110 protein-coding genes, 1 tRNA gene and 4 other annotated features (1 of these 115 running past the window's edge) are annotated in these 115,343 nt (G+C 42.4%); of the genes, 11 read left to right on the top strand and 100 right to left on the bottom strand.

The window, feature by feature from the left end:
* Positions 1–1,452: the 5' portion of an L-aspartate oxidase gene (nadB, locus tag K1I44_RS06680; protein WP_219985684.1), read on the bottom strand. The gene continues 81 nt to the left of window position 1, outside the view; the window shows 1,452 of its 1,533 coding nt (coding positions 1–1,452); it begins with the start codon at positions 1,450–1,452; the stop codon falls past the left edge of the window.
* Positions 1,453–1,543: 91 nt separating this feature from the next.
* Here nadB and K1I44_RS06675 point away from each other — a divergent pair, with 91 nt between their 5' ends.
* The 3 genes from K1I44_RS06675 to K1I44_RS06665 all read left to right on the top strand — a co-directional run bounded on the left by K1I44_RS06675 (position 1,544) and on the right by K1I44_RS06665 (position 4,740).
* A complete protein-coding gene (locus tag K1I44_RS06675) occupies positions 1,544–2,713 on the top strand; it encodes an IscS subfamily cysteine desulfurase (protein WP_219985683.1) in 1,170 nt (389 codons plus the stop codon).
* A gap of 212 nt (positions 2,714–2,925) precedes the next feature.
* Positions 2,926–4,179 carry an RNA-guided endonuclease IscB gene (iscB, locus tag K1I44_RS06670; protein WP_370627967.1) on the top strand — a complete coding sequence of 418 codons (1,254 nt, stop codon included), beginning with the start codon at positions 2,926–2,928 and terminating at the stop codon, positions 4,177–4,179.
* 27 nt (positions 4,180–4,206) lie between these two features.
* The gene (locus K1I44_RS06665) at positions 4,207–4,740 is read left to right on the top strand and encodes a transcription repressor NadR (RefSeq protein WP_219985681.1); all 534 of its coding nucleotides are present in this window, start codon (positions 4,207–4,209) and stop codon (positions 4,738–4,740) included.
* 11 nt (positions 4,741–4,751) lie between these two features.
* Here the strand turns inward: K1I44_RS06665 and pheA are convergent, their stop codons facing one another.
* The 29 genes from pheA to K1I44_RS06520 form a co-directional block, all read right to left on the bottom strand.
* Complete coding sequence (gene pheA, locus K1I44_RS06660) at positions 4,752–5,615, bottom strand: prephenate dehydratase (RefSeq protein WP_219985680.1); 864 nt, start codon at positions 5,613–5,615, stop codon at positions 4,752–4,754.
* Positions 5,616–5,629: 14 nt separating this feature from the next.
* Positions 5,630–6,070 (bottom strand): ACT domain-containing protein, encoded by a 441-nt coding sequence (locus K1I44_RS06655; protein ID WP_064214457.1) that lies wholly within the window; start codon positions 6,068–6,070, stop codon positions 5,630–5,632.
* Between the two features lie 22 nt (positions 6,071–6,092).
* Positions 6,093–7,379 carry a GTPase ObgE gene (gene obgE / locus K1I44_RS06650; protein ID WP_091702194.1) on the bottom strand — a complete coding sequence of 429 codons (1,287 nt, stop codon included), beginning with the start codon at positions 7,377–7,379 and terminating at the stop codon, positions 6,093–6,095.
* 27 nt (positions 7,380–7,406) lie between these two features.
* Positions 7,407–7,955: a Spo0B C-terminal domain-containing protein gene (locus K1I44_RS06645; RefSeq protein WP_080629202.1), complete on the bottom strand. Its 549-nt coding sequence runs from the start codon at positions 7,953–7,955 to the stop codon at positions 7,407–7,409.
* Positions 7,956–8,044: 89 nt separating this feature from the next.
* A complete protein-coding gene (rpmA, locus tag K1I44_RS06640; protein WP_003396301.1) occupies positions 8,045–8,335 on the bottom strand; it encodes a 50S ribosomal protein L27 in 291 nt (96 codons plus the stop codon).
* Positions 8,336–8,348: 13 nt separating this feature from the next.
* Positions 8,349–8,684, bottom strand: a complete 336-nt coding sequence (locus K1I44_RS06635; protein ID WP_003396308.1) for a ribosomal-processing cysteine protease Prp — start codon at positions 8,682–8,684, stop codon at positions 8,349–8,351.
* A gap of 10 nt (positions 8,685–8,694) precedes the next feature.
* Positions 8,695–9,003: a 50S ribosomal protein L21 gene (rplU, locus tag K1I44_RS06630; protein ID WP_003396311.1), complete on the bottom strand. Its 309-nt coding sequence runs from the start codon at positions 9,001–9,003 to the stop codon at positions 8,695–8,697.
* A gap of 14 nt (positions 9,004–9,017) precedes the next feature.
* Positions 9,018–9,096: a sequence feature (ribosomal protein L21 leader region), on the bottom strand.
* Between the two features lie 44 nt (positions 9,097–9,140).
* Positions 9,141–10,004, bottom strand: a complete 864-nt coding sequence (locus K1I44_RS06625; protein ID WP_219985679.1) for a M50 family metallopeptidase — start codon at positions 10,002–10,004, stop codon at positions 9,141–9,143.
* Positions 9,997–10,725 carry a peptidoglycan DD-metalloendopeptidase family protein gene (locus K1I44_RS06620; protein WP_219985678.1) on the bottom strand — a complete coding sequence of 243 codons (729 nt, stop codon included), beginning with the start codon at positions 10,723–10,725 and terminating at the stop codon, positions 9,997–9,999. The genes K1I44_RS06625 and K1I44_RS06620 overlap by 8 nt, the downstream gene beginning before the upstream one ends.
* 89 nt (positions 10,726–10,814) lie before the next feature.
* Entirely contained in the window at positions 10,815–11,621 is an 807-nt protein-coding gene (gene minD / locus K1I44_RS06615; protein ID WP_003396321.1) for a septum site-determining protein MinD, read from the bottom strand.
* 2 nt (positions 11,622–11,623) lie between these two features.
* Positions 11,624–12,274 (bottom strand): septum site-determining protein MinC, encoded by a 651-nt coding sequence (gene minC / locus K1I44_RS06610; RefSeq protein WP_219985691.1) that lies wholly within the window; start codon positions 12,272–12,274, stop codon positions 11,624–11,626.
* 78 nt (positions 12,275–12,352) lie between these two features.
* Positions 12,353–12,877 carry a rod shape-determining protein MreD gene (mreD, locus tag K1I44_RS06605; RefSeq protein WP_003396328.1) on the bottom strand — a complete coding sequence of 175 codons (525 nt, stop codon included), beginning with the start codon at positions 12,875–12,877 and terminating at the stop codon, positions 12,353–12,355.
* Entirely contained in the window at positions 12,874–13,734 is an 861-nt protein-coding gene (gene mreC / locus K1I44_RS06600) for a rod shape-determining protein MreC (protein WP_219985677.1), read from the bottom strand. Before mreC ends, mreD begins: the two co-directional genes overlap by 4 nt.
* Positions 13,735–13,753: 19 nt before the next feature.
* The gene (locus K1I44_RS06595) at positions 13,754–14,776 is read right to left on the bottom strand and encodes a rod shape-determining protein (protein ID WP_003396333.1); all 1,023 of its coding nucleotides are present in this window, start codon (positions 14,774–14,776) and stop codon (positions 13,754–13,756) included.
* Between the two features lie 84 nt (positions 14,777–14,860).
* Complete coding sequence (radC, locus tag K1I44_RS06590) at positions 14,861–15,535, bottom strand: RadC family protein (RefSeq protein ID WP_003396335.1); 675 nt, start codon at positions 15,533–15,535, stop codon at positions 14,861–14,863.
* A 28-nt stretch (positions 15,536–15,563) separates the two neighbouring features.
* Entirely contained in the window at positions 15,564–16,133 is a 570-nt protein-coding gene (locus K1I44_RS06585; RefSeq protein ID WP_219985676.1) for a Maf family protein, read from the bottom strand.
* Between the two features lie 114 nt (positions 16,134–16,247).
* Positions 16,248–17,027 (bottom strand): SPOR domain-containing protein, encoded by a 780-nt coding sequence (locus tag K1I44_RS06580; protein WP_219985675.1) that lies wholly within the window; start codon positions 17,025–17,027, stop codon positions 16,248–16,250.
* A gap of 106 nt (positions 17,028–17,133) precedes the next feature.
* Positions 17,134–17,574: a type II secretion system protein gene (locus K1I44_RS06575; protein ID WP_219985674.1), complete on the bottom strand. Its 441-nt coding sequence runs from the start codon at positions 17,572–17,574 to the stop codon at positions 17,134–17,136.
* 13 nt (positions 17,575–17,587) lie between these two features.
* The gene (gene pilO / locus K1I44_RS06570) at positions 17,588–18,214 is read right to left on the bottom strand and encodes a type 4a pilus biogenesis protein PilO (RefSeq protein WP_219985673.1); all 627 of its coding nucleotides are present in this window, start codon (positions 18,212–18,214) and stop codon (positions 17,588–17,590) included.
* A complete protein-coding gene (locus K1I44_RS06565; RefSeq protein WP_219985672.1) occupies positions 18,211–18,792 on the bottom strand; it encodes a PilN domain-containing protein in 582 nt (193 codons plus the stop codon). The genes pilO and K1I44_RS06565 overlap by 4 nt, the downstream gene beginning before the upstream one ends.
* On the bottom strand, positions 18,776–19,744 hold the full coding sequence (gene pilM / locus K1I44_RS06560) for a type IV pilus biogenesis protein PilM (RefSeq protein ID WP_219985671.1): 969 nt from the start codon (positions 19,742–19,744) through the stop codon (positions 18,776–18,778). Before pilM ends, K1I44_RS06565 begins: the two co-directional genes overlap by 17 nt.
* A 12-nt stretch (positions 19,745–19,756) precedes the next feature.
* Positions 19,757–20,506: a prepilin peptidase gene (locus K1I44_RS06555; RefSeq protein WP_219985670.1), complete on the bottom strand. Its 750-nt coding sequence runs from the start codon at positions 20,504–20,506 to the stop codon at positions 19,757–19,759.
* A gap of 34 nt (positions 20,507–20,540) precedes the next feature.
* Positions 20,541–21,014: a prepilin-type N-terminal cleavage/methylation domain-containing protein gene (locus K1I44_RS06550; protein WP_219985669.1), complete on the bottom strand. Its 474-nt coding sequence runs from the start codon at positions 21,012–21,014 to the stop codon at positions 20,541–20,543.
* Positions 21,015–21,090: 76 nt separating this feature from the next.
* Positions 21,091–22,302 carry a type II secretion system F family protein gene (locus K1I44_RS06545; RefSeq protein WP_219985668.1) on the bottom strand — a complete coding sequence of 404 codons (1,212 nt, stop codon included), beginning with the start codon at positions 22,300–22,302 and terminating at the stop codon, positions 21,091–21,093.
* A gap of 5 nt (positions 22,303–22,307) precedes the next feature.
* A complete protein-coding gene (locus K1I44_RS06540) occupies positions 22,308–23,342 on the bottom strand; it encodes a type IV pilus twitching motility protein PilT (RefSeq protein WP_219985667.1) in 1,035 nt (344 codons plus the stop codon).
* Positions 23,343–23,352: 10 nt separating this feature from the next.
* Positions 23,353–25,014 (bottom strand): GspE/PulE family protein, encoded by a 1,662-nt coding sequence (locus K1I44_RS06535; RefSeq protein ID WP_219985666.1) that lies wholly within the window; start codon positions 25,012–25,014, stop codon positions 23,353–23,355.
* A complete protein-coding gene (locus K1I44_RS06530; protein WP_219985665.1) occupies positions 25,011–26,279 on the bottom strand; it encodes a VanW family protein in 1,269 nt (422 codons plus the stop codon). Before K1I44_RS06530 ends, K1I44_RS06535 begins: the two co-directional genes overlap by 4 nt.
* A 13-nt stretch (positions 26,280–26,292) precedes the next feature.
* Positions 26,293–27,039, bottom strand: a complete 747-nt coding sequence (locus K1I44_RS06525) for a PRC-barrel domain-containing protein (RefSeq protein WP_219985664.1) — start codon at positions 27,037–27,039, stop codon at positions 26,293–26,295.
* Positions 27,036–28,232: a hypothetical protein gene (locus tag K1I44_RS06520; protein WP_219985663.1), complete on the bottom strand. Its 1,197-nt coding sequence runs from the start codon at positions 28,230–28,232 to the stop codon at positions 27,036–27,038. Before K1I44_RS06520 ends, K1I44_RS06525 begins: the two co-directional genes overlap by 4 nt.
* A gap of 87 nt (positions 28,233–28,319) precedes the next feature.
* On the opposite strand from K1I44_RS06520, the gene K1I44_RS06515 reads away from it, so the two are divergent.
* The 3 genes from K1I44_RS06515 to K1I44_RS06505 are packed head-to-tail and all read left to right on the top strand — an operon-like array spanning position 28,320 to position 31,110.
* Positions 28,320–28,904 carry a type IV pilus modification PilV family protein gene (locus tag K1I44_RS06515; RefSeq protein ID WP_219985662.1) on the top strand — a complete coding sequence of 195 codons (585 nt, stop codon included), beginning with the start codon at positions 28,320–28,322 and terminating at the stop codon, positions 28,902–28,904.
* Entirely contained in the window at positions 28,888–29,457 is a 570-nt protein-coding gene (locus tag K1I44_RS06510) for a PulJ/GspJ family protein (RefSeq protein WP_219985661.1), read from the top strand. The genes K1I44_RS06515 and K1I44_RS06510 overlap by 17 nt, the downstream gene beginning before the upstream one ends.
* A 15-nt stretch (positions 29,458–29,472) precedes the next feature.
* Complete coding sequence (locus K1I44_RS06505; protein WP_219985660.1) at positions 29,473–31,110, top strand: hypothetical protein; 1,638 nt, start codon at positions 29,473–29,475, stop codon at positions 31,108–31,110.
* Between the two features lie 9 nt (positions 31,111–31,119).
* Here K1I44_RS06505 and K1I44_RS06500 read toward each other — a convergent pair whose 3' ends face one another.
* From K1I44_RS06500 to K1I44_RS06485, 4 genes are all read right to left on the bottom strand, one after another.
* Positions 31,120–31,968, bottom strand: coding sequence for an ankyrin repeat domain-containing protein (locus tag K1I44_RS06500; RefSeq protein ID WP_219985659.1), 849 nt, complete (start codon positions 31,966–31,968; stop codon positions 31,120–31,122).
* Between the two features lie 18 nt (positions 31,969–31,986).
* Positions 31,987–35,403: an Ig-like domain-containing protein gene (locus K1I44_RS06495; RefSeq protein WP_219985658.1), complete on the bottom strand. Its 3,417-nt coding sequence runs from the start codon at positions 35,401–35,403 to the stop codon at positions 31,987–31,989.
* Between the two features lie 58 nt (positions 35,404–35,461).
* A complete protein-coding gene (locus tag K1I44_RS06490; protein ID WP_219985657.1) occupies positions 35,462–36,766 on the bottom strand; it encodes a bifunctional folylpolyglutamate synthase/dihydrofolate synthase in 1,305 nt (434 codons plus the stop codon).
* A gap of 62 nt (positions 36,767–36,828) precedes the next feature.
* The gene (locus K1I44_RS06485) at positions 36,829–39,453 is read right to left on the bottom strand and encodes a valine--tRNA ligase (RefSeq protein ID WP_219985656.1); all 2,625 of its coding nucleotides are present in this window, start codon (positions 39,451–39,453) and stop codon (positions 36,829–36,831) included.
* Between the two features lie 41 nt (positions 39,454–39,494).
* Positions 39,495–39,717: a binding site (T-box leader), on the bottom strand.
* Between the two features lie 129 nt (positions 39,718–39,846).
* On the opposite strand from K1I44_RS06485, the gene K1I44_RS06480 reads away from it, so the two are divergent.
* On the top strand, positions 39,847–40,038 hold the full coding sequence (locus K1I44_RS06480; protein WP_003396391.1) for a hypothetical protein: 192 nt from the start codon (positions 39,847–39,849) through the stop codon (positions 40,036–40,038).
* Here K1I44_RS06480 and K1I44_RS06475 read toward each other — a convergent pair.
* From K1I44_RS06475 to hemA, 8 genes are all read right to left on the bottom strand, one after another.
* Positions 40,023–40,919 carry a protein kinase family protein gene (locus tag K1I44_RS06475; RefSeq protein ID WP_003396393.1) on the bottom strand — a complete coding sequence of 299 codons (897 nt, stop codon included), beginning with the start codon at positions 40,917–40,919 and terminating at the stop codon, positions 40,023–40,025. The two genes, K1I44_RS06480 and K1I44_RS06475, sit on opposite strands and share 16 nt — an antisense overlap.
* Before the next feature lie 15 nt (positions 40,920–40,934).
* A complete protein-coding gene (locus tag K1I44_RS06470) occupies positions 40,935–41,876 on the bottom strand; it encodes a LysM peptidoglycan-binding domain-containing protein (protein WP_219985655.1) in 942 nt (313 codons plus the stop codon).
* Positions 41,877–41,963: 87 nt separating this feature from the next.
* Positions 41,964–43,259, bottom strand: coding sequence for a glutamate-1-semialdehyde 2,1-aminomutase (gene hemL / locus K1I44_RS06465; protein ID WP_219985654.1), 1,296 nt, complete (start codon positions 43,257–43,259; stop codon positions 41,964–41,966).
* Positions 43,259–44,233, bottom strand: coding sequence for a porphobilinogen synthase (hemB, locus tag K1I44_RS06460; protein WP_219985653.1), 975 nt, complete (start codon positions 44,231–44,233; stop codon positions 43,259–43,261). The genes hemL and hemB overlap by 1 nt, the downstream gene beginning before the upstream one ends.
* A 2-nt stretch (positions 44,234–44,235) precedes the next feature.
* The gene (locus K1I44_RS06455; protein ID WP_219985652.1) at positions 44,236–44,988 is read right to left on the bottom strand and encodes a uroporphyrinogen-III synthase; all 753 of its coding nucleotides are present in this window, start codon (positions 44,986–44,988) and stop codon (positions 44,236–44,238) included.
* Entirely contained in the window at positions 44,989–45,915 is a 927-nt protein-coding gene (hemC, locus tag K1I44_RS06450) for a hydroxymethylbilane synthase (protein WP_219985690.1), read from the bottom strand.
* Between the two features lie 21 nt (positions 45,916–45,936).
* Positions 45,937–46,752, bottom strand: coding sequence for a cytochrome C assembly family protein (locus K1I44_RS06445; RefSeq protein ID WP_003396415.1), 816 nt, complete (start codon positions 46,750–46,752; stop codon positions 45,937–45,939).
* 12 nt (positions 46,753–46,764) lie between these two features.
* On the bottom strand, positions 46,765–48,099 hold the full coding sequence (gene hemA / locus K1I44_RS06440; RefSeq protein ID WP_003396416.1) for a glutamyl-tRNA reductase: 1,335 nt from the start codon (positions 48,097–48,099) through the stop codon (positions 46,765–46,767).
* A gap of 178 nt (positions 48,100–48,277) precedes the next feature.
* Between hemA and K1I44_RS06435 the strand changes: the two genes are divergently transcribed.
* Positions 48,278–48,751 carry a LiaI-LiaF-like domain-containing protein gene (locus K1I44_RS06435; protein ID WP_219985651.1) on the top strand — a complete coding sequence of 158 codons (474 nt, stop codon included), beginning with the start codon at positions 48,278–48,280 and terminating at the stop codon, positions 48,749–48,751.
* Positions 48,752–48,790: 39 nt separating this feature from the next.
* Here K1I44_RS06435 and yihA read toward each other — a convergent pair whose 3' ends face one another.
* The 25 genes from yihA to K1I44_RS06310 all read right to left on the bottom strand — a co-directional run bounded on the left by yihA (position 48,791) and on the right by K1I44_RS06310 (position 75,031).
* Positions 48,791–49,372, bottom strand: coding sequence for a ribosome biogenesis GTP-binding protein YihA/YsxC (gene yihA / locus K1I44_RS06430; protein WP_003396418.1), 582 nt, complete (start codon positions 49,370–49,372; stop codon positions 48,791–48,793).
* Complete coding sequence (gene lon, locus K1I44_RS06425; RefSeq protein WP_219985689.1) at positions 49,369–51,708, bottom strand: endopeptidase La; 2,340 nt, start codon at positions 51,706–51,708, stop codon at positions 49,369–49,371. Before lon ends, yihA begins: the two co-directional genes overlap by 4 nt.
* A gap of 97 nt (positions 51,709–51,805) precedes the next feature.
* Positions 51,806–53,464, bottom strand: coding sequence for an ATP-dependent protease LonB (lonB, locus tag K1I44_RS06420; RefSeq protein WP_219985650.1), 1,659 nt, complete (start codon positions 53,462–53,464; stop codon positions 51,806–51,808).
* A 99-nt stretch (positions 53,465–53,563) separates the two neighbouring features.
* Positions 53,564–54,826: an ATP-dependent protease ATP-binding subunit ClpX gene (gene clpX / locus K1I44_RS06415; RefSeq protein WP_003396421.1), complete on the bottom strand. Its 1,263-nt coding sequence runs from the start codon at positions 54,824–54,826 to the stop codon at positions 53,564–53,566.
* 194 nt (positions 54,827–55,020) lie between these two features.
* The gene (tig, locus tag K1I44_RS06410) at positions 55,021–56,307 is read right to left on the bottom strand and encodes a trigger factor (protein ID WP_003396422.1); all 1,287 of its coding nucleotides are present in this window, start codon (positions 56,305–56,307) and stop codon (positions 55,021–55,023) included.
* A 101-nt stretch (positions 56,308–56,408) separates the two neighbouring features.
* Entirely contained in the window at positions 56,409–57,329 is a 921-nt protein-coding gene (locus tag K1I44_RS06405) for a DUF3196 family protein (RefSeq protein WP_219985649.1), read from the bottom strand.
* Positions 57,330–57,412: 83 nt separating this feature from the next.
* A complete protein-coding gene (gene leuD / locus K1I44_RS06400) occupies positions 57,413–57,997 on the bottom strand; it encodes a 3-isopropylmalate dehydratase small subunit (protein ID WP_003396425.1) in 585 nt (194 codons plus the stop codon).
* An 11-nt stretch (positions 57,998–58,008) separates the two neighbouring features.
* On the bottom strand, positions 58,009–59,424 hold the full coding sequence (leuC, locus tag K1I44_RS06395) for a 3-isopropylmalate dehydratase large subunit (protein WP_091701445.1): 1,416 nt from the start codon (positions 59,422–59,424) through the stop codon (positions 58,009–58,011).
* 12 nt (positions 59,425–59,436) lie between these two features.
* Positions 59,437–60,546, bottom strand: a complete 1,110-nt coding sequence (gene leuB / locus K1I44_RS06390; protein WP_219985648.1) for a 3-isopropylmalate dehydrogenase — start codon at positions 60,544–60,546, stop codon at positions 59,437–59,439.
* Between the two features lie 16 nt (positions 60,547–60,562).
* The gene (locus K1I44_RS06385; protein ID WP_219985688.1) at positions 60,563–62,107 is read right to left on the bottom strand and encodes a 2-isopropylmalate synthase; all 1,545 of its coding nucleotides are present in this window, start codon (positions 62,105–62,107) and stop codon (positions 60,563–60,565) included.
* Positions 62,094–63,119, bottom strand: a complete 1,026-nt coding sequence (ilvC, locus tag K1I44_RS06380; RefSeq protein ID WP_219985647.1) for a ketol-acid reductoisomerase — start codon at positions 63,117–63,119, stop codon at positions 62,094–62,096. Before ilvC ends, K1I44_RS06385 begins: the two co-directional genes overlap by 14 nt.
* A 16-nt stretch (positions 63,120–63,135) precedes the next feature.
* Complete coding sequence (gene ilvN / locus K1I44_RS06375; protein ID WP_297987531.1) at positions 63,136–63,654, bottom strand: acetolactate synthase small subunit; 519 nt, start codon at positions 63,652–63,654, stop codon at positions 63,136–63,138.
* A complete protein-coding gene (gene ilvB, locus K1I44_RS06370; RefSeq protein ID WP_003396438.1) occupies positions 63,651–65,369 on the bottom strand; it encodes an acetolactate synthase large subunit in 1,719 nt (572 codons plus the stop codon). The genes ilvN and ilvB overlap by 4 nt, the downstream gene beginning before the upstream one ends.
* A gap of 66 nt (positions 65,370–65,435) precedes the next feature.
* Positions 65,436–65,694 (bottom strand) — a binding site (T-box leader).
* A 12-nt stretch (positions 65,695–65,706) separates the two neighbouring features.
* A complete protein-coding gene (ilvE, locus tag K1I44_RS06365) occupies positions 65,707–66,609 on the bottom strand; it encodes a branched-chain-amino-acid transaminase (protein ID WP_003396440.1) in 903 nt (300 codons plus the stop codon).
* Between the two features lie 264 nt (positions 66,610–66,873).
* Positions 66,874–66,947: transfer RNA gene (locus K1I44_RS06360), tRNA-Arg, on the bottom strand.
* 102 nt (positions 66,948–67,049) lie between these two features.
* Positions 67,050–67,562, bottom strand: coding sequence for a metallophosphoesterase family protein (locus tag K1I44_RS06355; RefSeq protein ID WP_003396442.1), 513 nt, complete (start codon positions 67,560–67,562; stop codon positions 67,050–67,052).
* 3 nt (positions 67,563–67,565) lie between these two features.
* Positions 67,566–68,171 carry an XTP/dITP diphosphatase gene (locus K1I44_RS06350; protein ID WP_003396444.1) on the bottom strand — a complete coding sequence of 202 codons (606 nt, stop codon included), beginning with the start codon at positions 68,169–68,171 and terminating at the stop codon, positions 67,566–67,568.
* Positions 68,168–68,935, bottom strand: a complete 768-nt coding sequence (gene rph, locus K1I44_RS06345) for a ribonuclease PH (RefSeq protein WP_219985645.1) — start codon at positions 68,933–68,935, stop codon at positions 68,168–68,170. The genes K1I44_RS06350 and rph overlap by 4 nt, the downstream gene beginning before the upstream one ends.
* A gap of 93 nt (positions 68,936–69,028) precedes the next feature.
* Complete coding sequence (locus tag K1I44_RS06340) at positions 69,029–70,075, bottom strand: GerMN domain-containing protein (RefSeq protein ID WP_003396450.1); 1,047 nt, start codon at positions 70,073–70,075, stop codon at positions 69,029–69,031.
* Positions 70,076–70,166: 91 nt separating this feature from the next.
* Positions 70,167–70,964, bottom strand: coding sequence for a glutamate racemase (racE, locus tag K1I44_RS06335; protein WP_003396452.1), 798 nt, complete (start codon positions 70,962–70,964; stop codon positions 70,167–70,169).
* Between the two features lie 109 nt (positions 70,965–71,073).
* Positions 71,074–71,289: a helix-turn-helix domain-containing protein gene (locus K1I44_RS06330; protein ID WP_035044920.1), complete on the bottom strand. Its 216-nt coding sequence runs from the start codon at positions 71,287–71,289 to the stop codon at positions 71,074–71,076.
* An 80-nt stretch (positions 71,290–71,369) separates the two neighbouring features.
* Positions 71,370–71,819: an acyl-CoA thioesterase gene (locus K1I44_RS06325; protein WP_003396472.1), complete on the bottom strand. Its 450-nt coding sequence runs from the start codon at positions 71,817–71,819 to the stop codon at positions 71,370–71,372.
* A gap of 57 nt (positions 71,820–71,876) precedes the next feature.
* Positions 71,877–72,638: a succinate dehydrogenase iron-sulfur subunit gene (sdhB, locus tag K1I44_RS06320; protein ID WP_003396476.1), complete on the bottom strand. Its 762-nt coding sequence runs from the start codon at positions 72,636–72,638 to the stop codon at positions 71,877–71,879.
* The gene (gene sdhA / locus K1I44_RS06315) at positions 72,635–74,395 is read right to left on the bottom strand and encodes a succinate dehydrogenase flavoprotein subunit (protein ID WP_003396478.1); all 1,761 of its coding nucleotides are present in this window, start codon (positions 74,393–74,395) and stop codon (positions 72,635–72,637) included. Before sdhA ends, sdhB begins: the two co-directional genes overlap by 4 nt.
* 27 nt (positions 74,396–74,422) lie before the next feature.
* Positions 74,423–75,031: a succinate dehydrogenase cytochrome b558 subunit gene (locus tag K1I44_RS06310; protein ID WP_003396480.1), complete on the bottom strand. Its 609-nt coding sequence runs from the start codon at positions 75,029–75,031 to the stop codon at positions 74,423–74,425.
* 284 nt (positions 75,032–75,315) lie between these two features.
* On the opposite strand from K1I44_RS06310, the gene K1I44_RS06305 reads away from it, so the two are divergent.
* Positions 75,316–75,747, top strand: coding sequence for a YslB family protein (locus K1I44_RS06305; protein ID WP_003396482.1), 432 nt, complete (start codon positions 75,316–75,318; stop codon positions 75,745–75,747).
* 10 nt (positions 75,748–75,757) lie between these two features.
* On the opposite strand, the gene uvrC is transcribed toward K1I44_RS06305, so the two are convergent.
* The 24 genes from uvrC to K1I44_RS06185 all read right to left on the bottom strand — a co-directional run bounded on the left by uvrC (position 75,758) and on the right by K1I44_RS06185 (position 101,636).
* Positions 75,758–77,539 (bottom strand): excinuclease ABC subunit UvrC, encoded by a 1,782-nt coding sequence (gene uvrC, locus K1I44_RS06300; protein ID WP_219985644.1) that lies wholly within the window; start codon positions 77,537–77,539, stop codon positions 75,758–75,760.
* Positions 77,532–78,932 (bottom strand): nucleoporin-interacting protein, encoded by a 1,401-nt coding sequence (locus K1I44_RS06295; protein WP_219985643.1) that lies wholly within the window; start codon positions 78,930–78,932, stop codon positions 77,532–77,534. Before K1I44_RS06295 ends, uvrC begins: the two co-directional genes overlap by 8 nt.
* Before the next feature lie 46 nt (positions 78,933–78,978).
* Positions 78,979–79,893, bottom strand: coding sequence for an FTR1 family iron permease (locus tag K1I44_RS06290; protein WP_003396494.1), 915 nt, complete (start codon positions 79,891–79,893; stop codon positions 78,979–78,981).
* An 18-nt stretch (positions 79,894–79,911) separates the two neighbouring features.
* Positions 79,912–80,658: a hypothetical protein gene (locus K1I44_RS06285; RefSeq protein WP_219985642.1), complete on the bottom strand. Its 747-nt coding sequence runs from the start codon at positions 80,656–80,658 to the stop codon at positions 79,912–79,914.
* Between the two features lie 75 nt (positions 80,659–80,733).
* The gene (locus K1I44_RS06280) at positions 80,734–81,456 is read right to left on the bottom strand and encodes a glycosyltransferase family 2 protein (protein ID WP_219985641.1); all 723 of its coding nucleotides are present in this window, start codon (positions 81,454–81,456) and stop codon (positions 80,734–80,736) included.
* Positions 81,453–82,895, bottom strand: a complete 1,443-nt coding sequence (locus K1I44_RS06275; RefSeq protein WP_219985640.1) for an alkaline phosphatase family protein — start codon at positions 82,893–82,895, stop codon at positions 81,453–81,455. The genes K1I44_RS06280 and K1I44_RS06275 overlap by 4 nt, the downstream gene beginning before the upstream one ends.
* On the bottom strand, positions 82,892–83,809 hold the full coding sequence (locus tag K1I44_RS06270) for a lysylphosphatidylglycerol synthase transmembrane domain-containing protein (protein ID WP_035044915.1): 918 nt from the start codon (positions 83,807–83,809) through the stop codon (positions 82,892–82,894). Before K1I44_RS06270 ends, K1I44_RS06275 begins: the two co-directional genes overlap by 4 nt.
* Positions 83,799–84,746, bottom strand: a complete 948-nt coding sequence (locus tag K1I44_RS06265) for an NAD-dependent epimerase/dehydratase family protein (protein WP_219985639.1) — start codon at positions 84,744–84,746, stop codon at positions 83,799–83,801. Before K1I44_RS06265 ends, K1I44_RS06270 begins: the two co-directional genes overlap by 11 nt.
* Positions 84,747–84,826: 80 nt before the next feature.
* Positions 84,827–86,035 (bottom strand): hypothetical protein, encoded by a 1,209-nt coding sequence (locus tag K1I44_RS06260; protein WP_219985638.1) that lies wholly within the window; start codon positions 86,033–86,035, stop codon positions 84,827–84,829.
* A 130-nt stretch (positions 86,036–86,165) separates the two neighbouring features.
* Complete coding sequence (trxA, locus tag K1I44_RS06255; protein WP_219985637.1) at positions 86,166–86,513, bottom strand: thioredoxin; 348 nt, start codon at positions 86,511–86,513, stop codon at positions 86,166–86,168.
* A 114-nt stretch (positions 86,514–86,627) separates the two neighbouring features.
* Positions 86,628–87,605: an electron transfer flavoprotein subunit alpha/FixB family protein gene (locus K1I44_RS06250; RefSeq protein WP_003396509.1), complete on the bottom strand. Its 978-nt coding sequence runs from the start codon at positions 87,603–87,605 to the stop codon at positions 86,628–86,630.
* Positions 87,606–87,621: 16 nt separating this feature from the next.
* Positions 87,622–88,395 carry an electron transfer flavoprotein subunit beta/FixA family protein gene (locus tag K1I44_RS06245; RefSeq protein ID WP_219985636.1) on the bottom strand — a complete coding sequence of 258 codons (774 nt, stop codon included), beginning with the start codon at positions 88,393–88,395 and terminating at the stop codon, positions 87,622–87,624.
* Positions 88,396–88,410: 15 nt separating this feature from the next.
* Positions 88,411–89,178, bottom strand: coding sequence for an enoyl-CoA hydratase (locus tag K1I44_RS06240; RefSeq protein ID WP_219985635.1), 768 nt, complete (start codon positions 89,176–89,178; stop codon positions 88,411–88,413).
* A gap of 40 nt (positions 89,179–89,218) precedes the next feature.
* On the bottom strand, positions 89,219–89,800 hold the full coding sequence (locus K1I44_RS06235) for a fatty acid metabolism transcriptional regulator FadR (protein ID WP_003396515.1): 582 nt from the start codon (positions 89,798–89,800) through the stop codon (positions 89,219–89,221).
* Between the two features lie 97 nt (positions 89,801–89,897).
* Positions 89,898–91,574: a long-chain-fatty-acid--CoA ligase gene (locus tag K1I44_RS06230; RefSeq protein ID WP_003396517.1), complete on the bottom strand. Its 1,677-nt coding sequence runs from the start codon at positions 91,572–91,574 to the stop codon at positions 89,898–89,900.
* 193 nt (positions 91,575–91,767) lie between these two features.
* The gene (locus tag K1I44_RS06225; RefSeq protein WP_003396520.1) at positions 91,768–92,175 is read right to left on the bottom strand and encodes a DUF350 domain-containing protein; all 408 of its coding nucleotides are present in this window, start codon (positions 92,173–92,175) and stop codon (positions 91,768–91,770) included.
* An 11-nt stretch (positions 92,176–92,186) separates the two neighbouring features.
* The gene (locus tag K1I44_RS06220; protein WP_219985634.1) at positions 92,187–94,532 is read right to left on the bottom strand and encodes an endonuclease MutS2; all 2,346 of its coding nucleotides are present in this window, start codon (positions 94,530–94,532) and stop codon (positions 92,187–92,189) included.
* An 18-nt stretch (positions 94,533–94,550) separates the two neighbouring features.
* The gene (gene polX, locus K1I44_RS06215; protein WP_219985633.1) at positions 94,551–96,260 is read right to left on the bottom strand and encodes a DNA polymerase/3'-5' exonuclease PolX; all 1,710 of its coding nucleotides are present in this window, start codon (positions 96,258–96,260) and stop codon (positions 94,551–94,553) included.
* A gap of 48 nt (positions 96,261–96,308) precedes the next feature.
* Positions 96,309–96,848: a CvpA family protein gene (locus K1I44_RS06210; RefSeq protein ID WP_091701377.1), complete on the bottom strand. Its 540-nt coding sequence runs from the start codon at positions 96,846–96,848 to the stop codon at positions 96,309–96,311.
* Positions 96,841–97,116, bottom strand: coding sequence for a cell division protein ZapA (gene zapA / locus K1I44_RS06205; RefSeq protein WP_003396526.1), 276 nt, complete (start codon positions 97,114–97,116; stop codon positions 96,841–96,843). The genes K1I44_RS06210 and zapA overlap by 8 nt, the downstream gene beginning before the upstream one ends.
* 119 nt (positions 97,117–97,235) lie before the next feature.
* Positions 97,236–97,790: a DUF6036 family nucleotidyltransferase gene (locus tag K1I44_RS06200; RefSeq protein ID WP_091701374.1), complete on the bottom strand. Its 555-nt coding sequence runs from the start codon at positions 97,788–97,790 to the stop codon at positions 97,236–97,238.
* The gene (locus tag K1I44_RS06195; RefSeq protein ID WP_244149191.1) at positions 97,777–97,998 is read right to left on the bottom strand and encodes a hypothetical protein; all 222 of its coding nucleotides are present in this window, start codon (positions 97,996–97,998) and stop codon (positions 97,777–97,779) included. The genes K1I44_RS06200 and K1I44_RS06195 overlap by 14 nt, the downstream gene beginning before the upstream one ends.
* Before the next feature lie 72 nt (positions 97,999–98,070).
* Positions 98,071–101,193, bottom strand: a complete 3,123-nt coding sequence (locus K1I44_RS06190) for an efflux RND transporter permease subunit (RefSeq protein WP_219985632.1) — start codon at positions 101,191–101,193, stop codon at positions 98,071–98,073.
* Entirely contained in the window at positions 101,190–101,636 is a 447-nt protein-coding gene (locus K1I44_RS06185) for a MarR family winged helix-turn-helix transcriptional regulator (RefSeq protein WP_219985631.1), read from the bottom strand. The genes K1I44_RS06190 and K1I44_RS06185 overlap by 4 nt, the downstream gene beginning before the upstream one ends.
* A gap of 378 nt (positions 101,637–102,014) precedes the next feature.
* On the opposite strand from K1I44_RS06185, the gene iscB (K1I44_RS06180) reads away from it, so the two are divergent.
* Both iscB (K1I44_RS06180) and K1I44_RS06175 read left to right on the top strand, forming a co-directional pair.
* Positions 102,015–103,268: an RNA-guided endonuclease IscB gene (iscB, locus tag K1I44_RS06180; protein ID WP_370627966.1), complete on the top strand. Its 1,254-nt coding sequence runs from the start codon at positions 102,015–102,017 to the stop codon at positions 103,266–103,268.
* Between the two features lie 27 nt (positions 103,269–103,295).
* On the top strand, positions 103,296–103,856 hold the full coding sequence (locus K1I44_RS06175; RefSeq protein ID WP_219985629.1) for a Uma2 family endonuclease: 561 nt from the start codon (positions 103,296–103,298) through the stop codon (positions 103,854–103,856).
* A gap of 392 nt (positions 103,857–104,248) precedes the next feature.
* Here K1I44_RS06175 and K1I44_RS06170 read toward each other — a convergent pair whose 3' ends face one another.
* From K1I44_RS06170 to msrA, 9 genes are all read right to left on the bottom strand, one after another.
* Positions 104,249–105,445 (bottom strand): ATP-grasp domain-containing protein, encoded by a 1,197-nt coding sequence (locus tag K1I44_RS06170; RefSeq protein WP_219985628.1) that lies wholly within the window; start codon positions 105,443–105,445, stop codon positions 104,249–104,251.
* A 36-nt stretch (positions 105,446–105,481) separates the two neighbouring features.
* Positions 105,482–106,717, bottom strand: coding sequence for an MFS transporter (locus tag K1I44_RS06165; protein WP_219985627.1), 1,236 nt, complete (start codon positions 106,715–106,717; stop codon positions 105,482–105,484).
* Positions 106,710–107,933, bottom strand: coding sequence for an ATP-grasp domain-containing protein (locus tag K1I44_RS06160; protein WP_219985626.1), 1,224 nt, complete (start codon positions 107,931–107,933; stop codon positions 106,710–106,712). Before K1I44_RS06160 ends, K1I44_RS06165 begins: the two co-directional genes overlap by 8 nt.
* Before the next feature lie 71 nt (positions 107,934–108,004).
* Positions 108,005–109,234, bottom strand: coding sequence for an alanine--tRNA ligase-related protein (locus tag K1I44_RS06155; RefSeq protein ID WP_219985625.1), 1,230 nt, complete (start codon positions 109,232–109,234; stop codon positions 108,005–108,007).
* 233 nt (positions 109,235–109,467) lie between these two features.
* Positions 109,468–109,911, bottom strand: a complete 444-nt coding sequence (locus K1I44_RS06150; protein WP_255573251.1) for a hypothetical protein — start codon at positions 109,909–109,911, stop codon at positions 109,468–109,470.
* A 204-nt stretch (positions 109,912–110,115) separates the two neighbouring features.
* A complete protein-coding gene (gene pheT / locus K1I44_RS06145) occupies positions 110,116–112,530 on the bottom strand; it encodes a phenylalanine--tRNA ligase subunit beta (RefSeq protein WP_219985623.1) in 2,415 nt (804 codons plus the stop codon).
* Positions 112,531–112,545: 15 nt separating this feature from the next.
* Positions 112,546–113,580, bottom strand: coding sequence for a phenylalanine--tRNA ligase subunit alpha (gene pheS / locus K1I44_RS06140; RefSeq protein ID WP_219985622.1), 1,035 nt, complete (start codon positions 113,578–113,580; stop codon positions 112,546–112,548).
* Between the two features lie 45 nt (positions 113,581–113,625).
* Positions 113,626–113,861 (bottom strand) — a binding site (T-box leader).
* A gap of 70 nt (positions 113,862–113,931) precedes the next feature.
* The gene (locus K1I44_RS06135) at positions 113,932–114,684 is read right to left on the bottom strand and encodes a TrmH family RNA methyltransferase (protein ID WP_219985621.1); all 753 of its coding nucleotides are present in this window, start codon (positions 114,682–114,684) and stop codon (positions 113,932–113,934) included.
* Complete coding sequence (msrA, locus tag K1I44_RS06130) at positions 114,681–115,205, bottom strand: peptide-methionine (S)-S-oxide reductase MsrA (RefSeq protein WP_219985620.1); 525 nt, start codon at positions 115,203–115,205, stop codon at positions 114,681–114,683. The genes K1I44_RS06135 and msrA overlap by 4 nt, the downstream gene beginning before the upstream one ends.
* Positions 115,206–115,343: the final 138 nt, after the last annotated feature.

Here is a 115,343-nt window from a genome sequence, read left to right as displayed (position 1 = left end):
TTCATCGCTTCGATAATGAGCCCCTCGACTTTCTCTCCTTTGTAGAGCGGAAGTTGTCATAAGCCAACCAACGATCAACATATTTACGATCGTTCGCTCCTCGTCATCGTACGGTGGCGCACAATGGATTAGATCAAAAAGCGAATATTGTTCAAACCATTTTTTTGCTTCTAACAGTTGATCATAATTGCGCACAATGCCAACGCATTCGGTCATCGTTTGCTGAATTTGCTCTTTCGTTGGTAACGGGATACATACGTTTTCCCTAGTTTCTTCATATTTGCTTATGCCGGGAAGCTGCTCCTTTTTTTTCAAGATACAATGTGCCGCTCTCCGACTGAAAACGAGCGCTTCAAGCAACGAATTGCTCGCTAAACGGTTTGCACCATGCACACCTGTACATGCCGCTTCCCCAACAGCATATAACCCCGGCAACGTCGTTTCACCGTCAACATTCACAACGATGCCGCCCATTAAAAAGTGAGCACCTGGCACAACAGGAATGAGACCGCTTCGCCAGTTTATTTGATAGCGCTCACAAAGGGAAGTGATCGTCGGAAAACGAGATGAAAAATGCGGAATCGCTGAAATATCTAAAAAAACGAGATGGCCATTTTTCATTTCACGATCGATCGCTCGCGATACGATGTCACGTGGCGCTAAATCTTTTTGTGGGTGCACCCCATCCATGACGTGTCGACCATCGTCTGTCACTAACGTCGCTCCTTCACCGCGTACCGCTTCGGAAATGAGACCGACTGCCTTTCCATCTACATAAAGCATTGTCGGATGAAATTGTACAAATTCCATATCAGCTACAGCAGCGCCGGCCCGATACGCCATGGCAATTCCATCGCCTGTCGCCGTTTCCACATTCGACGTAAACGTATATAACTGTCCAATGCCGCCCGTTGCAACGATTGTCGCTTCGGCTACATACAGGCCGTTTTTTGTTCGCACGCCAACACAACGTCCGTCGTTTACGAGCAAATCAATGACCGGATCGTTTTCAATAAATAAAACACGACTCGAAAGCTTCTCAAATAAAAATGCCACCATCTTTTTTCCAGTCGCATCACCCCCGGCATGTAAAATGCGTCTCATGCGATGCGCGCCTTCACGCCCAAAAAGCAGTTCCCCACGCTCATCAACATCAAATGAAAAGCCGAGATGCATAAACTGTTCAATCGCCCCTCGTCCTTCTTGAACTAAAATACGTACCGCTTCATCATCGTTATGTTCACATCCAGCTATAATCGTATCTTCATAATGAGATAACCAATGATCCGCAGGGTGAATGGCCGCAGCCACTCCTCCTTGAGCAAGCCAAGAGTTACTTACTTCTTTATTAGACTTCGTGAAAACAATCACATTTTTATGCTCACATAAATGGTAGGCAACCATTAACGCCGCGAGGCCGCTACCAACAATAATCACATCTGCTTTATGCATGATGCTCCTCCATTTCATACTGTCTTGACACCTATATTGACATATATTTAAACTGATGACAAGACTTTTGTTTTTGGAAGTGGTGACTGTGATGATTTATCTCGACTACGCTGCAACGACGCCAATGAGCGAAGAAGCTTTAGCAGTTTATGTAGAAAGTGCAAAAACATATTTCGGAAATGCAAGTAGTTTACATGACGTCGGAACAGCTGCCAATGAGTTGCTTACTATTTGCCGAAAACAAATAGCTCAGCTCATTGGCGGTGAGGAAAAAGGAATATACTTTACAAGCGGGGGAACAGAAGCGAACGTCCTCGCTATTCGTTCCCTTGCTTATGCCCAGCGCCATAAAGGAAAGCACATTGTTACATCAAGCGTCGAACATGCTTCCGTTCATGCTGTGTGCGCACAGCTTGAACGAGAAGGATTTTCTATTACGTACGTTCCTGTCGATCGCTACGGACAAGTTAACGTCGAAGCGCTAGAACAAGCATTGACGGACGACACCATTCTCGTCTCTATTCAACATGCCAATTCTGAAATTGGTGCGATTCAACCATTAAAACAAATTGGCGAATTATTAAAGAAAAAACAAATTGTCTTTCATAGCGATTGTGTACAAACTTTTGGTAAAATACCGATAGATGTGAAACAGCTACACGTTGACAGCATATCGATCGCTAGCCATAAAATTTATGGTCCAAAAGGGGTCGGCGCCGTTTACATCCATCCGCGCGTTCCTTGGCATATGTCATTACCGAACACGACGCATGAAGGAGGTTTTCGACCTGGGACGGTAAACGTACCTGGCATCGCTTCGTTTACAACAGCCGCAATGGAAGCCGAGAAAAAGAGGGAAGTCACTCAACAAAAAATGAGCGAATTGCGTCGTTATTTTGTCGAGCAAGTAAATGAAAAGCAGTTGCCAATTACCGTCTTTGAACATCCGACGGATCAACTGCCACAAATCATCGGCTGTCTCGTTCACGGCTTTGAGGGGCAATACGTTATGTTACACTGCAATCGCCACGGCATTGCTATTTCTACCGGAAGCGCATGCCAAGTCGGAAAGCAAGCGCCGTCTAAAACGATGATCGCAATCGGTAAGGAAGCGGATGAAGCGAAACAGTTTGTTCGCCTTTCGTTTGGTGTGCATACAACAAAAAGGGAGATTGAAACGGTTGTTTCTGTGCTTGAACAGCTTCAAAAAGAAAGGATGTTACGGTCAACTACCCACCACTTAAAGCCTAACAGCTTTTGAAGTGGGGGCTTGCCAAGCCCTAGTTGACTACCCTCAGCCGTTCAATGGCTACGTTGGAAGGGTCATGACACTTACGGATGCTCCTCCAGTCCGTAACCCTGTCGCAGATGGTTAAAAGCTCTGATGGGTAGGAGCGGTGCTGTCTGCCAAACAAGTCCTTCCAACATTGGGGAGGAGGAACTCACTCCTGAAAGGAGGTACACGTCTTGTTCGTGTACATTATCAATAAGCATGGAAAACCACTCATGCCATGCTCACCAAGGAAAGCAAGACTTCTGTTAAAACAGAAGAAAGCAAAAGTAGTAAGAAGGACACCTTTTACCATCCAGCTTCTGTATGGTAGTAGTGGTTACAAACAACCAGTGTCATTGGGTGTTGACATGGGAACACGACATGTAGGAATTTCCGCAACAACAGAGAAAGATGTGCTGTTTGAAGCGGAAGCGCAACTTCGAACAGATATTGTGGATTTACTTGCTATACGGAGACAGTTCCGCAGAAGTCGAAGAAATAGAAAGACTCGCTACCGAGAAGCCAGATTTCTTAACAGAAGAAAACCAGAGGGGTGGTTGCCACCATCTATTCAACACAAAATCAACTCGCATATAAAGTTGATTGATTTAGTACACAATATTCTCCCTGTTACATCTGTCACTATTGAGGTAGCAACATTCGATACACAGAAACTAAAGAACCCAAATATCCAAGGGGTGGAATATCAACAAGGAGAACAAATGGGGTTTTGGAATGTTAGAGAGTATGTTCTATACAGAGACAATCATACTTGTCAATATTGCAAAGGAAAAAAGAAAGACCCTGTTCTCCAAGTGCATCATATTGAAAGTCGAAAGACAGGAGGCGATTCACCAGATAATCTGATTACTCTATGCAAAACATGTCACCATGAAATTCACGAAAAAGGGCTTGAACATATATTACAACGCAAACGACCGCCTATGAGGGATGCTAGTCAGATGACTGCCATACGATGGGCAATGTTTAGTAGGATAAGAGAAAAATACTCGCATGCAAATATCACATATGGGTATATCACCAAGTGTATTCGCATTGCTAATGGACTGCCTAAGTCTCATATGGTGGATGCTCGTTGTATTAGTGGAAATCCACTAGCTAAGCCGAGTGGCACGGTTTATCTTCTAAAATTCGTTCGCAAAAACAACCGTCAATTGCATAAGGCAACCATCTTGAAAGGTGGAAAACGAAAATCAAACAAAGCTCCACGATTTGTCAAAGGGTTTCAACTGTTTGACAAGGTGGTGTACGAAGGGAAAGAATGTTTTATATTTGGCAGAAGAAACAGCGGTTATTTTGACCTTCGGCTGTTAGATGGCACAAAAGTGCATGCTTCAGCAAGCTGGAAAAAGCTAAAAAGAGTTGAGTATGCTAGTACATTACTAATTGAAAGGAGGAAGGGCGATTCCTCCCCAACTTTCGCTAACGCTTAGAAGTCGGGGTCTCTTCGCCTAAAACTGATGAAAAAAGAGAGAAAACTGCTAGGGGAAGAACGACGAGCACTTATTTTACAGTGGTTGAAAGAAACAAAACGACCGATGACAGGAACAGAATTGGCAAACAAAACAAATGTGAGCCGCCAAGTCATTGTTCAAGATATTTCGCTGTTAAAAGCAAAAAACGAACCTATTATCGCAACAAGCCAAGGATACTTATATTTGTCTCCCTCTTCTGCCCATACGTATACGCGCATCATCGCTTGTTGTCACACACCAGAACAAACGAAAGATGAACTATATACGATCGTCGACCATGGTGTCACCGTAAAAGACGTAAAAATTGAGCATCCTGTATACGGAGACTTAACAGCGTCCATTATGGTTAGCAATCGTTTAGAAGTCGACGAATTTATTCAAAAGATTAATGAGACGAAATCTGCCTACTTATCTCAACTGACAGGTGGAGTTCATTTGCATACGCTTGAAGCGAATTGTGCGCAAAAACTAGATGAAGCATGTGCAGCGCTCAAACAAGCAGGATTTTTAATCGAATAAAAAAACATCCCTTACACGAGGGATGTTTTTTTCACCATATAATACGGGTAACTTCCTAACACTTGTACCGTACACCCGAGCGCTTCGAGTTCTGCAATAGCCCCCGGAATTAAAACATCGTCCATTTTTTGATCAATGTCAATAATGAAGAAATAGTTCCCTAATCCTGTTTTTGCAGGACGAGATTCGATTTTCGTCAAATTTAGTTTCCGCCATGCAAACGCTGATAGCACTTGATGGAGCGCTCCAGCTTGATCTTTCGGCAACATGACCATTAATGTCGTTTTAAACCCGTCCTCTTTCTCTTCCACAGGCAATGTGCAGCACTCACGATGTAAAACGATAAAGCGTGTATGATTGTAGTCATAATCATGAATATTTTCTTTCGCAATCGTTAAACCGTACTGTTTTGCCGCGAGTCGATTGCCAATCGCTGCAATTTTTTCTTCTGGCCGCTCGCTAACGTATTTCGCTGCTGCACTTGTTGATGTAACGTATTCATACGAAGCATGTTTTAAATGGCGATGTAAAAACTTATGACATTGAGCAATGGCGTGGGAATGGGAATAAATGCGTTCAACTTGCACCCAATGTTCTAATTGGGCGGGGTGGACGAGCAAATGTTGCTCGATCGGTGCAATAATTTCCCCAACAATCGGCAAATTGCATTCATGAATTAAATAGTCAATCGTTAAATTGACAGAACCTTCAAGTGCGTTTTCAAGCGGCACGACAGCAAACGGTACGTCACCGTCACGCACCGCATCCATACATTGTGGAATCGTATGATATGGAACGCTCTCCATATGTGGAAACACAGCTTCAACAGCTGCATGCGTAAACGTCCCCATTGGCCCTAAATATCCGATTTTCACCGTTTCTCTCCTCTCTACGCCCCTGAACCGAGAATCTCGACTTTTTCAACAAAAGGCAACTGTTTTAGTTGGGAAAGTAGTTCATCAATCGTCATCGTCATCTCGCTCGTGCTAATCGATAACGTAACGTTCGCACGCCCTTGAAGCGGAATCGTCTGGTGAATCGTAAGAACGTTGCAATTTGCTCCAGCGACGACGCTTAATAGCTTCGAAAGGGTGCCTGAGCGGTCTTCCAAATGGAAAAAAAGCGTGATGATTTTTTCGCGCACCATCGTATGAAACGGGAATACCGCGTCACGATATTTGTAAAACACGCTTCGGCTGACGTCAACGAGCTGTACAGCATCAGCGACAGAATCTACTTTTTTACGTTCAATTAATTCTTTTGCGGCCAGCACTTTTTTCATTGCTTCCGGCAATACGTCCTCACGCACTAAATAAAACTTTTTGTCCACCGCACAAGCGCCCCCTTTCGCATTAATCGACAAACTCAAATTCGTAATTTAACAACTTTACAATATCGCCGTCTTTTGCTCCGCGAGCGCGCAACGCGTCATCCACTCCGAGCGAGCGCAATTGCCGCGCAAATCGACGTACTGATTCTTCCCTTGAAAAATCGGTCATCTTAAATAGCTTTTCAATTTTTTCACCTGATAAAATAAACGTTCCATCATCATCACGCGTAATATGAAACGGCGTTTCTTCTTTTTCAAGCTTATAAACGACACGATGAACCGCTTCTTCCTCTTGCGGATAGAGCGGAAATTCCGGCGTCGTTTCAAGCAAATCAGCAATCGCGAATAACAGTTCGCGCACCCCTTGGCGCGTGACTGCTGAAATAGGGAAAATCGGAACGTCTTCGTTTAGTTTTTCTTTAAACTGGCGCAAATGTTCTTCAGCATTCGGCATATCCATTTTGTTCGCAACAATCATTTGCGGCCGCTCCGTTAATCGTAAATTATACTGCTTTAGCTCTTCGTTAATAACTAAATAGTCTTCATACGGATCGCGCCCTTCCATCGCGGCCATATCAATGACGTGAACGATGACGCGCGTTCGTTCAATATGGCGTAAAAACTGGTGGCCAAGCCCAACACCTTGATGAGCTCCCTCAATAAGACCTGGCAAGTCAGCCATGACAAAACTGCGTCCATCTTCTGTTTGTACAACGCCTAAGTTCGGAACGATTGTCGTAAAATGATAATCGGCAATTTTCGGCTTTGCAGCTGAAACGACAGATAACAATGTCGATTTACCAACGCTCGGGAACCCGACAAGTCCTACATCAGCAAGCAATTTTAATTCAAGCGTCACGTAACGCTCTTGACCCGGCTCGCCATTTTCAGCAATTTCTGGCGCGGGATTTGATGCAGTCGCAAATCGGGTATTCCCTCGTCCACCGCGCCCACCTTTAGCCACGACGAATCGTTGCCCATGTTCCGTTAAATCAGCGATGACTTCTTTCGTTTCATCATCAATAACAACCGTTCCAGGCGGTACTTTAACAATTAAATCTTCTGCATTTTTCCCATGCTGATTTTTCGACATGCCATGTTCACCGCGTGGGGCTTTAAAATGGCGTTGATAGCGGAAATCCATTAACGTGCGCAATCCTTCGTCAACAACGAAGACGACGTCTCCACCCTTTCCGCCATCTCCTCCGGCCGGCCCGCCTTTTGGCACGTATTTTTCACGTCGAAACGCGACCATTCCGTTTCCGCCGTCGCCACCTTTCACATATATTTTCACTTGATCAACAAACATGTTTTTTCTCCTCCGATCTTTCCATCTTTATTCAAAAAGATGAATGATTGCACATACTGTTAATTCATGTTCGTGAACGACATGTTCACAAAGTGTTAGCGCATCGTATTCGCTATGCTGTTGAATCCATGTTTTAACTTTCACGAGCTCATGAAGCATGCCGCGATAATCAAAAAATAACCGCACATCTTTCTCCGTTAAGTCAATTGTAATCGTTATATAGTTTTCAACATGCGGGGCGGAACATTCCTCAAGCATATGTAAAAATTGTTGACACCATGTAACGAGCATATTGTCGTATGCGTGTAACGAGCGCGGTTCGCCAAACACTTCATATTCGAGGTGAATACGGCGAGCTTGCCAATGGTACGTCATAAGCAGCTCGGCGAATTGCTCCGTTTGCAAATTCGTTAACTTTGCTTCATTTTCCGCTTCCATGATAATTTGTTGAATGATTTCATTGACGCGATCTAGCCGTTGTAAAGATAAGTTTCCTTTAATTAATTGAATTTTATTAAGCCAATCGTGTCGGGAATGGCGCAATGCCTCCACAATCGTCCACCGCTTCTCCATGATTCATTCTCCCATAAACATTTTGACTATAATTATAACATACGCCAACAAAAAGAAAACCCTAACCAAGTCGGTTAGAGTTTTCCACTTCCTTATGCTTCTTTCACTACAGGATATACGCTCACTTTTTTACGATCGCGACCCATGCGCTCGAAACGAACGATGCCGTCAACTTTCGCATAAAGTGTGTCGTCGCCACCGCGTCCTACGTTTAAGCCAGGGTAAATTTTTGTTCCGCGTTGACGATAAAGAATAGAACCGCCTGTAACGAATTGACCGTCTGCACGCTTCGCGCCAAGACGTTTTGCGATTGAATCACGACCGTTCTTTGTTGAACCTACTCCTTTTTTCGATGCGAAAAACTGAAGATCTAAACGTAACATGTCGTGTCACCTCCTACACTGTTTTCGTCGTTATTTTGACGTATTTGCCGTAATCACGCTCAATCGTTTGGAGCGACACGATCATTCCTTCAAGAAGAAGCTGCACATGATCTGCTGCTTTCGCATCTTCGATTGCTGGAAGTTCACAATGAAGATAGCCGTCTTTTCCTTGTTGAATGATCGGTTTCACGTTCGTCAATGCGATGATCGCATTGACCGCACCAAACGAAATCGCTGATACACCTGCACATACAATATCTTGTCCACGCTTGGCAAAATGAGCGTGTCCGCTAATCGTAAAGGAACGAATCGTCCCTTCTACCGTTCGATGAACTGTGATGCGAATCATCGCTTACGCCTTATGCATTAATTTTTTCGATTACAACTTTTGTGTATGGTTGGCGATGACCTTGCTTACGACGATAGTTTTTCTTTGGCTTATATTTGAAAACGATGATCTTCTTTTGACGACCATGCTTTTCAACTTTCGCCGTTACTGTTGCGCCAGCGACTGTAGGGTTACCAACTTTTACGTTTTCGCCACCTACAAATAGCACTTTGTCGAATGTAACTGTTTCACCTTCTGCTGCATCGATTTTCTCGATGTAAATCGCTTGGCCTTCTTGCACTTTAATTTGTTTTCCACCAGTTTCAATAATCGCGTACATATTTGCACCTCCTAAATTAGACTCAGACTCGCCAGCTGTGAGGCGGTTCAAGCGAACGCTTAAAAAGCCTTAGCTGAGCGGTTGTAGCACGGGTGCTACACAACATAGAAGATGATAGCATAAAAAGAAAACAATTGTCAATACGTATGAATCAAATGTCCGATCGGTTCGTTTGTTCGTTTCTCATGAAAATAAGCGTATAACAACTCGTTTTCATCAAGCTCCATTTCTATATGATTTTTCTTCACAATAATCGCATGTTTTTTTCCGCGATGAAATAAAAGAAGGACGCGAAATAACGGATCATTTGCATCGACGACAAGACGTTTTAACGCCACATATTCCACTCGCTTGCCGTAATATCGTTCAAGTAAAAAACGAATCCATACGTATGTGCGTTGCTTCCATTCTTCCCAAAGCGCATACGCTAAAAACAAGCCAATGATCCACAAGTTAACATTCAGCGGTGCAACGATCAATAAAACGACGAAACAGATTATTAAAACAAAGGCAGAAGCATAAATGGTTTGCTCATGCGCACGTCGAAACGAAGTGCGCGCCGTGCGATAAAGAAAAAAGAGCTTCCCCCCATCAAGCGGCCAAATGGGCAATAAATTGATGAGCAAAATGGATAAGTTGTATTCGAGCAATTGGCGGTACAGCTCACTCGATATGACGTTCGCATGATGAGCAATATATGCTATAAAAAAGATGATTAAATGTTGGAGCGGACCTGCAATTGTGACGATCAACTCTTCGTAAAACGGACGATTTCCATGCTCATCCATTTCGGCAACACCACCGAAAGGCAAAAGTAAGACACGTTTGACGCGCCATGAAAACATGTGCGCCGCTACAACGTGTCCAAGTTCGTGCCAAAGCACAATCCAAAACAATAAAAGGAGCGTTTGAAATTGCGCTGTCATAATCGCAATGAGCGCAATGAACCAAAACAGCGGATGAATGTGAATATTCGTAATTGTAGAGAGCCATTTATTCAAAGGAAATCACCTGAACCGGATCGACGAAATGATCCCCTCGTTTGATCGCAAAATAAAATACCCCTTTTTTATCGCCCGTCTCCGCTGTCCCGACTTCTTTGCCAGCTTCAATAAAATCATACAACTTTACCGAAATAGCGGATAACTTTCCATACCACGTTTCACTTCCGTCCGCATGTTGAACAATGACCGTTTTTCCGTACGGCTCTTTTACCCCCGCGAAAATGACGATTCCTTCTTCCACCGCCACGACCTTCTGATCCGTTTCAATGACTACACCTTGTCCATTATGTTCAAACGTTTCAATGACACGTGCTGAAGCAGGAAACGCATATACAGCTGTTGCATCTTCTTGTTTTTTTACGTTAAAAAATGCAAGCGGCTTGCCAAACGTTTTTTCGTACCATTGCGCAACTGTCGCAAACTGAAAATCTTTTTCCATCGCTCGTTTCACGAATGTGCGTGCGCCTTCAATTTTCGGGGAGTCATATTGAAATAAGATGGCAACGCTAAAAAATAAAAGCATAGCAAGAAAGCTTTTTAACAAAAATACGTCTTTGCGAAAAAGCGGTGGCTCTTGCCCCCTATCATACGTCACAACCGTTGGATTTCCGTACTTTTCTTCTTCATTCCAATCGGTTAACATCGTTTGCACGTAACGTTCACGCGCTTTTTTTCGCTTGGCTATTCGCTTTCGAATATGTTCAATTCGATCGCTCACATTCCCACCCCTCTCGTCCTATTTGTACTATATGTATGGAAAAGAGGGAAAAGATATGAATAAGAAAAAAGCACTCCCAACCGGAAGTGCTAACGCGCGCTAAACAACTTTTTAATTTTCGAGAAAAACCCTTTTTGTTCTTCGTCATCGAGCGACATAAGCGGCACCGATTCACCGAGAAGGCGACGGGCGATATTGCGATACGCTAAAGACGCTTTACTGTTCGGATCGAGAACGATCGGTTCACCGTTATTTGACGCTTTAATGACATGTTCATCATCTACAATAATGCCAAGTAAATCAATAGATAAGTGCATTACAATTTCATCAATATCTAACATATCATGATTTTTCAACATATGGCTACGAATGCGGTTAATAATTAGACGTGGACGTTTCATATGTTCTTCTTTTTCAAGCAATCCAATAATTCGATCCGCATCGCGCACAGCTGAAATGTCTGGTGTCGTGACGACGATCGCTTCATCCGCTCCTGCTACAGCGTTTTTATATCCTTGTTCAATGCCTGCTGGACAATCGATTAAAATATAATCGTAATCGTGTCTTAAATTGTCGATAAGCTCCTTCATTTGTTCCGGTGTTACAGCTGACTTATCGCTCGTTTGGGCAGCTGGCAATAAATAAAGGCGATCCTCAAACCGCTTATCTTTGACGAGCGCTTTTTGAATCGTGCAACGTCCTTCAACAACGTCGACAAGATCATAGATGATGCGATTTTCTAACCCCATGATGACATCGAGATTGCGTAGCCCGATATCTGTATCAACGAGACAGACGCGCTTTCCTAGCAAGGCGAGCGCCGTGCCGAGATTGGCTGTCGTTGTTGTTTTACCGACGCCCCCTTTACCAGAAGTAACAACAATCGCTTCTCCCACTGTCAAAAACTCCCTTCTATACGAGTTAAATTCGGACGTAAATGCATCAATAGTTGAAGCCGATCGACAACAATTTGATCGTGCTCATCAATATAGGCGCACTCCATTTCATTTCCTTCCTCGCTGCGATAGTCTGGCGCTCGATTCATAGTATCGCTAATGCGCAATTGTGTCGGTTTCATGATTGACGCTGCGATGATCGCTTGGCGGTTTCCTTCATATCCTGCATGAGCGATGCCGCGCAACGCCCCTAATACAAAAATATTTCCTGTCGCAACGACGGTTCCCCCCGGATTCACATCACCAATTAAAAGTAAGTCCCCATCGACGTGAAGCACTTGTCCGGAACGAACAATTTTCGCAACTGATACGATTTCATTTTTCTTTTTCCATTCTAACGCTTCTTGTTTCGTCATGACATTGCTTATAATCGAGTGGACAATTAAATTTTTTTTCATTCGAATGACATCGCGCAAACGCTCCTCTTGTTCGCGCGTCAAATATCGGTTGCCGACATGAACATGCACAGCAACAAGCGGGCCTTCTTCGTCGCGAGTTGCTCCTGTCAACAATTCGTCTACTTGTTTTAACAATTCATCATAGGCGCACGTATCATCAAGTTGCAACGTCAGCCCTTCTTTCGTCCCTTTCATCGACACATATGGTCTCTTTTCTTTGCCAGCCACGACTTTCACCTCAATGAATAGTTCTCCGCATTTTTTTGTATTCCTTCACATAGGTGACGATTCGTCCTGCTTCTCTCCCCACTTCAACAACGTTTGCTTTAACGGATAAGCGATAAACAATATAACAATTGTATGAATAAATAACGTTGGCAAAAAGCGCACTTGGAAAAATGTTGGGGCAGACATCGTCGTTCCACTAATCACGAGTTGAATAGCATACGTATACCATTCTACAGACGCGATTGCAACAATGGAAAAAAAGGAGGCGGTCCATGCGTTTTTGTGCAAAATGTTCATCGCCTTCGCAACTAAATAAGCAATAAGCGGAAAAGCAAAAGTGTACGCCCCTAATATTTCCGTATACACAACATCATACAGCAACCCAAATATAAAACCATATGTCATTCCTTCTGCTTGTCCAACGAACATCGTCATAAACACGAGAACAATGAGCAAGGCGCGCGGGACGAGCAAATAAACATCAAATAACGGGTAGGAAAACAACTGGACAATGATGCTTTCAAATAAAAACACGACGGTCACAAGAGAAGAAAGAAAGAAGCGATTCATTGCTCTTCCTCCTCTTGCACCATATCAATTTTTCGTTTCACAATAATGACATCGTCAATATCATAAAAATTCGCTGCTGGCTTGACGTAGGCAATTTGTGTAAGCCCGTACTCATCCGCAACGACCTCTTCAACCTCTCCGATAAATAATCCCTTTGGAAAAATCCCGCCAAGTCCTGATGTAAATACACGTTGCCCTTTCTTTATTTTTGCATCATACGGAATGCGTTTAAGCAACAACGCTTCCCGCTCTTCATCATACCCCTCAATTAAGCCGAATACGTTTTCATCTCCTTGAATAAAAGCTGAAATGCGATTTTGACGATCTTTTGCGCTAAGCAGTTGCACCGTTGCGCTAAAAGGGGATACGCTGCGCACTTTTCCAATCAATCCTTGTGGAGTAATAACAGCCATATTTTTCTCGACGCCATGTTGAGATCCTTTATTAACGATCAACGTTTCTTCCCAACGATCCGGATTGCGTCCGACAACCGTTGCTTGAATGGCGACGAAATCACGTAAACTTTCTTTTTTATCGAGCAGTTCGCGTAAGCGTTCATTTTCTTTTTTTAGCGATTCCACTTCAGACTGTAAAAGAACGTATTGCTCTAGATGAGCCTTTAGCCGTTTGTTTTCTTCATATGTATGGCGTAAATCGTTCACATTTTCAAAGAAGCCCGCAACGAGCTGTGCGGGCTTATGCACGATAGATTGCATGAAAACAACGGTGTCTTTCACGAACTTTTCCATCCATGTCAACTCGCTTCGGTCTTTCAACGAAAATCCGATGAGAGCGACGAGAACCATGAGGCTCACAAGCAATATGATCAGCCGTTTATTTAAGAAAAATTTCGGCATGACGACACCTTCTTATGCATTAGCGATGATCTCGCGCTTTATTTTTAAATAAATGAATGTGATCGAGCGCTTTTCCTGTACCAATCGCAACGCAGTCAAGCGGGTTTTCAGCAATAATCACCGGCATGTTCGTTTCTTGGCTAATGACTTTATCTAAGTTGCGCAACAACGCCCCTCCACCGGTTAAAACGATTCCGCGGTCCATAATGTCAGCGGCGAGTTCTGGCGGCGTTTTTTCAAGCGTATTTTTTACGGAATCAACAATAGCATATACAGTATCACGCAGCGCCTCGGCAATTTCTTCTGCATGAATTTCAATCGTTTTTGGCAAGCCTGTTAATAAATCGCGACCGCGAATTTCCATGCTTCCGATTCCTTCTGGATTACCCGCGGAACCAATTTCGACTTTAATCGCTTCCGCTGTACGCTCCCCGATCATTAAATTGTACGTTTTACGAATATATTGAATGATCGCCTCATCCATTTCATCGCCAGCGACACGGATGGATTGACTCGTTACAATGCCACCTAAAGAAATGACAGCGACTTCCGTTGTGCCACCCCCGATATCGACGACCATGCTTCCTGTCGGCTCCCATACAGGCAAGTTCGCACCGATTGCCGCGGCAAACGGCTCTTCAATTGTGTAAGCGTCGCGAGCCCCAGCTTGTCTCGTCGCGTCGATTACCGCACGCTCTTCTACTGCGGTGATCCCCGATGGAACGCAAACCATAACATATGGCTTTCCAGCAAACAAGCCGCTATTTTTCGTCGCTTGCTTAATGTAATATTTCATCATAATCGCCGTCGTTTCATAATCAGCAATGACCCCATCTTTCATCGGACGAAGGGCAACAACGTTCCCCGGCGTACGGCCAATCATTTGTTTTGCTTCATTTCCGACTGCCACAATTTGCTTCGTATCTTTTTGTAGCGCAACGACTGAAGGCTCGCGCAACACAATTCCTTTTCCTTTCACATAAACAAGCGTATTCGCCGTACCTAAATCTATTCCGAGATCTTTTGATCCAATTCCAAACATGTTCGTATCTTCCTTTCTGAAACAAAATGCTTTCAAAAACTCATGACATTTATTATAACGCAATTGTGATAAAAAGAGAATGATTTACACATATCCTTTTTCTTTTAAGCTAACATACGTTTTATCACCAATGATTAAATGGTCGAGCAGCTCAATGCCGACGAGACGACCACATTCCACGAGCCTGCGCGTCACTTCAATATCTTCACGGCTCGGTGTTGGATCCCCTGAAGGATGATTATGAATGCAAATAATCGAGGCAGCTGAACGTTTAATCGCTTCCTTATACACTTCGCGCGGATGAACAATCGACGCATTTAAACTGCCGATAAATACCGTCTTTTTATGCATCACTTGATTTTTCGTATTTAAATATAACACAACGAAATGTTCTTGACTTAAAAAACGCATATCTTCCATGACATACCGCGCGCCGTCCTCAGGAGAGCGAATGACGTAGCGATCGTCATATTGCATTTGGTGTACGCGCCGACCAAGCTCAAGCGCAGCAATAATTTGAATGGCTTTTGTTTTTCCAATTCCTTTAATGCTTGTCATTTCTTCGATAGTCGCATCTTTTAGCTGACGAAGTCCTTCAAAATGGGTGAGTAAATGTTGTGCAAGCGTGAGAACGGAATATTGCTTCGTCCCCGTGCGAAGCAATATCGCTAACAGTTCTTGATTTGATAAGCTTTGCGGTCCTTCGGAAAGCAAGCGTTCACGCGGACGGTCATCGGGCGGAACATGACGAATAAGCATACGTTCCCCCCTCTATTTTAACCGTTTTTTAACGAAATGGGTAAAATCCGAATTTTTTTAATTCGCGGGCAAGCCTAGCGATCGGCAAACCAACAACGGAAAAATAGTCGCCGTCAATCTTTTTTACAAAAAGCGCTCCCCGTTCTTGAATGCCGTACGCGCCCGCTTTATCGAGCGGTTCCTTTGTCGCAATATACGCCCAAATGTCTTCATCTGTAAGCGGCCAAAACGTAACTTCCGTTTTTTCTGCAAAAGTGACGCACTCTTTTTCTGTACAAATGGCGACACCTGTCCACACTTCATGTGTCGTTCCAGATAAACGTTTTAACATAAGAAAAGCGTCTTGTTCGCTCGTCGGCTTCCCAAGCACCTCTCCTTCACACACAACGATCGTATCAGCACCGATGACGCACGCGTCTTTTTTTTGTTGCCATACCGCATTTGCTTTTTTATGTGCAAGCTGCTGTACAATTTCACTTGGGGATAACTTAGCATCGAATAATTCATCGACATCGCTGACGAGGATGTCAAACGGAAGTCCAAGCATACGAAGTAGTTGTTTTCGACGAGGAGAACTAGAAGCTAACACAAGTTGCATCGTCATCACCTTTCTGTCATGAGCGTTTGTTTCAAGGAAGATACACTTGTATCGTACCAAATTTATACACAATAAACAATGGTTCGACAAAGAAAAAAAGAAGCTGTGCGCTTCTTATTGTAAAACATTTAATATATGCTGTTGTGCGGCCCATAACTGTGCTTGATCGTTTGTTTGGCGGAAAGCGAAAAGCGCTTCATACGCTTTTTTCATCTGTTCATCATGAAACGAATACGACTGTAACTGATTCCATTGTTCATTGGAAAGTTTTTGTCCATCCAACAATAAACTAATCGCGGAAACGATCGTCATAAACGGCTCATTTTCTTTCTCGTCCACGGATACGTTCCATGCTTTTACGTATGTGTCAATTCCGAGCGGTTCGTATAAGCCCGCGATTTTCTTTGCCTCCTCTTTCGTTAATGCCATGCCTAAAAAGACGTAAATCGGTTGTTTTCCTACCATGACGCTTGGTCGATGTTGCCCTTTTATTTTTTGCGCATACGCTTTCGCTGCTTCTGTATCTTGAAACACCCCACCTTGAACGACAAAAACGGTTTCTGTCCGTTGCGCAACTGGCTCTTCTTCCTTTTGTTCTTGCTGCAATGTGGCGGTCGAAGAAGTGTCAGTTGTCGGAATGATCGTTAATACAAATAAACCAAAGCTTGTCCCAAGAACGACAGCTAAAGCAATCGCTAGCAAAAACGAACGCCAAGGTGATCGTTTTTTATATCGTTTACTATCCGTTTCAAATTGGAGAGAATCATTTTGTTTTTCATATCGTTCATCGCTGTCGTCACTTGACCATTCTAATAACGTGCTCGTTTCTGTCGTATACGGTTGTTCTTTTCCGTTCACCTTAATAATAATTGCTTTTTTCGCTGGCTTGTCCATTTTTTCTCCCTCCCGCTGTCATTCTTCGCCCATCGTAACATAAAAAAAGAAAAAAAAAACGAGACATTTGTCGTCTCGTCGCGGAAGGTTTTCGTCAAATTTCGCACTACCGATCTTGAATGTCATCGACCGACAACTGATCGACAGGTACGCCATTTTCTTTACAAATTTGCTTCGTTTCTCCTTTTAAACAAACGGCATAAGCAATCGTACCGTCATGCCGTTTTGTCACAATGACATATGAGTCATCATTTACGGGCAACCGTTTCGATGTGTACGGATCCATGATTCTCTCAAGAATGCCATCGTCAACTAACTGTTTGTACGTTAATATCTCACTTTCATTTGGCGTTAAAAACTCTACTTTCTGCGCCCCAACGTGAAGCCGTGCCGCTTCATATAAGGAATACGCTGTCGCGACAAACGCTCGATCCCGTGACTTTTTAATCACTTCAACAACAGAAATAGTCGCAATCATGACTAAAATACTTAAAATAACAATGACAGCTAACAGTTCGATTAACGTCATTCCGCGCTCATTTTGCATCCGACCGACTCCTTTATTGCTCCGTTAATGAAGGAAACGGATTGCGCTTTTCGCTCGGCTGCGGCAAATCAAGCGGTGGCAATTGCTCAATCCATTGGCGCAACTCTGGTGCATAAAACGTTGAAACAGTAAGGGAATAAGACAGTTCCGGCACTTCATCCATCACCGTCGTCCATTCTTCATATCCTGTAAACGACAGCGAATCGACTGAAACGATGCGCTTCGATCGCTCCAACACATCAATAAATTGTTCGAGCGCAAAATAGGAAGGAGAACGAACAGATACATTGACCGTTAACTTTTGAATCGGAGTGGGAGGTCCTTCAACGTTTTCTCCTTCTTGAAATGTGAGCGACAATACCGTACTATTTGATACGATTTCCGCTTTTTCAATGTCTAATAAAAATTGCTCGACAAACGGTTGAACAGGGACGCGTTTTTGTAACTCGACAAGACTAACACGCAAATCGTCCGACGGTTGTTTGCTTTGCAACGTTTGCAGCAACTTTTTTTCCGTCTGTAATTCTGTTTTCAGCTGTTCTTTTCGGTCATCGAGCGGTTTGTACACATACATATAAAGCACAAATGATAGTAGCGTAAGCAACAAGAGAGAGGCCATCACGATAAATCCTTTTCTCATTCTCCCCCTCCTTGTTGCCGTTTTTTCCATTCCTCCATATTCAATTGAACAGTAAACTGTCCGATGTACCGCGGCATTGTTCCTTCTTCTTCCGCCTTTCCTTCTGATGCCGTTAAACTCGTCAGTTTTACGTCAGCGATAAACGAGGCATCTTTTAACGCTTGTAAATATGCAGCACTTTCACGCGTTGTATCAAATTGAGCAGTCAGTTGAATGGCACCATCTCGTGCATAAGAAACGTTCATTAAAAATCCGCGCTCTGGCAAACGTTCAATCAATTCATGTAAAAGCGAGACCGTATGAATGGGATATTGCTCCGCCCATTGAACTGCTTCTTGCAACTGGACTCCGACAGATGTGTTCGCAGCTGTTTTTTGCTTTTCTTCTTCTGCGATTCGCAACGCTTTCGTTTGATCGAGCTCCGTTTTCAATTGTGCAATTTGTTGTTCCATGCGCTGTACAATGACATAAAACGTTGTCGCGCCAACGATCAATAAAACAGCAACCACAATGGATAAAAGTGGGATAAGTCGGGATTTTTGTTCACGTTTCGGCAGTAAGTTAATTTCTACGAGCATATGCATTACCCTCTTTTAGTCCGAGTCCAATTGGTAAATAATAAGCAGGGTCAATCGAAAGCGGCAACGTCAACGTTTCAACAGCGACATCAAGACGCTCTTGTAACAAATGGGAAAACGTATGAACGAGCGGATGGTCGCCGGTAATGATGACGCGTGTAATTTGCGCTTTGCCTTGCTGCAACGAAAAGCGATAAAAGTTCATGACGCGCTCGAGTTCTTTATATATGTCTTCTAGCTGACGTTCAGGTTCACCTTCTTTTAACCACGTCCATCCTTCATTCGTCTTTTCCCAAGATGTCCATTGGGAATCAAAGGCAAGCTGTCGTGTAAACATCGGACGATGCTTGTGGAATACACTAACGTTCAACGATGATAAATCAAATTGAACAAATAAAAAATGATCGACATCGTTCGCTAAATGAAATGTGTAAAATAAGCGATATAAGCTAAGCGGAGAAATGTCTGCCACAATCGGTTTTAATTTGACTGCTTCAAATAGCTGTGCATATTGCATCACGTTCGCTTCCGGCGCGGCAAACAATAAAACATGAAGCGCCTCTTTCGTTTTTTCAAGCACGGCGTAGTCAAATACGGCATCTTCAAACGGAAGCGGGATCGTTGAACCAATTTCCATAAATAAATAACTACGTATATCTTCTACATCGATTTCTTTCGGTAACGGAACTTTCCGAATAACGATCAGTGGATCAGGAACGAGAAATCGCACGCGGCGACGTTTCATTTTCCACATATCGACACACTGCTCCATAATATGAGCGAGCTGTTCTTCATCGACAATTTTCCCGTCCCGCACAATTCCTTCTGGAAGCGGCCATTCCTCGCACGTATGCAAAACGAGCGGTTGCTGTTGTTTTAACTCTACATAGCGGATGACGTGATCTTTTATAACAATGTTACCCACTTTATTTTTCATCGAAAAAAGCCGCATTGTTCGTTCTCCTTACATCATAACCTTTACGTACGCTTGGATGATCGTTTCCCCGAAAAAATAAGCCGTCAATGTCCCAACGACGATCGCTGGTCCAAACGGCATCGGTTCGCCGCGTTTCACGCGCCCGATCGCCATGCCAACTAATCCGAATATCGTCCCAACGAGCGTCGATAAAAAGAACGCTAAAATGGTAAGCTTTGCGCCAAGCGCCAAACCGATTAACGCAAACAATTTAATATCTCCACCGCCCATGCCACCTTTACTCACAACCGCTATCACAAACAATATCATAAATCCAACGACACTACCGAGTAAACTATCCCACCAAGGAGTAAGGGGAGCAAGCCATAAACGCTCAACAAGAAGGAGTGGAGTGAAAAACAATAAAACACGGTTTGGGATAACCATATAATGCACATCAGAAACAAAAATAATAACGAATAAAGAAATGAGCGTCCAACTAACGGCTACTTCCGCTGACCAACCGACAAAAAGCGGGGCAAGCGCAAACAATATCGCCGTGGACAGCTCAACGAATGGATAAACAAAGGAAATGCGCGCCGAACACGCGCGACACTTCCCTTTTTGCAACACATACGAAACGACTGGAATTAACTCTAACGCCGTCAACGTTCGCTTACAAGATGGACAATGCGAACGCGGCGAAACAATCGACTCCCCTCTCGGTACCCTTAGCCCGACAACGTTATAAAATGAGCCAAGAAGAAGACCGAGGAGGAAAGAAATAAAAAGCAACATATGTGATCACTCTTGATTGTACCTAAATCATAATTTATGGATTTGATGGCGTGGCTGGGTTATCAACTACCTGACTGCGTGCTAGACTTTCCTCAGCAACCGCACCTCCAGTAGAAGTTTGGACACCACGCTTATTATTAATTAGTTTAACACTATAAGATAACTTATTATTACTATTAGTTATCGTAACAAATGATCCTTCTTTATTATAAGTCCCATTATCAGGGTCTTTCACTGTCTCTAAGTACCCATCATCCTCAAGCTTTTTCAACGTAATGTTTTGGCTTTGTCCACTACTAGGTATTAAGCTCTTATCCGCTGTTACAGCAATTTTTGCCGCGTTAATCATTTGTTGTGCGTTTGCTACATGAGCGTCTTTTTTCGAATTGTCAATTAACCCCCCGATGCTCGGAATCGCGATCGCTGCAATAATGCCTAAAATAACGATAACCGCCAACAACTCAATTAATGTTAAACCTTTTTCATTACGAATCAATTTCTTTAACATAATTCCTCTCCTTTGCAATTTTTATAATCTCTCTCATCATTTTACAACATGAACAATCTAGTTGAAAAGTACTATTTTATTGTTGAATGTGATTAAATATATCAAACATCGGAACTAAAATCGATGTGACAATCGTCCCGACAACGCCGGCAAGCAAGACGATCATAAGCGGTTCAATAAGCGATTTTAAACGATCGGTAGCCGCTTCGACTTCCGCTTCGTAAAAGTCGGCAACTTTGGCAAGCATCGCATCAAGTGAACCCGTCTGTTCTCCGATTGCAATCATTTGTGTAACAAGTGGAGGAAACGCCCAATGTCGCTTCATCGGCTCGGTTAACGATTCTCCGCGTTCAAGCGCATCACGCGATGTGCGAATGACGCGGGCAATGACCTCATTTTCTACAACCTCCTCAACGATCGCAAGAGCCTGTAAAATAGGGACTGCGCTTGAAAAAAGAGAACTCAATGTGCGCGTCATTCGGGCGAGTACCGCTTTTTGCATCATCCCACCAAAAATCGGCATGCGAAGCATAAAAACATCTAAATAATATTTCGTTGCTTTTTGTCTTTTTAACACGATCAATAAAATATATAAAGCAATGAACAGCAAAATAACGCCCCACCAATACGTTTGCATCACTTCGCTTGCACGTAAAACAAACTTCGTAATGGCCGGCAATTCTGCACCAAAATCAGCAAACATCGAAACGAATGTCGGAACGACGCTCACGAGCAAAAAGATGACAACGATGACAGCAATGATTCCAACAACGATCGGATACGCTAGAGCGGAAACAATTTTTTGTCTTGTGCGATGCACTTTTTCAAAATGATCGGCTAATCGCTCGAGCGTTTCATCTATACTCCCACTCGCCTCTCCAGCTCGAATCATATTAATGACGAGCGGAGGAAAAATGTTTGAATCGTTCGTCATCGCTACAGATAACGGTTGACCGCTTCTTAATTGCTCTTCAATGCGCACGAGCGCTTTTTTTAACGCTTTACTTTCCGTTTGCTCCGCCAAAATGCGCGTAGCGTCAACGATCGTCACCCCTGCTTTTAACAGCGTGGCAAATTGGCGTAAATAAATGACGAAATGCTGCAGCTTCACAGGATTTCCAAACGTAATTTCTTTTGTTAATAACGTCTGCGGCACTTCTTGTACGTCAATGACTTTTAACCGTTGCTCACGCAGCTTTATGATGACATCTCGACGCGACGAAGCAACGATCGTTCCTTTTTTCACTCGCCCATGCACATCGCGTGCTTCATAGCGAAATTGTGCCATCTATCTCATCCTTCCTGCAAATACGGCTCCACCGATTCTTTTGCGATGAACCCTTGCTGCACAAGCTCTTTAATGCTCGCCTCAAGCGTATGCATGCCGAGCGCGCGGCTCGTTTGCATAACGGTCGGAATTTGATGAATTTTTCCGTTGCGAATTAAATTCGCAATTGCTGCATTGTTAATTAATATTTCTGTTGCTGCGATGCGCCCATTTTTTTGAGCGCGTGGAAATAATCGTTGCGAAATAATTGCAACTAAAACGGTTGCCAATTGAATGCGAATTTGCGTTTGTTGTTCAGGTTGAAACACATCAATGATGCGATCAATTGTCGCTGGTGCGCTGGACGTATGCAGCGTCCCGAATACGAGATGCCCTGTTTCTGCGGCGGTAATAGCCGTTTGAATCGTTTCTAAATCGCGCATTTCTCCAACTAAAATGACATCTGGGTCTTGTCGAAGCGCTGCCCGAAGTCCGTTTGCGAAGTTGTTTGTATCCGTCCCGACTTCACGCTGGTCAATAATGCATCCTCCATGCTTATGCACGTATTCAATTGGATCTTCGAGCGTAATAATATGTTTGCGCATCGTTTTATTCATATAATCAATCATTGCGGCTAACGTCGTCGATTTTCCGCTTCCTGTCGGCCCGGTAACGAGAATAAGACCTTGTGGTTTTGTCACTAACTTTTTCAATACATCTGGCAATTGCAATTCTTCAAGCGTCGGAATTTTTGTCGGTATGGTACGAATGGCGAGCGATATGCATCCACGCTGTTTAAACACATTCACACGAAACCGCGAAACACCTGATAAGCTATATGACAAATCTAACTCGCCGTCTTTTTCAAAACGCGGCCACATATGCTCCGAAACAATCGCTTTTGCCATTTGTTCCGTATCGGTCGGCGATAACAACTCTTGACCGTATCGTTTTAAATCTCCGTTCACGCGAAAAATCGGGGGAACGCCGACCGTCAAATGAATATCTGATGCTTTTAGCTCAAATGCGGCACGTAACATCGCATCTACTTTTTGTTTCATCTTCATCACCTTATCCAATGCTTACACGCAACACTTCTTCTGTTGTCGTGAGCCCTTGTTTCACTTTTAATAGTCCGTCATCAATTAAAAAAATCATTTTATTTTTTATGGCGATTTCACGCAGCTTTGAAAGTGATTCGCCATTTAAAATAACTTTTCTCATTTCATCAGACATGACCATTAATTCATGTAGCGCAATACGTCCTTTATACCCTGTCATATTGCACGTTGGACAACCCCGTCCCCGCATCACTTTTTCAATTTTCAAACCACGACGCGCAAAAATTTCGATTTCTCGCTTCGTCGGTTCGTGCTCTTCTTGACAATCGCGACAAACGCGGCGCACGAGACGTTGAGAAACAACCCCTGAAAGCGATGTGGCAACTAAAAACGGCTCGACTCCCATGTCGATAAGACGTGCAACTGTGCTTAAAGCATCATTCGTATGCAATGTGCTTAACACTAAATGTCCTGTTAACGACGCGCGAATAGCTATTTCTGCTGTTTCGCGATCACGAATTTCTCCAACCATAATAATGTTCGGATCTTGACGCAAAATCGAGCGCAACCCTTCAGCAAATGTCATCCCGACATTTGGATTGACTTGAATTTGGTTCACTCCTTCGAGTTGATATTCGACAGGGTCTTCAATTGTAATAATGTTCACATGTTCGCCGTTTAATCGGTTCAATGCCGCATAAAGCGTCGACGATTTTCCAGAACCGGTCGGTCCCGTGATTAACACGATGCCTGTTGGTTGTTCGATCAGTTGAATAAACCGTTGTAAATTCAATTTATTAAATCCAAGTTTGTTTAAGTCGTTTAACGCCGCTCCTAAGTCAAGCACGCGCATAACGATTTTTTCACCATAAATCGTTGGCAACGTTGATACGCGCAAATCGACCGGGTGAAAATCGATATTCATTTTAATACGTCCATCTTGTGGAACACGATGCTCTGTTATATCCATATTCGCTAAAATTTTAATACGCGCCGTTAACATTCCTTGCATATGCTTAGGCAACGCTCGTTCTGTACGCAAAATACCGTCGATGCGATAACGAATGACGACTTTTGTTTCCTGGGGATCAATATGAATATCGCTCGCCCGCTGCTCCACTGCCATTTGTAAAATTTGATTGACAAGTCGAACAATCGGCGAGTCATCTTCAACAAGTTTTTCTTGTTCGCGCACCTCTTGCGCAGGAGCAATGTTTAAAAATTCTTCCACCGAATCATCAATGTCGTAATATTTATTAATTGCCCGTAAAATATCATCTTTTGATGCAATAGCCACTTCAATATGAAAGCCCGTCGATAGACGCAAATCATCAATCGCAAAAAAATCCATTGGATCTGCCATCGCAACAAATAGCCGATCCCCTTCTTGCTTTAAAGGAATAAGCATGTTTCGTTTCGCAAATTCTTTCGGTACGAGATTCGTTAATTTCGGATCAATTGGGTAACGATATAAGCTGACGTGTGGAATGCCAAGTTGAAACTCTAACACTTCAATTAACTGTTGTTCCGTAATGTATCCTCGCTGCAACAACGCATCCCCTAATTTCTGACCAGGTGCTTTTTCTTTTAACGTTTCTTCGAGTTGTTCTTTCGTAATTAATCCTGCTTCAATAAGCAAATCGCCTAATCGTTTTCGCTCTTGCTTTTTCATGAGGTCTCATCCTCATTTCCTTTTATTTGCTCGTTTTCATTTCCCCATATATCATCTTGTTGTGGTAACTGTGTTGAAGGTGATTCATTTGGAGTTGGTGTCTCACTTGGTGTCTCACTTGGTGTCTCACTTGTTCCGTTATTTACTCCCGCTTGCAACCCACGCAATTCGACGCGATGGATAGGTGGGTAAAAATCTTCCGAAACGGGTACCGTCTCAATTAGTGTTTGGTTTCGATCGTACACTTCTTTATACAGACGAATGAGCATTCCTTTTTTTCCTTCTTCCTTGATCCGCTTTTCGTTCGGCTTCAGCCATGCGCTATATTGCACAATCGTTTTTGGATCGTAATATTCAATTGGATCCGTCTTTAATACATATTGATATATAAACGGTATTCCGGTAAGAGAAAGTTTCATTTGACTGCCTTCCGTTCTCATTTCAACCGTGTACGACTGATCGTTTGGATTAAAAAACATAAAGTCTTTTTTATTTTGTTCAACAGCTGCTTCAAACCCTGCCTTAATCCCATTTGGCAATGTAGGGCTCGTATGCCGTTCAACAATTTCAAAATTTGTCGGTACAACCGCCTCATACAATCCAGATGCAAATAACGTCAGCGCTTCTTTTGATAAGTTTATTCCTTGCTTTTTGAAAAAGTCCAAAACAGAAAACACTTGTTTTGGCTCAATGACAACGGTTGTTTGCGTTATCGCATGAAGTTCTTGATGGAACGGGATAGTTGCTTGCGATAATATCGTTTCCTTTTGCATCTCTTCTCGAACGTATTGACTAAGAGATAGTTGAGCAGATGTAAGCGAAGCTGCAGCTTGTTCCACTTGTACTTTTACTTTTTCAACATCGATCCAATCACTTAATGCACTAAGCGAAGAAATCACATCTTGCAAAGCTTGTCCGTCAATGGAAACGAGGAGAGGGGCAGTTTTTCCGCTCTCCGCTTGTTTCATGCTCTCCTCAATATGAAATGTAAAATGATTCGTTTGTACCGTTACTTCTTTTCCTTCTAGCATGAGCGTAATCGTTGCTGTTTTTTTCCATTCATTAACTTTTTGATCGATTTGTTCATACGCTTCTTCGTATGAACGATTCGATATATCGACTGGTCCGATCATCGTTCCTTCAGCAAATGTATCGCCACTAACGAACGACTCGTACGCCCATGTCGCCACTTTCGTACTTGCAAGTAAATATGAAACGGTAAGAAGCAACGTAAAAAACAACTTAAGCGAAGCGATTCGGCGCACGGCATACGCCCCCTTACTCGACATTCATCGACAGTTCAATAACAACGTCTGGCCCCTCTTCTTGGGCACGAATAATATGTTCTTTCGTTAAAATTGTATCTTTCGGGATGAATACTTGACCGTTTGCATCCACAATATCTTTTAACACTCGTTTTCCTGTTAACATATCCATTTGTTTTTGACGCAACTCATCAAGTTCAGTTTCAACTGTTTTTGGAGCAAATTGTTCAACAAGGGGCTCTACTTGCGTCCCCTTTAGTGACAACAATTCATTCACATCCGAAGCAACTGTTTGTTGTGCATTTTCATGAACGATTAATAGCTCTTTTCCATACGTAATGACGTGATCAGCACGAACGATGCGAGACTCATTTCCAATTTGCACTTCAATCCCAGTAATTTGTCCGGTTTCTTCGTCAATGTAAAACTCCGTTGCTTCCCCAAGCAATTGTCCTTTTCTCGTCATTACTTTCGCTTGTTTAATCGCAATTTTTTTATTGACAAGCTCATTTGCAATCGGAATGACGTTTAAATCGAGCACAGCTCGTTCTTCTTCAACCGTTACTGCAAATTCACCAATTCCGATGACGTTTCGAAACGGAATCGCTTTCATACTAATTTCCCAATTTTCTTGATCAACAATTAAAAAATCGACTGTTCCTTTTTCTGGGTTCACGACAAGCGACTTCACTTGTCCAAGTTGAACTCCGTTTTGGATGCTAATGACTGGAAGACCAATAACTTGTGTGCTACTTTTCATTTTTCCCACCTCATTTTTTGTTCAGCGTAATGTATCATATGTGTTAATTGTTGTTGAATCATTGGATAAGACCCATATTGAGCATACAATTGTTTTGCAAGAAGATGTAGCTTTTCATATTGTTTTGAAGCTACATAATGCTCCATTAATACATTTGCAAATGTATAATAATCTTGTTCATGTAAACGAGGATGCAAATGTTTATGAATAAGCTGTTCATATTCCGCATCTGACAACGCGGGACGCATCGCGTATAAAGAAGCGAGTAAATTTTTCAGCAACGGTTTTGGAAGTATACGTAAAGGTTCATTTATGTTTTCTCCCGCTGTTGTTTCCATCTCATCATATGCGCTCTGAAACGGTTGTTCTTCATAAACAGCCGCTTCTTCAATCATCAGAATGTTTGTCCCTTCGTCTTGCTCGTGTAAAGCATGATCGATGCTCGGAATGATATCCATTTCTTGCTCGCTCACTGCATGTACGACAAGACTTTGTAACATCGTTTCGCTTTCATGTCGTTCGTTAGCCATTTGTTCGATCGGTTGTTCTACGATAGCGAGCGTTTCTATATCAAGACCTTCTTGTATTTCGCTCTCAAATGCTTCATCGCGTGACGTTTCGTTACTTGTTTCGCTGAGCAAATCATCCCACCGTTCTTGCATGATAAACGCTTCATCTACATCTATGTCATCGTTGTGTAACGGTTCAACGACATCATCCATATCCGCGATTGGTTCAATCGTATCATCATATTCATCTTTTAGCGGCTCAATCGAAACGAGTTGCTCGACTTCCTGCCACTCCCCTTCGCTCCATTCAGCATCTATGTCATCTACTTGCTGCAACTCATTTTTCGGATTTTCTTCCACCACTTCTTTCCTAACAAGCGGCTGTTCATCCTTTCGCTCATCTTCTTCGTCATCTTCGACAATCAAATCGTGCTCATAAATGCGTGCATAAAATAAATGACCGAGCTTTTGTTCAAGTAAATATGTACTTGCGATCACTAAAAGAAAAAGAAATAATGTAGCTTGCCAAAGTGGAAATTGTTCGATCGCAATGATGCCAAAGGCGCTTAATAAACAAGCGACCGTTAATACGAGAGCAATCCCTTTTTTTGTCCACCCAAAAGGCAGCCGAATATAGATGGGGATTAATATGAGAAAAAAGATCACAAAAAATAAATACGCCAAGTCGCTCCCCCCATTCAAAATGATACAACACCTAACTCTAACATATTGTATAATAAAGTTATGTATTTTAAAAGAAGGAGAAGGAAAATGTGTCAAAAGAAAATGAATATTTTTGAACGTGGGTTTACTTTAATTGAAGTGCTCCTATCGATCGTCATTTTGTCGTTTGTTGCGAGTAGCATGTTTATGTTTTTCACAAATGCGATGACATATACGGCATATAATCAATCAAAAACAGTTGCTATAAATATCGCACGCGGTGTGATTCATTATATGGAAAGACTTGATTTTCAAACAATATCCGAATATACAACCGATCATATTACACAGCAAACACCTTTTGTTCGTTTTGATGCTTCATCTTGTTCAAATTCGTCTTTATTCCCTAACGAAAATGTATGTAAAGCTGTTTTTTCACCGACGATTAACAATGTCGCATACGATGAAGAAGACGTACAAGCTTGGCTCATTCCATACGATCAAGCGATATGGTCGCAAATAAAAACAAGCCCACCAACTGAATTTCCTGACCCTTTAAAACAAGTGATTGAACAAGAAAAAGAAATGGCTGAAGACGTAGGAAATTATTTACTTCGTTTATATGTCACCGTCCGTTCAAACAACGAAGTAGTCGTATTAAAAGGAGTGATCGCCAATGAACGTATTCGCTAATGAACGAGGATTGACGCTTATCGAGCTGCTTGTTGGGCTAGCGATCACATCTATTATTGCCGCTTCTGCATACGGCGTGTTTACAGCAGGAACGAAGGCGTATAAACGCATCGGCATTGAAAATCAACTGCGAAGCGAAGCGGACATATTAATGACTACAATTTTTAACGAGCTCTATACGCTGGCGCCAGACGGTTTAAAAAAAGATGAGTCAAATAACTACACACTTACATTTGTGAATCAAGTAAAAAAAGAAATTGATACAAATACAGGGCTCGTGGAAGAAAAGGAAAAAGGAAATGAGACGCTACAAATCATGATCGACGCGTCAACCGGAACGTTACAAATGAACGGCAAACAAATCACGACATCTAACTTACGAATTATTCCTGAACAATCTACATTCACCTATACGTGCATTCGAGAACAACAAAACGTATGTAAAAGCGGCATCATTTCGATTCGTTTATCTGTTCAAGACGACGATCATCGAAATCCGGATGATCCATTATATATTGAACCGTTTACGTTACAATCGGAATTCGGTTTTTAAAGGGGGGAGATTGAGTTGAATGAAAAAGGATACAGTCTTGTACTCGTGATGCTAACCGTCACCGTCTTTTTTATTATCGGGCTCACGATTTTATCCGTTAGCATATATCAAGCAAAATTTACACAAGTGCGTATAGAAGATGTCACATCGCTTCACGATGCCGTCAAAAACGTAGAAGAAACGGTCGCTGAACTAAAAGTAAAAGTCGAACAGTTAACGTTATCGACCCCTGCGCAGCTTGATCTTGATTTAGGCAATGCACAAGCAGGTTTTTTGAACGAGCTTATGAACCGCCATGGCGTCATGATCGAAGATATAACGGATGCGAAAGGGATTATGCGCAATCGATTATTTACTCGCGTCTTTCGCATATCTGCCCCTTACGGAAAAAAAGTAGTTACACGCGAAGTGATTATTACGAATGCACCGAGCTTTTTAAAATACGCCCTTGGGTCGCGTGAAAATGTTACGTTAAATGGCGGGGCATATATTCATGGCAATATATATGCAGGGAAAAATATATACATCACAAACGTCGCTAACTATATTTACAACTCAACGCTTTATTCTGTGCAAACATCATTCCCGACGACAAGCGAAAAAAGTATATTGTTCGTTGAAGGAGATCGCTATGCATGCGATCACGGAAACGGAGCAAAAAGTTGTTACACGATATCAAACGAATTTACAAAAAACATGAACGATTTTTCATCTAGCTCCCTGTCGTTTCAATATCAAGGACCGAGCATTCAAAAAGAACAAGAGGAGTTTATTGATGTGAACTTTGATTTCACATTAAAAGATAAACTGCTTTCAGCAGCTGGTATTGATGCATTTGATCAAAGTAAACAAACGCAGTATCAAAATCTCATTTCTTTACCATTATCAGAGCTTATAGAACAAGTAAAATCATCGTTTGTGACTGTTGTCGTTAATGACCTTGTCGATTTATCAACCGCATTAGAAGGGGCAATTGCAAGCGGAAAATCTATTTTTCTTGATACGAGTACGATTCCTTATTTTGATATTTCTTCATTGACTTTAAATGATAACCAATGGTTAATTGTAAACGGCGACTTGACGTTAGAAAACGCAGGAAGTTCTCCTTTACAAATTTCAGGAAACATCATTGTCCTTGGCAACTTAACGATTACAGGGCAAGTGGCGTTCGATTCTACTGTCTACGTCAACGGAAATACATCGATTTACAATACGACGATTAGCGGCTTAAACGGAAAAGAAGTCGTGTTATTAACAAAAGGGGAGCTCGAAATCGCTCGTGTGAACGAATTTACGAACAATTTTTCACTCACTACACCAAATTTAAAAGGATTTTTCTACACAGATAGCAACGCTGTGATTTATGCTGTTGGTTCGTATATAAACATTGAAGGGGGGCTGTTTGCCCGTGGCAATTCCTCCATCATTCCTTATACGGATGACAACGGGCTCGTTATTAACGCATATCGCGGCGAAACGAGCGATAGTGGAACGAATCTTTCTTTTCAAGCGCCTATATCATCAGAAGAAGAACAAAAACAATTCGCTCGCTTTGTTGTCAAACATAATAAAGATGTATTTATTAACCGCGGTCTCGGCTTACCGCTTGTCAAACAGCTTGCTGTCATCGTCGATGAACTGCGAGTAAAGTAAGAAAAGGAGCTACTTCGCTCCTTTTCCTTTTAGCTGCTTGATTATGTTTTCATGTTTCCAATATTGCGCAAGAGAAAGAGCTGTATTTCCCGTCCCGTCTTTTATGTGTACATCCGCTCCGTAACGAAGTAAAAGCGTTACTAACTCATCATATCCGTATTCTGCTGCAACCATTAACGGGGTTTTTCCAATATTCGTTTTTGCGTTGACATTTGCCTTTTTCTCTAATAAATATGTTGCTACATCAATAAAATTTCGTTCCACTGCTTTATATAGCGGGGTTTCACCATCTTTATTTGCGATCTCCGTATTTGCTCCACGTTCATATAAAAAACGGACAACATCGACATTTCCAGCTTGCACAGCGAGCAACAACGGCGTTTCACCACGTATATTTACCGCATTGACGTCAACATCGTATTGACAAACAAGCCGAACAAGTTCGAGATTTCCGCTTCCTGCCGCAGTATGCAAAGGGGTATTCTTCTCTTGATCTTTCTCTCGCACCGTTTGTTCGTTCACCATTTGTTTCACAATTTCAATATTTTCTTCATCCCCTTGGGCAATAGAAGAAGCGAGTGCAAAATGAAGGGGAGGAAGCGGCATGACAGCCGACTTTCCTCCAGCTTTCAATAGTTGTACCGCAATTTCACGCTGACCGTTACGCATCGCCACATCAAGCGGTGTCTCATTGTTCATTTGAAAGTTAATATTTTTTTCTTGTTTCATATATTCGCGCACCGCTTCAACGTTTCCTTGCTCAATCGCTTGTATGAGTCGTTGTTGCTTTTCTTCTTTTGACAGGAAGCAGCCGCTTAACAAGCTGATGATGACAACGAGCATCATCACTTTTTTCATACGTGTTCACATCCTTTGTTAGTACAGCCAGCCGTTTTTATTTCCGCCTTTCGTTGGATCTGTCGCATGTTCGACGATACGAATGACCGTAGATGCCGTCCACACTTTTCCATTTTCGTCAACGAGCCGAACCGTTAGCGGTGTTTCACCGAGACGTTTCGCAGTTACTTCCCCATTTTGATCGACAACGGCATAGTAACTATTTTCGACAGTAAATGAACGGCTTACAATTTTTGTCGTCGCATTAGCTGGAATCGGTGCAATGTATGGCAATACATTGATCGTTTTTCCTTTTTGGACGAGTAACGTCGATGGAAGGGAAATACCTGTCAACGGCGAACCGACATGAACGATTGCTGTTCCGATCACACCGTTGTGCGCCTGCGCTGTCATTGTCACTTGCCCTGTACTTACTCCTGTGACGCGACCATTTTCATCGACAGAAGCGATATTTGGATTGGACGAGCGCCATTCAATTGTTTTATACGTCGCATTATTTGGCGCAACTGTTGCGGTGAGTGAAACGGTGTCACCGATATTCATATTCACGACCGCTGGCGACACGACAACAGCAGTTACAGGGATCGCTTCGATCGTAACAGTAACCGTTTTTTCAATGAGTTCATCGTTTCTGTTAAACGCCTGAACGGTTAACGTCGTTACTCCTTCTTTTAACCCAGTAATTGTTCCGTTTGCCCCGTTGATTTCAGCATATAAGTTATTTCCTAGTGAATAAGATACCGCTTTTTTCGCATCTGCTGGTGATACGGTTATTGGAATCGGAATCGTCTCACCGACATAAACAGTAAAGTTTTGAATTGTTATCGAATCGACTGGAATGCGTACAATGACCGTCATTGTCGCTGTTTTTATATTGCCGAACATATCTTTTACTTTTGCTGTCACTTGTGCTGTTCCTTCTTGTATTGCGGTAATGACGCCGTTTTGGTCAATCGAAATGACTTGCCCATTACTATTTTCGCTCCATTCTACTGATGCAATTGTCGCTTCTTGCGGCAAGACGTTTAACAATAAGCGGGCGTTTTTCGGTACACCGCGATTCACAAACATCGTACTTGGCAGCGTCACATCTGTCACTTTGTAGTCTGAAACAAACGAGACAGCGTTAAACGATAAATGGACAACTTGCGTATTTATATCTTTGTACGTCAGTTTAGCTTGTGAGAGAGAAAACGTTCCTTTCGCCGTCGGTTTCACTTGAATCGTAAACGTTTGCGGTTCGGCAATATACGTTGTTCCTGATTTAATAAACGAAATATCAGGCAACGTTCCTTGAATTGTATAACCTTCTGTCACCGTTCCTTGTTTTGTGAACCCGTTTGGCAATGAGACAACTTCAATGCCTGCTGGCAATTTTTCTTCAAACGCGACGTTCGTTACTTTTAACAACGTATTCGTCAATAACGATAATGGTTTTGGTGTGAGCGTATATTGCATCGTAATCGATTCATTGACAGGAGCTAGCGTTGTTGAAATCGTTCGGCTGACTTCAATGTTTGCCGATACTTTTTCAATCACGACTTGAAATTCTTTCGTTACTTTTGCTCCGCGTGCATCGGTTGCTTCAATTTTTATTTTTACCGTTCCGCCGTTTGGCATATTGTGCGGAATCGACTGAATGATCGTCGTGCCGTTCGGCACATTGTTTTGGGCATACACTTCTTGATCGTTCAACCATACTTTTGTAGAAAACGTTCGGTCGACTAAGTCTAAATCTTCTACTTTATACGATAGCTCAATTGGCTGATTGCTCGGAATTTTTTCGTTTTCTTTCGGTGTGATAACCGTCAGTTGCGGTGCATGGTTCGACCCGAAAAATGCACGGTACATCGTATTGACGAATAGTTTTTGTTCTTGTTCTGGAAACGCAGCCGTCGTTCCGACATGTCCTGTTCCAGAATATGTGACATTTCCTTTTGAATACGTATAATAGTGGTTCCAACTATCATATACATCACGCGGAGAACCTTGGATGTTGTACCATGGAATGACATCCTCATCTTCTAAATTGAGCGTGTAATATTGGTTGTGCGTTGTCGCAATAGCAATGCTATCACCTAATTCAAACGGATAATTTGTCATAAGCCCATGATTCACTTGTTTCGTATTCGTCGATGGATTTGGAGCACCGTTTCCTAAGTCCGTCTGCGGTTGAATTTGCCCAACAATCGGACCGAACTCATTCACCCATACATTGTTCGCCCCAAACATGACATCGTGTGTAAACATAACACTTTGCCCAGATTGGATAAAGCTTTTCACTGATTGAATAGCATTTTGGGTTAATGAAATCGGTGAGCCACACCCGTTATAACAATCAGCGAATCCAAAAATAATCATATCGTATTTCCCGTTAATCACTTCGTGTGAATAATTTGGCTCATATTGCTTGCTTTTTTGAAAGTCAGTTAACGTCGTCACATCGATTGCAATGCTATATTCATTCGCACGACTTAAAAAGCTCGGATTCATATTTTTCGTATTGAGCAACGAGCTCGCATCGTTTCCTTTACGTATTTGCAATATTTTGATCGTTGCTGGCACATCTTGAAATTTCACGAACCCTTTTTCATAATCTTTTAATGCGCTCGTTTCATCAACAATTTCTATTTTCCAGTAACGCGGGCCAGAATAACCTGCTGGGAACGTATATGAAATCGTTCCTGTCGCTCCTTGCGCTTGTTTGGATGCAACAATTTCTTCGCTCGTATATTTATCGTTAAAATCCGAATCAATGTACAAATTAACAGTCAACAGTTTATTTTGAAAGTGTGTATAATTGACAATTTCATATTGGAACGATATTGTATCACCTTTCTTATACGTTTGTGTGGAAGAAGGGATGCTCGTTAATACGAAATGAGGTCGTTTGTTTGCTGTCAAATAGTTTGTTATGTTTGTCTTTGTTGTAAAGAAAATAACGTTTGCTTTTGATTTCCATTCGTTTGATTGAGAGTAATTATACAAATTACTTCCTAAATATTTTTTCACGCTACTGTCGTGAAGAAAAACAGGCAATCCTTTGTCTATATAAAACTGTTTTATTTGTTTAGCTTTCAAATGTGTAATATCGTTTAAAACATTCGACGTATCGTGTGATGCGCTTCTATTACTACTACTTGTCATCCCAAGTTTCTTCGGATTATAATCCCCACTTGAAATAACGATCGCATCGTATTTTCCGTCTAGCTCATCGCGCAAAGCAACGAATCGCTTCATCGTCATCGTCGTCACATTTATATTCGACGTACTTCCTAATTCTTGTTTTAATGGTGATGAGGATAATTGATTAGCATGACTCACAATTTCAAGCACATTGTACGCAATACTGGTGTTAGCACGTACAGTCATTGCAGAAAAAAACAACGGAATGAGTAAAAGAACAGTTAAAAACACCGAAACAGCCCTTTTCACCTACCTCTCCCCCTTTCAAAACTCCTACTTTTTATCTATTATACCAACAATCTCTCGTTTAGTTATATTTATTTTTTATAAAATTTCGTACGTTTGAGATAAAATAAAGTGAACCTGTAATTAAAATGATGTCGTCTTTTTCCGCTTGTGTGCGCTTTTCTTTTAGCCATTGTTTCCAATCGTTCGTACATTGAACGTTTCGGTGTGTTGCTTGTTCAGCTAGTTGTTCGGCGGAAAGGGCGCGTGGAAAATCAAACGTTGTAAACGTCATCGTTTGCGCAATCGTTTCTAACTTTCGAATCATCGCAGCAACCGGTTTGTCGCCTAGCGCTGTAAAAAGGACATGTACACTCCGATGCGGATAATGAGCGTTCATTGTCGCCACAAGGCTATCGATTCCTTCTTCGTTATGCGCCCCATCAATAATAATAAGCGGACGATCGTTCATCTTTTCAAATCGTCCGAGCCACTCGGCTTTCCGAACGCCGTTATACATATGTTCTCGCTCAATCAAAAACGAATAATACGTGCGTAAATAATCAGCCGCCATTAGCGCAAGTGCAGCGTTTTTCACTTGATGCGCACCGAGCATCGTTGTTGTCACATTGTCATATGAAGCAAATGGTGTTTGCAGTGAAAAACGTTCTCCATCCGCAGTTGGCTCATGAGCAAAAACGGTAAAATCGCGACCGAGAGCATATACTTTCGAACGTACAGATGCTGCTTTTTCTTCTACGACGCGCAGCGCTTCAGGCTGATCGATCGCAGTTACAACAGGGATCCCTGCTTTTATAATTCCCGCTTTTTCAAACGCAATTTGTTCAAGCGTATTCCCTAATATATGTATATGATCGTAACCGACATTTGTAATCACCGATAAGAGCGGATAAATAATGTTTGTTGAATCTAGGCGGCCACCAAGTCCTACTTCAAAAATGACGACGTCTTGTACGTTCATTTTTCCAAAATAATAGAGCGCCATAGCCGTAATAACTTCAAATTCGGTCGGACCACCTAATTCCGTCTGTTCTAATTCTTCTGCCAAAGGTTGAATCACTTGAACAAGTTTCATTAAATCAACGTCACGAATCGGTTGGCCATTGATGCTAATCCGTTCATTAAATTGTTCCACATACGGCGATGTAAATGTTCCGACACGATAGCCTGCCTCTTGCAATATATGGCGTAAAAAACAAACGGTCGATCCTTTGCCATTCGTACCACCGACATGAACCGCCTTAATGCGACGTTCTGGATGTCCAAGCTTCTCCATCATCCATTCCATTCGTTTCAACCCCGGCTTCACCCCTAACGTTAAGCGACTATGAATCCAATCGACCGCTTCTTTATATGTGCGAACCATGAAAAATCCCTCCTCTACAAAATGAAAGACGAACCCAAAGTGGATTCGTCTTCATCATAAAACTATTGCTTTAATTGTGCAAGACGGGCGCGAACCGCTTCACGTTTTTCTATATAGTCGCGCTCTTTTTTCCGCTCCTCTTCGACGACGTGCGCTGGCGCTTTTGCTAAAAATCCTTCATTGCTTAATTTCTTTTGCACACGCTCGACTTCTTGATCGAGTTTTTGTAACTCTTTTTCGAGGCGTTTCACTTCTTCTTCAATATTAATTAATCCTTCAAGCGGCAAGCTTAGTTCCGCACCTGTCACAACAGCCGTCATCGCTTTTTCAACAGTTGGAATGGCTGTGCCAATCACAAGTTCACTTGGATTGCAGAAACGCTCAATATATGAACGGTTTTTCTCAAGCGTTGTTGCAATGTGCTCGTCTTTCGCTTTAATGTGTAACGTAATTGGCTTGCTTAATGGAGTATTGACTTCAGCGCGAATGTTACGCACCGCGCGAATAATATCAACAAGCAAGCGCATTTGCTCAGCAGCTTCATGATTACTAAGTTCAGGACGAACTTGCGGCCACGGAGCAACTGTAATCGACTCTCCTTCATGCGGAAGCTGTTGCCAAATTTCTTCTGTGACAAACGGCATGAACGGATGAAGGAGGCGCATCGTTTGATCAAGCACATAAGCAAGCACTGAGCGCGTCGTCTTTTTCGCTTGTTCATCTTCACCGTATAACGGTAACTTCGCCATCTCAATATACCAATCGCATAAATCATCCCAAATAAAGTTATATAACACGCGACCGACTTCGCCAAACTCGTATTTATCTGCAAGTTTTGTGACCGTCTCGATCGTTTCATTTAAGCGCGTTAAAATCCAGTGGTCAGCAACCGTTTTTTCACCGTTTAAGTCGATGTCATCATACGTGAACCCTTCCATATTCATGAGCGCAAAACGAGACGCATTCCAAATTTTATTTACGAAATTCCATGTCGCTTCAACTTTTTCGGTGCTAAAGCGCAAGTCTTGACCTGGAGCGCTTCCTGTTGCTAAGAAATAGCGAAGCGAGTCCGCACCGTACTGATCGATAACATCCATCGGGTCGACGCCGTTGCCGAGCGATTTGCTCATTTTTCGTCCTTGTGCATCGCGCACTAATCCGTGAATAAGCACATCTTTAAACGGACGTTTTCCTGTAAATTCGAGCGCTTGGAAAATCATGCGCGACACCCAGAAGAAAATGATGTCATACCCTGTCACAAGCACATCTGTCGGATAATAGCGGTTGTAATCTGTCGCTGTTTCATCTGGCCACCCCATCGTTGAAAACGGCCAAAGCGCAGAGCTAAACCACGTATCTAATACGTCCGGATCTTGTTCCCAATTTTCGATGTCTGCCGGCGGTTCATGATCAACGTACACTTCGCCCGTTTCTTTATGGTACCATGCTGGAATGCGATGACCCCACCAAAGTTGGCGAGAAATGCACCAGTCGCGAATATTTTCCATCCAATGTAAGTACGTTTTTTCAAACCGCTCTGGGACGAAGTTTACTTTTCCTTCCGTCTTTTGCAATTCAATTGCAGCTTCAGCAAGCGGCTTCATTTTCACAAACCATTGCGTCGATAAATATGGCTCTACAACCGCCCCGCTACGCTCGCTATGACCGACTGCATGCATATGTTCTTCAATTTTAAATAGCACGCCTTGTGCTTGTAAATCTTTCACAATTTGTTTCCGGCATTCGAAGCGATCGAGCCCTTTATATTGAAGCGCATTGTCATTCATCGTACCATCTTCGTTCATCACAAGAACGCGAGGTAAGTTGTGACGGTTGCCGATTTCAAAGTCGTTTGGATCGTGCGCTGGCGTAATTTTGACCGCCCCTGAACCGAACGACATATCGACGTATTCATCACCGATAATTGGAATTTCACGACCAACAATCGGTAAAATGACTGTTTTTCCGATGAGATGTTTGTAACGTTCATCTTCTGGATGAACCGCAACGGCTGTATCACCAAGCATCGTTTCTGGACGCGTCGTCGCCACTTCAATATAGCCAGAGCCGTCAGCAAGCGGATAGCGCATATGATATAGCGCACCTTGTACATCTTTATATACGACTTCAATGTCCGATAATGCTGTTTTTGTTACTGGATCCCAGTTAATAATGTACTCTCCACGATAAATCAGTCCTTTTTTATATAGCGAAACGAACACTTCGCGCACCGCTTTAGATAGTCCTTCATCAAGCGTAAAGCGCTCTCGCGTATAATCGAGTCCGAGCCCAAGCTTTGCCCACTGGGAGCGAATATGCCCAGCATACTCTTCTTTCCATTTCCACGTTTCTTCAACGAACTTTTCACGTCCTAAGTCGTAGCGCGTCTTTCCTTCATTGCGCAACTTTTCTTCGACTTTCGCTTGCGTGGCAATTCCCGCATGATCCATGCCTGGAAGCCATAACACATCGTATCCTTGCATGCGTTTCATGCGTGTAATAATGTCTTGTAACGTCGTATCCCATGCATGTCCTAAATGAAGTTTCCCTGTCACGTTTGGCGGTGGAATGACGATTGTAAATGGCTTTTTCGTTTCATCGCTTGTTGCTTCAAAAAACTTCCCTTTTAGCCACCATGCATAGCGATTCGCTTCTACAGCACGATGATCATATTTTGGCGGTAACATACAAATCCCTCCTTCAATCAAATAAAAAACTCCTTTCATCCGAAAAGGACGAAAGGAGACTCTTTCGCGGTACCACCTTTTTTCTTAAGCGATGCTTAAGCACTCAAATCGATAACGGCGACGCACCGGCTTCTCCTACTTTCGTTCGAAGAAGCAGCTCCAGGGCGACCTTCCGACGACCACAAACCTAGGAAATCTCGCAGCTATTGATTTCCCTCTCTGCAAGGCGGGTTACGCCGTACTCTTCCCTATCTTCGCTTTTTTCTGTTCATACATAATACTATATAAAAATCATACGAATCGTCAATAAGGTTTGCCACATTTTCACTTCTTTATACATATGATAAAAAAGAAAAACTCCATGCGGAGCAAAATTGAAAAGGATGTGAGCATATGCGTAAACGTTACAACCCGTACGCTTGGCCACCGTGGCTAAGAAAACTTCGCTTCATTGCCGAGCAATGTATCATCCCGATTACCGTTGTTCAAGCTATTCGAACGATTTTATTTCCAACAACGATTGACGTCATTTTACTCGCTATTTTCATTCTTCTTTCCTTCGCTTTACATTACGATTGGATTTGATGTTGTTGCTTTTCTTCTTCCCATTTTCCAATGACATATTCAATATTTTTCATTTGCCAATATGCCCGTTGCCAAGCAGCTGTCAGTTGCCGGTCGTGTCGATGTTGTTCGTAGCGATGAATAAGTTGAACGAATACGTGCGGATCGGCAAGAAAGTGAAAAAACAATAACCGTTCATCTTCTTCAAGCGCCAATGTTTGTTCATATTGTGCAAGCCACTGTACCGCTTCATCACACGTCAACGGATACGTATACAAATATTGGCGAAAAAATAAGAGTAAATCATGAAATGGTGGAGCCCAGCGCGCCCGTTCAAAACTAATAAAATACGCTGTGCCGTCATCCCGTTCTACATAATGTTGGAACGACGGATGCCCATGAATGTAACAAATGCGTACGGTTTTTTTTTCTTTCATTCGCTCGCGCCATTCATTTAACGTATGTTCAGAAAACGAGATGGCGCGCATAATATCGAGAAAATGGGTGCAACATTGTAGCTGAAATGGGGACATATACCACTGTTTTTCACATTGTTCAATATGATGAGTTAATGTTTGTTTTGCCTTTTCAAGTGAGCTTTTTCGTTCCTTATAATAAGATTCGATTTCCGCTTCAGTCGTTTGTATTTCTTTTAATGAATGTTTATGCCATCGTGCTAAATCGTGAAAAAAAGATGATGTCGGATGTTTTTTTTGTTTTAACCAAGGCATCGTATAATACCATTGATTATCTCGTTTTTTCGCTTCATAAATAGGGACGGCAAGCGGAATGCGTAAGCGATAAGCTTGCTCAATCGCCTGCCAATGAGCAAATGAATCGATGCGTTTAATCGCGTATGTTCCATTTGTCGTTTCCCATTTTTGTACGCTCGCTTGTTTCATCACCATGCCGCCCTTTTATACTTTACTTGGCGTTGGAATGTATAGTAACTGACCTTCATGTACATCTGCACCACTTTCAAGGTGATTTGTACGCAACAACTGTTGAACAGATACGTCGTATCGCTCGGCAATCTTGTCCAACGAATCGCCTTGTTGGACGATGCAAATTTTCAAACGAGCAAACGCCTGTTCTTCATTTTTACCAAATAGTTTTGTTAAATATAACGCATTTTCATTTCGCTTTTCGTTCGTCTCCCTTCCTTTTAGTTCAAGTTGAAAAGACGTTTCTTCTCGTTTGCTCTCCTGTTCTTCATATCCCTTTTGAGTATCAACCTGTTCTTCTTCATGCTCTCCTTGAACATCAATCCGTTCTTCTTTATGTTCGTCATCATCAGCTACCTGTTCTTCATGGAGCATATAAAATGTCGGTACATTGACGATTGTTTCTTGTTCTTCTTTTTCTTCTTCATATACTTCTTGACGGGCAACAGCTTCAAACGGTTCAAAGTCGTCTACGTTGTACGCATCCCACTCTTCTTCGTCTTCTCGATCATCATCCATTTGAATACCGTGAATGGCCACTTCAGCAATAAGACGTAATTCGTTTTTCCGTAAGTCATAATCAAATGATTCGATCAGCACATACACTTGTTCAAGATCATCGACTCGCTCTTTTGGAACAGTTACGTCAATCGGAAATTGATGTAAAAATTCACCCGTTTCCTCATCATGCATACGCACTTGTTCAATGTATCGCCCGAGTTCAAATGTTTCAACATCTTCTCCATCTTCTTCATGTTTTGTATATTCTCCGGATAGTTCTAGCACACCACGAATATACACATAATCTTCTTGTTCCTCGATTGTAATTGTCGGTTGTAGCGAAATCGATAATAGTTGATCGACGTGATGTTCACGTCGAAACGCAATCGCTTCTTCAATTGAAAAACGCAACATGCTCATCTCTCCTTCAACGTCCAAGTCATTTCACATTACTATGGTTATGAGAAGAAAAAAAGAAGTATGCATAAAAAAAGCGATGCCCTAGAGGCAATCGCTAATTTTTGCAAACGCACGTCGCGCTGCTTCAATTGTTTTTTCAATATCGTCATCTGTATGCGCAGTGGACAAAAACATGCCTTCAAACTGCGATGGCGGTAAGAAAATGCCTTCATTCGCCATTTCTTGATAATAACGAGCAAATAAGTCTAAATCGGACGTTTTCGCCGTTTCGTAATTCGTAACACGTTCATTCGTAAAGAATATGCCGATCATCGAGCCAGCTTGGTTAATCGTATGTGGAATATCATACGCTTTTGCCGCTTCGCTTAACCCTTCTGCTAAACGGTTTGCTTTTTTCTGGAACGCTTTATACGTTTCTGGCGTCAGTTGTCGGAGCGTTTCATAACCAGCTGTCATCGCCATCGGATTTCCTGATAACGTACCAGCTTGATAAATTGGCCCACTTGGCGCAATTTTCTCCATAATATCCGCACGTCCACCGTATGCGCCAACTGGTAAGCCGCCGCCAATGACTTTTCCAAGGCACGTCAAGTCTGGTTTGACACCGTAATAACCTTGACCGCTATAATAATCGACACGGAAGCCAGTCATGACTTCATCAAAAATAAGAAGTGCACCGTACTCGTTCGTTACATCGCGCAAACCTTGCAAGAAACCTTGTTCTGGTGGAACGACTCCCATATTTCCAGCAACAGGTTCCACAATGACCGCCGCAATATCTTCTCCAAACTTTTCAAACGCATAACGCACGCTTTGTAAATCGTTGTATGGTACAGTAATCGTATGTTGGGCGATCGTTTCCGGCACCCCTGGGCTATCCGGCAAACCGAGCGTCGCTACACCTGACCCCGCTTTAATTAAAAGCGAATCGCCATGTCCGTGATAGCATCCTTCAAATTTGACGATTTTATTTCGGCCTGTGTAACCACGCGCTAACCGAAGGGCGCTCATCGTCGCCTCCGTCCCTGAACTAACCATGCGAATGATTTCAATGGACGGCATGCGTTCCATCACAAGTTTAGCGAGTTCATTTTCGATTAACGTTGGAGCACCAAAGCTTGTGCCCGTTTCCGCTACCCGCTTTAGCGCTTCCACAACTCGATCGTTCGCATGTCCTAAAATAAGCGGACCCCACGATAACACATAGTCAATATATTCATTGCCGTCAACGTCGTAAATTTTTGAACCTTTTCCGCGCGCCATAAAAATCGGATCCATTTTTACTGCCCGAAATGCGCGCACTGGGCTGTTTACACCGCCAGGCATGAGCTTTACCGCTTCAGCATACGCCGCTTTTGAACGTTCATAGCTACGCATTATTTTTCCTCCTTTAACCAGCGAGCAACATCTTTAGCGAAGTACGTTAAGATGACATCCGCCCCTGCTCGCTTCATGCTCGTTAACATTTCGAGTACAACCGCTTTTTCATCAATCCATCCGTTTTGGGCGGCTGCTTTCACCATCGCATATTCTCCGCTGACGTTATAAGCAACAATCGGCAAATGGAAATGATTTTTTAAATCGCGAATAATATCTAAATACGATAGCGCCGGTTTTACCATTAGAAAGTCGGATCCTTGTTCTACATCTGCTTGCGCCTCACGAAACGCTTCTAACCGATTGGCAGGATCCATTTGGTACGTTTTACGGTCGCCAAACTGCGGCGCGCTATGTGCTGCATCGCGAAACGGGCCGTAAAATGCGGACGAATATTTCACCGCATACGACATAATCGGCACATATGTAAAGCCTGCTTCGTCTAATGCGTGACGAATAGCTGCGACGAAGCCATCCATCATATTCGATGGAGCAATCACGTCCGCTCCAGCTTTTGCTTGGCTCACTGCTGTTTTCGCTAACAATTCAAGCGTATCGTCGTTGACGATCGTTCCGTTTTTTACAATTCCACAATGTCCGTGGCTCGTATAATGGCACAAGCACGTATCTGCAATGATAACAAGTTCAGGAAACTCACTCTTTATCGCGCGAATAGCACGTTGAACGACGCCGTGTTCACAATACGCTTGCGAAGCAACCTCGTTTTTTTCGTTCGGCACACCGAATACGATAACGGAGCGCACGCCTAATTCAACCGCTTCTCGAACGTCCTCAAGCGCATAGTCAAGCGACTGTTGATACACGCCAGGCATCGAAGGTACTTCATTTTTTATCTTTTCCCCTTCGATGACAAAAATCGGATAAATGAAATCTTCTACATGAAGATGCGTTTCACGTACCATCGCACGCAAATTCGCTGTTTGACGCAGACGACGATGTCGCGCAAATTGCATAGTTACTCACCTCTTGTTTGAAAATATTGATAAAGCTCTTGTACCATAGCATCAATTGTGTATGTATGAGGACAAACGTGAACAGGAATCCCTAAATCAAGCGCCGTTTGTTTCGTAATCGGACCGATACAGGCAATTGTGACGAAAGACAAATCGACGTTTTCTTTTGCGATCGCTCGTTCAAAACTGCGCACCGTCGACGAGCTTGTAAACGTGATGACATCGATGAGGCGCTGTTGAAGAAGAGCAACGACTTGCGACTTCGCTTCTTCATTTATCGTCGTTTCGTACACAATCCAATCTGTCACGTCCGCGATGTTATTCAATTGCTCGCGAAGGGTGTCGCGCGCTAAGTTTCCTTTCACAAGCAAGATGCGCGCATGCGTTGAAAGGAGAAGGGTCAACGACTCAGCTAAGCTCTCTGCGACAAATTCGATTGGAACGAGATCGACAACGATGTTTCGCTTTTGTAACGCTTTCGCTGTTTTTTCCCCTACCGCTGCCACTTTCGGCCACGTTGGTGGCTTTATTTCCCCAATTAGCTCGAAAAAATATTTTACCCCGTTTTGGCTTGTAAATACGATCCAATCATACGTATGCCACTCATTTACTAGCGCGTCATCCAATTGTTTTGCCCGCTCAATGCGAATAAGCGGCAGTTCAATTGGAATGGCGCCGTACCGCTCCAACGTTTGCGATAACGCTTTCGCTTGCGCCTTTTCGCGTGTTACAAGCACCCGCTTCCCCTTCAACATTTACTCCAGCTCCTTTAGTACACGCGCAATTAACTGTTTTGCTCCGCGGTCGATTAACCGTTGTGCCGCTTCCACTCCTATTTTTTCTGGATCCGTTCCTCGCACGACTTCTTTTAGCACTTCTGTTCCGTTCGGTGTCGCAACAAGCGCTGTAAGTACGATATCATCTCGATCAACATATGCATATCCAGCCACAGGCACTTGGCATCCGCCCTCAATGCGCTGTAAAAAGGCTCGCTCTGCCCGAACAGCACGTTCCGTTTGTTTATCAGTCAGTTGGTTTAACCAATACAATAGCTCTTCATCATCTTCCCGACATTCAATCGCCAACGCACCTTGTCCAACCGCTGGAACGCATACGTCAGTCGGCAAATATTGTGTAATCACTTCTTTTGCCCATCCCATGCGATGCAACCCAGCAGCAGCCAATATAATGGCGTCGTACGCATCCGTTTTTAGCTTGTTTAAGCGCGTATCGATGTTGCCGCGAATCCATTGAATGTTTAAATCTGGGCGAACGGCTAATAGCTGCGCCGAACGCCGCAAACTGCTCGTTCCAACAATCGCTCCACTCGGCAACTGCTCAAATGGAATATGTTTTTTAGAAATAAGTACGTCGCGATGATCTTCACGTTTCGGTACACACCCGATCGTTAACCCTTCAGGTAATATAGCGGGCATATCTTTCATACTATGGACAGCAAAATCAATTTCGCCATCGAGCATCGCTTGTTCAATTTCTTTCACGAATAACCCTTTGCCCCCAACTTTCGATAACGTCACATGTAAAATTTGATCGCCTTTTGTGACAATTTCTTTCACTTGAAATTCAAACGGCGCACCGAGTTGCTTTAGTTGCTCAATAACCCAGTTCGTCTGAGTTAACGCTAACTTGCTTCGGCGCGAACCAACAATGACTTTTCTCATCATGCTTTCCTCCAACAATCGCTAAAAATGAAATTGCGATAACGTACCAAACAAAAAGAAATTAATAAGCAAAATAAGAAATGAACCGATGTTCCAATACGCCATTTCTTTTCCTTGCATCCCTCTGACCGCTCTCCTATACAAATAAAAGCTGTATGTCGCAAATACGGTGAACGATCCGAGCACTTTGGCATCGTATAAAACGAAATGATCTACTTTCATATATGCCCAAACAATACCTAAAATTAAACTTAATAATAACACCGGTACGCCGACACCGTTTAACACGTATGCAAGGTCGTCTAACTTAGCTAAATCGCCGAGCCGCCACAATCGCTTGCCCCACTTTTTTCGCTTCAATAATCCGTATTGAAGCAAATATAAAAGGGAAAACATAAACGAAAGTGAAAACGCCCCGTACGATAAAATAGCCATCGTAATATGAATAAACAACAGTTCTGACATGAGCTGCTCAGCGATGCCGACAGTATACGGCGTCGGCGCGAACGTATGCAATGAAAGAATAAAAAACGCTAACACGTTTGTGAAAAAGACGAGGAAATCGACGCGCAGCCAGCCGTTAATGGCAAGCGACAACGTAATGAGCAGCCACGCGTAAAACGACAGCCCCTCCGCAAGCGTTAAAACAGGAAAGCGCCCTGTCTCCACCATTCTGAAGAAAAAGAAACATGTTTGCATCCCCCAAACAATAGAAAGCAACCCGAAAGCGATGCGGTTTGCTTTCCGGTTGTGATGAAGAAAATCAATAAAATAAAACAAAACGGACGATGCATGTAAAAGAAGCGAGAGTTCATACCATCTCGTCATTTCAAACATACGAACTCTTCCTTACGGTTGAAAAGATGGTTCAGCTACCCGCTCGTGAACACAGCTCATCTCTTTTTGTTGCTGCTTCACTTGTTGTTCAATGTTAAAAATTTTCATGAACAGTTGAAGCGCTTCTTCCGCATTGTCCTCTGCAGCTAACTCTTTTGCGCGTAAAATCGGATCGCGCAACAATTGGTTGACGATGCTTTTCGTATGTTTGTTTAACACCTTCCTATCTCGTTCAGATAAATGCGGCAACTTTCGCTCTAAGCTTTTCATCGTCTCCTCTTGAATAAGCATCGCCTTTTCACGCAAAGCAGAAATAATCGGAACGACGCCAAGCATATGCAACCATTGTTGGAACTCATCCATCTCTTCAGCAATCATGCGCTCAATTTGCTCTGCCGCTTTTTTTCGTTCCGCTAAGTTCGCTTCAACGATATCTTGCAAGTCATCGATGTCGTACAAGAAGACGCTATCTAGCTCCGCAAGCGCAGGATCTAAATCGCGCGGAACAGCAATATCAATCATAAAAAACGGACGACCTTTGCGCATTTTTTCAATGACTGCCATCGTCTCTTTTGTAATGACGTATTGTTTTGCACCAGTTGAACTAATTAAAATATCCGCTTCTAATAATGCGCATTGTAGTTGCGATAGCGGCTTCGCATCACCGTTAAAACGTTCAGCAAGCTGCTGTGCTTTCTCAAACGTCCGGTTGACAACCGTCACGCGCTTGACGCCGCTTCCGTACAAGTTTTGCAACGCCAATTCTCCCATTTTTCCTGCACCTAAAACGAGCACATGTTTATTTTTTAAATCGCCAAAAATTTTTTTTGCGAGCTCGACAGCTGCATAACTTACTGACACAGCATTAGCACCGATTTCTGTTTCGGCATGGGCGCGTTTAGCAAGCGTAATCGCTTGTTTAAATAGCTGTTTAAACACCGTGCCTATTGTGTTTTCTTGTTGCGCTAAAAGGAAACTTGTACGCACTTGCCCAAGAATTTGCGTTTCACCTAAAATCATCGAATCGAGACCGCAAGCAACGCGGAACAAGTGTTCAATCGCTTCACGCTCTTCATAAATACGCAAATACGGAACGATTTGCTCTTTATCGAGGCCAAACCAATCTGCTAAAAATGTTTTTATATAATAACGCCCTGTGTTTAATTGATCAACAACCGCATAAATTTCTGTACGGTTACATGTCGATACAATGACGTTTTCTAACATGCTTTTTTGCTTTTGTAGCGCTTTCATCGCTTCAACAAGCTCCGCTTGATTAAACGTCAACTTTTCACGAATTTCAACAGGGGCTGTGCGATAGTTCACGCTGACAACGACAACATACATTTCCCATCACCCCGAAGTTTAAAGTCATCTCATTCCATTATAGCACGTCTATTTTGTTTTTTCTTTAATAAAGTGTGAATACAATTTGACAACTTTCGGTCTTTCTTAAATGACGTTCATTTAGTAAACTAATGAACAGATGCTGTTTCAAGTGTCGCACGGAATTGGGGGATTTTCAATGAAAAAACGTGGTATTTTTTCCGGCATCATTTTAATTGGATTCGGTCTATACTTTTTGCTTGAACGATTTTCGCTTTTTTCATCTTTCCATACGTGGCCAACGTTATTGCTCATCATCGGGATTGCTTTTTTAGGGCAAGCGTATATCGAAAAGGACTACCATACCATTTTATCTGGTGTTGTATTTACAGGAATTGGCGTTCATTTTCATCTTTCTTCTCGTCTGTCATCGTGGCCGGATGATATTAGCGCATTGACGTTCATAGTGGCGATTGGACTTTTCATGCAATACGTGAAAACAAAACAAGCGCTACTTCCGACGATTTTACTGTTTGCCCTTTCGGTTATTTTTTTATTTTCCCAACCGCTTCAACAAGCGTTTACATCTGTGACGTTCGATTCGCTCATCCACATTTGGCCGCTCGCGTTCATTTTGCTTGGATTGTACTTATTGTTCGTGAAAAAAGGATAACTATGCAAAAAATGTGGGCAAATTACCCACATTTTTTGTTTACATCCATTTTTGTAATACGCCCCATACTTCGTCTTTTCCTTGACCGGTTTCTGCTGAAAAAATGATAAGCTCATCATCTCCGATAAGACGCAACGTTTCTTTTGCTACTTTTGCATGTTGTTGCCATTTGCCGCGCGGAATTTTATCTGCTTTCGTCGCGATCACGACCGTCGGAATATCGTAATGCTTTAAAAACTCATACATCATGACATCGTCTTTTGTTGGAGGATGACGTAAATCAACGATAAGCAACGCCGCTTTTAGTTGTTCGCGCGTCGTAAAATACGTTTCAATCATTTTTCCCCATGCTTCGCGCTCTGTTTTTGACACTTTCGCGAATCCATATCCCGGCACGTCAACAAAATAAAAACCGTCGTTAATGCGGTAAAAATTTAACGTTTGTGTTTTCCCTGGCTTCGATGACGTGCGGGCAAAATTTTTCCGGTTAATCATTTTGTTAATAAAAGAAGATTTGCCGACATTCGAGCGCCCAGCAAGCGCAAACTCCGGGAGTTGACCTGCTGGGTATTGTTCTTGTTTGACGGCGCTAATCACCATTTCTACGTTTGTAATTTTCATTGACCTTCACCTACCAAAGCATGTTCAAGCACATCATCAATATGTGAAACGAGAACAAATTGCATTTGTTTTTTTACAACTTCAGGGATGTCTTCTAAATCTTTTTCATTTTCTTTCGGCAAAATGACTTTCTTTAACCCTGCGCGATGGGCGCTCAATACTTTCTCCTTTACCCCGCCAATTGCAAGCACACGACCGCGCAATGTGATTTCACCAGTCATACCGACAAAACGGCTCACTCGTTTTCCTGTCAACGCCGAAATGAGCGCCGTCGCTATCGTAATTCCTGCCGAAGGCCCATCCTTTGGTACCGCCCCCTCTGGCACGTGAATGTGAATATCTAACTTTTCATGAAACTCTGGATCGATTCCGAATTCTTTCGCCTTCGAGCGAATGTATGTGAACGCTGCTTGGGCAGATTCTTTCATGACGTCACCTAGTTGACCCGTCAGCGTCAGCTTTCCTTTGCCAGGAGCAATCGATACTTCAATCGCCAACGTATCTCCACCAGCCGCTGTATACGCCAACCCTGTCGCCACGCCGACTTGATCTTCACTTTCAGCTTGTCCGTAATGATATTTCGGCTTTCCTAACCATTCACTAACGTTTTTTTCTGTTATGACAACGCGCTTTCGTCCCTCAGATACGATTGTTTTTGCAGCTTTGCGACAAATGGAAGCAAGTTGGCGTTCTAAATTCCGCACACCTGCTTCGCGTGTATAATAGCGAATCACTTGCATGAGCGCTTCATCGCGCATATGAAGCATACGCTTTTGCAAACCGTGCGCTTCCATTTGTTTTGGCAATAAATGTTCTCTTGCGATATGAAGCTTTTCAATTTCCGTATAGCTCGGAATTGTAATGACTTCCATTCGGTCTAGCAGCGGACGAGGGATCGTTGCGAGCGTATTCGCTGTCGCAATAAACATCACTTTCGATAAGTCATACGGTTCTTCAATATAATGATCGCTAAATGAATGATTTTGTTCCGGGTCCAATACTTCGAGTAACGCCGCAGACGGATCACCGCGAAAATCGTTCGACATTTTATCAATTTCATCAAGTAAAAATACAGGGTTAATCGTTCCAGCTTTTTTCATCCCTTGAATAATACGACCTGGTAAAGCACCGACGTACGTACGGCGATGGCCGCGAATTTCCGACTCGTCACGCACACCACCAAGCGAAATGCGGACGAAACGTCGATTTAACGTTTTCGCGATTGAACGAGCAAGCGATGTTTTTCCAACCCCCGGCGGTCCTACTAAACAAAGAATCGGTCCTCGTAACGAATGCGTCAATTGTTGGACAGCTAAATATTCCAACACGCGCTCTTTTACCGTTTCGAGCCCATAATGTTCTTCGTTTAAAATGTTTTCAGCGCGATGAATATCGTGAATATCTTCTGTTTGTTTCGTCCATGGTAACGCAAGCAACCAATCTAAATAGTTGCGAATGACCCCACTTTCTGCAGAGGCAGCCGGCACTTTTTCATAGCGTTCAAGCTCTTTTAATGCAGTTGCTTTCACGTGTTCCGGCATACCTGCTTGTTCAATTTTCTCGCGCAACGATTCAATTTCACCAGCTTTTCCTTCTTTTTCGCCAAGCTCTTTTTGAATGGCCTTCATTTGCTCGCGTAAGTAATATTCTTTTTGCGTCCGCTCCATCGATTGTTTCACGCGTTGGCTAATTCGTTTTTCTAAATGCAAAATTTCTTTTTCGTTATGAAGAATTTGAATGATTTGATGGACGCGTTCTTTCACATCAACCGCTTCAAGCAACCGTTGCTTTTCTTCAAGTTTTAACGGCAAATGAGAAGCGATAATGTCCGCCATTCGCCCCGCTTGTTGAATGTCCATGACAGACGTATAAATATCGGCGGACAATTTTTTAGAAAGCTTTATGTATTGCTCAAAATACTCAAGCATTGTGCGGCGCAATGCTTCAAGTTCCATATCGTCCTTTTCATTGTCGGTAAACTGTTCAATTTGCACGACATAGCAAGGATCTTCACTTACCCATTTTAATACTTTCCCGCGTGATATTCCTTCAACGAGCACACGAAACGTTCCGTTCGGCAACTTCAATAATTGCTTCACCCGCGCAACCGTCCCCATATCATATAAATCTTCAAGTTCCGGATCATCAATTTGTACGTCTTTTTGCGACGTTAACAACACGAGATTGTCTTCAACCATCGCTTTTTCTAGCGCCTGCACAGATTTTTCCCGTCCAACATCTAAATGCAATACTGTCGTTGGAAACACAAGTAATCCTCTTAACGGCAAGAGTGGAATCACTTTATTTTTCTTTCTCGCCACAACCCGCACCTCCATCATACTTCTATTGCCCTATTGTATAGTACATTATAGAGTTTGTAAAATCTTTCATCGTAAAAAATCGACTTCAACGCTCCGTTGAAGCCGACTGCTTTCACATAAGTTCTGTTTTCGGCACATGGTGACGCATCGGAACAGAACGAACGTGTTCGCGAAATAAGAAAGAAAGAACATCACCGATATGGTCAACTGGAACGATTTCAATTTCTGTCACTTGTCTTAAAATAGATTGCATATTGCCACGTGGAATGATGACTGTTTTCGCTCCAGCTTGTTTGGCCGCTTTCACTTTCGGGAAAATACCACCAACTGGTTTGACGTTGCCGTGTACACCAATTTCTCCTGTCATCGCGACCGTCGGGTCAATCTGTAAACGATAAATAGCTGAATAAATGCCTACTGCCATCGCTACACCAGCAGAAGGACCGTCAATTGGAACACCACCTGGAAAATTCACATGAATATCATATTGGTCAGCAGGAACGCCGAACGTGCGTAAAACGGTAATCACATTTTCAATGGAGCCGCGCGCCATGCTTTTTCGCCGAATAGATTTTCCTTGCCCGCCGATTTGCTCTTCTTCCACAATGCCAGTCATATTGATCGTTCCTTTTTCTTTTGCTGGCAATACGGCAACTTCAATTTCTAATAACGCCCCGCTATTTGGACCGTGAACTGCTAGTCCGTTCACTAATCCAATTTTCGCTTCTGTCCCTACCTTTTTTTCATAACGTGGTGATAATTGACTCGATTGAATGACCCATTCAATGTCTTGACGTAAAATTTTAGACCGTTTCTCCGAAATAACAATACCCGCCGCAATTTGCAACGTGTTGACTGCTTCCCTTCCGTTGCGCGCGTACATCGCTAGCTCATTTACCGCTTGTTCTTCAATTGGAAGATTCACTTTTTCTGCTGCCTTTTTCACAATTTGGGCAACTTCTTCTTGTTCTAAATCTCTAAAAAATACTTCCATACAACGTGAGCGAATAGCTGGCGGTATTTCATTTGGCGTGCGCGTCGTAGCGCCGACGAGCCGAAAATCAGCCGGTAATCCGTTTTGAAAAATATCATGAATATGATTCGGAATGTTTGGATTTTCCTCACTGTAATACGCGCTTTCAAAAAATACTTTGCGATCTTCTAACACTTTCAACAGCTTGTTCATTTGAATGGGATGCAATTCACCAATTTCATCAATGAATAGTATACCACCGTGGGCGTTTGTCACCGCCCCTTGCTTCGGTTGCGGAATACCTGCTTGTCCCATCGCCCCCGCTCCTTGATAAATCGGATCGTGTACAGAACCGATGAGCGGATCAGCAATGCCCCGTTCATCGAAACGTGCTGTCGTTGCATCTAATTCAATAAATACAGCATCCTTTCGAAACGGAGATAACGGATTTTTTTTTGCTTCTTCTAATACGAGACGAGCCGCTGCTGTTTTTCCAACGCCAGGCGGCCCATAAATAATGACATGTTGTGGATTCGGTCCACATAACGCAGCTTTTAACGCTTTTATCCCATCTTCTTGACCGACAATATCGTCAAACGTTTTTGGACGCACTTTTTCAGCAAGCGGCTCCGTTAATGAAATGGAACGCATTTTCCGAAGTTGCTCCATCTCTTTTCTCGCTTCTTTATCGATCGAAATTTTTTGTGTTCGTTGGCTTTTTAATAAATTTAAAAAGTATAGGCCGATCACGATCCCGAAAAACAACTGAATCATTAATGCGATATTTGTCCAATTCATGCTCGTTCCTCCTGCGTATGTATTGTACGCATAGTATCTCCGAACAAAAACAGAAATAAACAAAAAAACCGCCTTTCTCATCGAAAGGCGATTTTAAACTTAAGCGGACGTTTTTCTTTCATACTCAACGACCGTTCCATCTTGTAAAATGAGAAGCGGCGCTTTTTCTCCGCGTACCGTTTGTGCAGTGATGACACATTTTTTCACATCTTCACGCGACGGTAATTCAAACATAACATCGAGCATAATACCTTCAATAATTGAACGCAATCCGCGTGCCCCTGTTTTCCGCTCAATCGCGCGTTTGGCAATTTCACGAAGCGCTTCTTCTTCAAATTCAAGTTCAACATCGTCAAGCTCAAGCATTTTTTCATACTGCTTCACGAGCGCATTTTTCGGCTTCACTAAAATATCGACAAGCGCGTCTTCATCAAGCGGCTGCAAGCTTGTAATCACCGGAAGACGACCAACAAACTCTGGAATTAACCCGAACTTTAATAAGTCTTCTGGCAACACTTTCGATAATAAATCTTTTTCTTCAACTTCAGCTTGCACATCAGAGCTAAAACCGATTACTTTTTTACCGAGTCGCCGCTTAATAATTGGCTCTAAACCGTCAAACGCTCCCCCGCAAATGAACAAAATGTTTGTCGTGTCAATTTGGATAAACTCTTGATGCGGATGCTTGCGCCCCCCTTGTGGCGGCACACTCGCGATAGTACCTTCTAAAATTTTTAATAATGCTTGCTGTACCCCTTCACCAGATACGTCGCGCGTAATGGAAGGATTTTCTGATTTCCGCGCAATTTTGTCAATTTCATCGATGTAAATAATTCCTTTTTCTGCTCGCTCAATATCATAATCTGCAGCTTGAATGAGCTTCAACAAAATATTTTCAACGTCTTCACCTACATACCCGGCTTCTGTAAGCGATGTCGCATCAGCGATCGCAAACGGCACGTTTAAGATGCGTGCAAGCGTTTGAGCGAGCAACGTTTTTCCGCTTCCTGTCGGCCCGATCATTAAAATGTTACTTTTTGCTAATTCGACGTCATCAATTTTACTGTTTGAATTAATGCGTTTGTAATGGTTGTACACTGCCACAGAAAGCGCTTTTTTCGCCTCATCTTGTCCGATGACGTACTCATCTAAAATTTCGCGAATTTCCTTCGGCTTCGGCACATCTTTAAACTCGACTTCTTCTTCCGATCCAAGCTCCTCCTGCACAATTTCAGTGCACAATTCAATACATTCATCACATATGTATACGCCTGGGCCAGCAACAAGCTTGCGCACTTGTTCTTGCGTTTTGCCGCAAAACGAGCATTTTAACTGCCCTTTTTCATCATTAAATTTAAACATGTTTTCACCCCTTATTCCTTTACGATCATATGTACATAAAAATGAAAAAACGTTATGTATTCGTCATTTTATCATAAATCTTTAAAAGTATGCCAATAAAAATGCAAATGTGCGTGAAAAGTTAGAAAACTTTCATAGTGATTTATATGTGGAAAGAACAAGGCACGTGTGGCACCTTGTTCTTTCTCTTCTCATTATGCAACAACTTTGCTGTTTTCAACAAGGAAATCGATCGCTTTGCGCATTTTCAAATCTTCTTTTAAGCCGTCTACTGTGCCTAAAAGCTCTTTTAACTTATCTACTGATAAGTTATATAAGTTAGCCATTTCTTGCAATTCTTTTTCTACTTCTTCTTCTGTGACGTCGATGTTTTCTGCTTTTACGATCGCTTCAAGCGTCAACGTTACACGAACACGTTTTTCTGCCTCTTCCTTCATTTGTTCACGAAGAGCTGCTTCATCTTGTCCAGAGAATTGGTAGTATAAATCAAGGTTTAATCCTTGCATTTGTAAACGTTGCTCAAACTCGCGAATCATACGGTCTGTTTCGTTTTTAACCATCACTTCTGGAATGTCCATTTGCGCATTTTCTGTCGCTTTTTGAACAACGGCATCGCGAAGTGCAGCTTCTGCTTCTTCTTTTTTCTCTTTTGTTAAGCGGTCTTTAATTTTTTCTTTTAGGGCATCTAATGTTTCTACTTCTTCATCTGCATCTTTCGCAAATTCATCGTCAAGCGCTGGAAGTTGTTTTGTTTTCACTTCATGCAATTTGATTTTAAATACTGCTGGTTTGCCCGCTAATTGTTCCGCATGATATTCTTCTGGGAACGTCACTTCAATGTCTTTTTCTTCTCCAGCAGCCATGCCGATTAATTGTTCTTCAAATCCAGGAATGAATGTACCTGATCCGACGACGAGCGAATAGTTTTCTGCTTTTCCACCTTCAAACGGTTCACCATCAACGAATCCTTCGAAATCGATGACGACTGTATCCCCGTTTTCTACTGTTCCTTCTTCTTTCACAACAAGCTCAGCGTGGCGTTCTTGTAAACGTTTTAATTCTTGCTCCACATCTTCATCAGTTACCGTGTCGTCTAATTTTTCTACTTCAAGCCCTTTATATTGACCGAGTGTTACTTCTGGCTTCACTGTCACTTTTGCAGTGAAAATTAAGCTTTTTCCTTTTTCCATTTGCTCGATGTCGATTTCTGGACGATCGACTGGCTCGATGCCTGTTTCTTCAACAGCTTTTGCGTATGCCTCTGGCAATAAAATATCTAACGCATCTGCGTATAATGATTCAACACCGAAACGCTTTTCAAATAAAGAGCGAGGAATTTTACCTTTACGGAATCCTGGAATTTGTACTTTTTTCACTACTTTTTTAAACGCTTCGTCTAATCCTTCGTTCACTTTTTCAGCGTCTACTTCAACTGTAAGAACGCCTTGGTTGCCTTCGAGTTTTTCCCATTTCGCCGACATGCTCATTTCCCTCCAACTTCAAAAATTCATGTAAATGAACTACATATATGTAGGCATACACGGTTTTATGTGTAATACAACCACTATATTATACCATACAATCATATACTTTCAACAGAAAGCCACAATTTTTCTACCTCATAAAGTTTGGCAACAAGCGGATGTGTACATATCATTTCGCCATTTTCGCATTGTTGAACATATATATGTAGGGCATCTGCCCATTGTTGTACCGGCTGTTCTGGTAGAAATGGATATATCATAAACATGTAGCGAATCCATATTTGCTTGCTCCACTCGTACATCGTCGGATTTTGCTTTGCCCACGTTTGATCGACGATGTGAAGCACTTGCTCTGAAAATTGTTCTTGTTTTCGCTCATCGAGATAAGCGGGAACAACGGTCATCGTTTGGCCAAATTTTTTAACGGTCATTTGCTCCGTCACTTGTTCTTTTTTTAACGTTTGCAATATTGTCGTTTTTACAGCGGGATGGTTCGTTTCATCGCGCAAATAGCGAGCAAACATAGGAACAAGATGCAACACAACATTCCGCTCCAGTTGCTGAAGGACGCGAAGTTGGGCTGTCCATTGATCGCTTTCGAAAATGGCTTCATACTGTTTTTTCTTTTGTTCCTGATGTGAGCGAACCATTTTTTCACTAAAATGCAAAAGCGGTAACAATGAGGTGCAGTCGATCCCTTTTTGTTGCAACGTTTGAATAACTGCAATCACTTCATCGTACTGCTGCAAATGGACGAGCATAGAAATGTATATTGTCCAATCCCCTGTTCCACGCGCCAACAGCTGTTCGCACTTTTCTTTCGCCTCTTTGATTCGTCCCATTTCAAACAGGCAAACGACAAGCGCCATGTCCACATCATCGTCGTTCAAATTGAACTGCTGCAATTGTGTAAAATACGTATATGCTTCCTTGTATCGTTTTCCTTTTAACGCATCCATTCCTTCAGCCAACAACCGCTCTTTAATATAGGGGTGCGGAATGACTTTTCGATTTTTCACTTGTACCCACCTTCATGTACATTTATTTTTCAGTTTAACAACATTTGCCTATAAACTCAATAAAAAACGCCCTTGACAACTTGTCAAGAGCGCGATTGTTCATAAGCAACGATATGCGGCTCATACACGAACGTTAAGTCGATTTCGTCCCAACCTTTTAAAAGAAGCTGTTTTCGATACGGGTCAATGTCAAATGCGCTTGTAAATCCTTCGTCATCAAAGACGACTTGCTGCTCAAGCGAAATGGTGAGCTCATAGTCTGACCGTTGCGCCTGTTTCAATAAATACGCAACGTCTTCTTTCGATAGCTTAATAGGGAGTAAGCTATTTTTTAAACAGTTGTTGTAAAAAATATCTGCAAATGAAGGAGCAATAACAGCACGAAAGCCGTAATCAGCAAGCGCCCACGGAGCATGTTCGCGCGATGAACCACAACCGAAATTTTCATTGGCGACTAAAATTGTCGCTCCTTCATTTTCAGGACGGTTTAATTCGAACTGTGGATTTGGCGTACCATCAGGGAGATAACGCCAATCGTAAAAAAGAAATTTACCAAATCCCGTTCGTTCAATTCGTTTTAAAAACTGCTTCGGAATGATTTGATCCGTATCCACGTTGGCACGATCTAACCCCGCTACTTTTCCTTTATGAACAACGAATGGTTCCACTTTTTCCACTCCTATCGTACCGTTTCTTTATATAGCGTACGCACATCGACAAAATGGCCGTAAATGGCCGCGGCTGCCGCCATCGCTGGACTCACTAAATGCGTACGTGCACCTTTTCCTTGACGTCCTTCAAAGTTTCGGTTTGACGTTGAAGCGCAATGCTCGCCTGCTGGTACAGTATCTGGATTCATTCCGAGACACATGCTACAGCCGGAATCACGCCATTCGAAGCCAGCATCAATAAAAATTTGAGCAATTCCTTCTTCCTCCGCCTGCTTTTTCACTTGCTGAGAACCTGGAACGACGAGCGCTCGAACACCTGGGGCAACTTTTTTTCCTTTTACAATTTGCGCCGCTTCCCGTAAATCGCTTAAGCGAGAGTTCGTACATGATCCGATAAATACATGCTGTACAGCAATATCTGTCATTTTTGTCCCCGGCTTTAACCCCATATATTGCAACGCTAACCGCACTGCTTTTTGCTCCGTTTCTGTCGCAAACTGTTCAGGATAAGGAACCGTCCCATCGATCGGAGCGCTCATCGCTGGTGTTGTGCCCCATGTGACCGTTGGGGCAATTTCACTTCCATCTATATGAATGACGCGGTCATACACCGCCCCTTCATCTGTACATAACTGTTTCCATCGTTCAACCGCTTGTTCAAACGCTTCCCCTTTTGGTGCGTATTTTCTTCCTCGCAAATAAGCAAACGTCACATCATCTGGCGCAATTAATCCCGCTCGTGCTCCCGCTTCGATCGACATATTGCAAATGGTCATTCGCTCTTCCATTGATAGACGACGAATGACGTCACCTGTAAATTCGAGTACATATCCTGTACCGAAATCAACACCGAACTTACCAATAATAGCTAAAATGACATCTTTCGCCGATACACCTGGTGCTAGCGTACCTGTAACATGAACTTGCATCGTTTTTGGACGGTGTTGCCATAGCGTTTGTGTCGCTAACACGTGCTCCACTTCGCTCGTTCCGATGCCAAACGCTAGCGCTCCAAAAGCGCCGTGCGTTGACGTATGGCTATCACCGCAAACGATTGTTTTTCCCGGTTGTGTTAATCCAAGTTCCGGGCCAATGACGTGTACAATCCCTTGCTCTGGGCTGTTTAAATCGGCAAGCGGAATGCCGAACTCACGACAATTCCGCTCTAGTGCTGTCATTTGATTTTTCGCCACTTCATCTTCAACAACAAACCGGTTCACCGTCGGCACGTTATGATCCATCGTTGCAAATGTTAAATCTGGGCGGCGCACTTTTCTCCCTTTTTGCCGCAATCCTTCGAACGCTTGTGGAGACGTGACTTCATGAACGAGATGTAAGTCAATATATAATAAGTCCGGTTTTCCTTCTTCACGATACACAACGTGTTCATCCCAAATTTTTTCAATAATCGTCTTTGGCGCCACCACAATCTCCTCCTACACATATACTTGCATAATTCGTTCGATCGCTACGTCGTCTAAAATCGCATCTTTTACTTTTTCAACCATTTCCGTCGTTGATAGTACACAATCGCCGTGTTGGGCGATGTCTGCTGTTCGATACCCTGCGTCTAGCACTTGCTTGACCGCCTGTTCAATGATATGCGCCTCTTCTGTCAATCCAAAAGATAAACGAAGCATCATTGCCGCTGACAAAATAGTTGCAAGCGGGTTCGCTTTATTTTGTCCTGCGATGTCCGGAGCAGAACCGTGAATCGGTTCGTATAATGCTGGCCCATCAACAGATAAGCTCGCTGAAGGAAGCATGCCGAGGGAACCTGTTAACATGGACGCTTCATCACTTAAAATATCACCGAACATATTTTCTGTTACGATCACGTCAAATTGTTTTGGAGAGCGAACGAGTTGCATCGCTGCATTATCTACAAGCATATGTTCAAGTTGAATATCTGGAAAACGTTTAGCCACTTGTTCAGCCACCTCTCGCCACATCCGGCTTGACTCTAGCACGTTCGCTTTATCAACGGACGTTACTTTCTTTTTCCGCTTTTGTGCTAGTGCAAAAGCAAATGTAATAATCCGTTCGATTTCTTCCCTTTTATAAAACAGTGTATCAACGACCGCTTCCTCCCCTTTTTCGATCCGGCGTTCACTTGGCTTTCCAAAATATAAGCCTCCTGTTAATTCACGAACGATAACAAAATCCGCCCCTTCAATCACATGTGGTTTAAGCGGGGAAGCGCCAGATAAACTGTCATAAAACGTAACTGGTCGAACGTTCGCAAACAAATTCATCTCTTTTCGAATTTGCAACAATCCTTTTTCTGGACGGAGATATGGCGGATTGCTGTCCCATTTCGGCCCCCCGACCGCACCAAGCAATACCGCATCGCTCTGTTTACACATGTGAAGCGTTTGTTCTGGGAACGGCGTTCCTTCACGGTCAATCGCTTCCCCGCCAATCAAGCCGTATGAAAAATGAAACGTATGCCCAAAACGATCACCAATTGCTTGTAAAACATTGACCGCCCCCTTTGTCACTTCTTTTCCGATACCGTCTCCCGGCAAAACAGCGATACGATACATAAAACATCCCCCTTTGTTATTGCGCCGCAAGCGCTTGTTCTTCTCGCATTTTTTCGATGACGAACATGCGGTTTACCGCATGAATATATGCTTTTGCAGATGCTTCTAGCACATCTTGTGCCGTTCCACGTCCGCTTGCTTCTTTCCCATCGAGCGACACTTTCACATACACTTGTGCTAAAGCATCCCTTCCGCTTCCTACAGATTCAATGCGATAATCAAGCAACGTAACAGGTAATTGCAGCGCTTTTTCTAATGCGTTATATAACGCCTCGACGCTGCCAGCTCCTGTCGCCGCTTCTTGAATGTCGTTTCCTTCCCCATCTTTTAATACGACCACTGCTGTCGGAATTTGATTGGTTCCGTATTGTACTTGAATGGAACATAATTGATAAAAGTTTTTATACGTATCTAACTTTTCATCTAAAATGAGTGCAATTAAATCATCATCCGTAATATCTTTCTTTTTATCTGCTAAATCTTTAAAACGGCCAAACAAACGATTGACCTCTTCATCTGTTAATGAATACCCAAGCTCTTGAATGCGTGTTCGAAACGCATGGCGCCCCGAATGCTTCCCAAGTACCATCGCATTCGATTGCACTCCAACAAGTTGCGGAGATATAATTTCGTACGTCGTTTTTTCTTTTAACACACCATCTTGATGAATGCCTGACTCATGAGCAAAAGCGTTTTTACCGACGATCGCTTTATTTGGTGGGACAATCATTCCTGTCAACTTGCTTACTAAGTTGCTCGTACGTTTAATTTCTTGTAAGTTCAAGCGCGTCTCTGCTTGATAGTAATCTTTACGAATATAAAGCGCCACCGCAACTTCTTCAATCGCAGCGTTTCCGGCACGCTCACCGATCCCGTTCACCGTCCCTTCAATTTGCGTCGCCCCTGCCTCAATGGCTGCGAGCGAGTTAGCAACAGCCATTCCTAAATCATCGTGACAATGCGCAGATAAAATAATTTTTTCAATATTCCGAACATTTTCTTTTAAAAAAGAGAATATGTCGCCATATTGTTTCGGGGTAATATAACCGACTGTATCTGGAATGTTAATGACGTTCGCTCCCGCTTCAATGACGCGTTCAACAATCGTCGCAAGGAACGGAAGATCGCTTCGACATGCATCTTCTGCTGACCATTGTACAATCGGAAAATATTTTTTCGCGTAACGAACAGATTCCACAGCTGTTTCGATGACTTGTTCTGGTGTCATTCGCAATTTATATTGCATATGAATGGGCGACGTTGCGATAAATACGTGTAATCGCGGTTCTGCCCCGTCTTTTAACGCCTCCCATGCCGCGTCAATGTCCGATTGAACAGAACGAGAAAGACCTGTCACTGAACAGTTGCGAACGGTTTGGGCGATCGCTTGAACGGCTTGGAAATCACCTTTCGATGCGGCAGGAAAGCCCGCCTCGATGATATCTACACCGAGGCGTTCTAACTGTCGAGCAATTTCGAGCTTTTCATGCAAGTTTAAGTTGACGCCTGCAGACTGCTCGCCATCACGCAACGTCGTATCAAAAATGTTAATTTTTCGCACCAACCGTCACCACATCTTTCTGTTTAGCGTTGACAAACGGCATCATTTTACGTAACTCACGACCAACTACTTCAATTAAATGCTCATTTTCACGGCGATTGATCGCGTTAAACTCTGGGCGATTCGCTTCGTTTTCTAAAATCCACCCTTTCGCAAACTTACCCGTTTGAATGTCTTCAAGCACTTTTTTCATTTCGGCTTTCACTGCATCATTAATGATGCGTGGCCCTGTCACAAAGTCCCCCCATTGCGCTGTGTCAGAAATGGAATAGCGCATACCTGCTAAACCGCCTTCGTACATTAAATCAACGATAAGCTTTAATTCATGTAAACATTCAAAGTATGCAATTTCCGGCTGGTATCCAGCTTCCACAAGCGTCTCAAATCCAGCTTTGACAAGCGCTGTTAATCCCCCGCAAAGAACGGCCTGTTCACCGAATAAATCTGTCTCTGTTTCTTCTTTAAACGTCGTTTCAATCACGCCCGCTCGAGCTGAACCGATCGCTTTCGCATAAGCGAGCGCCGTTTCTTTCGCTTCACCGCTCACATCTTGATATACAGCGATCAATGCAGGTACACCTGCCCCTTCCGTATATGTGCGACGTACTAAATGACCAGGCCCTTTCGGTGCGACTAAAAATACATCCACATCGCTCGGTGGAACAATTTGATTGAAGTGAATGTTAAATCCGTGCGCAAACACGAGCGCGTTACCCGGCTGCAAGTTTGGCGCAATTTCTTCCTTATACACTTTCGGTTGACGTTCGTCTGGAAGTAAAACCATCACGATGTCAGCCTGTTTTGTTGCTTCCCCTACTGGCAAGACGACAAAGCCATCTTGCTCTGCTTTTTCCCACGACTTCCCCGGACGCAGTCCGATCGTTACATCGACGCCGCTATCGCGAAGGTTTTGTGCATGGGCATGACCTTGAGAACCGTATCCGATAATTGCTACTTTTTTCCCTTGAATATAAGCTTCGTTTGCATCGCCATTGTAATATACTTTTACCATAATAAAATCCTCTCCTTTAAATAATAAATAGTGATTTATTTGTTGATGATGCGCGTTGTGATCCGCGCGGAAACGCTGTTGTTCCTGTTCTTGCAACTTCTTTTAGTCCATACGGCTTTAATAAGTCGATAAGCGCGTCAATTTTTTCTGGCTCGCCCGTTACTTGGACGACGAGACTGTCGCGTGCTACATCGACGATGGACGCCCGAAACGGTTCGATGAGCGTATAAATTTCACCACGTGTCGCTGGTGTGACCGCTACCTTAATTAATGCTAACTCTCGAACGATAATTGCTTGATCTGTAATGTCTACAACTTTTAATACATCAATTTGCTTGTTTAACTGTTTCGTAATTTGTTCGGCAATGCGTTCATCTTCTACATTGACGACGAACGTCATGCGTGAAACACCTTCTGATTCGGTATGACCAACTGTAATGCTTTCAATGTTGTAATGCCGCTTCGTAAACAAACCTGTAATACGGTTTAATACGCCTGGACGATTGTTCACCGTCATTGTAATAATTCGTTTCACCATTTCACCCCCACCATTTCATGTAATCCTTTTCCCGGGGCAACCATCGGATATACGTTTTCACCTGGATGCACATGAAAATCAAGCAAAACTGGTGCATTCGTCGCAAATGCTTCTTTCAATACGTATTCCGCCTCTTCCTCCGTTGTCGCACGCATCGCTTTCATGCCGTATGCCTCGGCTAAACGCACGAAATCAGGCTGATTTGGAATAAGCGAATGAGAGTATCGTTTCTCGTAAAAAATTTCTTGCCATTGGCGCACCATGCCGAGCGCTTGATTGTTGACGATGACAATTTTAATCGGCAAATTCAACTCTTGAATGACTGACAACTCTTGTAATGTCATTTGAAATCCGCCGTCTCCAACGATCGCTACAACCGTTGCTTCCGGTTGCGCTAGTTGAGCGCCGATTGCCGCCGGCAAGCCGAATCCCATCGTACCTAGCCCGCCTGATGTAACCCAACGGTGCGGTCGTTTGAATTTATAATATTGAGCAACCCACATTTGATGTTGGCCTACATCTGTCGTTACAACCGCTTCGCCATTTGTATATTCATGAATGAGTTCAATAAGCCGTTGCGGTTTTAATACACCTGGTTCATGTTTGTACATAAGCGGATATTCTCGTTTCCATTCATTCAACTGTTTGAGCCATTCGGATACGTCTGGGCGCTTTCCGTTTTGCTCAATTAGTTGCATGAGCGCTTCTTTTGCATCACCGACAATCGGTATTTTTGTTGGTACATTTTTTCCGATTTCCGCTGGGTCGATATCGATATGAGCAACTGTCGCTTTCGGTGCAAAGTGCGCCAAGTTTCCGGTCACCCGGTCATCAAATCGTGCACCTATATTGATGAGAAGGTCGCATTCATACAACGCCATGTTCGCTGTGTACGTTCCATGCATACCTGCCATCCCAAGAAATAGCGGGTGGTCGGCCGGAAAACCACCAAGTCCTAAAAGTGTATGGATAACCGGAATGTTTTGTTGTTCGGCATATTGTTTTAGCTGCTCATGAGCATTCGCGTGAAGAACACCAGCACCAGCCAAAATAACTGGCCGCTTCGCTTGGCTTACCGCCTCAACGAGCTTGCGAATTTGTAAATGATTTGGCTTTGTTGTCGGCTGATACCCTGGCAGCTGTACATCTTGTTCGTAATCAAACTCCGCTTCTGCGACAGACATATCTTTCGGAATATCAATTAACACAGGACCTGGTCGCCCAGTCGTTGCAATATGAAACGCTTCTTTAATAATTTTTGGCAGCTCTTGTACGTCGCGTACTTGGTAACTATGTTTTGTAATTGGCATTGTAATACCTAATACATCTGCTTCTTGAAAGGCATCAGATCCAATGACGCTAGAAGCTACTTGCCCTGTAAAAACGACGAGAGGGATAGAGTCCATCATCGCATCCGTTAAACCTGTTACAATATTCGTCGCACCCGGTCCCGATGTAGCGATGACGACGCCAGGCTTTCCTGAAATGCGAGCGTATCCTTCTGCCGCATGGATAGCCCCTTGTTCGTGACGTGTCAATACGTGAAATACTCCCGATTCGTACAACTTGTCATAAATCGGTAATACAGCACCTCCTGGATACCCGAAAATGACTTTCACGTTTTCTGCTTTGAGCGCTTCAATTAACATGAGCGCCCCACATAACGTTTGCTTTTTTGCTACTCTTTCTTTCACTTTCATATTCGCTGCCATTTTTTCACCCCTAAAAAAATGTGAAATAAGAAAAGCCTTCTCGCCCCTCCATCGGTCCATGTAGACCAAAGGGGCGAAAAGGCTTGCATCCTTTCCGCGGTACCACCCTTCTTCGTGGCAAAAGCCACCTCAGGAGCACGCGACTAACATCGCAGCGCTCGTTTTAATAACGAGTGACATGCACCCGTCCGCCCCTACTGAAATGAATTGTTCAGGACGGCGCTCCGAGGGGAGTTCACAAACGGAGACACCACCGGTTTTCAGCTTCCCCGGCTCTCTGTAGATGCCGAACCCGTTTGCTACTTATCCTCTTCAACGCTTTTTCTTTATTTAGTTATCATCCTGCGTTTACATTTTGGGGAGCATATACTTTTACCCCTTCAGCAACTACTCGTTTACGAAACTCTTCCAACAATCGCTTCGTATGTTCCCCTGGTACACCTTCGCCAATCACGCGGCCATCGACTTTCACCACCGCAATGACTTCCGCAGCTGTTCCTGTTAAAAACACTTCATCTGCCGTATATACGTCATGGCGCGTAAACGGCTCCTCTTTTACAACATAGCCGAGGTCTTTAGCGATGTCGATAATCGCATCGCGCGTAATGCCTTCAAGCGCCCCGACATATCCTGGCGGCGTATATAGCACGCCGTTTTTGACGATAAACACGTTGTCGGCTGAGCCTTCTGCCACGTATCCTTGATCGTTGAGCATAAGCGCTTCGCTCACGTTTGCTAAATGCGCTTCAATTCGCACTAATACGTTATTTAAATAATTTAATGATTTGACTTTCGGGCTTAATACATCTGGACGATTTCGTCTCGTCGCTACCGTAACGACTTCGATGCCCGTTTCATATAAATGTTTTGGGAAGATTGCTAACGGCTCGACGATGACAACAACTTGCGGTTTTTTGCATTTATATGGATCAAGGCCAAGGTCGCCGACGCCGCGTGACACAACAACACGAATATAAGCATCTTCAAATCCGTTTTTTTGCACCGTCTGGACGATAATATTTGTTAATTCTTCTTTTGTGTACGGAATGTTTAATAAAATGGATTTTGCTGAATTGTATAAACGGTCAATATGTTCTTTCATTCGAAACACGTTGCCGCTATACACACGAATGCCTTCAAACACCCCATCCCCATAAAGAAAGCCGTGATCGTATACAGAGATTTTCGCATTTTCTTTCGTTACAAATTCATCGTTTAGAAAAATCCACTGTTCACTCAATGTTTTTCCCCTCTTCCCCTGTTCGCCGTCTCTTGCTTCTTATGTTTGTTACGACTTTTGTTAGATTTATTTGAAAATTATCATACGCTCATTTACTGAAACAGTCAATACCATTTCATCGAATTTTTTGATTATTTCGATTAGTTAAAATGTTTTGTATCCGCTTACATAATTGATATATCAAGGAAAAGAGTGAAAATAAAAAATTTGAACATTTTTTGACTAACTAAAAAAATCCCCTTGCCTATGCAAGAGGATCGTTAACGTCCCAGGAGAGATTCGAACTCCCGACCGACGGCTTAGAAGGCCGTTGCTCTATCCAGCTGAGCTACTGGGACACAATGATAACAGCATGTCGCTTTCATATCGTGGTTTGGACAATTGTTATTGTAATGATGTTTATGAAAAATGTCAATAGGGGCGGTGGAATTTTCTTGCCCCTATTGTATTTTATATGTGGTTGTTAAGTCATCTAGCAGTTGTCCGTCTATATTGTAAAAATATACAGTTGTCGTGTTGTCGTTGATATGAAGCATGGCGTATGTTTTTTCGCGACGCATGCGCGGTAAGAAAATGCTTCCTGGATTAATGAAAAGAACGTCATCGATTTGTTCGCACCCTGCAATATGGGAATGGCCGAAGCAAACGATGTGCGCCCCGACTTCTTTCGCTTTATAATACGCATTCATCATCGTCATTTTAACGTTATACAAGTGCCCATGTGTAATGAAAAAACGAACACCGTTTCGTTCTTCCACGAGATCGGTTGGGAAACGGCGTTCGTAATCGCAGTTTCCTCGCACAACAAGCATGCCTTGCAACGCCTCATGGTCGCTTGGTAACTCGGAATCACCGCAGTGAATAACAGCATCGACATGTTGTTTATGTCGCGAAACAATCGTTTGTAACTCGTGCGTTAATCCGTGACTGTCGCTTATGACCAATACGTTCACGGCTCATTCCCCCTCTGTAAACAGCTTGTCCCAAACGTTTAAAAGATGTCGTAACGCTTTGGCTCGGTGGCTTATTTCGTTTTTTTCTTCTTTTGTCAATTGGGCCATTGTACGTTGTTTTTCAGGAACGAAAAAAATAGGATCGTATCCGAAGCCGTTTTTACCGATCGGTTCTTCTGTAATATATCCTTCACATACGCCATCGACCGTTGTTGTTTCCCCATTCGGTTTTGCGACTGCTAACGTGCAATGAAAGCGCGCTGTTCGTTGTTCAAAAGGCACACCTTGTAACTTTGTCAGCACTTTTTCCATGTTTGCCTCGTCATTTTTTTCGGCGCCAGCATAGCGTGCCGAGTATACACCCGGCTCGCCATGCAACGCATCAACGATTAACCCAGAATCGTCTGCAATGACCGTTTCATGAAACATGTTCGCTATTGTCGTCGCTTTCAATATAGCGTTTTCTGCAAACGTCTTTCCTGTTTCCTCAACATCTGGCACGTCATCGTAGTCAAGAAGCGAACGAATTTCGACTCCCTTTTTGGCAAACAGTTGCTGAAACTCAGCGATTTTCCCTTTGTTTTTTGTGGCGATAATCATTCGTTTCACTTCGTTTCTTCTCCTTCCGAATGGTTTTGCACAATTTGTTCAGCGAGCGAGCCGAGCGCTTCTTTTTGCAAGGCGATAAGTTCATAAATGCCCTTTTCAGCAACAGTTAGTAAATCGAGCAATTGTTCATATGAAAATGTTGCTTCTTCCCCTGTTCCTTGAATTTCAACAAAGCGACCCGATCCAGTCATGACAATATTCATATCGACATGCGCTTTCGAATCTTCCGTGTAGTTTAAATCTAAAATAATGCCATGTTCTTCATCAATGCCAACAGATGTGGCAGCTAAAAAGTCTGTAATAGGGAGCATCGGCAACTTTTTGTCTTCGACCATTTTTCCGAGCGCTAACGCCATTGCAACGAATGCACCGGTTATTGAAGCGGTACGCGTTCCACCATCCGCTTGAATGACATCACAATCAATCCAAATCGTTTTTTCACCTAATTTTTGCAAATCGACAACCGAGCGAAGCACGCGACCAATTAATCGTTGAATTTCCATCGTTCTCCCAGATAGCTTTCCTTTACTTGCTTCGCGAATGTTTCGCTGTTCTGTCGCACGTGGAATCATCGCATACTCCGCAGTAATCCACCCTTTCCCGCCTCCGCGCATAAACGGCGGAACTTTATCTTCAATACTTGCTGTACAAATGACTTTCGTATCACCAATCGAAATAAGCACAGACCCTTCCGGATGTTTTAAATAGTTCGGTTCAATATGTACGGGACGAAGTTCGTCATTTGTTCTGCCATCTACTCTCACACAAAATCCTCCTCAATATATGATCACGAAATAAGAGGCAGGAACACTGCCTCTCGACGATGAATCTTTATATAGTATAGCAAAAAATTGGTTTCAAAAACTACCTGTGTTCACATTTTGCGGTCTTGTTACCGGTTCTGATAACGGTTTTCCACTTTCATCAACTAATTCTGCTTTTCCGTTTACTGTAATCGCTACACTTTCTACCCCTGGTTGTTCAGTTAATGATAATACTAAACAATTGAGCACATGAGTCGACACAACATTTTTCTCCACGCTACCGTAAATCGCTTCGTTAAAGTTTAACGTCACTTTCCCATTTTCGTATTTCGGTGCTTCTAACAACTTCGCATCTGCTTGCAAATCACTTAACAGCCCTGAGCCGTAGCTTGGCCCTTTAATCAACTCATTCACAACAGCCGCTAACTCATCTTGCTCGCTATTTGGTACGCGACGTGTAACTGGCACATAATACGTCTGTTTGCCGTCTTGCGCTAAAAAGTAGACGATGACCGGATGCGTATTTGTAATATCAACAACACCGTTCGTTTCAATGTTAATTCCATCGTCTCTGCTCAGTTCGTCGCTAATTGGTGTTCCGTTGACCGGCATAACATTTTGATCATGGCCGTTCATGCGAATTTTTACACGTTTTACATTATCAAATTGTGTTACTGTCCACGTAATAGCTTGTAAAATGCGCTTTTCATCTTCAGGGCGATAATTCGCAAATTCTTTTGAAAAATCAACGACGAGCGTACCATCTTGTTTCAAATTGACGCTTAACACTTGCGTGTCAGCCGGTAGCACTGCGCGAAATCCGTTCGGAAGCAACTGTGAAATCGGACCGTTTTCTACTAAATATTCGAGCACTTGTTTAGCTGCCGCATTCGTTTTTGGCAACGCAAATGTTTGCGGAACGACAAAACCGTTTTTATCAATCAAATATAATTCGCGTTGTACCGTCTCTGTCGCTTTTTCTTTTTCTGCCGTTTCTTGCTCTTGCAGCGCCTTCTCATCTTCTACGTATGTTACATCTTTTGGCGGATCAATTTCCTTTGTTGCTTTTTCACCTCCAAATAGCCCACATCCTGATAACATAAAGATAAACATTGTTACAATGACCCACGCACGGCGCATGGACTCCCCTCCTCACACGGTTTGTACTACTATGTATACGAGCCGTCCAAAAAAATAGAACAAAAAAACCCTTCGCTATATGCGAAGGATTTTACGATAATTGGATCGTTTCGACATGTTCAATCGGATGACCAAACCATTTCGATGCAATGTGTTGAAACGTTTCTTTTGGTCCGGTTGTTAAAAATATATGCTTTCGACGTTTATTTCCAGTGTACAACAAACCGCTATGATGCAAAATCGTGCTCACTTCCCGCGCCGTTTCATCGCCAGAACAAATGAGCTTCACGTCATCCCCCATATATTGTTGAATAAGTGGGCTGAGTAAAGGATAATGTGTGCACCCTAAAATGAGTGTATCAATTGGTCGATTTTTTAATGGCTCAAGCGATTGAGCAACAATTTGCTTCGCTTCCTCCCCTTCAAACTGTCCACTTTCAACTAAGGGGACGAATTTCGGGCACGCTAAACTCTCCACGTTTACATCGCTATTAATTGACTTTAATGCCTGTTCGTATGCTCCGCTCTGTACTGTCCCGATCGTACCAATGACGCCGATATGATAATTTTTCGTCATTTTTAACGCGGTGCGAGCGCCGGGATGGACGACGCCAATGACAGGAATATGAAGCGCATCCCGAATTTCCTCAAGCACAACCGCCGTTGCTGTATTACAGGCGATCACAAGCATTTTGATGTCGTAGCGGAGCAAATAATCGGTCATTTCCCACGTAAACTGTCGAATTTCTTCTCGTGGTCTCGGACCGTACGGACAACGTGCCGTATCTCCTAAATATACAATTTGTTCTTTTGGTAGCTGGCGCATGATTTCACGCGCAACCGTTAATCCACCAACACCCGAATCAATCACTCCAATTGGTCTTTCCAATGTATTCGCCTCATTCTTTGTTGATGTATGACAAAACATTTTTCATTATAGCACACATCCAAGCAATAGAAAACCGGCTGCCTAAGACGACAAGGCAAGCCGGTTCTCGTTATAGTTCAAGCTCCCCCATTCGAAGCAATTCGACAACAGCTTGCGAGCGCCCCTTTACCCCAAGCTTTTGCATCGCATTCGAAATGTGGTTGCGAACTGTTTTTTCGCTAATGAATAGTTCACTAGCAATTTCTTTCGTTGTTTTGTCTTGCAGCAACAGTTCAAATACTTCCCGTTCCCTTTTTGTGAGCAGCGGCTTCTGATTCAATTGGATAACCCTCCTTGCTTTTACCAGACCTAAACGGATGGGTATATATTTAGTCAACATATCGTATGCAAGAAAGGGTTGAACGGTTACATGTTTTCTATTAATCGCGCACGGGCGCTTTCGTCCCAAGGCACCCCTTTACCTGTCGTTTTCGACATTTGAACCATCGTCCCACGACCTGTAAATGCGATTGCTCCATTTTGTTTTTTTCCAACATAATGTAAATCAACAGAAGAATTCCCAATATGAGCAACCTTCACCCCGATTTTTAGCTGCTCACCAAAGTATACTTGTTGTAAAAAATCACATTGTAAGTTGGCGACGACTGGAATGGCATCTTGTTCTTTTCCAACCCAGTCACCCATAAAACCGAGATGCTCAAAAAACGCGATGCGCGCTTCTTCAAAATATACGAAAGGCACTGTATTGTTTAAATGTCCAAACATATCCGTTTCAGAAAAGCGGACGCGCACCGGATGAAAAAAGGAAAAGCGCTGCTCCCATTCTTTCACGTCATCAATATAAGATATTTTCAAATTTCTCCCCCCTATATATGAAACGTAAGGCCGACTCTGTAAGAGCCGACCTTGTATTTACACTTCATCGCTGCCGAAGAAATTGCGGAACATTTGAATCGTTGCCGCTCGGTTTAATGCCGCAATAGATGTTGTAAGCGGAATACCTTTCGGACAAGATTGCACACAGTTTTGTGAATTTCCGCAGTTCGCTAATCCACCATCTCCCATAATGGCTTCAAGACGCTCCGCTTTATGCATCGCTCCTGTCGGATGTGCGTTAAATAAGCGCACTTGCGAAAGCGGTGCTGGACCGATAAAGTTTGATTTGCTGTTGACGTTTGGACAAGCTTCTAAACATACTCCGCACGTCATACATTTGGACAATTCGTATGCCCACTGGCGTTTACGCTCTGGCATGCGCGGCCCTGGGCCTAAATCGTACGTTCCGTCAATCGGAATCCACGCTTTCACTTTTTTCAACGAATCAAACATGCGGCTGCGATCCACTTGCAAGTCGCGAATGACTGGGAACGTGCGCATCGGTTCTAAGCGAATCGGCTGCTCAAGCTGATCAATAAGCGCTGTACACGACTGTCGCGGCTTCCCGTTAATAACCATCGAACACGCACCGCAAACCTCTTCTAAACAGTTCATTTCCCAAGCAACAGGTGTCGTTTTTTCACCTTTTGCATTGACCGGATTACGGCGAATTTCCATGAGCGCCGAAATGATGTTCATATTCGGACGATACGGAATAACAAATTCTTCTTCATAAGGGGCGGTATCCGGACGGTCTTGTCTTGTAACAATGATCCGAATCGTTTTATTTTCGCTCATGATTTCACTTCCCCTTTCTTTTTCGTATAATCGCGCTTGCGTGGTTTAATGAGTGACGTATCCACATCGCGATAATGGAACGATGGACCATCCGGCGTGAAACTTGCCATCGTTGTTTTTAACCATTCTTCGTCATTTCGCTCAGGAAACTCCGGCTTATAGTGCGCCCCGCGGCTTTCGTTGCGGTTGTACGCTCCAAGCGTAATGACGCGAGCTAGCTGCAACATGTTATAAAGCTGGCGCGTAAATGACGCCCCTTGGTTGCTCCATTTGGCTGTGTCGTTAATGTTAATGTTTTTATACCGCTCAAGCAGCTCTTGAATTTTCTCATCTGTTTTTAATAGCTTGTCGTTGTAACGAACGACCGTTACGTTATCTGTCATCCATTCGCCAAGTTCTTTATGCAAGACGTAGGCGTTTTCTGTTCCATCCATCGCCATAATTTGAGCCCATTTTTCTTCTTCTTGTTTTAAGTAGCGATCGTATAAAGAAGAAGGCATCGCATCCGCTGACTTTTCAAGCCCCTTCATATATTCAACCGCTTTTGGCCCTGCGACCATACCGCCATAAATAGCGGAGAGCAACGAGTTGGCACCTAGACGGTTTGCTCCGTGCATGGAGAAGTCGCATTCACCCGCGGCAAATAGTCCTTTAATATTCGTCATTTGATCATAGTCAACCCATAATCCACCCATCGAATAGTGGACGGCAGGGAAAATTTTCATTGGAACTTTTCTTGGATCTTCACCCATAAACTTTTCATAAATTTCAATAATGCCGCCTAACTTAATATCGAGTTCTTTCGGATCTTTGTGCGACAAGTCTAAATAAACCATGTTTTCGCCATTAATACCGAGCTTTAAGTCGACGCACACATGGAAAATTTCACGCGTTGCAATATCGCGCGGTACGAGATTTCCGTAGGCCGGATATTTTTCTTCTAAGAAATACCAAGGTTTTCCGTCTTTATACGTCCAAACTCGTCCGCCTTCTCCACGTGCCGATTCACTCATTAAGCGGAGCTTATCATCGCCCGGAATCGCTGTCGGGTGAATTTGAATAAATTCCCCGTTTGCATAATACGCACCTTGTTGATAAACGATAGAAGCGGCTGATCCTGTATTAATGATCGAGTTTGTCGACTTTCCAAAAATGATCCCCGGACCACCTGTTGCCATAATGACTGCATCGGCAGGGAACGCTTTAATCTCCATCGTCGTCAAGTTTTGTGCGACGATACCGCGACAAACTTGTTCATCATCTAAAACTGCGCCTAAAAACTCCCAACCCTCATATTTTGTCACAAGCCCAGCGACTTCGTGACGACGCACTTGCTCATCGAGCGCATAAAGAAGCTGCTGTCCTGTCGTCGCCCCTGCATACGCCGTTCGGTGATGTTGCGTTCCGCCGAAGCGACGGAAATCAAGCAATCCTTCTGGCGTGCGGTTGAACATAACACCCATGCGATCAAGCAAATGGATAATGCCCGGTGCAGCTTCACACATCGCTTTCACCGGAGGCTGATCAGCTAAAAAGTCTCCCCCATACACCGTATCGTCAAAATGTTCCCACGGCGAATCGCCTTCCCCTTTTGTGTTGACCGCACCGTTAATGCCACCTTGCGCACAAACAGAGTGAGATCGTTTAACGGGAACTAATGAAAACAAATCTACTTTCACGCCAGCTTCGGCAATTTTAATCGTTGCCATTAAGCCGGCAAGACCTCCACCAACAACAATAATTTTTCCTTTACTCATGTCTCCTCACTCCTCCAATGTTGTGGATTAAACGAATGCTAAAATCGCTCGTATACCGACGATCGAAAGCGCGACAAAAATCCCCATTGTCACGTATGTAGAAATTTGCTGTGAACGAGGAGTCACTGTAATGCCCCAGCTAACGAAAAACGACCATAGCCCGTTCGCAAAGTGAAATACTGCAGAAACGATTCCAACAATATAAAATGCAAGCATAAACGGGTTGGCAACGATGTTCGCCATCATGTCATAGTTTACTTCTGCACCAAATGCAGCTTGGATGCGCGTTTCCCATACGTGCCATACAACGAAAATAAGCGTAATAATCCCCGTTAAGCGTTGCAACATAAACATCCAGTTACGGAAATATCCGTAGCGACTTACATTGTTTTGTGCTGTAAATGCGATGTACAGCCCGTAGATGGCATGGAACAATAACGGAAGAAAAATAATGAAAATTTCCAAAAAATAACGAAACGGTAATTGCTCCATAAATGCTGCCGCTTTGTTGAACGCTTCTGCTCCTCTTGTTGCAAAATGGTTAACTACTAAATGCTGCGTTAAAAATAGCCCGACTGGAATGACTCCAAGCAACGAATGAAGTCGACGGTAAAAAAACTCTCGATTTTGTGCCATACATAACCCCCCTTAAAATGATCATCTTTCTTTTCTACGCGCTCCCATCCGCATTTACTAGACAATGATCAATAGAGGTGTAAACACTTCCATTTCCATTGATTATTGTCACATTCATTGTACTCCCACAATGTAGGAGCGTCAAGAAAAGGTGTTCACGAAATGTTCAATCATTTCAAATTTTAAAACAACTATAATTCTAGTGAAATTCGAAATGAAAAAAAAGTCAATACTGTTTTTCACGTCATCATTCGATATAATGAAAAATAGAGAGGAGAATGATCGTGAGCGGATATGAACAATGGAAACAAACGAGCATTTCTGCTTTTAGCGACTTTTTATTTCGTCAACAATTACTGCCAAATTTATTTGGAAAAGAAACTCCATTTATTTTGTATTGGGCTGGAAAAGATTTAGCAAGGAAGTATCCGCTAGCTACAATGGATGACGTCATCGCCTTTTTTGAACATGCCGGTTGGGGAAACCTATCGCTGCTTGAGGAGAAAAAGGATAGCTGTGAGTTTCAATTAGATGGGTCGCTTGTCGCCATGCGTTTCGACTACGGTGGAGAATGCACGTTTCAACTCGAGGCTGGCTTTCTTGCTCAACAGTTTGAACAACAAAAAGGATGTGTGACAGAAGCATTCGAACAACAAAAGCGGCGCACAAAAACCGTTTTGTTTACTGTAAAATGGGATCGAAAAGATAAAAGCTGACCGATGATGGTCAGCTTTCATACGTTTGAAGCGTTTCGTAAATTTTTTGGGCAACATGTTTCGGAATGTTTGCTTCTTGCAATTGCTCCACCGTTGCTTCTTTCATTTTTTTGATCGATCCAAAATGTTGCAGCAACGCTTGTTTTCTTTTTGTTCCGACACCTGGAATTTGATCGAGAATCGAATAAAAGGCAGATTTCGATCGCACTTGACGATGAAATGTAATAGCGAAACGATGTACCTCTTCTTGAATACGTTGCAACAAATAAAACTCTTGGCTATTTTTCTCTAGCGAAACAATGCCCGGCGGATCGCCAAATAACAAATGAGATGTTCGATGTTTCTCATCTTTCACTAAACCAGCAACAGGGATCGATAGTCCGAGTTCACACTCGAGCACTTCTTTTGCCGCTTGTATTTGCCCCTTCCCGCCATCGACAATGATTAATTGAGGAAGTGGCAACTGCTCGCGCAACACGCGGGTGTACCGTCGACGAATGACTTCGCGCATCGACTCATAATCATCAGCACCTTGCACGGTTTTTATTTTATATTTCCGATATTCTTTTTTTTCTGGCTTTCCATCAATAAATGTGACCATGGCCGCTACAGCGTCTGTTCCTTGAATATTTGAGTTGTCAAACGCCTCGATTCGTTGCGGTGTTTGAATGCCTAGCACCTCACCTAAACGCTCAACCGCTCGAATCGTTCGTTGTTCATCCCGCTCAATTAAAAAGAACTTCTCTTGTAGTGCCATTTGTGCATTTTTACATGCTAAATCGACAAGCTCTTTCTTTTTTCCACTCTTCGGCTGCGCGACATGCACATGAAGCAAATTCATCGCCATCTCGCCATCAATTTCCCGCGGCAACACAACTTCACGCGGTTTTAAATGATAATCTTTACTGTAAAACTGTCCTAAAAACGTTAAAAATTCTTCCTCAGCCTCTTGGTATAACGGAAACATCGAAACATTTCGCTCAATCAGCTTTCCTTGGCGCACGAAAAATACTTGTACACACATCCATCCTTTATCGTACGCATATCCAAAAATATCGCGGTCAACAAAATCGTGTAAAATCATTTTTTGTTTTTCCATTAACGATTCGATATACGCAATTTGATCGCGGTATTCTTTTGCTCGCTCGAACTGTAGCTGTTCCGCTGCCTCCATCATCTTTTCCGTCAATTGCTCTTTCACTTCTTTATATCCGCCATTTAAAAAGCGAGTGATCTGCTCGACGATTCGTTTATTTTCTTCGTCTGACACTTCATATTCACACGGCCCTAAACATTGCCCCATGTGATAATATAAACAAACTTTTTTCGGTATTTTTTCGCATTTTCGCAACGGATATAAGCGATCGAGCAGTTTTTTCGTTTCGTGTGCCGCATGGGCGTTCGGATACGGACCAAAATATTTCCCTTTATCTTTTTTCACCGTACGCGTAATGATGAGGCGCGGATGTTTCTCCCCTGTAATTTTAATGAACGGGTAGCTTTTGTCATCTTTTAACATGACGTTATATTTCGGATCGTATTTTTTAATTAAATTCATTTCTAAAATGAGCGCCTCTAAATTGGAGGACGTCACGATATATTCGAAATCAGCAATTTCGTTCACTAAACGGAGCGTCTTTCCGTCATGCGTACCGGTAAAATACGAGCGAACACGGTTTTTCAACACTTTTGCCTTCCCGACATAAATAACCGTTCCGTGAACATCTTTCATTAAATAACATCCTGGTTGATCAGGTAAAATCGCTAACTTTTCTTTCAAACGCTCATTCACGTTTTTCCTCCTCTCTCCATTCATATACAGTAATGCGCCCGTACACCGGATCAGATAATATGCTTGATTGATACGTTCGAACTGGACGAATGTATGGACGAACGTCTATTCCTTGCGCTTGAAACCCCTTGACGACATGATTAGTTACATACACTTTCGCATGCGGAAACATCGCTTTCTCCCTTTGGAAAACGTCGAATGAAAAGACGCGTTCATGCGGAAAGGACACACGTAAATATTCGAGCACGCGCGTTTCTTCCCACGTAAACAAAATGAAACGCTCTTCTTTCTGCTCAAAATCATACGCTAACTGATACGTCGCTGGCAACTGCGTCGCTTGGCTCTTGACGGCTTGCACACCTATCACCGTTTGGGAAAAAAGCAAAATGAGCATCATTGTAAGCCTCAAACGGGATAATGATTGAAGCGTACTCACAAACAAAAAAAATGACATGATGACGACAAGCGGTAATATATGTCTCGGCTTTTCAATATTTTGCGCAAACAGTGCCCAAAGAAAATAAATAAATAAAAGCAAGCGATACAAAGGTGGAACAACTATGCGCTTCCACGTCATAAAAAAGAAAACAATAAAACAGCCTAGTAACCATAGCGACTGTTTAGCCATCCCTGTCCATATGATGTTATAAAAAATAAGCGTCATCACTCGCCGCCGAAGCGGCGCTTCGTCCGTTGAGACCGTTCCCCCCCATTGTGTAAAATGACCTGTCGTAAACGAAAGCGCGAGCTGCCAAAATCCAGCTCCTTCCGTTACAGCAACGGCAACGATCCAAACGAATTGAAACATCAATGCCGCCAAACTATATAGCAAGATTTGTTTAAATCGATACTTACGCTTCCACCAAACATACAATATGCCGACAGCAAACGGAATGTATGATAGACGCATGCCGAGCATGACGCTAAATAACAATAGCGGCAAAAGTTGTACACGAATGTGATCCGAGCGAAGTGCGCGTTCTAAACTCCAAACGTACCACCATAAAACAGCGAGCGCACTTCCTTCAGACATCGGTTGCGACACCATGAGCATCACATAACTGAGCGAATGGACAAGGGCAGTAACAACGAGGGCATATGCTTCTTTTCCGTATGTTTTAGCAAGCAAGTAAATCGGAATGGTCGCACTCATCATGAGCAACCCGTTCCAAATCGCAAGTGCTTGGGCGGCATTATCAACGAACGAATGAATAAGCATGCCGCCGAAAATAAAGTACGGATATCCCGGAAAATGCGGTTGCATCGCAAACAAGTCGTATCGATCAAGCGCCAGCGCAAAGTCGACCTCGTCCCATGTTGCAGCAAACGGACTAGCGTATGCGATATACGTCGTATATATTACAAACAACATCACTATTGAAACGATTCGCACAATCAGCCCCCCTAAGCAAAAAAGTACAAGGCTCTCCCCTTGTACTTTACATCACTTGTTGTTCAAGCACCTTCTCATTTTTTTCGTTTTTTTCTTCTTTTGTGCCATAACGCGTTTTCACAAGTAAGTAAATAACAACAAAATACCCGATGTATGCTAACACTTCTTCTAACGAAGGCATAGAGGAATAACCAAATAGCGCTTTAAGGAAAATGCCAACATCACCAGAAAGAATAGGTTCTTGACCTGTATCACGCACGAAATGCTCATGGTCGATCGGATGCTCTGGCATAAACCATGTAATATCATAAACGTGCGGCATGACGCTGCCAATAATTTTTAAATCTTGCAACATGGAAATGCCTTGCACAAGCAACCCAGCAGCAATCAAAATAATAAATGCGCCTGTGACTTTGAAAAATGTTTTCAACGGTACGCGCATCGTTCCTTTAAAGAACATATAGCTCACAATTGCGGCGATCGTTAAGCCCGTCACTGCTCCCCATCCTTGAACGGCAGCTCCGATGTTACCACCTGTGATGGCAGCGAAGAAAAAGACAGTCTCAACCCCTTCGCGCAACACAACTAAAAACGAATGCATGACCATGCCAAACACGTCGCCTTTTGACACGTATTTGCTCATTTTTCCTTCCATGCTGCTTTTTATATCTTTACTATGCTCCGCCATCCAAAACACCATTTGCGTTAACAAGATGGAAGAGATGAAAATAATGCTGACTTTTAAATACATTTCACTAGCCATCGTTGAGAAACCGGTAAGCACGACTTGAAACAACAAAGCAACGAGCGCGCTAGCAAAAACGGCTAACCCAGCGCCCAACCAAACATATTTCACATAGCGCGATTGATCAATACGCTTTAAATACGATGTAATAATCCCAACAATTAATAAAGCTTCTAACGCCTCGCGAAACGTAATGAGCAGTGCTTGAACTTCCAACGCGTCCGTCCCCTTTCTTTACTTCCGTTTTCTCATAGCATACAGCACAACAGCTACAATGAAGCCGGCAATAACAAGAAGTGGAATCCAGTTTTTTACATCAGACAAATCCGTCCATTCTTTCTTTTTTGCCGCAGCTAATCGATCTAAGTCTTCTTCCGTAAAATGCCCTGTCTCTACGCTCTCTAATTCAAACTGATCTTGAAGAGCCTGTAAAATCGTTTGCTTACTTTCTTTAAATTGATCGATATTAGACTCCTTTTTCCCGACTCCAAACAACCCCGGATTTCCGAGTGATTGAAGGGCGAGATCAAACTGTTGTTTTAATTTTTCGTCCAGTTGTGTATCTTTTTGTTGTACAATTGGAGAAAGTGCTTTATATGTAGCAAAAGCTTTCGCCAACAAACGTTTGCTTGTATCGTAGTTATCAAAGTTTTTTTCAACGTTTTCCAAACGGCGGGCAACGTTTAACACAAGCACTTTTTGCATTGCCGAAACAATAGTATCAGCATCTTCATTCTCGATCGCTTCTAAAATGATCGCTGACGGTTCTGGCCCCATGTGCATATCAATTTCTTTTTGAACCGTTTCATAAATCACTTTCACTTCATCAAACTTGTTCTCTTGCACTTTCGCTACCATCTCTTTATACGCTTCCGCTACAGCTTCTTCGTTCGGGTCACCGTACGAATAAGCGAATGAGGATGTAGGTGCTAAAGTAAAAATGAATATGATGCATAAACAAAAAAGTAATATTTTTTTCAATCCGATCTCCTCCTCCGATGATAATGATAATAATTATCATATTGATTGTCAAGAAAAAATGCTAGAGATCGTTCTCTAGCGTTGTTGAGCGGAACGAATGTACTTTCGTTTCACAGGTCGGCACATTTCTTTTACGATCGCAGGGAGAACGTGTTTCATATACGCCGTAAATTTAATAAACGATTGTCCTGTCGTCCTCACTTGATATACAATGGGTACTTCTTTCAATCGAAATCCTTTGCGAACTAAATTTAACGTTAACACTTGCGCATAATTATAATCGTGAATAATTTCTGCTTCCTCCATCGCCTGTCGAGAAAATGCTCGCATTCCTGATTGTCCGTCATAAATCCATGTTTTTAATAATAGCGATTGGATGAGCGTAAACATATAATTTCCCATTCGGCGATGCCATTTCATTCCATGAATCGTCCCTAAAAAGCGCGATCCCATCGTATAATCAGCTTCCCCACGCAAAATAGGCATGACAAGATCCGGTATTTGCTCTGGTGGATATTCATTATCTGCATCAATCATCACGCCAATATCCGCTCCAAGCTCAACGCATTGTTGCAAGCCGGTACGTACAGCTGCACCTAACCCTCGATTTCGCTCATGCCGGCAAATAAAGTCCGCCCCAGCCTCCTTTGCGACGTGAGCTGTACGATCGGTTGACCCGTCATCTACAACAAGTACATATACGTCGATATTCGGCTCAATATGCCTCGGGATGCGGCGAATGACGTCTCTGATCGCTTCTTCTTCATTATGTGCTGGCAAAAATACAATTACCTTCATTTTTTCCCTTCTTTCCTTATCGCTTCGGTTAATACTGGTCCGCGGCTATGACTTGGATATGGCGCTCCTAACAAATAAGCGATCGTCGGCGCAAGAGAAACGAGGCTATGTTTATCATCAATCCGTTTTCCTTTTTCAATAACCGGGCCATACATGAAAAACGGCACGTATCGTTCCCCTTCATCTAAGTGACCGTGGCCACCAATTCCGTCTGCTTGTCCATGATCAGCGCAAATGATGAGTATTGTATTTTCCATTTTCCCTTGTTTTTGTAACCACTCAACGTATTCTCGAATAAGCGCGTCAGCTTCCTCAATTTTTTGTACGTACTCATCATAATGTACACCGCGGCTATGCCCTGTTTGATCTGTTCCGATGAGCTGAATGACAAATAAGTGTAAATCTTGTTCAGTCATGATTTGTTTTGCCCGTTCCATAATGTTACGATCCGCTACATCATTATGCATGACAGCTGTCACTGTTTCGACATCATTTCCTAGGGAATCGACAAGGTGAGCAATACCGAGTACTGTCCCTTTTTTTCCGACTTTTCGAAGTGAATCAAAAATACTTTCAACGCGTATACCTAGCTTCCATACCATATTTGAGCGAATGCCGTGCTCAAACGGATACGTTCCTGTGAGCATCGACGTGAAGCAGACGACCGTTCGGGCTGGGTATACTGTTTCCATCTGTGTAAAATCTGTTCCGCTTGCACGCATTGACTTTAAAAATGGAGCGTTCGCTTGTTCAAAACGATCTTTTCTCATCCCATCAATAACGATAACAATGACACGATCACTTAACGGTTCGTGATTTGGCGGCACATTGTTCGTATAGTGATCGATGACTTTCGGTTTCCAATCAAATAAATATCGGTGCAACAGAAATGACCATGCGAAAACAAACATATAAAACACACTAAGTGACGGTACATGTACGCTATGCTGCACGCCATATTCCCATACAGAAAGAAGCAACAACACTTTCGGCAACTGCTCTTGCGCATTTCCGCTTGTCGAATCGCTGTTTTTTAACACCAATTTCCAGAAACGAGTAAAATTCAACCATGTCGTTCCAATTCGTAAATGGTAATACAACGTTCCCCAAAAGAAAACGGTGAAAAAGAAATAAAGGCTAACGGCAAGCAAAAGTAAGCTTGTTGGAACGAACGACCAAACAATTAAAAAAAGCACATAAGGAACCCATAAATAATTACGTAAAAATAACGGATAGTCATATACGTAGTATAGTACAAAAAGAGGAACAGTAAGTAAAAAACTACTGAACCATCGCTTCGTTTCCTCTAACGTGACGCCGTCAGACAAATGGAAAATAAGCATCGTTCCTACGACAAAAATCGGAGTAAACGGTTTCCCTTCATTCAACAAATTCCAACATCTTGCGGCGATCTTTTCAATTTTCGACGCTTTTTTCACGCTGCTCTCTCCTTTCGAACGAATGCCCATAACGTCGGGATACGCCACCACACATATATCCCGACGACATAAGAAAATAAAAATTTAAACAAATGCGTCACTAACGCAAGTATATAAGCTTGTTCCCAATTTGAGTGAATGCGCGTTAACGCAAATGCCATCACTGCTTCATACGTCGCTAATCCCCCCGGTGTCATTTGAAATACTTGTCCACCAACCGCCATACTATTAACCCACAGCGCTTCCGAAAACGAAAGAGGGAAAGCAACCATTTTCGCCATTTCAAATAACACAACAGCTTCACATATCCAGCTTAATACGACAGCAACTAAAATGGGTACGAAGCGACGACGATGATATACCATGTTCCAATGTTGCTTATGTTTTTGAAGACATGACGGGAACATGCGTATAAGCACAACAAACACGACGGACGCACCGCCAAGGATAAGCGGAAAAAGAAGAAACGAATTTGTCATCGTATGCATATAAACAATCGCACCAATCAAAGCAAACAAAAACAAAACGAGCAAATCAAGGAGACGCAACACAACGACAGATTGAGCGACAATAGGGAATGGCATGCGCTCTTTTGTTGCACAAACCCCTATGCGCGCAACATCCCCAACTTTTATCGGAGAAATGTGGTTAATAAATAAACTTGCAAATAAACCGTCTAAACACGTCTGGAAACGAGCATGTAGCAAATATAAATGCCATGCTAACGCTCGAAAAACGAAAGCAAGTCCATACATCGCTACCATATAGCCCGTACGCCACGGCTGTGCAACAAGGTTGTGTATAAGACTAAACAACAGTTGGACATCAAAATGTCGAACGGTCATCCATATAAATGCCGCAATAAATAAAAGACTAATGCACCGTATCACTATTTTCAGTTTTTTATTTTTCATATTGCTTCGCCCATTCGATCGTTTTCGCTAATCCTTCACAGAACGATGTGCGCGGCATATATCCAATTTCTTCTTTTGCCTTTGTTATGTCCGCCCACGTTGCTACGACATCACCAAGCCGCGGCGTTTCATAATGAACACGCATATACGGAAAATGTGTACGCAACTCAGCAAGTAGTTGTTTCATCGTGACCGGCTGACCAGCACCGAGATTAAACACATCACTTTCTCCTTCTCGTTCTAACGCTCGAATCATCCCATCCACAATGTCATCAATAAACGTATAATCACGAGCTGTATGATCTCCATATACTGTAATCGGTTCATTTCGCAACAATTTCCTAATAAATGTGCTAATCGCCATATCCGGCCGTCCCCATGGTCCGTATACAGTGAAGTAGCGGAAAATCGTCACCATATAGCCGTATATATGTGCATAGGCATAGCAAAACGACTCTGCGCTATATTTCGCTGCGGCATAAGGGGAAATGACGTGCCCGTTTGCCATATTTTCTTTTAGCGGCTGACATGATTGATTGCCATATACAGAAGAAGAGGAAGCAAATAATACGTGCTGTACCCCTACTTCTCCAGCCGCTTGTAGTACGTTTACCGTTCCTTTCACATCATAGTCAATATATGTGAGCGGATCCGTTAACGATGGCTGTACGCCAGGTAGCGCAGCCAAATGAAAGACAACATCCGGTTGATGCTCGAAAAAAATATGTTTTAACTCATCAAGCTGAAGGATATTTGTGTTGTAGAAATGAAAAAAACCGACATCTTTCATTTGTTGAAGTTGTCGTTGTTTCCGACACGTTGAATAGTATGGATGAAAATTGTCGATGACGATCAGCTCATGTCCAAGCTCAAGCAATCTCTTCCCTAAATGACTACCGATGAATCCTGCTCCACCTGTAATACATATTTTTTTCATTTGTTTAACTCCCTTATCGTTTATGCGCTACTATTGTATCACAACAAAAAAGCCGCGTGTTATGCGCGGCCTTTTTTGTTTTATTGAACAATAGCACTTACAGCGTCAAGCACAGCTTTACTATGCTGAGCAGCTTCGTCCTTTTTGTTTTCTGCGATCGCGTTATACCATTTTTCTGCTGTCGCAAACACTTCCGCTGCCTTCTGCTCACCTAGTTTTGTTTTGACATCTAACTCGATCGCCTTTAAGAACATATTTCCTTCTAATGCTTTCACTTTCGCTTCCACAATATTGTTTTCATCTAATTGCGCTGGTGCTTTCTCATGATAGCCTTTCATTTTGCCAAACAACGCTTTTGCGTATAACGCACTTACTTCTTCTGCTTGAATGTTTTTATAATCGTTATTCAACGACAAAATTTCATCTAAACGTGCTGCAGCAGCTTCATCCCCTTCAGATAAAGAGCCTTTGATCGCTTGGAGAAAGCCCCACGCTTCTGCCTGCTGACCTTTTAGTTCATCTTCCGGCTTACCTTCTTTTACACCCGCTTCAATTTTCTCAGCGTATGATTTAGATGCCAAGTAGTAACTACGATAAATTGATTTGTCCGTCAACTGAATGTACACTTTAAAATCGTCTACGTTGTTTGCTTTTAATGCTTCTTCTTGAGCTGCTAAACCAGCGTTAATGCTTTGCTCAAGGCTAGATTCTCCCGTCAATTGATAATATTCATCACGCTTCATTGCTGTTGGAACGAAAACTTCTGCCGCGAGTAACTTAATTTGTTCAAACAACGTTGTTGCTTTTTGCTGATCGCCAGCTTCAAGTGCAGCGACAACGTCTTTTTGTAGTTTCTTTTGTAATTGGTAAAAATATGATTGCGTCACTTTATCTACAATTTGACGTGCTGGATGAACGTTTAACTCCCCGCTTTTTCCGCCTTGGATGGCTGCTTCAACCGTTTGAGCAAACGTCCCATCTAGTTCGTTCATCGGTTTTTGCAACTGCTCTGTATATGTTTTTTCTACAATGCTCCAGTCGACAGGCTGTCCTTCCTTCGCTTTGTCTGTTTCTGTTTTTATTGCTTTGTAAGCATCAAGGAGAGCTTGAACGTTTACTTGCTCTTCCGCTTGCTCCGCTTCAGCAGGCTGTTGCTCCTCTTTTTGCTCTTCTACTTTCGTTTCTTCTTTCTTCTCCGTCGTCTCTGTCTTCTCCTGACCGCAACCAGCAAGCACACCTCCTGCTAATAAAAACATAGCAAATACAGCTTTTAGTCGACGTTTTTTCATTGCGTATGTATCCCCCTTTTTTTGATAACGATTATCATTAACCGTTATCATTATAGAGGAGAACGATTTTCAATGTCAATGATTTTAAAAAAAAAAAAAAGACCTCGGCATATGATCCGAGGTCGATAAATTATAAATGTTTGCTTAGAAGACCGACAAGCGATTCTTTCGGTTGGAAACCGACTGTTTTATCAACGACTTCACCGTTTTTAAAGACAAACAGTGTTGGAATGCTCATCACACCGTATTTTCCTGCAGTTTCAGGATTATCATCAACGTTTACTTTTACAATTTTTACTTTGTCACCGAGCTCACGATCTACTTCTTCTAATACAGGTGCAATCATTTTGCAAGGTCCGCACCATGGAGCCCAAAAATCTACGAGCACAACACCATCTTTTACCTCATTTACAAAAGTTGAGTCTGTTGCATTTACAATTGCCATTTGTTCATTCCTCCTCACATATTTCAATGCCATGCACATAGTATACCATTGAACGTATCCATCACGCCAATGATTTGCTTCGCTTCTACTATTTCCATCCCACGAAAAAATATGCCGCAAAGAAAAGGCAAAGCATGATGCTCTGCCTTATGCATGTATTTTTATTTTTTTAAATTCTTCAATTAAAAGCGGAACGACTTCGAATAAATCACCGACAATTCCGTAGTCTGCCACTTTAAAAATGTTAGCTTCTGGGTCTTTATTAATCGCTACAATGACTTTTGAGTTCGACATTCCTGCTAAATGTTGAATAGCTCCTGAAATGCCGCATGCGATATATAAATCTGGCGTAACGACTTTTCCTGTTTGACCAATTTGAAGCGAATAATCACAATATCCTGCATCACAAGCCCCACGTGATGCTCCGACTGCACCACCAAGCACACGCGCTAACTCTTTCAACGGTTCAAATCCTTCGGCACTTTTCACGCCTCGACCGCCTGCAACAATGACTTTCGCTTCAGATAAATCGACGCCTTCAGCTGTTTTACGTACAACTTCACGGACGATCGTACGCAAATCTTTAATTTCTACATGAACAGCGCCGACATCACCTGTACGACTTTCGTCTTTTTCAAGCGGAGCGATGTTGTTCGGACGAACGGTAACAAACATTAAACCGTCTGTAACAATTTTCTTTTCAAATGCTTTACCAGAATAAATAGGTCTTGTAAAGACGATATTCCCCCCTGTTTCTTCGACAGCGACGACATCAGAAACGAGCCCAGATTGCCATTTAGCCGCAAGTTTCGGAGATAAATCTTTGCCGAGTGCAGTATGTCCAAATACAATTCCTTCTGGCTTCTCTTGCTCGACAACAGCTTGCAGCGCCTGGGCATAGCCATCTGGCGTATATGTCGCTAACTTTTCATGTTCAACGACAACAACACGATCTGCGCCGTAAGCAATGAGTTCGTTAGCTAACGAGCGAACGCTCGCTCCGACAACGACAGCAACAACTTCCCCACCTTCAGCGATCGTCTTTGCAGCTGCAATCGCTTCAAATGATACGTTGCGCAACGCTCCATCGCGCACTTCTGCTAATGTTAATACTTTTCTTGCCATGCTCCCCATCCCCCTATTAAATGACTTTCGCTTCTGTATGAAGCAGTGAAACGAGTTCTTTTACTTGGTCGGCCATATCTCCTTGCAAAATTTTTCCCGCTTCTTTTTTCGGTGGTAAAAAGATTTCAATCGTTTTCGTCTTCGCCTCTACATCTTCTTCTTCCAAATCTAAATCATCGAGCTCTAACTCTTCAAGCGGCTTCTTTTTCGCCTTCATAATGCCCGGTAATGACGGATAACGCGGCTCATTTAAACCTTGTTGTGCCGTCACTAATAGCGGTAACGATGCTTCAATAACTTCCTCGTCCCCTTCAACATCACGCACGACCTTTACATTCATTCCATCAATTTCCAACTTCGTAATGGTCGTCACATATGGGATGCCTAGCAATTCGGCAACACGCGGACCAACTTGGCCAGAACCACCGTCAATTGCTACGTTCCCAGCTAAAATTAAATCAGCTTCTTTATCTTTTAAATATTGCGCAAGCACCTTTGCTGTTGTATATTGATCGCGATGCTCTACATCGTCTTCAACGTTGATGAGCACCGCCTTATCTGCTCCCATCGCAAGCGCAGTACGAAGCTCTTTTTCCGCATCTTCGTTGCCAATTGTAACAACTGTTACTTCGCCACCATGTTGATCACGTACTTGAATTGCTTCTTCAATCGCATATTCATCGTACGGATTAATAATAAACTCCGCTCCTTCTTCATTTACTTTTCCGTTTTGAATGACAATTTTTTCTTCCGTATCAAATGTACGTTTCATCAATACGAAAATGTTCATACGTCTCTCCCCCTTTTATTTTCCTCGAAACTGAGGTGTTCGTTTCTCAATAAATGCCGCAATACCTTCTTTTGCATCATCAGTCACAAACACTTGCCCAAAGAGTTGCGCCTCTTTTTCCACACATTCATGGAACGACTTTGTTCGCGCTTCATTCACAAGTTGCAACACTGCTTGAACGGAAATCGGGCTCTTTTGGGCAATTTTTTGTGCGATTTGTTTCGCTGTATCGAGCAACAGTTCTTCTGGCACTGCTTTGTTCGCTAATCCCCATTGTACAGCTTCAATCCCTGTGATCGGCTCGCTTGTCCACATCATTTCGAGCGCCTTCGCCATACCGACGTGACGCAATAAGCGTTGCGTTCCAGCAAATCCTGGTATAATACCAAGCTGCAACTCTGGTAAACCGAGTTTGGCGTTTTCCGCTACAATACGTAGATGGCAACTCATAGCCAACTCGAGTCCCCCACCGAGGGCAGCACCGTGAATCGCTGCAATAATTGGTTTCGGAAACTGTTCAACTTTTTCCATTACTTGTTGACCGGCACGAGCAAGTTCCGCTGCTTGTTCGCTCGTTTCAATCGCTGTAAATTCTTTAATATCGGCGCCAGCGGAAAAAAATCTTCCTTCCCCATGAAGAATAATGACACGTACTTGATCATCTTCCTTAAAGGCATCAAGTCGTTCTGAAAGCTCTTTCAAAACAGAAGATGCCAATGCATTCGCTGGCGGTCGGTGAAGTGTTAACACCGCGACATGCCCCTCTTGTTGAACGGAAAACATGATTCCCCCTCCTTCATGTATGTCGGAAGGTTGTTGTACCTTATGTACAACAACCTTTCGTTAACAGTTGATGAACCGGCTTCGCTAATGCGACGAGATCGTATTTTTGCTCATTCATTACCCATGTCGTCACCATTTCGTCAATCGTCCCAAAGATCATTTGGCGCGCAAGCCTTACATCTAAATTCGGGCGAAATTCCCCTTTATCAATGCCTTCTTGCACAATATGATCGACGACTTTTAAGTATCGTTTCAAAATTTCATTAATTTTCAGACGTAATGACTTATTCGATTGGCGAAGCTCCAACTGAGTAACAATCGCTAAATGTGGATCTGCCGCTAGCATTTCGAAATGCTTTTGAATCAACAAGAACAATTTCTCCGATGGGCTCGAAATTCCTTCTATTTCTTCTTCAATTTTTTCAATAAAGTAGCCCATTTTTTCTTGGAACAATGAGATTAAAATATCTTCTTTATTTTTAAAATACAAGTAAATTGTACCATCAGCTACACCTGCTTGCTTTGCGATTTTCGATACTTGCGCTTGATGGTAGCCGTTTTCAGCAATGACAATCACAGCTGCATCAATAATTTGTTTAAACTTTGGTTTGTCACGTTTCAACTTTGCATTCTCCCTTTCAAAAATATGAATGAATAATCATTCATATTTTTATTTTAAAGAGAGGCAAAAAGCGTGTCAAGAAAAAAACGTCCAAAGGCTATTTTTGCTTTTCTTTTTCCTCCTCGACGAGCGCACGTCGCAATATTTTCCCTACAGCTGTTTTTGGTAGCTCTTTTCTAAATTCATAAATGCGAGGCACTTTATAAGCTGCCAATTTACTTCTCATAAATTGGTCAAGCTCTTCTTCTGTGCACGTCTCTCCTTCCTTGAGCACAACAAACGCTTTTACCGTCTCGCCACGATAAGCATCTGGCACACCGATGACGACAGCTTCTTGCACTTTTGGATGCTCATATAACACTTCTTCCACTTCTCGTGGATATACGTTATAGCCGCTGGCGATAATCATATCTTTCTTTCGATCTACAACAAAGAAATATCCTTCTTCGTTCATATAACCTAGGTCGCCTGTATATAACCAACCGTCACGAAGCGTCGCAGCGGTTTCTTCTGGACGATTCCAATATCCTTTCATAATTTGTGGTCCACGAACAACAATTTCACCGATTTCATTCACATTAGCTCGTTCTCCTGTCTCTAATGATACGATCATCGCCTCTGTATCTGGCCAAGGGACACCGATACTTCCTTTTATTCGCTTTCCATCCCAAATGAAATTGGAATGCGTCACGGGAGAGGCTTCAGTTAGCCCGTATCCTTCAATAATTTTTCCACCTGTCACCGCTTCAAATTGCTCTTGTACTTCGACCGGGAGAGGAGCTGAACCACTAATGCATATTTTAATGGACGATAAATTATATTTCCTTAAATCTGGATGATTCAATAGCGCGATATAGATGGTCGGCGCCCCAGGAAACAATGTCGGTTTTTGCTTTTCAATCGTTTTTAACGTCGTTTCTACGTCAAACTTCGGCAGTAAAATCATTTTATATCCTTCCATAATGGATAAGTTCATGACAGCCGTCATTCCATACACGTGGAAAAACGGAAGCACACCGAGAATCGATTCGTTACCGCGCTCGCATTTATACATCCATTTCGTACACATAAACGTGTTTGCTGTTAAGTTGTAATGTGTTAACATAGCAGCTTTTGGAAACCCGGTCGTTCCGCCAGTATATTGGAGGAGGGCAACATCTTCCATCGGGTTCACGTCTGTCTCTATGACTTCACCAGTTGCAAGAGACAATGCCTTCGTAAATAAGTGGCAGTCCCCTTCATGTTTGACGCGTACAATCATCCCTGTTTGCTTCTTTTGAACGAGTGGATACAATACATTTTTTGGAAAAGGTAAGTAATCTTTTATGCTCGTTATGATCATATGTTCCATTTTTGTATGCGCTTTCACTTTCATGATGCGCGGATAGAGCAAATCGAGAGCAATAATGATTTTTGCACCACTGTCATTTAACTGATATTCTAACTCTCGCTCCGTATATAACGGGTTCGTTTGAACAACGATGCCACCAGCAAACAAAACAGCGTAGTAACTGATGACAGCTTGCGGACAATTCGGCAACATAATGGATACGCGATCCCCTTTTTGTAACCCGAGCTGTTGCAAATATGAGGCTAGCTTGATCGCCTGCTCATATATTTCTTTATATGTCAGCTCCTTCCCCAAAAAGTGAATAGCTGTTTTGTGCGGAAACTGTTCCGCCGCTTCCCTCAAAAATTGTTGCAACGGCTTGCGCGGATAATCAATGGAATGAGGAACTTGTTGAGGATATAACGCTAGCCATGGCTTCTCCATATCGTTTCCCCCTTTGTTATAAGATTATTTATATTTTATAATATTTTCAGAAATTTTTGTATCAAAAAATAAAGAAAGGATGCCTCTTGACACCCTTTTATGCGAAAAACATCAAGTATATGACACCAACAAGCAAAAATACACCGCACAATACGAGCAATACTTTCGCTAGCGTTTCCATTTTTTTCTCCTCTCAACGTATACTTGCCCCGATTACAAACGATAAACCGATCGAGATGATCATAGAAATAAATCCTACCGCTCGATTGTCGTTAGCAATTTCATCATCAATATTGAACTTTGGCGTTAAAAACTCGTAAATGAAATAGCCGATGAGCAGTAAGACGAAGCCATAAACTCCCCATCCGATCATCGTTAAAAGCGAATCGTGATGGTCAATCGCGTAACGGAAAATGTTTGCAATACCAAATATTTTCCCCCCGGTCGCCATCGCTACTGCCATATTTCCTTTTTTGATTTCTTCCCAATTTTTATATTTCGTCACAAGTTCAAAAATAGCTAAAAATAAAACTAAACATAAAATAACAACGCTAAAATTAGCAGCAATATGAATCATTTCATTTTCCCAAAAAGCGCCCATAGTTCCTCCTGTTATTTTAATTCGACGATGGTGACGCCTGTTCCCCCTTCAGTCGCCTCACCAAAACGAATGCTTTTTACTGAGCGATGGTTTTGTAAATATTGTTGTACTCCTTTCCGAAGCGCGCCTGTTCCCTTTCCGTGAATAATAGAGACGCGTGGATACCCAGCAAGGACCGCATCATCAATATACTTTTCGACACGAAGTAACGCGTCTTCATATCGCTCACCTCGCAAATCCAACTCCAGCGGAACGTAGTGATCCCTTCCTTTAATCGTCGCTACCGGCTTCGTTTCGATCGGCGTTGGACTGCTTACGTACTGCAAGTTCTCTTCGTGCACTTTCATTTTTAAAATGCCGATTTGGACGATCCATTCTTTATCCGATACTTTTTCAATAAGCTGCCCTTTTTGATTCAGATGAATGACTTTCACTTCATCACCTGGATGTAAAGGATGGTTAAGTTTTTGCACGGTTTCTTTCTTTTTTGTGTTCAGTTGTGGAATCGCTTCTTCTAACTTTTTACGTGCATGAATAAGTTCGTGTTCTTTTAAGACAGCCGCTTGCTGTTTTTGCATATCGCGCAAATGTTGAATGACTTCGTCCGCTGTTTTCATCGCTTTTTTTACAATTTCTTCAGCTTGCTCTTTCGCTTTTTCCAACAAGCGATCGCGCTGTTCATTCAGCTCGTTCCACTGCCTTTCTAGTTCATTTCTCAATTGCTCTGCTTCGTGACGGAGCCGCTCAGCCTTCTCCCATTCTTCCTCAGCCCGCTTCTTGCTCTGTTCTAGGGAAGCAATCATATTTTCAACTTCATTGCTTTCGGCGCTAATGTACGTACGGGCACGCGCAATAATATGCTCGTCTAATCCGAGGCGACGAGAAATGTCGAGCGCATTGCTTCGTCCTGGAATGCCGATCAATAGTTTATACGTTGGACTTAACGTTTCGATGTCAAATTCGACACTTGCATTCATCACACCTCGGCGATTGTAACCGTATGCTTTTAATTCTGGATAGTGCGTTGTCGCTACGACGCGCGCGCCTAAGTTGTGCACTTCGTCTAAAATGGCAATCGCTAACGCAGCACCTTCTTGCGGATCTGTTCCTGCTCCGAGCTCGTCAAACAAAACGAGGCTATGCTCGTCCACTTGTTTTAAAATGTCAACGATATTGACCATATGTGACGAAAACGTACTTAAACTTTGTTCAATCGACTGTTCGTCTCCAATGTCAGCATATACGGCACGGAATACAGCTAATTGTGATCCATCTAGCGCCGGAACGTGTAGCCCTGCTTGCGCCATAATCGTAAATAAGCCGATCGTTTTTAAAGTGACCGTTTTTCCCCCTGTATTCGGTCCTGTAATGACCATCGTCGTGTAATCGCTTCCTAGTTCAATATCATTTGGGACAACTTGATCAGGCGAAATGAGCGGATGGCGAGCTTGGATGAGACGAATATATCCGCGCTCGTTCATCGTCGGTTTTGTTGCTTTGATCGCCTTTGCATATTTTGCTTTCGCAAACAAAAAGTCAAGCTGCGCAAGCACTTCAACGTTTTCCATAATTGTTGTCGCTAACTCGCCAACAAAAGCTGACAATTCACTTAAAATTCGCTCCACTTCTTGTTTTTCTTTCATGCGCAATTGTTGGAGCTCGTTGTTTAATTCGACAACCGACTGCGGTTCGATAAACAATGTGGCACCAGATGACGATTGATCATGTACAATGCCGCCGTACGTATGGCGATATTCTTGCTTTACTGGAATGACGTAGCGATCGTTGCGAATAGTGATAATCGCATCCGATAATGTTTTTTGCGCAGATGATGAGCGAATAATGCTCTCTAGTTTATCGCGCACCCTTCCTTCAATCGCACGCAACTGTTGGCGCAATGAACGCAGGCGATCGCTCGCCCCGTCAAGTATTTCCCCACCTTCATCAATACAGCGGTATATATGTTGCTCAAGTTCAATGAGCGGAACGATTTGCTCGGCATATGCCATCATATACGTAAGTTCTGCCTCTGTTCCTTCTACAAATTTTTTTAATTGTCTCGCCGCTCGCATCGTGCTTGCAACATCAAGCAATTCATGTGGGCTTAGCACCCCTCCGATACGTGCGCGCTTCGTTTGCGGCCGCACATCAAATATGCCGCCGAGCGGCACGTGGCCACGTAAACGGAGAACGGTCGCCGCTTCGTCCGTTTCTTCTTGCCAACGCACTACTTCTTCAAAGCGTGATGATGGCTTAAGCGCTTCGACTTTCTCTTTTCCTAACGAAGATGATACATGTGAAGCAAGCTGTGCTTTCACTTTATCAAACTCAACAATGTGTAACGTTTTTAAATGCACTGTCAACCCTCCAGCTGTTCATTTTCGCAAAAAAGACTTCAACTGTTCAATATCCCACGTATTAATAACTGTTTCTTTTCGAATCCAACCTTTGCGCGCAAATGCAACCCCGAGCTTCATATCATCGAGCATACGAACGTTGTGCGCATCCGTATTAATGGCGATTTTCACACCAAGCTGTTGCGCCTTTTGTAAATAGGCATACGTTAAATCGAGACGGTGTGGATTCGCATTCAGTTCTAGCACTGTATTTGTTTCTTTCGCAAGTTGAAGCAATTCGTCTATGTTTACATCGTATCCGCTACGTTCACCAATTAACCTCCCAGTTGGATGAGCAATCATGTGCACATACGGATTCAAAAGCGCCTCTTTTAATCGCTTCATAATCGTTTCTTGCGGCTGTGAAAAAGCAGAATGAATCGATGCGATAACAAAGTCTACAGTTTGTAGTACATCATCTGAAAAATCTAACGTACCGTCTGGCAAAATATCCATTTCAATACCAGATAAAATAACAAAGTCATCATATGTTTCGTTCAATCGAGCAATTTCTTCTTGCTGCCGCTTAAGTCGTTCAACAGTCAACCCATTCGCAACTTTCAAAAATTGCGAATGATCCGTAACTGCCATATAGCGGTATCCTTTTTTACGGCACGCTTCTGCCATTTGTTGAATCGAAAACGCCCCATCGCTCCACGTCGTGTGCACATGCAAGTCTCCACGTATATCGGATAAGGAAATGAGCGGTGTTCCGTCGTACGCTTCGACTTCTTTTCCGCTTTCCCGCATTTCTGGGGGAATAAACGGCAAATGAAAATAAGCAAAAAATTGTTCTTCCGTTTCAAACGTTTTCACTTCACCTGTTTGTACGTTTTCTACACCATACTCGCTAATTTTTTCTCCCCGCTCCTTCGCTAACTGGCGCATGCGAACGTTATGATCTTTCGAACCAGTAAAATGATGAAGTGTCGTCGCAAAATGTTGGGGAGAAACGAGGCGAAAATCAACGTTGACAATATAATCGTATTGCAGTTGTAGCGATACTTTTGTTTCACCGTTAGCGACAACGTCATGAATACGTTCTAGCTGCAATAGCTGCTTGCGAACGAGGGCATCATCTGTCGTGGCGATAATAAAATCTAAATCTTTTATCGTCTCGCATACACGCCGCAAGCTTCCTGCTCTTGAAAAACGATCCATACCATCCATGTTCTCGAGCTGTCGTTCGATATCGGAGGCGACTTCAAGCATAAAGGCAATCGGTAAACGTTCAGGGCGTGCGTCCATATGAGCAAGCGCCGCTAAAATGTTTTCTTCTGTTTTTGCACCAAAACCGCTTAATTGCCGCACACGTTGGGCTAAACAAGCTTCTTTTAACGCTTCTATATCGGTCACGCCTAGCTCATGATACAGTTTGGCAATTTTTTTGCCGCCCAATCCCGGCAATTTTAAAAGTGGAAATAGACCTGCTGGAATTTCTTTTTTTAACTGTTCAAGCACATCGGACGTACCCGTTTGTAACCATTGTTGCAACACAGCAGCTGTTCCTTTTCCGATGCCAGCAATAGACGTAAAATCATCAATGTCGGTCAAAGCGCGTTCATCTCGCTCTAACGCTGAAGCTGCTTTGCGAAAAGCTGACACTTTAAATGGGTTTTCCCCTTTAATTTCCATATATAAAGCGATCGTTTCGAGCAAACGGATCGCTTCTTTTTTACTTTTTTCCATTTGATCCCCTTCCTTTTGACGAAAAAACTTCTCGCAAATGGAGAAGTTTTACGCCATATATTGCACGAGCATCTGCTTTACAAAATCCGATAAAATCGGTGTATGTTTGACGATTAAACTTGCGATGAATGAGTCGCGAAGCGGTTGTTGAATCGTAGAAACAGGGACGAGCGCACTGACATATAAAAGCACGAATACAAGCAAATATACTTCAACAAACCCAAGTGCTCCGCCAGCCCAACGGTTTACGCTTTTTAAAAGCGGCAGCTGAGCAACAAAATCTAGCATGGAACCGATAATTTGCATCACTATTTTCGTCACAAAAAACAGCATCGCGAACGCAATCGCACGATAGTATGCTTCATCTAAGTTAGTGCTTTCAATGAGCAATTTCATCGTTTCACCATCTCCAAAGCTTGGATATGGCACCCATAACTTCAGCCTTGGAGCTAGTTCGGCATAATATTTATATGCAACGATAAACGCAATCAAAAAGCCTGTCATATGAATGAATTGCAAAATAAATCCTCGTTTCAACCCGATCATTAGCCCCATAAGAAGGATGAAGCAAATGAGCAAATCAATCATCGCTGTCATCATCCTTTTCTTTATTCATTTTTCGCAAAAGACGTTCGTATTCATCTTTTAGTTTAATATATTCATGAACGATATTCACAGCCGTTAGTACAGCAAGCTTGCTCGTATCAAGCGTTGGATTTTTTGCGCTAATTTCACGCATTTTATCATCAACGATGGAAGCAACGAGCCGAATGTGACTAGAACTTTCTGTTCCAACAATCGAGTATTGCTGTCCGTATATGTCTACTGTGATACGTGTTTTATGCTGATCCTTCAAACCGTTTCCCCCATTCAGCCGATCTCCCGTTTCGGCAAAATTCTACCTTTTATCTTACCACGATTTGCAGATATATGAAAAGATATACGAAAATAAGAGCGGCATGATCCCGCTCTTATTTATAGCCATTCCTTTAATTGTTTGATCGTTCCGTCTTTTTCAGCTACATGTTCCATATATGTGAAATGCAATCGCTCTTTATGAAGAAGAAACATCCTTCTTGCCCATTCACAATCGGAGCTTGATTTCCAATGTACGCAAGCTCGCAAACGGTCTAGTATAATATCTTCAATTCCAATGACATAAACAGACAAACCATCTTCTAACATCAACTCAATTACTTTATCATCATCAGCATCTTCCAACATATCATTTGGAATTTCAACACTAACAAACAATTCATCATGATACCAGTGTCTCCCCGACGGAACAAAACCAAGTTGAGTGAGCAATTGCCCTGCTTTTTCACGATCACTAACAATTAAGTCAATGTCTACGGTCGTATAATCGCCGCGCGTATATATTTCCACAGCAAGCCCCCCAACAATAATCGGGCGTATGCGATACGGCTCTAACAGCTTAGTTAAAATGGCTGTAACTTGAACCATTTTTTCAAAAGATGTTTTCGTTCGAAGGAATTGTAGCTTTTCTTTCGCCTCTTTAATCGAATTCATAATACCACACTCGTTCGTTCAAATATCGAATTTTTCCTTCTTGTTCAGCTTTTTTCCATCGTTTTATGCATAGTTCATCTAATATACGCATTTCTTCTTTGTCGCGTGGGCGCAAACGCACACGTTGTTTTCTTCCGGCTGCTAATATTTCTCGCTCGACGCTTCCTTTGCGTGAAAAAATCCAATCGTTTAGTTCAGACATATTCATTTTTCTCACTTCGTTTCACTCCAACAACTATTTTTCACATTATATCACAAAAGAGCGGGCATGATCCCGCTCTTATTTTATAAATGGCCACCAGTTGGCCCGCCCAAACGTTTTCGCCATTATTGGAATAAATAACGGCAAAACGACAAGGGCGTATAAAAATAACCCTGTTAAAACAATCGTTGCAATTTGTAATAGCGACAAAACCCCGGACGGATACATCGCCGCAAACGTTCCTCCTAAAATGACAGCGGCAGAAATAATGACCGTTCCCATATGGCGCATCGCTTCAAGCATCGCTTCTTGCACCGTTTTGTCACGGTATTCGTTAAAGCGGTCCATTAAGAAAATGCTGTAGTCAATACCGAGCGCCATTAAAATGACGAATGCGAAAAACGGAACAGCCCAGTTTATCCCTTCGTATCCGAGCACATCGACAAACACAAGTTCAGTAAACGCCATCGATGTATAATATGTTAAAATTAGGGATAACATTAAATATACTGGCATAATAAACGAGCGAAGAAGAATGATTAAAATGACAGCAATGCCCGCAAGCATAAATACAGATGTTCGGGCATAATCAGCGGCAGAAATGTCGCGCAAATCGGAATAAATGCTCGTCACGCCACCAACGCCCACTTTCGCATGCTCAAGCTTCGTACCGTTCACCGCCCGAGCGATCGCTTCCTTCACTTGTGCGATTTTTTCCATCGTCGTCGTTTCATACGGATTGGATGAAAAAACAACATCAAACGTTATAACTTTTCCATCTTTCGACATATATTCTTCCTTCGCTTGGGCAAATTCCTTGCTCGTCAACAATTGTGGCGGCATATACCATCCCGCCATTTCTTCATCTGGTGCGTTCGCTAGTTCTGAAACGTACTGTTTCGCCGACTGTAATCCATTTTCTACTTGTTGTAAACCATCGACACTTTGGTTTAATCCCGAAATAAGTTGATCCATTTGGTTGTTCAGTTGCGAAAAGCCAGCTAATAGCTGCTGTTGACCTTCGTTCACCTTCGCTAATCCATTTGTCACTTCTGGCAATCGTTGCACGATTTGACCTTGACCATCCGCTGCTTGCTCTAATCCGTGACGAAGTTTTCCAAGTCCATCGATCAATTGATCCATTCCCGTAATAAGCGCCCGCTGTCCATTCGCTACTGTCGCAAACGATTCGTTTGCTTGCTGTAAGCCGCGTTGAATACGTTGCAGAGCGTCGTTCACTTGAACGAGCGCACTAGATAATGCGTTCATTTGTGTCCCCATTTGTTCAATCGCTTGCTTCACGCTCGCATATTCGGCATCTTCGCGCAAACCGGCATGACGGTCTTCCATGCGATTGAGCGACTGAGAAAGAAGCGGCAATTGTTTCGAAATCGCAGTAAGTCCTGCTTCCATTTGTTTATATTGTTCGCTCAACTGACGTAGCCCACCAGTTGCTTGTTCATATCCTCTTCGCAACTCGTTTGCCCCATCATGCACTTTTTTCATATTCGCTTGTATCGTCTGTAACCCTTTTTCAAGATCAGCAGCTCCGATCGCTCCGCTTCGCACCCCATCTTCGAGCTGCTTCAATGCTTGCTGCAAGTCGCCCACTCCTGTTTTTAGCTTCATCGTCCCGTTAACAAGTTCGCGAATACCTCCGGTCGCTTGCTCTAGCTTCGGAGCTGACTTCGCCATTTCGCCGCTCGCTTCACTTAAACCAGAACGAATTTGCCCGATGCCGTCCGCTCCTTTTCCAAGTCCATCTTTTAACTGTTCCGCTTGCTTTGTCACAAACAATTGATCAATTGGCTCTCCAAGCGGGCGAGTTACTGAACGAACAGCTTCCACACCATCAATATTTGCCACTTCGCGACTAATTTTTTCAATTAAGTAGTAATATTGTTCATCATCCATCGCTTCATCATTTTTCATGACGATTTTCGTCGGCATCGCTTCCCCTTCACTAAAGTGGGCTGAAATGATGTTAAATGCTTTAACAGACGCGTAACGATCCCCGATTTCCGCCATCGAATTAAAAGAAAGCTTGCCGTCATACGTCAATAAAATCGGCAATGTCATAACTGCCACGATCGCAAGCGCCCATAGTGGACGAGCGAAAGAAAAACGACCTGCGATATCCCATAATTTGCTCGGCTTATGTTCAAGCGCCCCTTTCATCGGCCAAAAAAGTTTTTCACCAAGTGTAGCCATAAAAAATGGTACAAGCGTAATAAGGGCAACAAGCAATACGACGACACCGACTGCTACAGCTGATGCGGACTGATACAGTTTAAATGTTGACAGCCCAATTGATGCAAAGCCGATCATGACCGCCAGTCCGCTGAAAATAACCGTCTTTCCAGCCGTCTTATACGTGGCGATAATCGCTTCTGTTCGGTCTTCTCGTTTCGCTAATTCTTCTTTAAAGCGGCTTAACAATAAAATACAATAATCCGTTCCAATCCCGAACAAAACGGCAACTAAAAATGTTTGCGTAAACGTAGAAAGCGGAAAGTCCACTCGATCGACAAGAAAAGCAACAACAGATTGCGATACGATATACGTCAATCCAACCGTCAGCAACGGCACAAACGGAGCAACGAGCGAACGAAATACAAGAAATAAAACAATTAAAATAAACACGACCGTAATGCCTTCTGTTTTTTTCAATCCTTCTTGTGAACTTTGTACGACATCTTCGTCAATCATCCAGTTGCTCGTATAATAGTGCGGCACTTGAATATGTTTGATTGCATCATAAAGCGCTTTGCTCATTTCTTTTGCTGTCCGCCCATTTCGTTCTAATTGGAGCGAGACAAGGACAGTCGTCCCGTCTTTTGCAACGAGCTTTTCTTTCAATTGATCATTATCGAACGGCGACACAACTTGCGTCACTCCGATCGCCTTTTTGTTCGCTTGCAGCTGTTCAATCGCTTTCTCGATTTCTTTCCAATCTTTTTCTTGTAATCTTTCTTTCCGATGGAAAACGAGGACAGCGCTCATTTCTTCTTCTTTCTTTTCTTGCTTTTGCACTTCTTTTAGCAGTTCGCTTGCGAGCGAAGATGAATAGCCGTCTGGAACCGTAATTTGCCCTTTTTCACGCACAAGTTGCCCCATATTCGGAGCGGTCATCGCAAGCACGACAGCTACTATCATCCAAGCGAGCAAAACGACCCATCTCCCACGAACGATCGCTTTCATTTGTTTTCCTCCATTTCTTGCAAAATAATTGCTAACTTTTCATACGTTTGAATAAACTGCTCAATTTCCTCATACGAAAGCTTCGTCATCATCGTCTGAACAAGTTCGTACACTTTTTGTTCTGTTTCAATAAGCCATATCTTTCCTTTTTCTGTCAGTGTAAGAGAAATGACGCGACGATCGTCTCCATCTTTTCCTCGTTCAATCATTCCTTTTTCAACGAGGCGATTCGTCATCGCAGTAATCGCGCTTTTATTCACCGCAAACACGTCCGCTAATTCCGTCGATGTACACATCCCTCGTTTATATATGTAGCGCAATACATAATATTGATCGTGCGTCACATCGTCTAATTCACATTTCATTAGTGCAGCCCCTCGCTTATTTACGAGAAACGAAACGGATAAATAACGCTCAATAAATTGTTGTATGCTTCCCTCCATCTTTTGATACCTCCTATTCAAGTTGTTCAATTGTTTAACTGTTTAATACTATAACTATTTAACGCAAAATGGTCAATGATGAAGTAACGTATGATATAATGTTGAAAAAAGCGAGGGAGATATGGTCAACTACCCACCACTTAAAGCCTAACGACTTTTGAAGTGGGGGCTTGTAAAAAGCCCTAGTTGACTACCCCAAGTCTTTCGAGGACTACGTTGGAAGGGTCATGACACCTACGAATGCTCCTCTAGTTCGTAGCCACTGTCGTTGATGGTTAAAAGTCCTGATGGGTAGGGACGGTGCTGTCAACATCACAAGCCCTTCCAACATGGGGGAAGAGGAAGAACACTCCGAGAAAGGAGGTACACGCCTTGTTCGTGTACGTGATCAATAAGCATGGCAATCCATTGATGCCGTGCTCACCAAGAAAAGCAAGGATATTGTTAAAAAACAAAAAAGCAAAAGTAGTAAAAAGAACACCGTTCACGATTCAACTACTATACGGTAGTAGCGGATACAAGCAACCGATTTCTCTAGGTGTAGACACAGGAACAAAACATGTTGGGCTATCCGCTACCACAAAAAATCAGGTGCTTTTAGAAGCAGAAGTACAATTGCGTACGGATATTCAAGAATTGTTAGCAACGAGGAGGCAATTTCGCAGAAGTCGGAGAAATCGAAACACAAGATATCGAAAAGCCCGATTTTTGAATCGTAAGAAGCCAAACGGCTGGTTAGCCCCTTCGACTCAGCATAAAGTGGATAGTCATATCAAATTAGTAAAATGGGTACATTCGCTGCTTCCGATTACCCATATCACCGTTGAAGTGGCACAATTTGATACTCAAAAGATAAAGAATCCTGATATTCAAGGTGCAGCATATCAACAAGGAGAGCAATTGGGCTTTTGGAACGTAAGGGAGTATGTATTGTATCGAGACGGTCATACATGCCAATGGTGCAAAGGAAAATCAAAAGACCCTGTACTGAATGTCCATCATATTGAAAGCAGAAAGACGGGTGGCGATTCCCCGAGTAATCTCATGACACTGTGCAAAACTTGCCACGATATGATTCATCGAGAGGGATTAGAACACGAAATACAGCGGAGATTCTCTTCGTTGAAAGACGCTTCCCACATGACAGTGATGCGTTGGTTTATCTGGAATGGACTAAAGAAAGTGTATCCGCATGCAAATATCACATATGGGTATATCACCAAGTGTATTCGCATTGCTAATGGACTGCCTAAATCTCATATGGTGGATGCTCGTTGTATTAGTGGAAATCCACTAGCTAAGCCAAGTGGCACGGTTTATCTTCTAAAATTCGTTCGCAAAAACAACCGTCAATTGCATAAGGCAACCATCTTGAAAGGTGGAAAACGAAAATCAAACAAATCTCCACGATTTGTTAAAGGGTTTCAACTGTTTGACAAGGTGGTGTACGAAGGGAAAGAATGTTTCATATTTGGCAGAAGAAGCAGCGGTTATTTTGACCTTCGGCTGTTAGATGGCACAAAAGTGCATGCTTCAGCAAGCTGGAAAAAGCTAAAAAGAGTTGAGTATGCTAGTACATTACTAATTGAAAGGAGGAAGGGCGATTCCTTCCCGACTTTCGCTCTCGCTTAGAAGTCGGGGTCTCCTCGCCTAAAACTAATGAATCCAGAACCATCCAAACTATATACGTATGCCGACTATATTCAATGGGAAGGGCAGTGGGAGCTTATTAACGGGAAAGCTTACAACATGAGTCCTTCTCCAACATGGGATCACCAATTTACCGTCATGGAACTATCGTTTGCGTTTCGTTCGTACTTCCAAAATAAAGATTGCTACGTTGCCATTGCTCCGTTTGATGTTCGTCTCTCTGACAGCGATGACTACATGCATGCAAAACATGTCGTACAACCAGATATTTCTGTTATTTGCAACAAAAACAGCTTAACAACAAACGGTTGTTTAGGCGCACCAACACTCATTGTCGAAGTTCTTTCTCCATCTACAGCTTTAAAAGACCGAAATGAAAAATTTAAGCTATACGAGCAGTTTAACGTGCAAGAATATTGGATTGTTGATCCCGTGTATAAAACGGTTGAAGTATTTGGATTGGAAGATGGTTTTTTTAAAAAAAGAGAGGCGTTTGGAGAAAACGACACAATTACGTCCTTTATATTTACAAACTTTTCTCTCGAGGCGAAGCGATTATTTTTTCAATGAAAACGAAAAAGGTCGCCAATAACTCTATGCAATGGGCTAACTGGGCGACCTCTTTCTCGTTTTACGTTCGTTTAAGCGATTATATCGTGCTTTTTATAAAATTTATTCTCTTTTCGTGTTGGCGTAGTCGTAAAAAATGTTTTGTCGGTAAAACTTTCTTTAAAAAACTAGGCGCCCACCAGTTCGCTTTTTTTGGAAAGTGTTTTTTTATGCTTGAAGAAGGCTACATAAATTAATCGCCAAACTGTACATTTTTAGTTTGCCATAAACACATACAGGAACATTCGCGTTTTTTTACCCTCTATTTTCCCTATGCGTACCTATCTAAAAATCTCAAGGACAACTTGTTGTAAAGCGCCTATTTTTATTTAGCGAAGACTGTTCAAATTTGCTCACTGGTTACACCACTCTGAATTTTGTTTAACAAAATCTTTAATCAAATTTATTCTTTCGTGTAATTCTTTTTCAGTATTGGCTGTAAGTATAACCTCAATATGTCTATCACCAACATGGTTTGGGTAATAGGTAGAGCTTTCTTTACAATAGTTTCTTTGATATGCAATAAATTCATAAGGAATCTCATCACAATTCTTTATCAATTTTCCATTCTTTTTAGGGATAATATATCCAGCGATATACTTATCTGTAATAATCTTTTTAGAAATCTTCGGTTTATAGTCTTGTATGACTTGTACTCTTAAATGCTCCGCGAGAATATCTACTCCTTGCGACATTTTAATTAATCTAGGAACAAGCGCCCCAGCAGGTCTACAGGCAATCTCACAAAAGTAAATTTGCCCTTCTTTCATAAAGACCTCTAAATGAAATACGAACGATGAGTGAGGTGATAATATGTTTAAAATGTTTTCAGTGTATTCTTTTAGTTTCATACTTAGTTTACTGTTCTCTGAAATGACCATATCCCCTACTCCATCTTCAAAAGCAGTTCTGATGGAATTAATATATTGAAATGCAGAAAAACAGTGTATTTCACCTTTATTAAAAGCACCGTTTGTATGATAAACTGGTGCTTCAATAAACTCTTCAGCAAGATAGTTAGTTGGCGAATTGTTTCTCAGCCAGTTTTCTAATTCTTTCGAGTTATTTATTTGTTTTGTACCAGCACCAATCATTCCACTCCTCGGTTTCAAAAAAATCGGATAACCATGATCTTTCACAAAATCTAATAAATCAAATGTATTTTCAATCGGTCTAAAGTTAGGACATTTAATACCACTTGCTGAAACCTTTTTTTTCATAAAATACTTATCTCTATATAATAAAGATGTTTCATAATCTAATCCTTCTATTCCTAACCTTTCCCTTATGATTGCAGCTCTTAAAATATCTGTTTCCTCAAAGCAAATCAGTTTTGTGAAATTAAGTTTTTCATTTAACTCATGAATCTTCATTTCTACAGAATAATCATTGGAATATTGATCAGAAACTATTATGTAATCAAAGTTCTTCTGATGATTTTCAAAGACATTTTTATTAGTCACTATAACCATTTGATCTCGTATTTCTTTTCTCACTTCTGAAAAATCTAATCTTCTATCTGAAAATCTCGTCATAATTAAAACTGCCAATTATTCCACCCCTTATAACTCTTTAAACAAATCATGTTAATTATTATCCTTCTTCATTTTTGAAACATCTGTTAATGGGGACTTAATAAACTTCAAACCGACAAATGCACATACTATGATTAAAGATATATTAAACAAAAGAACATTTACGACCGAAAAGATGGGAACAGCAAAAGACGATAGAGATACAGCCAAAATTGACACGACATGATTAGCGGTATTTTTTAATCCTGTTAATCTGCCGATATTTTGCTTTGTGCAATGTTCCATAAAAACAGAGTTAGAAGTAACCATTAAAACTTGTACAAAAATTCCTATAAAAATGTTAGAGATCAACATGAGTAATGCACTTTGAAAGATTAAAAATATTGCCTCAAAAAAGAATAGCAACAGAGTATATACAAATATTAATCTATTCCCCTTTATTCTTACTGGTTCCGAAAAGAAATTATAAAATAAAGCACCCAACAAGTTTCCTATTCCTTGACACGCTATTGCCATAGAATAAAAATTAGCACCTGCATTTAAATAATCTTTTACAAAAATATAAATCAACGAAGAAAACACGGTGCCTACAGCAATAAATATTACTTGATAAAACAAAATTCCTAAAATGAATTTGTTATTTATCATACTACTGATTGACTCATTAAAATCCTTTAATATAGAATTTTTCTTCTTCACCTCGACCTCCATGTTTAATTTCCTAAACACAAATACAATGGAGATAAAAATGATAGAACCAATAATTAATAAACCATTTATTCCTGAAAATGTATAAACTGCAGCACCAACAGTAGGCCCTAATATCATAGATAGGGAAAAAATTGAACCACTCATTGCATTTGCTTGCGCAAGGTCTCTTCCACGATCGAATAGCGCTCTTTTAACGGCATTCCTAGCTATACCATTTGTTCGACTAATAAATATAAAAATAAAAGATAATGCTAGTATTATTGAGAGAGTAGGCACTATATTCATTAAAAAATAGGTCAACAATATAACAATGGCTAGAAGAATGTTCGTAACAATTAATAGATTTTTTGTACTCGTTCGATCAACCAAAAGACCACCTATGATACCTGAAAGAATAATTACGATGGATTCAACGATAGATGCCAATCCCACTAATCTTGAATTATTTGTAAAATCATATATAAAAACAGGTAAAATTACAATAAAAGCTCTTTCGTAAAATGAAGTGAAAATTGTAGTAACCCAAATTTTCGCAAAGTCAGGGTATTTTCTTAATAAATGAAATTGCTCATTCATAAATATGTTCCTTTACTTTATAAGTTTCTTTAAAATATTGTTCTAATTCACTTATTTTCCCCCAAAGATTTTTCTTATTTTCTCCAGAAATAATGACAAAAGCCGCACAATCCGAACTGTAATTTATGGAATCAACTACCTTCCCTTTCCGAACGCGAGGTTGATACTCTACCACCCACTCAAACGGCAGGGAATCTGGAAATTCAACAACTTCTCCTCTTTTTTTCGGCAGCATAAAAACAGCATGTAGGTTTTTAGGGGTTTTTGGGAACTGGAAGTTCTCTAGATTGATCATGCCTGCCGCATATTTTACAACAATCTCCTCCATCGAGATCGAATACGACTGCCGGACTAACTCACTAATCCTAGCCCCTCCACATCTACTGTGTAACTCACATAACAAAAATTGGTTTGAAGTTGTATGGAATATTTCAGTATGAAATGCGTAACATCCATGAGACAAAAAGTTTTCATAATAAGGTAATAACGTACGATGAAACTCCATAGCTTCAGAATAAATAAGTTCGTCTGGTGATACTGTTTCCACAATAGTAGTTGTAAATTCTCCATTCGAATCAATAGTCGGTTGATTATAACGATGTAAACAAGAAAAAATTACTTTGCCGTTAAGAATCAACCCATCAACAGAATACATATTTTTAATGTCGATATATTCTTCGATTAGCTTTTCTTCTTGCCCACTTATCTTTTTTACAATTTCCTCTCCATATTCCACCCTAATGTTCATGGAACCAGTCCCGTCCACATCCTTTAACACATACTTTTTATCGAAATGAATAAATTGTAAATCAAGTGGGTGATTAGAACTTAAATATGTAAATTTAGGTATTTTAATTCCTGATTTTAAGGCATAAAGTTTCATAAAATACTTGTTTCGAAAGATGATAGTTTCACTATATTTTTGTCCTTGTATCCCAAAAAATTCTCTAAATAAACTAGCACGTTCCAAGTCAAGTTCATCAAGCGCTATCAAAGCGCTAATTTTGGATTTGTTATTAATGTCCTGAAGTATGTTAAGTACTGATTGATCATCAAAGTAATTATCCACTACATGTAAATTTTTATAACCTAAAGATTCAAATTCCTTTTTTCTTTTCAATGGCATAATATATTCCACTTCTTCTTTAGCTCCCTCTAGCCAATCCCGAAAATTAACGATTTTGCTTGGCATTTGATTTAACACAACTATCGACACGATTGAACCTCCTTTAGCTATTTTTCGTACAGTTTTTATTAAAATTCTTAAAACGTATATATCCCTTCAAGTTATATTGAAAATCTGCTCTGGCTAAACCAAGATGAAGGTGTAAAATCCCTTGTTCTATCAAATGGATAAGGTAAAAATCTATTCGAATATTCTATTTCATTTGGATTTCCTTCAAAGTTCATACCGCTTTGCTTAACAATACGTTTTAATACTTCCTCATGTATACCATATGTGTCTTTTAACATTTCAACACCATTTCTATCCACGTAACTTAAATGTTGAATTTTTTTAGCAGCCAACTCGATTCCTTTTTGTTGCGTTGTTTTCCACTGTGTATACTCACACGTAATGATTCTTTTAACTTCTTCAGAATGAACAATATCTATGTTCGTTCCTATTTTAATTAAACAATCTATCCCAAATTGCAGGAGATTATCTATCTCTGAGTTAACATCAAAATCATGCGTATAACAAAAAGCAAAAAATTCCCTAAGTATTTTTCTTGTAAAATAACCTCCCCTTTTTGATTCTGGTAAAACGCCGTTCAACAATAAAAACAATGATGTTCGTAGCAATGAGGATAGTCTACATGACTCAATGTATGGGATTGACTTCTCAGAAAAAAATTTCACTAAGCTACTATATAATTCGGTGTCATAGACATGATCTTGTTGATTCATAATAAAGTGCAACCTTTCTAAGAAGATAGCACAATCTAATCTACAACAATCCTGCTCCTGATCAATCAACACAAAATTGCATATCGGGACTAATCCATTTCGATATTCATAGAGGACTTTTAAGTAAAATGCGCTTTGTGTAATATCCGGTAAATGACACCTTAATTGCTCTGACTTACAGTCAATAATATTGTAAAAATCATTTTGTCTTAAGGCTTTCTTTACTTCTGAATTAGTCGATTCAACTTGCCAATAAATGTTGTTTTTTTCTAGTGAAAGAAATGTTTTGTTCAGCTCATCAAAAAGGCTTACATAATCACTTATTTTTCTATGTTTATAGGAAAAAATACTGAGCAATTCTTGGAAGTTTGAAACTATAGGGTTGTATTTTAATTTGTATGATTCCAATGATCTGACACACGGCTGAATGATAAACTCTATATCATGCTCATCTGACGAAAGAAACTTTTCATACACTACTAGAATCGGAGAAAAAATAAAAAACGGCTTTTGAGTTGCACTCCGCAAAACGGGAACTGAAGGTATTTGCTTTAAATGTTCATTTTTCAATGTATTAATGATATTGTTTTTTAATGATATGTAATCCATTCCCGACACCCCCTTATCAAAAAACGGCGTTGTCACACTTTAAGTTTTTGTTGGTTTTACGGCATATTAGAGATATAAGCAATTACAAAAACCAAGCGTTAATTCATATGAATAATTCAGTCTATTGTAAATAAATATTTACAAATAGGGAATATTCGACAATTTCAATGAAATTCCTTCCTAAAAAATAAAAAGACTTGTCGAAGAATGTGACAAGTCTTTTGTACCACTTACTATCCGCTAGAATGATTAGCATTGCAATAAAACTCTATACTTGTTGAAATCGTATATGTTGCACCATTATAGGAATATTTTCCCGACACAGTAATGACATATGTGCGCCCACTGTCAATTAATTCCACACTATATCCTGTCTGTGTCCACGTCCCACTGCCAGATACTTTTGAGGAAATCGATTTAACTCCCGAAAACAGTTGTCTTTTATGAACATCGCTATACTGAGTTTCAAAAGTTCCTGTCACATACAAAGTTTGAACGGTTTGTCCAACTTGGATCGTGGTTGTTTTCGTCTTTGATGCAATCGATTGAGGAGTAACCGCCCCCGATTCTTTTATCCCCTTTTGATTCGAAGTTGCCAATGAATCTTTTCCTATGCCAAATAAAATTCCTCCAACAAGCATTACCGCTACTGCTATGCTTACAAATTGACGAATCATTTTAAAAATTCCTCCTTTCGTTTTGATAATTTGATTATACTTCACTTTTTTCCATTATTCACCGCCAACTTGATGTCGAACCCCGCCATTCTTTGACGGTGCGCCCGCCAATTTTGGCGGACTAGACAAAAAAACGCCCCCACCGATCCGACAAGGACATAAAAACCCCCATCCAATGCTCATGCATCAGATGGGGGCTTCGTTTTACCCGCGCAATGTGGCGCCGAATTGTTGTTCGACCGCTTTGATGACTTGTTCGTGAACGTTTGTTACTTTTTCGTCCGTTAATGTCCGCGATGGGTCGTAGTAACGAAGCGCGAAGGCGATCGATTTTTTGCCTTCCGGGAGGCGGTCGCCTTTGTAGACGTCGAAAATCGATACATCCTTCAACAGTTCACCGCCTGCCTCGATAATCGCTTTTTGCAACTCACCCGCAACAATATGCTCATCGACGACGAGCGCAATATCGCGCGTAATGGATGGGAAGCGCGGAATCGCTGTATAGCGAATGTCATCTACTTCCGCCTTCAGCAATGCTTCAATGTCTAGTTCAAACACATACGTTTCTTTTAAATCAAATTGTTTTTGCACGTTCGGATGAAGCTGACCGATAAAGCCGATTGTTTTGCCGTCTAGCAACATATCTGCTGTGCGCCCTGGATGAAGATGCTCGCGCTTCGCCTGCTTATATTCGATACGGTTCTCTAATCCTAGCAAGGCAAATAAACCATCTAAAATGCCTTTTGCAACGTAGAAGTCAACCGCTTTTTTCTCTCCTTGCCATAAATGCGCATGCCATACTCCTGTCAAGACGCCGGCTAACCGCTCTTTTTCGTTTGGCAACTCGTGTTCATTTGTTGCTAAATATACCGAGCCGATTTCGTATAGCGCTACGTTTTCGACTTGGCGGGCACGGTTGTAGCTTGCCGCTTCTAGCAAGTGCGGCACTAAACTTTGCCGTAAGACGCTTCGTTCTTCGCTCATTGGAAGAGCAAGACGAATCGGTTCCGCCGTTTCAAACGCAAACATCGTTGCTTTTGCTTCGTTTGTGAGCGAGTACGTAATCGCTTGGAATAAGCCCGCATCTTCTAAATAACGGCGTACTTTGCGGCGCTTTGCCTGATATGGTGTGAGCTTGCCCGGGTTTGCTTCACCGATCGGAAGAGTTGCTGGCAAGTTGTCATATCCATATAGACGCGCCACTTCTTCAATGATGTCTTCTTCAATCGCAATATCGCGACGGCGCGATGGAACAGTAATCGTAAACGTACCGTCATGTTCTGTAAACGCGAATTGCAAGTTTGTTAAAATATTCGCAACTTCCTCTTTCGTAATGGCTGTGCCAAGCACGTTATTAATACGGTCTAATGTAATCGTGACAACAACATCTTTTCGTTGCAGTGTGTTCACTTCCACAACGCCGCCAACGACTTCGCCGCCAGCATATTCCGCCATCAATGCAGCCGCGCGGTCAAGCGCTTCTTTCGTGCGCGCTGGGTCGATGCCTTTTTCAAACCGTGTGCTCGACTCGCTGCGCAATCCGTGATCTTTGACCGCTTGGCGAACAACCGAACTTGCGAAATACGCGGACTCAATAAACACGGTCGTTGTGTCATTTTTTACTTCCGAGTTCGCACCGCCCATCACACCAGCTAAAGCGACAGGCTCTTTTCCGTTCGTAATGACGAGATGGTTTTCTGTGAGCGTGCGCTCTACATCATCAAGCGTCACGATCGTTTCACCGTTTTTCGCACGACGAACGACAATTTCTTTCGAACCGAGGCGATCATAGTCAAACGCATGAAGCGGTTGACCGTATTCAAGCAAAATGTAGTTCGTAATATCAACAACGTTATTGTGTGGACGAATGCCAGCTGCCATTAAACGCGCTTGCATCCAAAGCGGCGATGGACCGATTTTGACATGTTTCACGATGCGCCCTGCATACAACGGGTTATCTTCTTGTGCATCGACCCGTACAGAAATGTAGTCATGAACGTTTTCGTCGTTTTCTTGCAACTCAATGGCCGGCAGTTTGACGCTGCGCCCTAAAATCGCTGCCACTTCATAAGCGACGCCGATCATACTTAAACAATCAGCACGGTTTGGCGTTAAACTGAGCTCTAATACTTCATCGTCTAAATATAGCCAATGAAGCGCATCTTCACCAACTGGTGCATCGTTTGGGAAAACGAAAATACCATCGGCATATTCTTTCGGAACGATTTTCGACTCGACGCCAAGTTCTTGCAGTGAACAAATCATACCGTTTGATTCTTCACCGCGCAGTTTCGCCCGTTTAATTTTAAAGTTGCCAGGCAATACCGCACCCACTTTAGCAACAGCGACTTTTTGTCCTTTTGCCACGTTCGGCGCCCCGCAAATGATTTGCACCGGATTCTCTTCGCCAATATCTACTAAACATTTGCTTAATTTATCAGCGTTCGGATGTTGTTCGCGCTCGAGCACATGCCCGATGACGACACCTTGTATTCCTTTATTGCGCACCTCGACGCTTTCCACTTCAATGCCTGCTTTTGTGATGCGATCTGCTAGTTGGTTTGCTGTAATTCCTGTTAAATCGACATATTGTTGTAACCATCGATATGAAACGAACATCGCCAACCCCTCCTTTTACACCCGACGAAATTGTTGTAAAAATCGAATATCGTTTTGATAAAAATGACGAATATCATCAATGCCGTATTTTAACATCGCAATGCGCTCTGGACCCATACCGAACGCAAAGCCTGTATATTTTTTCGAATCGAATCCTGCCATCTCCAGCACGTTCGGATGAACCATTCCTGCCCCTAAAATTTCAATCCAGCCTGTTCCTTTGCATACGCTGCATCCGTGTCCACCGCAATTGGCACATGATACGTCCACTTCAACAGACGGCTCTGTAAATGGGAAAAAACTTGGACGGAAGCGAATGTCGCGGTCTTCTCCAAACATTTTGCGCGCAAATTCGCGCAACGTTCCTTTTAAGTCGCTCATGCGAATGTTTTCGTCCACAACAAGCCCTTCAATTTGTGTAAATTGATGGGAATGCGTCGCATCGTCGTTATCGCGGCGATATACTTTTCCAGGGCAAATGATCTTCACTGGACCGCGTCCTTTATGTTTTTCCATTGTGCGCGCTTGCACCGGAGACGTATGTGTACGCAATAAAATTTCCTCTGTAATATAAAATGAATCTTGCATATCGCGCGCTGGATGACCTTTTGGCAAATTGAGCGCTTCAAAGTTGTAATAGTCTTTTTCGACTTCCGGTCCTTCAGCAATCGTATAGCCCATACCGATAAATAAATCTTCAATTTCTTCAATGACGCGCGTTAACGGATGGTGATTGCCACGTTTCACCGGACGCCCAGGAAGCGTCACATCGATCGCTTCAGACGCTAGTTTTTTCTCGACTTCTGCTTGTTCAAGCGTTGCTTGCTTTGCTTCAAGCGCTGTTTGAATCACTTCACGCACTTCGTTCACAAGCGCCCCCATAACTGGACGCTCTTCAGGCGACAGCGCCCCCATGCCGCGCAGCACTTCTGTAATTGGGCCTTTTTTGCCGAGATATGCGACGCGCACGTCATTGAGCGCTTTTAAATCGTTTGCCTGTTCAATTTTTTCAAGTGCTTCTTGTTGAAGCTGTTGTAACCGCTCCTTCATAAAAACCCTCCTCTGATCGATATAATAAAAAAACTCGCCCCTAATATAAGGGACGAGTGCACTCGCGGTACCACCCTTGTTAGCTATGCGATCAACATAGCTCACTTCATTGTGATAACGGTCTACACCGGAACGCCTTTACATTTTGCACGCGCAAAATGGTCCAAGCGCCAACTCCCGAGGTGAATTCACTTGCTTGAGCCATAAAAACGCTCGCAGTCTATGGCGTTTTCTCCCTGAATGGCGATCGGCAAGCTACTCTTCTCGATCATCGTTTTTTATATGATGAAATTCTTCATTTATTATAAGCAAATGTGCCATCAGGTGCAAGGCAATCATGTAAGCATACGTTTATTTTTTCTGTAAATGATACAGTAAAATGCCTGTCGCAATGGCGACGTTTAATGATTCCGCTTTCCCGTAAATCGGCACGTATAAGTTCGTTGTCGTCTGTTTTAGCCATTGCTCATTCACTCCGCTTCCTTCATTCCCGACGATTAATGCAAACGATGACGAAGGAGCGACAGAACGATAGTCTACCCCGTTTTGCAGCGATGTGCCATAAATCGGAATATGTTCACTTTGAAAGCGAGCGATCCATTCCCCGATGTCTCCTTTTATAACAGGAAAATGAAATAACGAACCTTGCGTGGCGCGAATGACTTTTGCGTTGTATACATCTGCACTTCCTTCGCCAACAACAACAACGTCTATTCCTGCGGCATCTGCGGTGCGAATGATCGTCCCGACATTCCCCGGATCTTGTACCGCATCAATGAACAACGCCGTTTGCACATCATCGACGTTCCAATGCAATTGTTTGCATACCGCTGCGATGCCTTGCGGTGTTTCTGTGTCGCTAATTGCTTTCATCACGTCATTTGTCACGATCGTCGTCCGTACATGCGCAACGTTCCAGCTTGCGGGAATAATCGCATGCTCCGCAACAATCAGTTCTTCGATATGAACGCCACTTTTGATTGCCTCTTCGACTAAATGAAATCCTTCAATGAGAAACAATCCCGTTTTGTCGCGTCCTTTTTTCGTTAAAAGCTTTTTCCATTGTTTCACCCGCTCGTTTTTCGGCGATTCAATTCGTTTCACTCGTTTTTCCCCCAATGTTTCGCAATAAATTCATCGCGACCTGAGGCGGCGCGGTCTTCTTTATAATGTTTCGGATTTTTTTTATGGTAATTTTGATGATAGTCTTCTGCTGGATAAAACGTTGTTGCAGGTAAAATTTTGGTCACAATCGGTTTTGGAAAACGTCCACTTTCTTCTAATTGTTTTTTTGATTGTTCAGCTAATGCTTTTTGCCGTTCATTATGATAAAAAATTGCTGTTCGATATTGTGGACCACGGTCATGAAATTGACCTCCATCGTCAGTCGGGTCAATTTGACACCAATACAACTCTAACAATTTTTCGTACGGAAACACATGCGGATCGAACGTAATTTGCACCGCTTCGTAATGCCCTGTCGTTCCCGTTTTCACTTGTTCATACGTCGGATGCTCGACATGGCCGCCTGTGTATCCAGAAACGATGCCATAAATGCCGTCAAGTTCTTCAAATGGAGTAACCATGCACCAAAAACATCCGCCAGCAAATGTTGCTTTTTCCATGTTTCTCTCTCCTCCCTCTAAAAATGTTGATATATCAAGGTTTCTTGGCATCTTAGGGGTGCCAAAAAAATATTTTTCGACAAAACTCATCACATACTTTTTCATTTTTGTTTATATCTAACAACCCATAGGTACGCT

Source organism: Anoxybacillus sp. ST4 (assembly GCF_019448545.1).
Lineage (GTDB): Bacteria > Bacillota > Bacilli > Bacillales > Anoxybacillaceae > Anoxybacillus > Anoxybacillus pushchinoensis.
Note: the sequence above shows the minus strand (reverse complement) of the source record. Positions and strands in the feature narration are given on the sequence as shown.

What these genes read in the sequence shown, in the direction of transcription:
- K1I44_RS06675 (WP_219985683.1), top strand. Translation starts at nt 1,544, where the DNA reads ATGATTTATCTCGACTACGCTGCAACGACGCCAATGAGCGAAGAAGCT.
- K1I44_RS06665 (WP_219985681.1), top strand. Translation starts at nt 4,207, where the DNA reads ATGAAAAAAGAGAGAAAACTGCTAGGGGAAGAACGACGAGCACTTATT.
- obgE (WP_091702194.1), bottom strand. Translation starts at nt 7,379, where the DNA reads ATGTTTGTTGATCAAGTGAAAATATATGTGAAAGGTGGCGACGGCGGA.
- rpmA (WP_003396301.1), bottom strand. Translation starts at nt 8,335, where the DNA reads ATGTTACGTTTAGATCTTCAGTTTTTCGCATCGAAAAAAGGAGTAGGT.
- K1I44_RS06635 (WP_003396308.1), bottom strand. Translation starts at nt 8,684, where the DNA reads ATGATTCGCATCACAGTTCATCGAACGGTAGAAGGGACGATTCGTTCC.
- rplU (WP_003396311.1), bottom strand. Translation starts at nt 9,003, where the DNA reads ATGTACGCGATTATTGAAACTGGTGGAAAACAAATTAAAGTGCAAGAA.
- minC (WP_219985691.1), bottom strand. Translation starts at nt 12,274, where the DNA reads ATGAAAGGGACGAAAGAAGGGCTGACGTTGCAACTTGATGATACGTGC.
- mreD (WP_003396328.1), bottom strand. Translation starts at nt 12,877, where the DNA reads ATGAATCGCTTCTTTCTTTCTTCTCTTGTGACCGTCGTGTTTTTATTT.
- mreC (WP_219985677.1), bottom strand. Translation starts at nt 13,734, where the DNA reads ATGCCGAAATTTTTCTTAAATAAACGGCTGATCATATTGCTTGTGAGC.
- K1I44_RS06595 (WP_003396333.1), bottom strand. Translation starts at nt 14,776, where the DNA reads ATGTTTGGAATTGGATCAAAAGATCTCGGAATAGATTTAGGTACGGCG.
- radC (WP_003396335.1), bottom strand. Translation starts at nt 15,535, where the DNA reads ATGCTTATTCGTCATGTTCCGCCCGATGACCGTCCGCGTGAACGCTTG.
- K1I44_RS06585 (WP_219985676.1), bottom strand. Translation starts at nt 16,133, where the DNA reads ATGCAACTTGTGTTAGCTTCTAGTTCTCCTCGTCGAAAACAACTACTT.
- K1I44_RS06580 (WP_219985675.1), bottom strand. Translation starts at nt 17,027, where the DNA reads ATGGACAAGCCAGCGAAAAAAGCAATTATTATTAAGGTGAACGGAAAA.
- K1I44_RS06575 (WP_219985674.1), bottom strand. Translation starts at nt 17,574, where the DNA reads ATGCAAAATGAGCGCGGAATGACGTTAATCGAACTGTTAGCTGTCATT.
- pilO (WP_219985673.1), bottom strand. Translation starts at nt 18,214, where the DNA reads ATGAGAAAAGGATTTATCGTGATGGCCTCTCTCTTGTTGCTTACGCTA.
- K1I44_RS06565 (WP_219985672.1), bottom strand. Translation starts at nt 18,792, where the DNA reads ATGCTCGTAGAAATTAACTTACTGCCGAAACGTGAACAAAAATCCCGA.
- pilM (WP_219985671.1), bottom strand. Translation starts at nt 19,744, where the DNA reads ATGCGGCTTTTTTCGATGAAAAATAAAGTGGGTAACATTGTTATAAAA.
- K1I44_RS06555 (WP_219985670.1), bottom strand. Translation starts at nt 20,506, where the DNA reads ATGTTGCTTTTTATTTCTTTCCTCCTCGGTCTTCTTCTTGGCTCATTT.
- K1I44_RS06550 (WP_219985669.1), bottom strand. Translation starts at nt 21,014, where the DNA reads ATGTTAAAGAAATTGATTCGTAATGAAAAAGGTTTAACATTAATTGAG.
- K1I44_RS06545 (WP_219985668.1), bottom strand. Translation starts at nt 22,302, where the DNA reads ATGGCACAATTTCGCTATGAAGCACGCGATGTGCATGGGCGAGTGAAA.
- K1I44_RS06540 (WP_219985667.1), bottom strand. Translation starts at nt 23,342, where the DNA reads ATGAAACAAAAAGTAGATGCGATGTTACGTGCCGCATTTGAGCTAAAA.
- K1I44_RS06535 (WP_219985666.1), bottom strand. Translation starts at nt 25,014, where the DNA reads ATGAAAAAGCAAGAGCGAAAACGATTAGGCGATTTGCTTATTGAAGCA.
- K1I44_RS06525 (WP_219985664.1), bottom strand. Translation starts at nt 27,039, where the DNA reads ATGAAAAGTAGCACACAAGTTATTGGTCTTCCAGTCATTAGCATCCAA.
- K1I44_RS06515 (WP_219985662.1), top strand. Translation starts at nt 28,320, where the DNA reads ATGTGTCAAAAGAAAATGAATATTTTTGAACGTGGGTTTACTTTAATT.
- K1I44_RS06510 (WP_219985661.1), top strand. Translation starts at nt 28,888, where the DNA reads ATGAACGTATTCGCTAATGAACGAGGATTGACGCTTATCGAGCTGCTT.
- K1I44_RS06500 (WP_219985659.1), bottom strand. Translation starts at nt 31,968, where the DNA reads ATGAAAAAAGTGATGATGCTCGTTGTCATCATCAGCTTGTTAAGCGGC.
- K1I44_RS06490 (WP_219985657.1), bottom strand. Translation starts at nt 36,766, where the DNA reads ATGGTTCGCACATATAAAGAAGCGGTCGATTGGATTCATAGTCGCTTA.
- K1I44_RS06485 (WP_219985656.1), bottom strand. Translation starts at nt 39,453, where the DNA reads ATGTTACCGCCAAAATATGATCATCGTGCTGTAGAAGCGAATCGCTAT.
- K1I44_RS06480 (WP_003396391.1), top strand. Translation starts at nt 39,847, where the DNA reads ATGCGTAAACGTTACAACCCGTACGCTTGGCCACCGTGGCTAAGAAAA.
- K1I44_RS06475 (WP_003396393.1), bottom strand. Translation starts at nt 40,919, where the DNA reads ATGAAACAAGCGAGCGTACAAAAATGGGAAACGACAAATGGAACATAC.
- K1I44_RS06470 (WP_219985655.1), bottom strand. Translation starts at nt 41,876, where the DNA reads ATGTTGCGTTTTTCAATTGAAGAAGCGATTGCGTTTCGACGTGAACAT.
- hemL (WP_219985654.1), bottom strand. Translation starts at nt 43,259, where the DNA reads ATGCGTAGCTATGAACGTTCAAAAGCGGCGTATGCTGAAGCGGTAAAG.
- hemB (WP_219985653.1), bottom strand. Translation starts at nt 44,233, where the DNA reads ATGCAATTTGCGCGACATCGTCGTCTGCGTCAAACAGCGAATTTGCGT.
- K1I44_RS06455 (WP_219985652.1), bottom strand. Translation starts at nt 44,988, where the DNA reads ATGTTGAAGGGGAAGCGGGTGCTTGTAACACGCGAAAAGGCGCAAGCG.
- hemC (WP_219985690.1), bottom strand. Translation starts at nt 45,915, where the DNA reads ATGAGAAAAGTCATTGTTGGTTCGCGCCGAAGCAAGTTAGCGTTAACT.
- K1I44_RS06445 (WP_003396415.1), bottom strand. Translation starts at nt 46,752, where the DNA reads ATGTTTGAAATGACGAGATGGTATGAACTCTCGCTTCTTTTACATGCA.
- hemA (WP_003396416.1), bottom strand. Translation starts at nt 48,099, where the DNA reads ATGTATGTTGTCGTTGTCAGCGTGAACTATCGCACAGCCCCTGTTGAA.
- K1I44_RS06435 (WP_219985651.1), top strand. Translation starts at nt 48,278, where the DNA reads ATGAAAAAACGTGGTATTTTTTCCGGCATCATTTTAATTGGATTCGGT.
- yihA (WP_003396418.1), bottom strand. Translation starts at nt 49,372, where the DNA reads ATGAAAATTACAAACGTAGAAATGGTGATTAGCGCCGTCAAACAAGAA.
- lon (WP_219985689.1), bottom strand. Translation starts at nt 51,708, where the DNA reads ATGGAGGTGCGGGTTGTGGCGAGAAAGAAAAATAAAGTGATTCCACTC.
- lonB (WP_219985650.1), bottom strand. Translation starts at nt 53,464, where the DNA reads ATGAATTGGACAAATATCGCATTAATGATTCAGTTGTTTTTCGGGATC.
- clpX (WP_003396421.1), bottom strand. Translation starts at nt 54,826, where the DNA reads ATGTTTAAATTTAATGATGAAAAAGGGCAGTTAAAATGCTCGTTTTGC.
- tig (WP_003396422.1), bottom strand. Translation starts at nt 56,307, where the DNA reads ATGTCGGCGAAATGGGAAAAACTCGAAGGCAACCAAGGCGTTCTTACA.
- leuB (WP_219985648.1), bottom strand. Translation starts at nt 60,546, where the DNA reads ATGTATCGTATCGCTGTTTTGCCGGGAGACGGTATCGGAAAAGAAGTG.
- ilvC (WP_219985647.1), bottom strand. Translation starts at nt 63,119, where the DNA reads ATGGTAAAAGTATATTACAATGGCGATGCAAACGAAGCTTATATTCAA.
- ilvB (WP_003396438.1), bottom strand. Translation starts at nt 65,369, where the DNA reads ATGGCAGCGAATATGAAAGTGAAAGAAAGAGTAGCAAAAAAGCAAACG.
- K1I44_RS06340 (WP_003396450.1), bottom strand. Translation starts at nt 70,075, where the DNA reads ATGCGCCGTGCGTGGGTCATTGTAACAATGTTTATCTTTATGTTATCA.
- sdhB (WP_003396476.1), bottom strand. Translation starts at nt 72,638, where the DNA reads ATGAGCGAAAATAAAACGATTCGGATCATTGTTACAAGACAAGACCGT.
- sdhA (WP_003396478.1), bottom strand. Translation starts at nt 74,395, where the DNA reads ATGAGTAAAGGAAAAATTATTGTTGTTGGTGGAGGTCTTGCCGGCTTA.
- K1I44_RS06310 (WP_003396480.1), bottom strand. Translation starts at nt 75,031, where the DNA reads ATGGCACAAAATCGAGAGTTTTTTTACCGTCGACTTCATTCGTTGCTT.
- K1I44_RS06280 (WP_219985641.1), bottom strand. Translation starts at nt 81,456, where the DNA reads ATGAAGGTAATTGTATTTTTGCCAGCACATAATGAAGAAGAAGCGATC.
- K1I44_RS06270 (WP_035044915.1), bottom strand. Translation starts at nt 83,809, where the DNA reads ATGAAAAATAAAAAACTGAAAATAGTGATACGGTGCATTAGTCTTTTA.
- K1I44_RS06265 (WP_219985639.1), bottom strand. Translation starts at nt 84,746, where the DNA reads ATGAAAAAAATATGTATTACAGGTGGAGCAGGATTCATCGGTAGTCAT.
- K1I44_RS06260 (WP_219985638.1), bottom strand. Translation starts at nt 86,035, where the DNA reads ATGAAAAAACGTCGACTAAAAGCTGTATTTGCTATGTTTTTATTAGCA.
- trxA (WP_219985637.1), bottom strand. Translation starts at nt 86,513, where the DNA reads ATGGCATTGAAATATGTGAGGAGGAATGAACAAATGGCAATTGTAAAT.
- K1I44_RS06250 (WP_003396509.1), bottom strand. Translation starts at nt 87,605, where the DNA reads ATGGCAAGAAAAGTATTAACATTAGCAGAAGTGCGCGATGGAGCGTTG.
- K1I44_RS06245 (WP_219985636.1), bottom strand. Translation starts at nt 88,395, where the DNA reads ATGAACATTTTCGTATTGATGAAACGTACATTTGATACGGAAGAAAAA.
- K1I44_RS06240 (WP_219985635.1), bottom strand. Translation starts at nt 89,178, where the DNA reads ATGTTTTCCGTTCAACAAGAGGGGCATGTCGCGGTGTTAACACTTCAC.
- K1I44_RS06230 (WP_003396517.1), bottom strand. Translation starts at nt 91,574, where the DNA reads ATGGAGAAGCCATGGCTAGCGTTATATCCTCAACAAGTTCCTCATTCC.
- K1I44_RS06225 (WP_003396520.1), bottom strand. Translation starts at nt 92,175, where the DNA reads ATGGGCGCTTTTTGGGAAAATGAAATGATTCATATTGCTGCTAATTTT.
- polX (WP_219985633.1), bottom strand. Translation starts at nt 96,260, where the DNA reads ATGGAAAAAAGTAAAAAAGAAGCGATCCGTTTGCTCGAAACGATCGCT.
- K1I44_RS06210 (WP_091701377.1), bottom strand. Translation starts at nt 96,848, where the DNA reads ATGATTGATTTGCTCATTTGCTTCATCCTTCTTATGGGGCTAATGATC.
- K1I44_RS06200 (WP_091701374.1), bottom strand. Translation starts at nt 97,790, where the DNA reads ATGAATTCGATTAAAGAGGCGAAAGAAAAGCTACAATTCCTTCGAACG.
- K1I44_RS06195 (WP_244149191.1), bottom strand. Translation starts at nt 97,998, where the DNA reads ATGAATATGTCTGAACTAAACGATTGGATTTTTTCACGCAAAGGAAGC.
- K1I44_RS06190 (WP_219985632.1), bottom strand. Translation starts at nt 101,193, where the DNA reads ATGAAAGCGATCGTTCGTGGGAGATGGGTCGTTTTGCTCGCTTGGATG.
- K1I44_RS06185 (WP_219985631.1), bottom strand. Translation starts at nt 101,636, where the DNA reads ATGGAGGGAAGCATACAACAATTTATTGAGCGTTATTTATCCGTTTCG.
- K1I44_RS06175 (WP_219985629.1), top strand. Translation starts at nt 103,296, where the DNA reads ATGAATCCAGAACCATCCAAACTATATACGTATGCCGACTATATTCAA.
- K1I44_RS06165 (WP_219985627.1), bottom strand. Translation starts at nt 106,717, where the DNA reads ATGAATGAGCAATTTCATTTATTAAGAAAATACCCTGACTTTGCGAAA.
- K1I44_RS06155 (WP_219985625.1), bottom strand. Translation starts at nt 109,234, where the DNA reads ATGGATTACATATCATTAAAAAACAATATCATTAATACATTGAAAAAT.
- K1I44_RS06150 (WP_255573251.1), bottom strand. Translation starts at nt 109,911, where the DNA reads ATGATTCGTCAATTTGTAAGCATAGCAGTAGCGGTAATGCTTGTTGGA.
- pheT (WP_219985623.1), bottom strand. Translation starts at nt 112,530, where the DNA reads ATGTTCGTTTCATATCGATGGTTACAACAATATGTCGATTTAACAGGA.
- pheS (WP_219985622.1), bottom strand. Translation starts at nt 113,580, where the DNA reads ATGAAGGAGCGGTTACAACAGCTTCAACAAGAAGCACTTGAAAAAATT.
- msrA (WP_219985620.1), bottom strand. Translation starts at nt 115,205, where the DNA reads ATGGAAAAAGCAACATTTGCTGGCGGATGTTTTTGGTGCATGGTTACT.